The following is a 112,491-nucleotide window of genomic DNA, read 5'->3' as shown; positions in this document are numbered from 1 at the left end:
CAGTCTGAACGGCATCATGCTGATCCCGCTGATGCGGCGGCTGGTTCATCTTCCTCCGGAAACCCCGTTCCGGGGCCTAAGCGCCGGTCAGCGGACCCACCTGCTGGTCTGCCTGGTTATCTCGCAGGCGTGCTGGTGGACGGCGATAATCATCGGATTCATCAACGCCGAGTTCTGACGCGCCGGGTCCTGAGCGTCACACCGGTCAGCGCAGCGGGACGACCGCACCCTCCTGGTACAGCAGCGCCCGGATCTCCGATTCGGCCGAATCCAGCCGCTTCGGATCGATGGTCTCCCCCGCCGCGAAGTGGTCCAGCAGGCGCGGATCGACGTAGCTCTTTCGGGCGATCGACGGCGTGTTGCCCAGCACCGCCGCGGCGTCGACCATGGCGCGGCTCACGGCGCGCTTCCGGGCCGAGACCTTGGCCTGCGGGCCGCTCTTCGCCAGGCTCACGGCCGCCGCGACGGTGCCGCGCAGGGTGCGGAAGTCCTTCGCGGTGAAGTCCGCGCCGGTTCGTTCCTTGACGTACTCGTTGATCTCGGCGCTGGTGACCGGATGCCAGCTGCGGCCGTTCTTGTAGGCCAACAGCCGGGCGTTGCCGCCGCGGCGCTTGAGCGAGCGCACGACGGCGGCGAGGTCGGCGTCGTCGATCCGGGACTCCCAGGTCTTGCCGCTCTTGGCCGGGAAGCTGAGCCGGAGTTCGTCTTTGCGCACGTTCACGTGGGCGCAGAGCAGGGTGGCCAGTCCGTGGCTTCCGTTCTCGTTGGTGTACCGCTCGGAGCCCACGCGCAGCGATCCGCTGTCCAGCATCCTGAAGGCGGCCGCGAGCACGCGCTCCCGCGTCAGGCCTTCGGAGCGCAGGTCCAAGGTCACCAGGCGGCGGGCCGACGGCAGGGTTTCCGCGAGTTGGAGCGAACGGTCGAACTTCAGCCGGTCCTTCCGCTCCCGCCAGCTTGGGTGGTAGATGTACTGGCGCCGGCCGACGGCGTCGACCCCGGTGGCCTGGATATGCCCGTTCTCATACGGCGCGATCCAGACGTCGGTCCAGGCCGGCGGTATCCCGATGCTTTCCAGCCGCTCCCGCACCGGGCCGGCCGGAAGGGTCGACCCGTCCAGGTCCTTGTAGCTGAACCCGCTCCCGGCGGGAACCCGGCGGTAGCCGCGGCCGGACGCGTTGCTGTGACGGAGCCTCATCGGCCGGATCCTGGGTGCCTGGCAGTGTCCATGACGGTAAGCCTACTGACTACCCGCCGGGAATGCGCCGTTAACAACCAACGCGGGGTCACTTCGCGCCCGTCCCGGAGGGGATTTTGGGCGCGATGTGACCCCGCGTTGCAGTTGTGAGGCGGCCGCTTAGACCTCCGCAGCGACTCCGCCGCGGGAGATCTCCACCATGTCCTCGCGCGGGACCACCTTGATGCGTTCGCGCTGGACGCTGCCCGCGCCGGCGCTCGCCTTTTCGCCGAGGGACCGCTCGTGCGCGTCCAGGGCCAGCCAGCCCTCCCAGCTGGTGAACTGCACGCCCCGGTCTTCCAGCAGTCCGACGATCGCCTCCGGCGCCGGTGCCGCCGCCGGCGGCAGGCTGCCGCGGTCCTCCAGCAGGTAGGTCACGGTTTCCAGGGCGTCACCCTTGGTGTGCCCGATCAGGCCCACCGGGCCGCGCTTGATCCAGCCGGTCGCGTAGATGCCGGGCACGTGGGCTCCGGAGGCGTCCAGCACGCGGCCGCCGTCGTTCGGGACAACGCCCTTGCTGTGGTCGAACTCGACCTCGGGCAGGGCCGAACCGAAGTAGCCGATGGCGCGGTAGACGGCCTGGACCGGGTAGTCGATGAACTCGCCGGTGCCGCGGGCGTTGCCCGTGCCGTCCAGTTCGGTGCGCTCAAACTTGATGCCGGCGACGCGGCCGGGGGCGGCGGCGTCGTCGAAGATCTCGACCGGGCTGTGCAGGAAGTGCAAGTGCAGGCGGCGGGACGCGGTGAGCTCGGAGAGATCCTCCGGCTGCTCGGCGATCCAGTTGGTGAGCGTGCCCACCATGGTCTTGGTCTGGTTGTTGCTTTGGATCTGGCGGTCAGATTCGGCGTCGAACTCGAAGTCCTCCGGGTAGAGGACAATATCGACGTCCTTGGAGTGGGAGAGTTCGCGCAGTTCCAGCGGGGTGAACTTCACCTGCGCCGGGCCGCGGCGGCCGAAGACGTGCACGTCGGTGACCGGGGAGTCCTTCAGCGCGCGGTAGACGTTGTCCGGGATCTCGGAGACCAGCAGGTCATCGGCGTGCTTGGAGAGCATCCGGGCGACGTCCAGGGCCACGTTGCCGTTGCCGATCACGGCGATTTCCTTGGCCTCCAGCGGCCAGCCGCGGGACACGTCCGGGTGCCCGTCGTACCAGGAGACGAAGTCGGCCCCGCCGTAGGATCCCTCAAGCTCGATGCCCGGGATGTTCAGGTCCGCGTCCTTGATGGCGCCGGTGGCGAAGATGACGGCGTCGTAGTGGGTCCGGAGGTCCTCGAGTGTGAGGTCCGTGCCGTAGTCCACGTTGCCGAAGAACCGGATGTCGCCGCGGTCCAGGACCTTGTGCAGGGCGTTCACGATCCCCTTGATCCGCGGGTGGTCCGGCGCCACACCGTAGCGGATGAGCCCGTAGGGCGCCGGGTAGCGGTCGAAGAGGTCGATGCTGACGGTGAGCTCGCCGCTCTTGACGGCCTCGCTTTTGGTCAGGATGTCCGCGGCGTAGACGCCGGCGGGGCCGGAGCCGACGACGGCGACGCGCAGCGGGCGGGCGGCGGTTCCTACAGGGGTGTTCGTTGACACGGCTGTGTTCCTTTGGTTCGATCCGGGTGCTGCGGGTGAAACTAGCGGGCGGCGACGCGCGGGGCGTTCGGGGAGGTGGTGCTGTAGTCCGCGGTCTTAAAGTGCGACGGCGCGAACGGGCTGACGCGGACCACGTCGCCGATCACGATCACGGCAGGATTCGCGACGCCTGCTGCCTCCGCCTGGTCCGCGATGGTTTCGAGCGTTCCGATGGTCACCCGCTGGTTGGGCAGGTATCCATTCTCTACGATGCCAACAGGCGTCCCGGCTGGCAAACCGGCGCGTTCCAGCGAGGCCGCGGAATCGCGCAGTTGTGCCACGCCCATGAGCAGAATCACGGTGTGGTCGGAGCGGGCGGGCACCTCGGAAAGCTCCTCGTGGCCGGTGACTACGCTGAAGCCCTTGGCGAGGCCCCGGTGCGTGACCGGGATCCCGGCGGCGGCGGGGACGGAGATCGCCGAGGTGACGCCGGGCACCACTTCAACCTCGACGCCGTGCTGCCGGCAGAATTCCGCTTCCTCGCCGCCGCGGCCGAGGACGTAGGGGTCGCCGCCCTTTAGCCGAACCACCCGGTGGCCGGCGAGGGCTTCGTCGACGAGGATCCGGTTGATTTCGGACTGCGGGACCGGGTGGTGGCCGGGGGTTTTGCCGACTTCGATCACGCGGACGTCGGGGGCCAGTTCGCCCAGGAGCTCACGCGGGCCGAGCCGGTCGGCGACGACGACGTCGGCCTGGCCCAGGAGCCGCCGGCCGCGGACGGTGATGAGTCCGGTATCGCCCGGCCCGCCGCCCACGAGCGCCACCGTACCGTCCCCGGCGCCTGGGCCCGTGCCCGAAGCGCGGTGTCGGCGCAGCGGCAGGTCTCCGGCCGCCAGGGCGGTGGCGACGGCGTCGCGCAGGGCCATCGCCCGGCGCGGGTCTCCCCCGGCGTTGACGGCGATCTTGACGTCATCCACGACGGCGACGGCCGGCGTCCAGGCGGCGGAGGCCTCGTGGTCGGAGGCGTTGACGCACCAGATCCGCTGCGCCTCGGCGTCGGCGGCGACCTGCGCGTCCACGCCGGCGTCACCGGTGGCGGTCTGGACGAACCAGACGCCGTCGACGTCGGAGCTGCGGTAAGGGCGGGGCTGCCAGCTGAGGAGCCCGGCGTCGGCCAGGTCGTTCAGGGCCGGGCAGGCAAGCGGCGCCACGACGGTGACTCGGGCGCCGGCGTCGAGCAGTCCCCTGGCGCGGCGTGCGGCGACGGGTCCGCCGCCTACGACCAGCACGGGCCGGCCGAGCAGGCGCAGCGCGGTGGGGTAAATGTCCTGAATTGCCATGCATCGACGATAGGGCGGCGTCCGAGAGCGGAACAACGGTGCGGAAACACCCGTTCACGCAGGGTAACGGGGCGTAACCTGGGGCCCCTCCGGCTGGCGGGGGGCCGCCGATGTTGGGGTGAGGCGCCGAGTTCTGAATAGCCCTCGCCTCTACTTCACCGCAATGACATCCACCAGTTTGATGTCCGGATCCTTGGCCAGCAGCTCCGGGCCGTGTTGGCCGAGGGCCGCAGGAATGGCCCCGTTGAGGTGGGCCTGCCGGTCCTCCTCGGTGTCAAAAGTGTCGAAAATGCCGAAGGTGTTCTCGTTGACCCGGAACGCGTACCAGGTCCTTGTGCCCGGCTCGGTGAGCACGATCTCCCTGCCGCCGTTGAGGAAGTCCCAGACTTCCTGTTCCTTCCCCGCTTTCGCTTCGACCAGTGCCAGCACTCCAAATTTCGGTGCCACGGCTACCTCCTTGGAATTGGGATGGTTTGGCCGGCAGCCCGGCCTATAGCCGTGAGTGTAGGCCTCCGGAGTAAGGCAGACAACAGCGGCACTGGACACCAGAAAGCCCGACGGCGATACTCGCCGTCGGGCTTTCTTGTTCAGTCTGGGGCGCCAGAGACCTAACGGGTGCTACCGGCGAGGAGGCCGCGGCGGCGGAGCAGGCGCTTCTCGATCGGGGCGAACACCAGCAGTTCGATCAGGATCCCGACGCCGAGGATCAGCAGGATGGCGGACATGACGATGGTCATGTCGGAGAGGACGCGGCCCTGGTCCAGCATCGAGCCGAGGCCGAAGCCGATGGTGCCGCCAACGGCGATGATTTCCGCGGCCATGAGCGAGCGCCAGGAGAACGCCCATCCCTGTTTGAGGCCGCCGAGGTAGCCCGGCAGGGCCGCCGGCAGGATGATCTGCAGGGCCAACTGGAGTCGGGAAGCGCCCAGTACTTTTCCGACGCTGCGGTACTGCGGTGGAATCTGGTCGACGCCCGAGACCAGCCCGTTGATGATCGACGGGATGGCACCCATGAACACCACGAAATACACGGTGGCATCAGTGATCCCAAACCAAAGAATGGCGGCCGGCACCCAGGCCACAGACGGCAGGACTTGCAGGCCCGAGATCAGCGGCCCGAAGGCGCGCCGCAAGGGTGCCACCTGCGCCAGCACGAGCCCCACCGGCGTGGCAATGACCACGCTGATCAGGAAGCCCAGCACGCCGCGCTGCAGCGAGGTCCAGACAGCCTCCTGCAGCTTGCCTTCGCTCCAGAGGGTGCCGACCTGGCCGATGACATCCAGCGGCCCGGGCACGACGTCGCGCCGCTTGAAACCGAGGGATACGTACAACTGCCAGAGGATCACCAGCACCGCGAGCGCAGCCACCGGCAGCAGGATCCGGCCCCAGTCGATACGGGCCCTGCGCAGGGCGTCGGACTGCAGGGAATCGAGGCCTGCTTCGAGCTCGCGCAGGTCTTCCTTTCCGCTGGAGGAACGGGTCAGGGCGGCGGTGACCTTGCGGGTCTCGGCCGGAGCTACCGCCACGGGAAGTTGGCTATTTGGCATGGCGACGGATTTCCTCTCGCAGCCGGGCGGTAATTTCGCCGGTGAGCTGGCCGGCCAGGCCGGCGTCGGTGCGGTGTTCCTCGCTGACCTGCCATTCGCGCACCACGCGGCCGGGCCGGGAGGAGAGCAGCAGCACGCGCTGGCCCAGGCGGACGGCTTCCCGGACGTTGTGCGTGACAAAGACGATGGTGCGGCCGGTTTCCTTCCAGATCCGTTCCAGTTCGTCGTGGAGCAGGTCGCGGGTTATCGCGTCCAGGGCCGCGAAGGGCTCGTCCATGAGGAGCAGTTGCCGGTCCTGGGCCAGGGAACGGGCCAGGGATACCCGCTGGCGCATCCCGCCGGAGAGTTCGTGGGGCCGTTTGCCGCCGGCGCCGCCCAGGTGCACCAGGTCCAGCAGCTCCCCCGCCCGGATCCTGCGCTCGGCTTTCCCGATGCCTCGCAGCTTCAGGGCCAGCTCGATGTTTTCCCGCGCGGTCAGCCACGGGAAGAGTGCCGCGTCCTGGAACATGAACGCCGCGCCGTCGCTGGGCACTTCGAGCGCGCCCGACGTCGGGGCTTCCAGTCCCGCCATGATGTTGAGCAGGGTGGACTTGCCGCAGCCGGACGCACCGAGCAGGGCGACGAATTCGCCCTGCCCGATGGCGGCATTGACGTCGTCCAGTACCGGGGCGCCGTCGCCGAAGCGCTTGCCCAGGTTTTCCAGTACGACTGGCATGGTCGGGTCCTTACTGTTGTGGCGGGTGGCTGGAGGCTAGGGAGCTAGTCCTTGCCTAGCCCTCCGGCGGAGATCTTTTTGCCGGCCGCAGTCTCGCCCAGGACACTGTTGAGCGACGTGAGGTCGAAGATGCCGTTAATGTCAGCCTGCTTGGTGGTTCCGGCGTCGACGCCGTCCTGGAGCAGTTTCTTGTAGGTCCCGGCGAGCGGGTCGGTGGTGAAGACGATGTTTTTCAGGGACCGGTCGATGACGTCGGCCGGCAGCGCCTTGCCGGCGGCTGCCTTGAGTGCGTCGTTGAGGACGGTGGCTTTCTCGGCGGCGGGAGCCGCGTTCAGCCAGTCGACGGATTCAACATGGCCCTTGAGGAGCGCCTGCACGGTGGCCGGGTGCTCGGCCGCGAACGTCTTGTTGACGATCAGGACGGTGGTGACGAACTCGCCCTTCTCCCACAGGTCCTTCTCATCGACCAGGACCGTCGCGCCGGCCTGGAGCACCAGGCGTGACGCCCACGGCTCCGGCAGCCAGGCGCCGTCGAGCTTGCCGTCCTGGAAGAGTTTGAGGGTCTGGGCGTTCTCGGTTGGGTTGATCGTGACGTCGCCGCTGCCGTCTGTGGAGGTCTTGAACCCCTGATGGCCGAGCCAGGCGCGCAGGGCCACGTCCTGGGTGCCGCCGAGCTGCGGCGAGGCGAGCGTCTTGCCTTTGAGGTCGGCGGCCGAGTTGATGCCGGGTTTGACCACCAGTTGCGCACCGCCGGCCGTGGCGCCGGCGATGATGCTGATGGATTCGCCTTTGCTCTTCACGTAGGAGTTGATCGCCGGGTTGGGGCCGATGTAGGTCGCGTCGATCGCGCCGGCGTTGAGCGCTTCGATCGCGGCGGGGCCGGCGTTGAAGACCTGTGTGCTGAGTTTGGTTTGGCCCAGTTCCTTGGCGATGAACCCCTTGGTGACGCCAATCAGGGCCGGGCCGTGGGTGATGTTGCCGAAGTAGCCGAGCCGCAGTTCCGCCGCCGGGGCGGTGCCGGCGGCCGGTGCTGCACCGGCGTCGTTGGTGCGGGACACCGTCGAGGCGACGGCTGCGCCGGCGCCGATCAGCAGGGCGAGGCCGACGGCGACGCCGATTTCGACGGTGCGCCTGCGTTTCGGCTTGGCCGATTCGCCGGCGACGATCCGGGTGGTGCCGGGGGTGGGGTTCTTGGGCGTGGATGACATGGGAGGATCCTGTTCGTGGGGTGCGGGTGGGCCGGGCGGGTGGTCAGCGCCGGCGACATCGCCCCTGGAGTGCCCTGAGGAAGGGGCTGTTGAACCGTTCCGGAGTAGTCATGGACTCACCCTAGGGAGGGTCACGAACCGGGTTCAATGGTGCGGAAACCCGGGGTCACGCAAGTTCATGCAGCGTCATATGCGGAGCCTGCATTCGCACCCGGCCGGGGCTCAGTCGCCTTTGATGTTCACGAGCTGCTGGAGCTTGTGCCGCACCCTGACCAGGTCAGTAGAGTCGCGCATCACCAGGTCGATGGGCTTGTATGCGGCCGGGATCTCGTCGATGAAGGCCTCGCGGGGCCGGAATTCGATGCCCTGCATGGCGGTCTTCAGCTGCGCGAGCGAAAACGCTTTCCGCGCGGCGGTGCGGGAATACTCCCGGCCGGCGCCGTGCGGTGCGGAGTTCAGCGACGCCTGGTTCCCCCGCCCGACGACGATGTAGGACGCCGTGCCCATGGACCCGGGAATCAGCCCGGGATCCCCGGCCTGGGCTCTGATCGCGCCCTTGCGCGAGACCCAGACGGACTTACCGTAATGCGTTTCCTGCGCGGTGAAGTTGTGGTGGCAGTTGATCCGTTCGAGTTCCCGGACCGGGCCGCCGACCCAGGACTCGAATTGCTGGACCACCCGGTCCATCATTTCCTCACGGTTCAGCAAGGCGAAGTGCTGCGCCCAACGCAGTTCCCGGAGGTACCGGACGAACTCGGGGGTGCCTTCCTCGAGGTAGGCCAGGTCCCGGTCCGGCAGGGCGATGTGCCGGCGCAGGGCCATGCTCCGGGCTTCGGCGATGTGCCGCTGCGCGATCTTGTTGCCCACCCCGCGGGAGCCCGAATGCAGGAACAGCCACACCGCGGCGTTCTCATCCACGCACACCTCGATGAAGTGGTTGCCCGAGCCCAGCGAGCCAAGCTGCAGCTCCCAGTTCGCCGCGTACTTGGCCGGGTCAAAGCCCGCTTTCGCCGCCAGCCGCCGCAACTCGGCGAGCCGGGGTCCGGCGGTGGCGGAGATCCTGCGGTTGAAGTGGCCGGCGGACAAGGGAATGGCGCGCTCGATTGCCTCGCGCAGCCGCTGCAGGTCCCTGGGCAGCTCCTTGTGCGCATACTGGGTGCGGACGGCGATCATGCCGCAACCGATGTCCACGCCCACGGCGGCCGGGATGATCGCGCCCACGGTGGGGATGACGGAGCCCACGGTGGCCCCCTTGCCCAGGTGGGCGTCCGGCATCAGCGCCAGGTGCGGGTAGATGATGGGCAACTGGGCCGTGGCGAGGGCCTGCCTGCGGGTCTCGTCGTCCAGGATCGATGCCCAGCTGAAGAGACGGCTGTTGATGGCTTCCAACGCTCTGCCCTCCCACGACGATGATGGTCCGCCGGGGGCCGGGTGGCAAGGGACGACCGTTGCGGCGACTTGGCCGGCTTTGACGAGCCCCGCGGCCATTGCTGGCCACACAGCCGACTGCCATTCTTACTGAACCGGGACACGCAGGAAAGGACGAGACGATGCCCCTCTATCTGTCGAAGTTCAGCTACACACCCGAGACTTGGGCGAGACTGATCAGCAAACCGGAGGACCGCAGGAAGGCCGCCCAGGCCTACATCGAATCGGTGGGCGGGAAGCTCCACGGCTTCTGGTATGCCTTTGGCTCCCACGACGGCTACAACCTGTGGGAGGCGCCGGACAACGTATCCATGGCCGCCGTTGCACTCGCAATCAGCGGAGGCGGCGCACTTAGCTCCTTCGAGACGACCGTGCTCCTGACGGTCGACGAAACAATGGAAGCACTGGCCAAGGCCGAGCAGATCAAGTACCGGCCGCCGGGCACCTGATTGTTTCGGGTGCGGCAGGCTCAGTCCTGCATCCGCTCCAGCCGGTACGTCAGCTTCGCCTCCCGTTTGGGGTCGCCGCCCAGGGACTTGGTCCGCGCAATGTAGTCCGTTCCCCACGTCTTGAGCAGGAAGTCGTCGGCAATCCGGACGTGGCCGGCGGGGAATTTATAGTCCATCCGCTTCGCCACGCCGGACCAGTCGGCGGCACCGAACAGCTCCTCGGCGTCGGCCACGGTCCGCACCCCATTGGCCGCCAGCACGTCCCCCAGCCAGCCGTACTGCCGGGCCTGGCTTCGGGGGTGTTCGGGGAGCAGCCGCGCAAGCATGTCGTGGAGGATGTCCCCGGTGAGCTCGGTGGCGGGATTCGCGGCGAACTCGGCCGTGCTTTCGGCCTGGCGGCGTTTGACGATGTCGTTGATTGCCGAGAACTGGGCGTCGGCGAGTTCGATCAGGGTCGACGCCATGGTGAACGCCCGGTCCACTTCCGCGTTGGCCTCCGCGAGTCCCTTGTACCGGATGTCATGCTCGAAGGCCGCCCAGGCGTGCTGCAGCACCGTCCGGATCTGGACTTCGAAGCGCTCCCCGATGAACGTGTGGCAGCCCACCGGCACGTTGCCGGCAGGGACTTCGAGGATGAGGTGCCGGCCGGCGTAACCGATCTGGCCGTTCCGCCGCTGGGAGCTGGTCTTGTCGTCGTCCTCGCGGCAGTCGAATTGCCCCTTCAGCGCCGTGGCAACGTCCGCGATGTCGGGTTCCAGGAACATGATGATCCGGACACCGATGAGGTCATCGAGCTGCTCGAGCCCGCGCTCGTATTTGAATCTGCCGTCGGCGGTGAGGCGGTCCAGCTTTTCCTTGACCGAGCCTGGGTCCTTGACCCGGGCCTGCACGGTGTGGTGGTTGAGACCATCGTCGCGGAGCCGGGCGCGGATGGCATCCCCGATCGCGTCCGAAGCCGCATTCAGCCGGGGCAGCAGAACACTGTATTGCTCCAGGGACCTGGCAACAACGGAATCATGGTCTTCCAACCGCTCCCCCTCGGATCAACGCGCAGCGCCTCTACTCAGCAGGGTATCCAAGGGCGCCGGTTTGAGCTATCGCAAAGCCTAGGACAGCAGGACGGCGTCCCGGACCGGTGCGCGCCTCAGATCGAGTAGCGCTCGTCCTCGTGGTCGCCCGGGTGGTCCTTGACGAGGCCGGCGGCAAGCGTGTTGCCGTCCTGCGGGTCGATCACCAGGAAGGCCCCGGTCCGCCGGTGGTGCAGATAGTTTTCCAGCGGCAGCGGCGCTGCGAGCCGGAGCTGGGCGTGGCCGATGTCATTGAGCTCGAGCGTGCTGGTGGGCTCAAGCTGGAAGTTGGCGAGGTCCAGCTTGCCCGTCACGTTGCGGACCAAGGCCTGGACCGTGCGGGTGCCGTGCTTCACCAAGACCTTCGCGCCCTCGCGGAGCGGCTTGGGCGAGAGCCAGCACAGCGCCGCGTACAGGTCGGCGGAGGAGCCCGGTATTTCGCCCCCGGCGGGCCCCGCGGCCGCGATCGTGTCGCCGCGGGCGACGTCGAACTCGTCCGCGAGCCGGAGCGCTACGGACTGCGGTGCCACGGCCTCGGTAAGTCCGCGGCCCGCAAAGTCGATCCCGGTGACGGTGGTGGTGCGCGGCGCCTGGCCCGGGGTCAGGACACTGACCTGATCCCCCACCTGTACCGAGCCTTCGGTGATTTGTCCGGCGTAGGCCCGGTAGTCACGGTAATTCTCGACGTCGAGTCCGCCGGCGACGGCGTCGGGCGCCAGTGCACCCTGCGGCCGAATGACCAGCTGGACCGGGAAACGGAAGCTCTCCAGGTGGCTTTCGAGTTCGTCGGCGGCGGGCAGCGTCTCGAGGACCTCCAGCAGCGCCGGGCCCCGGTACCAGGGGGTGCGGTCCGAGCGGTCGACGACGTTGTCGCCGTCGAGCGCGGAAACGGGGATGACCAGGAGGTCGGTGATGCCATCGGCGCCGAGCCCCAGTTCGCGGCCGACCATCTGCACGTCGGCCTCGATCCCGCGGAACACGTCCTCGCTGAAATCCACCAGGTCGATCTTGTTCACGGCCACGACCACGTGGGCCACACGCAGCAGTTGCAGCACTGACAGATGCCGCCGGGTCTGCTCCAGGACACCCTTGCGGGCGTCGATGAGCACGACGACGGCGTCCGCGGTGGACGCGCCCGTGACGGTGTTCTTGGTGTACTGCACGTGCCCGGGGCAGTCCGCGAGGATAAAGCTGCGCCGGTCTGTGGCGAAATAGCGGTAGGCGACGTCGATGGTGATGCCCTGTTCCCGTTCGGCACGCAGGCCGTCGGTCAGGAGCGCGAGGTCAATCGCTTGAACACCGGCTGCGCCGGCCCCGCCGAAGCCACGGTCCGCGGAGGTGCGGGCAACGGCGTCGAGCTGGTCGGAAAGGATCGCCTTCGAGTCGTGCAGCAGCCGGCCCACCAGGGTGGACTTGCCGTCGTCGACCGAGCCGGCAGTCGCGAACCTGAACAGTGAAGCGGATGAGAGCCCGAGGCTTGCTGCGGCGGATTCAGGCACAGTTGCGGTGGTGCTCATTAGAAATAGCCGTCCTTCTTGCGGTCTTCCATGGCGGCCTCGGAGATCCGGTCATCGGCCCGGGTGGCCCCACGTTCGGTGATGGTGGAGGCTGCGACTTCAATGACGACGTCGCGAACGGTGGCGGCCGCGGATTCCACGGCGCCGGTGCAGGACATGTCGCCGACGGTCCGGTAGCGGACCGTCTTGGTGATGACTTGCTCATTCTCGCGCGGCCGGGAGACCTCACCGACCGCGCGCCACATGCCGTCGCGGGCGAAGACCTCGCGCTGGTGGGCATAGTACAGGCCCGGCAGCTCGATGTTCTCGCGCTCGATGTAGCGCCACACATCCAGTTCGGTCCAGTTGCTGATCGGGAACGCGCGGACGTGCTGGCCCACGGTGTGCCGGCCGTTATAGAGGTTCCACAGCTCGGGGCGCTGGTTGCGGGGGTCCCACTGGCCGAACTCGTCGCGCAGGCTCAGGATCCGTTCCTTGGCCCGGGCCTTGTCCTCGTCCCGGCGGCCGCCGCCGAAGACGGCGTCGAACTTGTTGCGCTGGATCGCGTCCAGCAGCGGCACGGTCTGCAGCGGGTTGCGGGTTCCGTCCGCGCGTTCGGCCAGCTCGCCCGAGTCGATGAACTCCTGGACACTGCCGACGACGAGCCTGAGGCCCAGCCGTTCCACCGTCCGGTCACGGAACGCGATCACCTCCGGGAAGTTATGCCCGGTGTCCACATGCAGCACCGGGAACGGCACCTTCCCGGGCCAAAACGCCTTCGTAGCCAGGTGCAGCATCACCACAGAATCCTTGCCGCCGGAGAAAAGCAGCGCCGGCTTCTCAAACTCGGCAACCACCTCGCGGATGATGTGAATGGCCTCGGACTCGAGCGTGTCCAGGGACGAGAGGCGGGCCGGCGCTGCGACGCCGATTGCCGCCCCCGCCCCTGCGCCGCGCGGCTGATCTTCGATCAGCCCAGCGCGCGGCTCCGACAGGCCCGATGCCACTCCCGGGGCGGCAATCGGCGTCTCAGTAGCGTCATGGTCCGTCCCGGACAGCTCCAGGTCCTCGTTGGTGATTTGAGTGCTCATACGTGTAGTCCGCATTCTGTCTTGTCGGTTCCTGCCCAGCGTCCGGCGCGGGGGTCCTCGCCGGGCGCCACCTTGCGGGTGCAGGGCCGGCAGCCAATGGACGGGTAGCCCTGGGTAAGCAGCGGGTTGACGGGCAGGAGATTGTCATCGGAGTACTGCACCAGCTGGTCGAAGCTCCAGGCCGCCACCGGGTTGACCTTGACCAGGCCGTTGGCTTCGTCCCAGGTGACCAGCGGGGTGTTGGTGCGGGTGGGGGCCTCGTCGCGGCGGACTCCGGTGAACCAGAGCTCGTAGCCGGCGAGGGTGCGGCGCAGCGGCGCCACCTTGCGCAGGGCGCAGCACTGGGCGGGGTCGCGGGCGAAGAGGTCCTTGCCCAGGAGCCGGTCCTGCTGCTCCACGGTGGTCTCCGGCAGCACGTCGACGACGTTGACGCGCAGGCTCGCGGCCACTTCGTCGCGGGTGGCGTGGGTTTCCGGGAAGTGGTAGCCGGTTTCGAGGAACAGTACGTCGACGCCGGGGAGCTGGTCCGCGACCAGCGCCGGGAGGACCGCGTCCGCCATGGAGCAGGCGACGGCGACAGCTGGCAGCTCGAAGTTGCGGGCCACCCAGGCGATGACCTCGCCGGCCGGGGCGTCCCAGCCGAGCTCGGCGGCGCCGGTCTTGGCGAGGGCCTTGAGCTCGTCGCGGGAACGGAGGGCGGCCGTCATTGCAGATCACCTTCATCGGCGGCGAAGGCCCACTCGGCGAAGGTCTGGCCCTCGACGTGGTCGGCCACGAATTTGCGGACCACACGTTCCACATAGTCGGGCAGCTCTTCGGCTGTGACCTTGAGACCGCGCACCGTGCGTCCCAGACCCGCTTCCTCGCGGCTGTCCGAAGCCAGCCCGCCGCCCAGGTGGACCTGGAAACCCGGGGTGGGGTCGCCGTCGGGCGTGGGAAGCATCATGCCCTTGAGGCCGATGTCCGCGGTCTGGATCCGGGCGCAGGAGTTGGGGCAGCCGTTGATGTGGAGCGACAGGGCCTGCGGAAGCTGCTTAGTCTCAACCAGGTCGGCGAGGCGGTGTTCCAGCTCGGCCACGGCGGTGGCGGCGGTGACCTTGGTTTCCACGATGGCGAGCTTGCAGAACTCGATGCCGGTGCAGGCGATGGTGCCACGGCGGAACACCGACGGCCGGGCGGAGAGGCCGAGGGCGTCTAGTTCGGCCACGAGCGGTTCCACCTCGTCCTTGGGCACGTCGAGGACCACGAGCTTCTGGTGCGGCGTGGTGCGCAGCCGCTGCGAGCCGCGGGCCTCCAGGGTGTCGGCGAGTCTCACAAGCTGGCTGCCGGAGAGCCGGCCGGCCACCGGGGTGGCACCGATGAAGAACTTGCCGTCCTTCTGCTCGTGCACACCGACGTGGTCGCCGGGGGTGGCGGGCTTAGGCGCCGCGGGACCGTCGGAGAGTTTGTAGCCGAGGTATTCGTCTTCGAGGACCCGGCGGAACTTCTCCGTCCCCCAGTCGGCCAGCAGGAACTTCAGCCGGGCCTTGGTGCGCATCCGCCGGTACCCGTAGTCGCGGAAGATGCTGGTGACTCCGAGCCAGACGTCGGCGGCCTGGTCCGGCCGGACGAAGGCGCCGAGCCGCTTGCCCAGCATCGGATTGGTGGAGAGGGCGCCGCCCACCCAGAGGTCGTAGCCGGCACCGAGCTCGGGGTGGACCAGTCCCACCAGGGCGACGTCGTTGATCTCATGGACGACGTCCTGGCTGGGGTGGCCGGTGATGGCGGTTTTGAATTTGCGCGGCAGGTTGGCGAGCTCCGGGTCGCCAATGAACCGTTCGGCGAGCTCGTGGATCAGCGGCGTCGGGTCGATGATCTCGTCCTTGGCGATGCCGGCGACCGGGGAGCCAAGGATGACGCGGGGCACGTCACCGCAGGCCTCCGTGGTGGACAGACCCACGGATTCGAGGCGGCGCCAGATTTCCGGCACGTCCTCGACCCGGATCCAGTGCAGCTGGATGTTCTGCCGGTCGGTGAGGTCGGCCGAGCCGCGGGCGAAGTCCACGGAGATCTGGCCGATAACGCGCAGCTGTTCGGTGCTGAGGGCGCCGCCGTCGATCCTGACGCGGAGCATGAAGTACTTGTCCTCGAGCTCGTGCGGCTCGAGCGTGGCGGTCTTGCCGCCGTCGATCCCGGGTTTGCGCTGGGTGTAGAGGCCCCACCAGCGGAAGCGCCCGTGCAGGTCGGTGCCGTCGATCGAGTCGAAGCCGTGCTTGGCGTAGACGGACTCGATACGCTCGCGGACGTTGAGGCCGTTGTCTTCCTGTTTCCAGGTTTCGTTGGCATTCAGTGGGGCGGTGCCGTCCACTTTCCACTGCCCGTGCGGCTTGGCCGCGGGGCGGGCGGGTCGTCTGGCGCGGCCTGCGTCAGCCTGGTCCGGGGACGCTCCGGCTAGAGCTGTATCAGTCATGGATCGACTGTAGGGGTGGCCGCAATGGCGTCACAAAGGGTCAGAAACGCGGGGTCACCTAGGGCAACATTTCGTCATGAAGCGCTGCCGGCGACCGCCGCGTCATAACGCGCCAGAGCAATCTCGGCGAGCACCGGGGAGGGCAGCAGCGGTGCGGTGATCAGGTCGGCACCGGCCTTGGCGAGCTGGTCGTGGAAGAACCCCGGGGCGAGCAGGTAGGAGGCGATGACCACGCGGCCGCCCAGGTCCACCGCTCCGGCGGACAGCCCCGCGCCGGCGCCTCCCGCCGCCTCCTCGCGGAGCATGGCGACGGCGTCCGGCACCGACGGCGTCGCCGAGGCGCCGTATGCGGCCACGATCCGGTTGGAACGGAGCGAGCGCAGTTGGCCCGCGAGTTCCTCGACGTTTTCCGCGGCGGTGGCGTCGGAAGATCCCGCGGCAGCGAGGATCACGGCGTCGTTGTCGGTCACTCCGGCCTCGCGCAGCCGCTGGTCCAGTAGCGCCGCGAGCCGCGGGTCGGGGCCCAGCGGCGCCGCGGCGAGGGTGCCCGGCCGGCTCTTCACGGCCCGGGCGATGTCCACCTTGACGTGGTACCCCACGCTCAGCAGCAGCGGCACGACGACGGCGGCTTCCCCCGCCGGGAGCCCCGCCACCACGGCCGGCAGCTCGGGGTCCTGAACATCGACGTAGGCTTCGCGGACGTCGAGCCCGGGGCGCAGCGCGGCGATCCCGGCCCGCAGGGCATTGACCTCCGCGGCCCCCTGGGTGCTGGAGGTGCCGTGGGCGCAGGCGATCATGATGGGGCTATTCATAGCCGTTAGCGTAACCTTGGAGCCGCCCCATCCGCCCCCTGCAACCGACCGGGACGCCCCATGACCTTCTCCTTTAGCCTCGTTATGGTCTGGCTGGACCTGGCCGGCGTTTTCTTCTTCGCGGTCTCCGGTTCGCTGCTCGCGGCGCGGAAGCAGTTCGACATTGTCGGGTCCCTGCTGCTGGCCTCCGTGGTGAGCCTGGGCGGCGGCGTCATCCGCGACATCATCATCAACGCGGGGCCGCCGGCGGCCTTTACCAACCCCGCGTACCTCGCTCCCCCGCTGCTGGCCACGGTGTTGGTGTATTTCCTGTTCTCCAGTGTCCAGCGCTTCACCTCGCTGCTGGTCCTGTTCGACGCCGGCGGGCTGGCCCTGTTCTGCATCACCGGAAGCCTGAAGGCCCTCGCCGCGGGCATGCACCCGGTGGCGGCGGTGCTCCTGGGGGTCACGACGGCGGTTGGCGGAGGCTTGCTGCGGGACATCACCGCCAACGAAGTGCCGCAGCTCTTCGACCCCAAGGACATCTACGCCCTGCCGGCGTTTGCGGGGGCCGCGCTGACGGTGGCGTTGTCCGTCTCCGGGGTGTTCACCGCGGTGACGGCGAGTGCGGTGGCGGCCGTGGTTTTCGCCTTCCGCGTAACCGCCTGGCGGCGCCACTGGTACGTGCCGCTGGCGGTCCGCGGCTGGCACCGCCTGGGCCTGGACGCGGCCGAAAGTGGACCCCGGGATTAGCTAGGATAAGAGCATGACTGACATGTTCCTCGAGAAGTTCCGCGCGCTTGTTCCGAAGTATCTCGAAGACGAATGGCAGGAAGAGGACGGGCTGCCGGCAGACGAGCTGGATGCGGCCCTGGCCGAGCACCAGTTCCAGGTCCCGCTGGTCCTCCGGGAGTTCTACCTGGCCCTCGGCGGCTGCGAGGACCTGATGGAGGCCTACCACTACTTCTGGGACCCCGAGGAACTTGAGGTCGACGACGAGGGCTTCCTGATGTTCCTCGAGGATGAGGAAGAACAATTCACCTGGGGCTTCCGTGTGGGCGATCTTAGCGTCCCGGACCCGATCGTGTACCGCCGCAACAACGCCCGCGGCCAGTGGAAGAGCGAGGAAGGCACCTTCTCCGAGTTTGTCTTCGACATGTTCGAGTGGGCCTTCAACGAAGAGGACGAGGACTAGAGCCCCCTCCCGGCTGCCCACGCCCCGGGGCGCCGAGTTTCCCCAGGTTTGAGCCGGCCGGCCGGCGTGTTGCGCAGAACCGCCGGTCCATTGCGGCCCTTGCTGACCAAACATGGGGAGATTTAGTGGACGACCCTGCCGCGCAGCACCTGCCACACTTCCGCGACGATCTTCTCCGGGTTGAAAACGACGTCCCGGTAGCCATACCTCAACACCGCGTACCCGGTAAGGGTGCTGGCGTTGTTGCGCCGACGGTCTTTCTTGACCTGCGCCGGTTCCAAATGCGTGCCGCCGTCGATCTCCACAATGAGGAACCCTTCCAGCAGGAAGTCAACGATCCCGATCCCCGGGAGATCGACCTGGGTCTGCGTGAAGATCCCTTCGCTCCGGAACAGGAGCCTGGCTACAACTTCGATCGCGGATCCTGCCGAACCGTCCACCAATTCCAGCGCCGCCCGGGCCGAACCGTTGCGGTTGCCGGGAAGATGCCCTCTGAGATATTCGAGAGTGGTTCGACCCTGCAGGAGGGCGCTTTCCACCATGACCACGGATTCCATGGGCGGCCGACATCGCAGGGCGTGCAGCAGAGTATCCGTCAGCCCAGCCACGGGCCGCGGGAACTCCGGCGGGACCACACTGCCCCGGTGGACAACCACCCCGAAGGCCGAACCATGGCGGCAGAAAAGGTGCAGCTGCGCCGGTTCGTGGAGTCTCCAGATCCTGTGGTGTCCCGCCGCCGAGACACAGGACAGCAAGCCATTAGCCAAGACTGCGGCCACCAGGTCCGGCGCCGCACCCGGCAACGCAACGACACCATGGCGCAACCGCAGTATTTCCCCGGAGGTAAGCAAGTTGCGGATACTCCGTTCCGAGAACCCAGCCTGAAGCAGCGTTCCGGTCCGTGCGACCGAGCCGGCAAATTTCATGTAGGTCGTGACATCCATGCGTCCAGCAGACCTGCCCACACCCACAGCGGGGAGGCTGCCCGGCTGCTATGTGGACAACTGGCGGGCTGCTTCTCCCCAACTTCGGAGACGCCCGACGGCGGGTCGTCGCGACTTGCCGGTAATCCGAGGTCCGCGGCGCCCAAAACCGGGGAGAGTCCCCCGCCCCGGCCACCCAGCAAATCCGTGACAGGCAATTTACAGAATCACTAGACAATATGACACGACTGTCATAAAGTTGTTCATGGGTCACCAAATGCCTCCGGTGAATCTGATGCGAACGGAGAAATGGCCCCGGTTCCGCACAACGGACGACTCGTAACGTTGTGAGGAACCGGGGCCATTCCGGTTTAAGACCCAGGCGGGATACCGCTAGCTGCTGCGGTCCACCACGGCGTGCGCGAAGCTGGTCAGCGAATCCTTTACCACGCCCGCGGGCAGCGGCGCGAGGGCGGCAATGGCCTCGTCGGCCCAGGCCCGCGCCACAACCCAGGACTCGGCGGTGACGGGGTGTTCGCGCAGCCCGGCGACGGCGGCGGCGAGGGCCTCGTCGGAGCTGAGGTCGCCATCGATGAGCTGCAGCAGCTCCACGGCGGACTGGTCGCCGTCGGCCGCGGCCTTGCGCAGCAGCAGGACAGGCAGCGTCGGCACGCCCTCGCGCAGGTCGGTGCCCGGGGACTTGCCGGACTTGACCTTGACGCCGGTGACGTCGATGACGTCGTCGGCGAGCTGGAAGGCGACGCCGACCTTTTCGCCGTACTCCACCAGCAGCGCCTCGTAGGATTCATCCGCTCCCGAGAAGATCGCACCGAGCTGGCCGGAGGCCGCCACCAGCGAACCGGTCTTGTCCGCGATCACCGAGAGGTAGTGCGCCACCGGGTCCTCGTCCGGGCGCGGCCCCACGGTCTCGTGCAACTGGCCCAGGCAGAGCCGCTCGAAGGTGCGGGCCTGGATGCCGAGCGCCCGCGAACCGAGCTCGGAGACCAGGATGGAGGCCCGGGCGAAGATGAGGTCGCCGGTCAGCACGGCAACGGAGTTGCCCCAGACCTCGTGCGCGGTGGGGGCGCCGCGGCGGAACGGGGCGGAGTCCATCACGTCGTCGTGGTACAGGGTGGCCAGGTGCGTCAGTTCGACGACGACGGCGGCCTGCACCACGGCCGGCAGCGAGGCATCACCCAGGTGGGCGCAGAGCAGGGTCAGCAGCGGCCGGATGCGTTTGCCGCCGGCTTCCACGAGGTGGCGCGACGTTGCGTCAGCCAGCGGATCCGAGTTGGCGATGGCCTCGCGCAGTTTCTTCTCCACGCGCGCGAGGTTCGTGGTGATGGCCGGGCCGAGTTCCGGGTCCCCGGCGATGGCCGCAAAACCGGCCGGCAGCTGCAGTCCGGTGGCGATGGCGGTGGTGTTGAGGCTGGGTTCGGAGCCCGGCAGGCCGTGTCCGGCGTGCGTCCAGCTTTGGTCTGCAGAGTTGGTCACGGGTTAACCCTAACTTTTTGTTGCGGAATCCGCGGATTTGAGTCTGGAACGGGCCGGGTATTGGAGGTGGCCGGGACCAGGGCTTCCAGGACCCGGATCATCCGGTCCTCGATCCCCTTGGCCGAGGGGTCGGTCAGGTTGGCCAGCAGCCGGACGACGAACTTCATCAGCACCGGAAGGGGCATGCCCGTCCGGAGCGCCAGTTTCATCACGGCCGGCCTGCCGATCACGGCAGCAAAGGCCCGGCCCAGGGTGAAGTGAGAACCCCACTGATCCCTTACGAAGTCGGCGTAGCCGGCGAGGTGGGCGTCGGCGTCGGCCCCGTTCCAGGCCGCCGAGGCGGAGCGCGCCGCGGTGTCGATGATGAACTCGGCCGCGAAACGGGCCGATTCCATGGCGTAGGAGATGCCCTCGCCGTTGAACGGGGAGACCATGCCGCCTGCGTCGCCCAACAGCAGCAGGCCCGGCGAATAGTGCGGGGTGCGGTTGAAGCCCATCGGCAGCGCGGCGCCGCGGATCTCGCCCACCTGGTTCTCCGGCGTGAAACCCCAGTCCGCGGGCATCGCGGCGGTCCACTCGCGCAGCACCTGCTTGTAGTCCAGCTTGCCGAATTCCTTGGACGAGTTCAGGATGCCCAGGCCCACGTTGGAGGTGCCGTCGCCGACGCCGAATACCCAGCCGTAGCCGGGCAGCAGCTTGCCGTCGCGGCCCGGAAGCTCCAGCCAGCCTTCCATCCAGTCGTCGTCGTGCCGCGGGCTCGTAAAGTAGGTGCGGACGGCCACACCCAGGGGGCGGTCATCGCGCTTGTGGATGCCGAGCGAGACGGCGGTGCGGGTCGAGTTCCCGTCCGCGGCGAGGACGACGTCCGCATTATAGTCCCGCGTTTCGCCGGTTTTGCGGCCAGCGTCGTCAAGCAGCGCGGCGCGGACGCCGGTGACCCGGCCGTCCTCGGAGCGCAGCGCCTCGGTGACGCTGTGGCGTTCCAGCACGACGGCGCCGGCCGACTGCGCGTGCCGGGCCAGCTCCTCGTCGAAGCCGAGGCGGGTGCGGATCAGGCCGTACTGCGGGAAGTCGGAGACCTCGGGCCAGGGAAGTTCTATGGTGCGGCCGCCGGCAATGAGCCGCAGGCCCTTGTTCCGCCGCCAGCCCTCGCTTTCGGGGTGCGGCAGGCCAAGCTTCTGGATCTCCCGGACCGCGCGCGGGGTCAGCCCGTCGCCGCAGACTTTTTCCCGCGGAAAGCTCGTCTTCTCAAGCACCGTGACGTCGAGGCCGGCCTGGGCAAGGTAGAACGCGGCGGTGGATCCTGCCGGACCAGCGCCGACGATCAGTACTTTCACGGCAGCTGTCGGCTAACGTTCGGGCCGGGTGATGTTGCGGCGCAGCTTGGCCACGGGGCCGGTGTGGTTGGCCAGCGCGGCGGCGCCCGCAGCGGGTCCGGCAGCCGGGCCCGCGGGCTTCTGGGCGCGGTGGACGGCGACGATGCCGCCACTGAGGTTGCGGTACGTGACGGACTCCCAGCCGGCTTCCTGCAGCCAGGCGGCGAGGTGGTCCTGGTCCGGCCAGGCGCGGATGGATTCGGCAAGGTAGACGTAGGCGTCCGGATTGGAGGAGACCTTGACGGCGATCGCGGGCAGCGCGCGCATCAGGTACTCGGTGTACATGGTCCGCCAGAGCGGCACCACCGGCTGGGAGAACTCGGCGATGACCAGGCGGCCGCCGGGCTTGGTGACCCGGAGCATCTCGGCAAGGGCCTTCTTGGGCTCGTTGACGTTGCGCAGGCCAAAGGAGATGGTGCTGGCGTCGAAGGTGTTGTCCGCGAACGGCAGTCGGGTGGCGTCACCGGCGATGAAATCGATGTCCGGGCGGCGGCGCTTGCCGACCTTGAGCATGCCGAGGGAGAAATCGCAGGCGATCACGTCGATGCCGGCGTCGGCGTACGGCTCGCTGGACGTACCGGTTCCGGCGGCCAGATCCAGCACGCGCTGGCCGGGCTTCACATCCATGGCTTCAACGACGACCCTGCGCCAACGGCGCGTCTGTCCCATGGACAAGACGTCATTGACGACGTCGTATTTGGGGGCGACGTCGTCAAACATCGTGGCTACTTCGTCCGGACGCTTATCCAAGGATGCTCGGTTCACCCCGTTATTGTCTCAAATCTTCGACGCACCCCCTAACCACGGGCCGGGCCGGGGCGCGGCGCGAGGCGGGAGTAGTGTTATCTCATCATGACGAGCGCGTTCCATACCAGAATTATCAGGACCCTGACAGTCCCCCTCGATGCCGATTCGTTCCCCGGGGGGCTGCCGTCGTTTCTGGTCCGTGACGACGTACTCTGCTGGACGCGACGCGAGGCCGGCCTGGTCGGCTTCGGCGAGGTGGCCCGGTTCAGCGCTACCGGCCCCGAGCGGTTCCTCGAGGCGGACATCTGGTGGCGGCACCTGGTCCTCGAGGCGGACATCACCGACGCCGTCGGCTGCCCCGGCACCGGCCCGGTCGCCTTCGGCTCCTTCGCCTTCTCCAAAGTTTCCGAACACGCCTCCCGGCTGATCGTCCCCGAAATCGTGGTGGGCCTGCGCGACGGGAAAGCCTGGCTCACCCAGCTCACGTTCGACGACGGCGAGCTCACCGAGGCGGGCGCCCGCGCCGCCCTGCGGCGCTGGCTCGACGTGGACGGCGCAGCGGCGCCGGGGCAGACGCCGTCGCGGGAAGCCAAGCTCAGCACCGGGTCCCTCACCGAGGCCGACTGGATGGCCGCCGTTGCCGAGGGCGTCGCCGAAATCCGCACCGGGGCGCTGGAGAAGCTGGTCCTGGCGAGGGACATTGTGGCCACCCTGCCCGACGGCGTGGACGCCGCCGAGATCCTGCGCCAGCTCGCGGTCCGGTACCGCGAATGCTGGACCTATGGCGTGGACGGGCTGGTGGGATCCACCCCCGAAATGCTGATCCAGGTCGAGGGCCGCACGGCTCAGGCGCGCGTCCTGGCCGGGACCCTAGACCGGCGCGACGCCGAGGGGATGGCCGGCTCGCCGATGGAGTTTGCCGAGCGCGTGCTGGCCGGGTCCGAGAAGCAGCGGCATGAGCACGACATTGCCATCCAGTCGCTCACCACGCAGCTGGCACCCTTCTCCGAGGCCATGAACGCGCACAGCGAGCCGTTCATCCTGGAACTGCCGAACGTCTGGCATCTGGCCTCGGACGTGAAGGCCGAACTGACCGAGGTGGAAGGCCATGTGCCCACCTGCCTGGCCCTGATCAACGCCCTGCACCCCACGGCCGCGGTCTGCGGCACCCCCACCACCGTGGCCGGAGCCCTCATCCGCAAACTTGAGCACCTGGACCGCGGCCCGTACGCCGGCCCAGTCGGCTGGCTCGACGCCGCCGGCAACGGCGAGTGGGGCATCGCGCTGCGCGGCGCGGTCATCGAGGGGCCGGACACCGTCCGGCTCTATGCCGGCTGCGGCGTCGTCGAGGGCTCCGTCCCCGAGGCCGAACTGGCAGAGACGTGGGCCAAGTTCCGGCCGATGCTGGAATCCCTCGGCATCAGCAGCTAGCCATCAGCAGCTGGCCCTGGGCCCCGACGGGCCGCTTGGCCCGCTTGGGCCGCCTCGGCGGGGCCGCCCCGGCCCGCGCGGGAATCCGTAATCACAGACAACCGCCGGGTGCGGCCCCTTGATATTTGGCGGCAATTAGTTATCCAATAGTGAAACTAAGTTTCCTGTGATGCACATCTCTTATTCGGCGATAGACTACAAGTCGTTTTGGACTCGCATGCCCCTGCAACAAAAGGTAAAGAAATGCTGATCTCCCGTTCCTTCCTGGCCGGCTCCGCGGCCAAGGCGGCTGCCCTCGTGGCCGTCGGCGCCCTTGCCCTGACCGGCTGCAGCTCTTCCGGCGGCTCGACGACCACCGATTCCGGCGTCAAGCTGATTGAATCCGGCAAGCTCACGGTCTGCTCGGACATCCCCTACGAGCCGTTCGAGTTCGTCAAGGACGGCAAGAACGTCGGCTTCGACATGGATCTGGCATCCGAGATCGCCAAGGATCTCAAGGTTGAGCCGAACGTCCTGACCGTGGCCTTCGAGGGCATCCAGTCGGGCCAGGCCTTGAACACCAACCAGTGCGACGTCGCCATCTCGGGCATCTCCATCACCGATGCTCGCAAGACCGTCATGGACTTCTCCACCCCGTACCTCGACGACGACCTCTCGCTGCTCGTGACCAAGGCGTCCGGGCTCAAGACCCTGGCCGACCTCAAGGGTAAGAAAGTCGGCGTCCAGCAGGGCACCACCGGCGAAGAATACGCCAAGTCCAAGGGTCTGGAGACCATCCAGTACGAGAACACCGGCCTCCTGATCCAGGCGATCAAGACCGGCGGCGTGGACGCTGCCATCAACAACCAGTCCGTTCTGGGCTTCGCCGCCAAGGGCGACAACAGCCTGGTCTTCGCAGAGACCTACAAGACCGGCGAGAAGCTGGGCGTCGCGATCAAGAAGGACAACAAGGCCATGACCGAGTCCGTGGACAAGACGCTCAAGCGCCTTGCCGACGACGGCACCATGACCAAGCTCAAGACCACCTGGTTCGGCGAAGCCGCCAAGTAACCCACCCGCCCGGACCGACCACAGCAGGGCGGTTCCGGATCAGTCGTTGGCTCCGGCCGACTCCTGGCCCGGAACCGCCCCGCAACATGTAAAAGGCAAATCACATGGCAATGACTGTTCGCCAACGGGCCCGCGTCAGCCGGTCCGTTCAGTACGGACTGCTGGCACTCGCCGTCGTCCTGTTCATCCTCTTCGCCGACTGGGCCTCCATCGGCAAGGCGTTCTTCAACTGGGATTCCGCGGTCAAGCAGTTCCCGGAGATCATCACCCTGGCGCTGAAGAACACGCTGATCTACACCGCCTTGAGCTTTGTGGTGGGTCTCTCCGGCGGCCTGCTGCTGGCGCTGATGAAGCTCTCCTCGGTGGCCGTTTGGCGCTGGATCGCCACGCTGTACATCGAGTTCTTCCGCGGCGTCCCGGCCCTGCTGGTCTTCATTGCCTTCGGCTTCGGCATTCCGACGGCGTTCGGCGTCCGCTTCGACATCTACGTCACCGTGATGCTCGCACTGGGCATGGTCGCCGCGGCGTACATCGCCGAAACCCTGCGGGCCGGGCTGCAGGCCGTGCCGAAGGGGCAGCTCGAGGCCGCCCGCTCGCTGGGCATGCCCCACTGGCGCGCCATGGTTTCGATTGTCATCCCGCAGGCGTTCAAGATCGTCCTGCCGCCGCTGACCAACGAGGTCATCCTGCTCACCAAGGACTCCTCCCTGGTCTACCTCCTGGGCCTGGCAGCGTCGCAGTACGAACTCACCAAGTTCGGCCGCGACGGCATCACGCAGCCCAACGCCGGCCTGACCCCGCTGGTGATCGCCGGCGCCTGCTACCTGATCATCACCGTTCCGCTCGGAATTCTGGCCCGCCGCTTTGAATCCCACACCGCCAAGACGAAGGGCTAGGACCATGACTGAATCAACGTCATCGGCTGCCGCGAAGCAGATCCAGGCCGCCGGGGTCTCCATCAAGGACCTCCGCAAGTCGTACGGCGCCAACGAGGTCCTGAAGGGCATCGACCTCGAGGTCGCTCCCGGCGAAGTCGTGTGCCTCATCGGGCCTTCGGGTTCCGGCAAGTCCACCCTGCTGCGCTGTGTCAACCTGCTGGAGAAGCCCAACGTGGGCACCATCCACGTCGGCGGATTCGAGTCGACCGACCCGGACGTGGACATCGACAAGATGCGCCGCAAGGTCGGCATGGTGTTCCAGCAGTTCAACCTCTTCCCGCACCTGAGCGCGCTGCAGAACTGCACGATCGCGCAGACCAAGGTGCTCAAGCGCAGCCAGGCCGACGCCTCCGACGTGGCCCGGAAGAACCTGGCCCGCGTAGGCCTGGACCACCTCGCGGACCGGTTCCCGGACCAACTTTCCGGCGGCCAGCAGCAGCGCGTGGCCATTGCCCGGGCGCTGAGCATGGACCCCGAACTGATGCTGTTCGACGAGCCCACCTCGGCCCTGGACCCGGAGACCGTGGGCGACGTGCTCGCCGTCATGCGGAACCTGGCCAAGGAAGGCATGACCATGCTGGTGGTGACCCACGAGATGGGCTTCGCCCGCGAAGTCGCCGACCGGGTGGTCTTCATGGACGGCGGCGTTGTGGTGGAGGAAGGCGCAGCCGAGCAGGTCGTCAGTGCCCCCACCCAGCCGCGCACCAAGGAATTCCTCCGGCGCGTGCTCGACCCGACGCACATCGACATCGCGGAGTAAAGCGGCGGAATCCGCTGGGCGACGCGCAAAAGCCCCTGCGCTACCGGAATTCGGTAGCGCAGGGGCTTTTGCGCGTCGTGGGATCGTTTGCGCATCGCCTTCAGCATGCGGAGCGCGCACGACGGCGGGGCACGCCGGCGGCTGCCAGCTTTCGTTCCAGCCGGGCTGGCTCCATCAGGTCCGACCAGACCCACCGGACCACGCCGTTTCCCTGTGCCCGGATCCGGTTCTCCCTGTCTTTCTCGGCGACGACGGCCTGCGACGGGGTCCGGCCCAACAGAAACTCGGGCTTGACGTACTTCTCGACGCCGTCGAACTCGCCGGCAACCCGGACTCCGCCCCAGAAGTAGTCCGCGTAGCCCACGAGGCCCGCACCATCGCGAATCGCATACTGGAGTTCCGGCGCCTGGAACCCGGCTATCCGCATGAGCGCCCGGCTATATGATTCGCCTGCGGATCCGGATCTCGGATCCGCAAAATCCAGTGCCGTCAGGATCCGCCGCCGTGCCGCGGCCGAGTAATTTCCCTCGATTCCGGCCGAAAGCTGCTCCTTCGTCAAGGCTGGCAGGCGCTGCTCGACGTCAGGCCTAAGCACGTGGTCAAGCGGCACCACTGCCTCGGCAAACGGTGTAAAGGCGGCAATGTCCAGCACTGTGCGCACCCTTCCGGTCACCAATAGCCCGTCCCGTTCGACGTACTCCAATCCGGCCGGCGGCGCATAGTGCCGCAGCACGCCGGCCCGGGAGCGGCCGCCGTCGTTCTGCAGGGTTAAGGCGTGAACGGGGTGCCGGAGTCCAATAGTCGGAATCCTCCATACTGAAGCGGCGGAATGCCGGGCAAAGATCGTCGGCGCAATAAACGTCTCCGCGGCCGCACTGACCCGGACCCGGTATTGGTCCCAGGGACTCAACGCCCGCCAGGCACCCCCATCAACGTAGACGCCCTGGCGCACCCGGACCAACGCACCCGACCGGCAGCGGCTAGCCAACTCCTTGGGAGCCATTCCCCGCTGGATGTGATCGCGGGTGAGGATCAGCCTGGGCAATTTATTCATGGATCGACGGTCCCAGTCCTGCGGCGGCCGCACCATCCCGCGGCGCCAGCATGTGGACAACACGACGCGCTTCTCGTTCCGCGCTGCGCAAAGCAGCTGGCGCTGCTGGTATTCGGGCCTCGCAAGGTATTTCGCGCGTCGCCAGGCTCGGGGCGCGTCGCCAGGCTCGGGGCGCCGCGCCGGGCCGACGGCGAGTCGTAGCGAAAACCGGGTGCTACCGGCCCAGGACCCCGGCCACGGCGGCGGAGACGGCAGTGCGGATGCGCCCGTGCAGCTCGCGGAGGCCGTGGCGGTCCGTCCGCACTTCGATGATGCTGCGGCCCACCACGGGCTCCCCGAGTGCCGCCGCAAGGTCCGCCGTCGTACTGACCGCGCGGTGCGCGACACCGTACGCGGCGGCGAGGGCGGCAAGGTCAACCGTGTGCGGGGTGCCAAAAAGGCGCTCGACGGCGGTGCCGTAGCGGCCGGTCCGTTCGACGGCGCCGTGCTCCAGGAGCCCGAAGATGGCCCCGCCGGCGTCGTTCAGGACCACGATCCGCAGCGCCGGCACGGTCTCCCCCGCGCCCAGCAGCAGCCCGCCGGCGTCGTGCAGGAAGGTCACATCGCCCAGCAGCACGGTGGTTTCCTGCCGGCCGCCGACGGCGATGCCGGTGGCTGTGGCGAGGGTGCCGTCAATTCCGGCCAGGCCCCGGTTGGCGAACACCGTGGCCTGGGGCTCCTGGGGCGGGGCGCCTGCGAGGTCGACGTCGCGGATCCCGTTGGAGGAGCCCAGCACGAGCTGCCCGCGGACGTGTTCCCAGACCAGGGCGCCGACCGCCGGGCCGGTGGCGGCGGGACCGGTGAGCACCAGGTCCAGGGTGTGCTGGGCGGCGGCGCCGGCCAGCAGCCAGGCATCGAGCCAGGACGCCGGGCCCCGGCCGGCGAAGTCGGCCAGGTCGGCGAGGGTCTCCAGCGGCAGTTCGGTGCGGCGGCCGGGCTCGTACCAGGCCACCGGAACGGGCTGGTAGAGAGCGGACGGGACGTCGGCGCGGGCGAGCAGGGCCGACACCGGCCGGGACAGCGTGGGGCGGCCGAACAGTACAACCCGTTCGATCGGCTGGGCGGACTCCGGGCCGAAGTGCTCCAGCAGCAGCCGGTAGGGGCCCACCGCGTTCGGACCAAACCTGGCGTTGGAGGAGGGCTCGGCGAGCAGCGGCAGGCCATGGGCGCGGGCGAACGCCTCGGCGACCGGGCCGGCGTCGTGCCCGGCCAGGACCACTGTGAGCCGCTCGGGCAGCGCCGCGGACGCGGCCGGGAAATCCAGGGCGAGCGGATGCCGCGCGGCCTGGTGGATCCTGCGGCCGGACGCTTCCCCCAGGCCGTCGCCGGCGGCCGGGACCAGCGGGTCACGGAACGCCAGGTTCAGCTGCACCGGCCCGGGCGGGATGTCCTCGAAGGCTCCGGTGGCGGCGCTCAGCGCGGTCTCGACGGCGCGGAGCGGATTGTCGCCCGCGGGCACGTCGGCGGCGAAGCGCACATGCTCGCCGAAGAGGTCCGGCTGGACGGTGGTCTGGTTGGCCCCGGTGCCGCGGAGTTCCTCGGGCCGGTCGGCGGAAAGGACCACCAGTGGCACGGCGGCGTGGTTGGCCTCCATCACGGCCGGCAGCAGGTTCCCGACCGCTGTGCCGGAGGTGGTCAGCACGGCCGCGGGGGCGCCGGTGGACAGGGCCAGGCCCAACGCGGTGAAGCCTGCGTCGCGTTCGTCGATCCGGACCAGCAGCTCCACCCGGCCGGCGGCATCGGCCTCTGCCAGGGCATAGGCCATCGGCGCCGACCGGGACCCCGGGGCCACCACGACGTAGCGCACCCCCGAGCCGATCAGGGCCGCGACGGCCACCCGTGCAGCCTCGACCGCCCCCAGCCCGCCGCCCGCAGGCACGGCCGGTTCCCCGGCCGGGCTCACATGTTCTCCGGCGTCTCGATGCCCAGCAGCTCCAGGCCGCTGGAGAGCCGCCGCAGGACCAGTCCGCACAGGGCCAGCCGCGATTCCCGGACCGTTTCGTCGGCCTTGAGCACGGGGCATTGGTCGTAGAAAGAGGTGAAAAGCTGCGCGAGCTCGAACAGGTAGGCGCACAGCCGGTGCGGTTCGAGCAGTTCGCCGACTTTCTGCAGCGTCGCGTCGTATTCGAGCAGGTGCAGGGCCAGGGCGCGTTCGGCGGGTTCGACGACGGCGATCGCCGCCGCGGGCGCCGCGGACGCGGCGGCGGCGCCGTCGAGGTGCTGGTCCAGTGCCCCGGCCTTGCGCAGGATCGAGCGGATCCGGGCGGCCGCGTACTGGACGTACGGGCCGGTGTTTCCGGTCAGCGCGAGCATCCGGTCGAAGTCAAAAACGTACTCGGTGTCGTGCCCGGTGGAGAGGTCGGCGTACTTGACGGCGCCGATGCCCACCTGCCGCGCCGTGACCGCCCGTTCGGCGTCGCTGAGCTCGGGCCGGCTGGCGTCGATGACGGCGCGGGCCCGGTCCACGGCCTCCTGCAGCAGCGCCATCAGCTTGACCGGGTTGCCGGCGCGGGACTTGAGGATTTTGCCGTCCTCGCCGAGCACGTTGCCGATCTGGACGTGGGTGGCTTCCACCGTGTCCGGCAGCCAGCCGGCGTCGCGCGCGGTGGCCATGACCATCCGCAGGTGGACGTTCTGCGGCGCGCCCACGACGTACAGCACCCGGTCCGCCTCCAGTTCGCGGACCCGGTACCGGATCGTGGCGAGGTCGGTGGTGCCGTAGCCGTAGCCGCCGTCGGACTTGCGAATGATGAGCGGCAGCGGATCGCCGTCCCGCCCGGTGAAGCCGGCCGGGAAGGTGCAGAGCGCGCCCTCGCTGATCCGGGCGATGCCGCGCTCCTCGAGTTCCCGGCACAGCTGTGCCAGGTGCGCGTCGTAGGAGCTTTCGCCGGCAATGTGGTCGTCGGTGAGGCTGATGCCGAGCATCGCGTAGATCGCGTTGAAGTAGCGCTTCGACTGGGCCACGAGCCGTTGCCAGACCGCGAACGTCTCAGGGTCCCCGCCTTGCAGTGCCACCACACGGAGCCGGGCGCGGGTGGCGAAGCCGTCCGGGTCCGTGGCGGAGGCGTCGAACTTCGCCCGCGCGGCCTGGTAGAAGGCGCTCGGGTCATCGACCAGCAGGGCGGCCTCGGGCGAGTCCTCGCCCGCCTCGAGCCAGTGCTCGATCAACATGCCGAAGGGGGTGCCCCAGTCGCCGATATGGTTCTGCCGGATCACGGTGTGCCCCAGCGCCTCGAGCACGCGCACGATGCTGTCCCCCACCACGGTGGTGCGCAGGTGCCCGACGTGCATTTCCTTGGCCACGTTCGGGGAGGAATAGTCGACGACGACGCGGTGCAGTGGCGCGGGCTGCGCACCCCCGCCGGTGGGGGCCGGAGCGTTGAGCAGCTCCTCGATCCAGGTGCCGTCGAAGGTGAGGTTGATGAAGCCTGGCCCGGAGATCTCCACCAGGCTGCAGACGCCGTCGAGGTCCAGGGCCTCCACGATCCTCGCCGCGGCGTCGCGGGGCGGCAAGCCGACTTTCTTGGCAAGGGCCATGGCGGCGTTGATCTGGATGTCCGCGAACTGCGAGGGCCGGATCACCGGGTCCGTCTGGCGGAACTCCTCGCCGAACGCGTGGGCAATAGCTGCCTGGACTCTGGGGACAACCATTTCGGCCGGATTATTCACACTGTTCAAATTATCAGTTCCCGCCATGCCCGGACGCTCCCGCAGAAGCAACGCGGGGTCACTTCGCGCCCATCAGGACCCCCGGAATGGGCGCGAAGTGACCCCGCGTTGCTTTGAGGGGCTAGTCGTCGGCGCGGAAGACCTGGACGACTGAGGGACGCGGGATCCGGGCCTGGCCGGGCTTCGGCGTCGCACCGGCGGCGACGTAGTCCGGGAAGCGGGAGTTCTGCGCCTCGAAGCTGCCGTCCTCGCCCGGGTGCTGCACGGCGACGAAGACGTGCCGTTCCTCATCGTGGATGATGGGTCCGCAGGTCTCGGCGTCGCGCGGCACGGCAAGGAACTGCTCCACGCGGCCGCGCTCCGGGCCGGCCAGGGTGACCTTGAAGAGACCGTCGGCGTAGCCGGTGGTCGAGGGCGCGCCGTCGGTGGAAATCCACAGGTTGCCGACCGAGTCGAAGGCCAGGTTGTCCGGGCAGGAGATCGGCGAGACCTGGCTGGCCGGGAAGCCGGCGAAGTACGCGGACGTGTTCTTGGCCGGATCGCCGCAGACCATCAGCAGGTTCCAGTTGAACTTTGTGGACGTCTGGTCGCCGGCCTCGGTGATTTCCACGATGTGGCCGTCACGGTTCAAGGTGCGCGGGTTGACCTCGGTGGCGCCCTCCTTGCCGGTCTTGCCGCGGTCCGTGTTGTTGGTGCACGCGACGTAGACCTTGCCGGTATGCAGGCTCGGCTGGACGTCCTCGCAGCGGTCCATCTTGGTGGGGCCGGCCTTGTCCGCGGCGAGGCGGGTGTAGACCAGGACTTCCTCGACCGACATCCCGGACACCGTGGACTTGCCGCCCACCACCAGCGGGAGCCATTCCCCGGCACCGTCGAAGGCGCCGTCCGCGGGCAGCTTGCCGGAGCCGTCGATCTCGGCCGCCGGGGAGTCGCCGCTGAATTTGGCGACGAAGAGGTCGCCCTCGGAGAGCAGGGTCATGTTGTGCCGGCGGTCGGCCGCGGTCGTCCCGGGACGGTACTTGTCCCTGGAGACGAACTTGTAGAGGTAGTCGAAGCGCTCGTCGTCGCCCATGTAGGCGACGACGTGCCCGGAGGCGGCCACGATCACGTTGGCGCCTTCGTGCTTGAAGCGGCCCATCGCGGAGTGCTTCTTCGGCGTCGACGTCGGGTCCTGCGGGTCCACCTCCACGATCCAGCCGAAGCGGTTGCTTTCGTTGGCGTAGCCGGGGTTGCGGGTATCAAAGCGGGGGTCATCGAGCTCCCACTGGCGGGCCGTGGGCTTGCTGGTCAGGCCGTAGCGCTTGTCCGCGGCGGACGTTCCGGCGGAGACGAAGTAGCCGTTGAAGTTCTCCTCGCCGGAGAGGATGGTGCCCCACGGAGTGGTGCCGCCGGAGCAGTTGCCCAGGGTGCCCTTGATGGTCCGCCCGCCCGGGTCGGCAACGGTGGTGACGAGCGCGGTGCCGGCAGCGGGGCCGGTGAGTTCGTAGCTGGTGTCACTCAGGAAACGGCGGTTCAGCGGGGCGCCCTGGACGTAGCGCCACGGCTGGTTCTTGTTCTTGCGCTCCAGTTCGACGACGGTGAGGCCGTGGGCGGCGCGCCCGATGGCCCGGGTCTCGGCGGCGTCGAAGCCGGCCGGGAGCATGATGCTCTCGTTGGTGTACTCGTGGTTGGTGAAAAGCACGGCACGGCGGCCCTTGGCGTCGAGCGGCAGGATGTCCGTGTAGTCGTTGTTGTAGCCGAACTGGCGGACCTGCGCGGCGGCGCTCTGGCGGTCCACGTCGAAGGCGGGCGAGTCGTTAAAGAGCGGGTCGCCCCAGCGGATGATCGGCTGCCAGCTGAAGCCTGCCGGCACCGTGAACGCGTCGACGGCGGCGTCCACCGGGGCAATGGCGGTGAACTGCAGCTTGGACTTGCCGAAGCCGGACTTGGCGGCCGCGGCCAGGCCGGGGCCACCGGCGGCGGCCGGTTCCGCAGAGGTCACGGCGTTGCCGAAGACGACGGCGAGCGCGCCGGCGGCGCCGAAGCCGAGGGCGGCGCGGCGGGACATCGTGGCGGAGGCAATGTCGCGGAAGTAGCCGTTCGAGCTGCTGTTGCAGACCTCGCCGGAGCAGGCGTTGTCGCACTTGAGTGCACAGGTCACGGGGCTGCGCTTGCCCTTGGTGTGGCCCAGCATGGGCAGCAGGGAGAACTTGCGTCCGGAGGAGACAGACATGGGTGGGACCTTCCAGGGCAGAGGGATGCGTCCCCCCACCCTGCCAGCGCCGGACAACGCGGAGCAGTCCCCAAGGTGAAAATCGGGTGAACGCTCTCGGTTCCCGCGAAGCCCGCCGGTTGCGTCGTAAACGCCCTTTTCGGCGCCGATAAGGGCCGTTACGGAGCAGTCGTTGTTGCCAGGAGGGCGTAGACGCGCCGGAGCCGGTCCAGCCACCAGTCCCTCCGCTCCGGCGCTGCGGCGTATTCCGACAGCAGGCCCGGGTCGACGGCGACGTCGCGGAGGCGGATGGCGCCGTCGTCGGGGACCAGGGAGTCACGGGTGACATCGGCGGCGAGCAGCGACACGGTCCCCAGCCCGCAGGCGTAGGGCAGTTCAGGCAGGGCGGCGGCGAGCGCCAGCCCGGCGCGGATCCCCACGGAGGTGTCCAGGGCGGAGCTGACGACGGCGGGCAGGCCGGCCCGTGCCACGATGTCGAGGGCACGCCGCACTCCCCCCAGGGGTGCCACCTTCACCACAACCAGGTCCGCGGCGCCGGCGCGGGCCACCTTGAGCGGGTCTTCCTCCTTGCGCACGCTCTCGTCCGCGGCGATCAGCACCGGAACGCCGGCGGCCCTGAGCCGGCGGCGCACCTCCGCGAGGCCGGCGATGTCCGGCACCGGCTGCTCGGCATATTCCAGTCCGACGGCGGCCAGCCGGGTCAGTGCCTCGACGGCCGCGGGGACGTCCCAGCCCCCGTTCGCGTCGACCCGGATCGCGGCGTCCGGCAGCGCGGCGCGGACGGCGGCCACCCGGGCGGCGTCTTCGTCGAGCGTCTGGCCGGTCTCGGCGACCTTGACCTTGACGGCGTCCACCCGGCCGAAGCGGGCCAGGATGTCCGGCACCCGGTCGGCAGCGACCGCGGGAACGGTGGCGTTGACCGGGATGCTGTCCCGCAGGGGTTCCGGGAAGCCCTGCCAGCCGGCCTCGACGGCGGCGTAAAGCCAGCGGGAGGCCTCGGCGTCGCCGTACTCGGGGAACGGGCAGAACTCCCCCCAGCCGAGCGGGCCCGGGAGCAGCAGGGCCTCGCGCTCCATGATGCCCCGGAATTTCACCCGCATCGGCAGGGTCACCACCCGGGCCAGGTCCAGGAGCTCCTCCACGCCGCCGGGATTCAGGCCGGAAGGGGTGGGGCGGTCGGCAGTGATGGGCATGGCTGTACTCTACCCGCGGCTCCAGCTGCCGCCCTCGCGCCGGACGGTTCCGGGCTGCTCGAGGTCCCAGACATCGGCAGCCGCCCCGTGCGGCAGTTCCAGGCGCCATTCCTCACCCGGCGCCGGGTAGGCGCGCACCGTCGCCGGAACCGAGCCGTGACGGTAGACCTCTACGATCGATCCGTCCACGAAGATCCGCAGTTCGTCCCCGCCGGCCACGGTGTCCGCGAAGACTGCCCGGACCTGCTCGGTCGAGGCCAGGACCAGCCGGATCCGGCCCTCCCCGCCGGTGACCGCGGTTTCCGTCTGGCCGGGCAGTCGCAGGGTTCCCGCGGCACCCTTGGCGCGCTGGCGGCCCCGGTAGCCGCGCAGCTCCGGTGCCGGTTCGACGGCGAGTGCGTCCCCGTGCACCGCCAGTTGCCGGGGGAAGGTCAGCAGGCCGGCCCAGCCCGCGGCGTCCGCGGCCGGCTGGCCGCGGCCCGTGCGGCCGTCCGGGCCCGACACCTCGTCGGACCAGCCCCACAGCAGGGCACGGTCCGGCAGGGCCAGAATCTGCGGGGCGTAGAAGTCCGGCCCCAGGTCCGCCTTGCCGCCCCGCGCCGGGGTGAAGACCGGCAATCCGCTGGCGGTGTCCTCGGCGAGCGATCCCAGCAGGTAGCCCACGCCGCCGGCATGGTGGCGTTCGTCCGGGGCGGGCCGGAGCGAAGCCATCAGGAGCCAGGTCTCGGCTCCGGAGGAGTCCGGCACGCGGACCAGCTGCGGGCACTCCCAGATTTCGGCCGGCAGGTGCTTGGCGGCCAGGGTGTCCTCGGTGGTGAACCAGATGCCCTCATACCGCCAGTCGTGCAGCTCGTCGGCGCGGTAGAGCAGCACGGCCGCGTGCCCCGAGGCCAGGCCCGCCCCCTGCAGGGCAAAGCGCCGGCCCAGGAAGGTGAAGAAGGACGGACCGCGCACCGCGGTGACGTGGGGATCCGGCGGCACCGGTGCCGCGTTCTGCCCGTCCTGCCGCCAGTCGTCCGTTCCCGGGAGCCGGGGCCGGAGCGCGACCGGGTGTTCTTCCCAGCGGAGCAGGTCCGGTGAACTCAGGTGCCCCCAGCAGACCAGGCGGGGCAGCGCCGAGTCCGGGTTGAACTGGAAGAACACGTGGTACCGGCCGTCGAGGAAACACAGGCCGGCGGGACCGCCGACCCAGCCCTGCGCCGGCCGCGGATGGAAGCGGGGAAAAGCAGCGTCCGGATGGCGTGCCGCAACCTCCGCGGCGGTGGGTCCGCGGCGCTTCTGGTTGTTCATGGCATGACTCTCGTACCGTTCGCGGCGCCGGTCAATCCTCCCCGACACCGCCAGCTTCCGCTCAGAAGCCTCGCAGCGTTCTGTGGGAACCTGTAGGGGTGAGTTTTCGGCAGACACGCAGCATTCAACCCATGTCAGCGGGTGGACCGGACGTGAATCCCGCGCCCGGCCCGGCGCCCCGCGGACCGGGCAGGGCCACCGGATTCCTCTTCCTGCTGGGCACCCTTGGCTGCGTGGCTGCCCTCGCCGCCACCTACTACTTCTTCGTGCGCACCACCACCGGCCAGTTCATCGACGAATCCGCGCTGGTGGAGGCCGTGGAAATCCACGGCGCGGCCGGGAAGGCGAGCAACAAACTCCTGGACTGGCTGCCCGCGCTTTCGGCGCTGATCGCGTCCGTGGTGGTCATCTTCGTGACCGTGGCACGCCGCCGCTGGGCGGCCGCGGGCATCGCCATCGCCGCCGCTGCGGGCGCCAACGTCGCCACCCAGGTCCTGAAGGACCTGGTCCCGGTGCGGCCGTTCCGCGGGATCGAAACACTGGAATTCAATTCCCTTCCGTCCGGACACACCACCCTGGCCGCCTCAGCCGCGGCCGCGGTGTTCCTGATGGTCTCGCCGCGCTGGCGGCCGCTGGCCGGCTTCCTGGGCGGCAGCTTCGCCGTCGCCACCGGGGTCTCCACGCTCATCAACCAGTGGCACCGGCCCGCCGACGTGGTGGCCGCTTTCCTGGTGGTCGGGGCGTTCATGCTGCCGGCTGGCTGGCTGATCATGCGCAAGGGTCCCAGGTGGAACGTGTGGGACGGCTACAACGGTCACTGGGCCTCCGCCCGGCTGTGGGTTGCCGTCCCGGTGCTGGCGGGGCTCACCTCCGCAGCGGTGGCCACGTACTCGCTGCTGAAGATCGCCCCGGGACCGGGGCAGGAGGGCAGCACAACGAACTACTTCTGGGCCGGCACCTCGCTGATCGTCATCACCGGCTACCTCGCCACGGTCGCCGGTGTGTGGCTGTTTGGCCACGCCGCACGACGCCGACGCGCGGCCTCCGGCGCCTGAGCGCCCGCCCCACGCCGGGGCCGTACCGGCCGGCAGGCCCGGTGCTGCCGCCGTCGTTCCCTTTACAACCGTCCGGGGCAGGCCCAGAATGATCACCTCCGGAGTCTCCACGGGCTCAGCAGCGCCCTGACTCCTTTCGGTTTTGCTTGCCTTCATCCTGCCCAGACCAAGGGGACGCGCCATGAGCGACAGTGATGCATCACCGGCATCCCGGCGGGCCACACGGCTGGCCTCTGTACCCTCCCAACTGCGGATCAACGCCTACCTCACAGGCTCCGTGTACGCCCGGCGCCAGGACGACCCGGGGGTCTGCGACTTCACCTTCGGCAACCCCCACGAGATGCCCGATGAAAGCTACGTGGACGCGCTCCGGGAGGTCATCACCCCGCGCAATGAGAAGTGGTTTGCCTACAAAACCAACGAAACCGCGGCCCGGGCCGCCGCGGCCGACTCGCTGCGGACGCATGTGGGGGTGGACTTCGGAACGGAAGACATCTTCCTTACCACCGGCGGGTTCTCCGCCATCAGCGTGGCCCTGAAAGCCGTCGGCGATCCCGGTGACGAGGTGATCTTCAGCCTGCCGCCGTGGTTCTTCTACGAACCCCTCGCCGTGGAGGCCGGGCTGGTGCCGGTGAAGGTCCCGATCGACGCGGACAGCCTGGACCTGGACCTGGCGGCCATCCGCTCGGCCGTCACGGAGCGCACCCGCGCGGTGATCGTGAACTCCCCGAACAACCCCACCGGACGGATCTATCCGCCGTCCCTCCTGGCGCAGCTGGCCGAGCTGCTGGAGGCCGAGTCGTCCCGCATCGGGCACCGCATCTACCTCGTGTCGGACGAGGCTTACAACCGCATCATCTTCGACGGAGCCCGCTTCCACAGCCCGGCCGAATACTATCCCCACACCCTGCTGGCCTACACCTACGGCAAGACCCATCTGGCCCCGGGGCAGCGGATCGGCTACCTCGCGGTGTCCCCCGCCATGCCGGACAGCGCCGCCTTGCGCGGGGCCATCGCGGCCTTGCAGATGGCCGGCGGCTGGGTCTTTCCGAACGCCGTCATGCAGTACGTCCTGCCGCGGCTTGAGCAGTTTTCAATCGACATCGGCCGGCTCCAGCGCAAGCGGGACGTGTTTGTGGACGCGCTCACCGCGATGGGCTACCGGCTCCGGCCGCCCGAAGGCACGTTCTACCTTTTCGTGCGCACCCCCGGCGGGGGCGACGACGACGCATTCGCCGACGCGCTCGCGGAGGACGGGGTTTTTGTGCTGCCCGGCACCCTGTTCGAGACGCCGGGGTTCTTCCGGATCTCGCTCACCGCGAGCGAGGAAATGATCGAGCGCAGCCTGCCGCTCTTTGCCGCCGCGTTCCGGCGCGCAGGCGGCGCCGGCCCCCTGCCGGCGTCCCCGGCGAGTGCCTGACACCTCAGTAGTTGCGGCGGTGTTTGAGCCGCGGAATGGTGATGGCGAAGACGGCGGCCGCGGCGAAGCCGAGCACGCCGGTGGCGCCCACGCCGGCGCCCAGCGACGCCGCGGCCGTGACGCCGGAGAGCAGCACCGGCCCGCCGGTGGCGCCGGCGTCGGCCATGAACCGCCAGATACCCAAGAACTGCCCGCGGCCGTTGTCCGGCGAAAAGTCGGCTCCGAGCGTCATGTTCAGCCCGGAGCTGATGCCGTTGCCGAATCCGATCAGGAGTGCGGCGAGCAGCAGGCCCACGAATCCGGTGCTGAGTGGGATCAGCAGCATGGCCGTGCCCATGATGAGCGTGGAGGGCACCGCCACCCATTGGCGGCCCTTGCGGTCCATCAGCTTTCCGGCAGGGTAGAAGACCAGCATGTCGATGGCCCCGGAGATGCCATAAATCAGCGAGGCCTGGGTGGCGTCCATGCCCAGGTGTTCGGCCCACAGCGGGATGACCACTTGGCGGGACGCGCGCAACGCGCTGAGCAGCAGGACCCCGACGCCGACGCTCAGGAACACACCGGCGTGGGAGGCCGCAACGCTGCGCAGCGTGGGTTGCGGGGCCGGGGTGCCGGCCGTCGGCCCGGCCGCCACAACGAGGTCCGGGATGGTGACGGACAGGCATGCCGCCGCGGCCATGGCCACGACGCCGGCCCAGTAGGCGGCGGTGATGCCGCCGAACTGCATCACCGCGGCGCCGATGAAGGGGCCAATGAAGATGCCGATCCGGTTGACCCCGCCGAGGGTCGAAAGCGCCCGGGCGCGGAGGATGACCGGAACGGCTTCGGTCAGGTATTTCTGCCGGGCCAGGCTGAAGACGCTGGCGGCCATGCCGACCACCACCATCGCCGCGGCCAGCAGCCAGATCCCGGCCGGCACCAGCGGGGAAACAGCGGCGGCGGCGAGGGCGACGGCGCTCGCGGCTGCCGCCCCGACGATCGCCCAGCGCTCGCCGAACTTCAGGGTGATCAGTGACGCCGGCAGGTTAAAGAACCACGAACCGAGTCCAATGAGCGTGACGACCAGGGCCGCGACCGCGACCGAGGCGCCCAGGTCCCGGGCGGACAAGGCCACCACGGGCAGGATCGCGCCTTCGCCGATGCTGAACAGCAGTGCCGGGCCGAAGGCAGGGACGGCGATGCTGCGGAGGCTGAAGTCGGCGGGGCGTGTCGTGGTCATCCCTTCCATCCTAGGTCCGGCTGTACCCAGCCGGCCGGAGGTTCAGCCGCCCGGAGGTTCAGCTGTCGAAGTGGGTGTGGATTTCGCCGCCCGTGACGTTCTTCAGCACATCCGCCGCGACGTCGCGCAGCTTCTGGTTCCGGTTGCTGGAAACCCGGGTGAGGATGGCCATCGCCTCGTCCTGCGAGCAGCGGTTCTGCGCCATCACGACGCCGCAGGCCAGATCGATGGAGGTACGGTGTTCCATGGCTGCCTGCAGGTCCTCGGCTCGGGCCTGGGCGGTGCCGATCCGGACGGCCAGGCGCAGCGCCCGGCCGGCGAGGTCCGCGAACCCCGAGGCCTCGGCCACGATTGCCGCGGTGAAGACTCCGGTCGAGGATGCGAAGAAGTTCAGCGCGGCCGCCGAGTCCTCGCCGATTTCCAGGGGTACGCCGAGGGTGCTGCGGCAGCCGTGGGCGGCGAGCTGCTGCTGGTATTCGGGCCAGCGCGGGTCCGTGTCCACATTGGCCAGGAGCACGATGCCCCGGGTCCGCAGCGCCTCGATGCAGGGGCCGTCGCCCAGGCTTTGCTCGATCCGGTCGAGCATGACGGCGTTGCTGCTGCTGCCGGCCACGGTCATGGTTTTCTTCCGCCGCTGCAGCGTCACGCCGCATTCGATGTCCGCCCCGACCGAGTGGCTCAGGGTTGACGCGGAAAATTCCGCGAGGCGGTCGAGGAAGTCCTCGACGTTCTCGGTGCCCACAATGAGGTCCTGCAGCTGGATGGCGGCGTCGTTCCCGGCGTACTTGCTCATGGCCTAAATGTAGCGGCTAAACGTAGCCGTCGACGATCGCGGCGGCAATCTCCCGGTATGCCCGGCGGGTCTCGGGCCGGAGGGAATCGAGCGTGACGAGGTCGCCGTCGGCCACGCCTCGGTCGTGCGGGACGGCGATCAGCTGGCGGCAGATGCCGGAGAGGTGGTCCTCGATGGCGTCCTTGTCCACGCGCGAGGAGACTTCGTCCTTGTCCGTGATGACCACGACGGCGTTCCGTGCAAGGTCCTCGTAGCCGTGGCTGGCGAGCCAGTGCAGGGTGCTACGTGCGCGCTTGGCGCCGCTGACGGCGTAGCCAGCGGCGATGATCAGGTTGTCCGCGGACTGCAGGATCCCGCTCATCGCGTTGTGCGTGACGCCGGTGCCGCAGTCGGTCAGGGCCACGGAGTAGTAGCCGGAGATGAGCTTGCGGATCCGCAGGTACTCCTCCGCGGTGAGCGAATCGGACACCTCCGGATCCTGTTCCCCGGCGATCAGGTGCAGGCGGCCGGCATGGTGCATGTAGCGGGCCAGGGCCGTCAGCGAGTCGATGGATTCGACGTTGCGGAGCAGGTCGCTGATGGTCCGCGGGGCCTGCTGCTGGTAGATCCCCTCGCCGAGGGCGCGCTCCACGAGGTCGCCCGAGTCCGGGTTGGCGTCGATCGCGCAGGGCGGATCGCCGCGGTATTCGGCCAGGGTCAGTCCGACGCCCACCGTGGTGGAGGTCTTGCCGATACCGCCCTTGAGGCTCAGCACGGCGGTGTTGTAGCTGCCCTGGAGCTGGCGGGAAATCCGGCGCGCGAGCTCGTCCTCCTCGCGTTGCCGGGCACTCGGTCCGAGGTTCAGGCTGCCGCCCGTGAGGTTGTAGAGGGCGCCGCGGAAGCCGCCGACCGGACGGGGCTTCTGTTCGCGGACAAAGAGGCCTGGCGAGCTGATGAAGTCCGGCATCGGCGCGTCGGCCAGGGCGGCGGCACGGCTGGCCGAGCGGGTGGCGCGGGTGGGTTGCGGTGGCACGGAGGCGGCTGCGGCGTCGGGGACGGCCAACTCTTCCGGCTCCTGCGGCACTGCCGGCGCCGCCGACGTCGGCGGGGCGACGGGCGGCCGCGGCGCCGCCGGGACCTGGCTGATCACCGGAGTGGCTCCGGTAGCAGGGTTTCCAAAGCGTTCATCGGCGGCCTCGGCGGCCTGGGCCCAGGAGCTGCTGCGCGGCGGGGCCGGACGGGCAGGGGCTTCCGAGGGCTCCGCGGGGATGCTGCGGGGGTTGACGACCGGCATGGTTCCTGTCCGGACAGCTGGATTCTCACCATCGGCACGACGCAGGTCGCGGCGACGGCGAAGTTCAGGCTGTCCTGAGTTTTCAGCAGTGGCAGCTGAGTTGTCTTCCACCGATTCGGGCATCTTTTGGTTTCTCCCCCAGGACTCACAGCGGAGCACGCTGCGGCGCTTGTTGTGACTTCTTTCAAAGAGCCAGTCTAGGCGCAGTCGCCAGCACGCTTAGCTTCGGCCGGATCCGTGGCCCGTCTTGGGGCCCGCCTCAGTGGTGGGCGCGGGTCTCCTGCAGACGCCGGATGAACCACCGGGACTGCTCCGGTCCGTACGGAAGGATCGGTACGGCTTTGGTGGCGTCGTTCGGCGTCTCGCGGGTGGCCTGGGTGGCCTGCCGCACGGCGGTGCTCATGGTGTTGGCCATGGTTTTGACGAACTGGTCGCTGCACGGTTCGCCGTGGCCCGGGATCAGGAATTCGTAGCGGTGCCGCAACGCGGACAGGTGCCGCAGGGCATCGGCCCACTCCTCCGGGAAGGAATCCTCGAAGGACGGGTGTGCGCCCTGTTCCACCAGGTCACCGGCGAACAGCGTGGTGCCCGTCCCCACGAGCAGGTCGCCGTCGGTGTGCCCGCGTCCCAGGTAGAACAGTGTTGCCGTCTGGCCGCCCAAGTCCACCAGGACGGGCTGGTCCTTGACGATCGCGTTCGGCACCACCAGCTCCACCGAGCTGCCCTCGCCGGCAGCCATTTCCGGTTCCGCCGCCGCGACGAAGTGCCGCTGGGCGTCGCCGTTCTCTTCGATGTCCGCCGCGCAGTTTTCGTGCCCCCAGAACTCGGTCACGCCGTCGTCAGCGAAAATGGCGTTGCCGAAGAAGTGGTCGTAGTGGGCATGCGTGTTGACGACCACCAGCGGCAGCTGCGTCTTTTCGCGCACGGCATCGAGGATCTCCCGGCCCTGCCGGGGCCCGCCGCCGGTGTCGATCACCATGGCTCGTTCGGTGCCCACAACCAGGCCGGTGTTGAGCAGGGATCCTTGGGTGGTCAGTACGTAGTTGTCCTGACCGACCTCGAGCCATCGTGACATGAAATCTCCGTATTCCGGCGGTGCGCCGGCATGGTTGGTGCGATGTTCTGGCCTCGATTCTACCCGCGGGGCAAACGGAAAGCCCGGAAGCGGCACCCGTCCGCGTCCGGCAACTTGCCCCCTGGGATCCAACTGCCTAGGCCGGCAGGATGCCCGAGCGGCTGAGGAGCGCCCGTGTTTTCGGATGCTGCGGCGCGGTAAAAATCCGGCTGGGCGGCCCCTCTTCCACGATGACTCCCTGATCCATGACAACGATCCGGTCTGCTATGTCCCGGGCGAACTGCATCTCGTGGGTGACGATCACCATGGTTGTGCCCTGCTGGGCGATTTTCTTAATCACGGACAGAACCTCGCCCACCAGCTCCGGATCCAGGGCGGAGGTCGGCTCGTCGAACAGCATGACGCTCGGCTCCATGGCCAGGGCCCGGGCAATGGCCACCCGCTGCTTCTGGCCTCCGGAGAGCTTGCTGGGGTAGTTGTCCATCTTGTCGCCCAGGCCCACCATTTCGAGGTTGGGGACAGCCACTTTCCTCGCTTCCGCCGCTGAAAGCTTCTTGACGTCGCGTAACGGCGCCATGACATTCCCCAGCGCCGTCTTGTTCAGGAACAGGTTGAAGTGCTGGAATACGAAGCCGATGTCCGTTCGCTTCTGCGCGGTGATGGACGCCTTCTCGGCGATGAGTTCGCCACCGCGCTCCTCGTAGCCGATCAGGTGGCCGTTCACGTAGATGCGTCCCGCGTCGATGGTTTCAAGCTTGTTGATGCAGCGCAGCAGGGTGCTTTTGCCGGATCCGCTGGAGCCCAATATGGCGATGGTTTCGCCGCGGTGCACCACGAGGTCCACGCCTTTGAGGACTTCCACCCGTTTCTGCACGTGCGGTTTGCCGGAAAGCCTTCTCCACAAGGTCGGTTTCGTCTCGGAAACGAACGTCTTGTGGACGTCGCGGACGTCGATGATGGTCTCGTCAGCCATTGGCCCGTGCCTTTCGTTCAAGCACCACCACGACGCGTGAGAGTGGGAGGCTGATGATCAGATAAAGAATGGCCGCGGCGGTATAGATGGCCGTGGTCTGGAATGTCTGGCTGTTGAGGATGTTGGCGGTCTTCAGGATCTCCGTCACGGCGATCACCGACGTCAGTGCGGTGTCCTTGATCATCGCAATGAAGTAGTTGCCAATCGGCCCCATGGAGACCACGAAGGACTGCGGAATAACCACCTTCCACAGCGTCTTGGAGGGCGTGTAGCCCAGGGACAGCGCGGCTTCGGTCTGGCCATGCTCCACGGAGAGGATCGCGGAGCGGAAGACCTCGGACAGGTAGGCCGCGTAGTTGAGGCCCAGGCCCAGGATGCCGGCCGGGACCGGTTCGATGCTCACGCCGATGCTGGGAAGGACGAAGAAGATGTAGACCAGCTGCACCAGCAGCGGGGTCCCCCGGATCACTTCCAGGTACACCGTGGCGATGCCGCGGAGGATTTTGATCGAGGAGATCCGGGCCAGGGCAATCAGGAGGCCCAGCACGAGGGCCAGCGCCATGGCGCCAAGCGCCAGTTGCACGACGACGGGAACGGCCTGCAGGAGTGCCGGGAACACGGCCATGGTGTTGGTAATAAAGTCCACTGAAAATCCCTAGGTTAGGGTCGGGCGGGGCCGGCGTGCTCCGCGGTTGCGGATCGCACGCCCGCCGGCCCCGCATGAAGCTGGAACTTATTTGACGGCGTTGGCTTCGGTCAGCCCGTATTTCTTGAGGATCTCCAGGTACTTGGGGGTCTTCTTGAGGTCAGCCAGCCCGGAGTTCAGGTCCTGCAGCAGCTGCGAATCCTCTTTGCGGACGCCGGCCCCGATGATGCCCGGGTAGAACGGCTTATAGGGTGAGACGAGCTTCAGCTTGGGGTTCGGCTTCTGGACCAGGCTGTAGCCGATCACGGCGCTGTCGGTGAAGACCGCATCAACCTGCTTATTTTCCACGGCCGCAAGCAGTGAAGCCTGCGAGTCGAACAGCTTGACCTGGCTGCCGCCAAGGCTGTCAACGAGGTCCTTGAACACGGTGCCCGTCTGGGCGCCAAGAACCTTGCCCTTCACGTCGTCGCGTGAGGCCAGCGTTGAGTCTGCCGGGACCACCATCGCTTCACCTTCTGTGTACCAGGGGTCGGTGAAGTTGATCTGCTTCTTGCGGTCGTCGGTGATATACATGGCGTCCACGATCACGTCGGCTTTTTTGGCGTTGAGTGCGGCGATCAGGGTCGCGTATTCGGAGGTGAAGACTTTGATCTTCCAGCCCTTGGCCTGGGCGATGGCGTTGATCATTTCCCCGTCAATGCCCTTGAGCTCGCCGGAGGCTTGGTCTGTGAAGGAGAAGGGGGCGTCGTTGGACGTGGCGATGGTGATGGTCTTCTGCTCACCGCCGCCGCTGGCCCCGCCCCCGCCGCCTCCGGAGCCACAGGCGGTCATGGCGAGGGCCACAGCAACGCCCATGGGCACCAATGCAGCGAAACGCTTGCGGAGGATTTTTGTATTCATCATGAGGCGCCTTTTGCTAGTGATGGATTTCTACCGGTTGAAGCGGTCGAGCCGCAGAGTGGCAGTGGCCTTATGGGCTGCCATTCCCTCGGTGTCGGAGATCGTGGTGACGTAGTTGGCCAGCCGCGGGGTTGCACTTTTTTCGACCCGCTGGAAGGTAAGGGGTTTGAGGAACCGGGACACGGAGAGCCCGGCGGAGGACCGGGCGCCGCCTCCGGTCGGAAGCACATGGTTCGTGCCGGAGGAGCCCTTGTCCGAGTAGGCCACCGTGGACCACGGGCCCAGGAAGATGGAGCCGTAGTTCTGCAGGTTCTGGTGGTAGTAGACGTCGTCCGAGGTCTGGATTTCCAGATGTTCCGGTGCCAGCAGGTCCATGATCCGCACTGCCGTTTCCCGGTCCTCGGCCACATACACGGTGCCGTAGTCCCGCCAGGCCGGCCCTGCAATGTCCCGTGTGGCCAGCGTCCGCAGCTGCTTGCTGATGTGCCTGATGACCTCTTCTCCCAGCTCGTGGGAGGTGGTTACGAGGGAAGCCGGCGACTGCGGGCCGTGTTCGGCCTGGCCGAGGAGATCAGCGGCCACGAGCTCCGCATCGGCAGATTCGTCGGCGATCACGGCGACCTCGGACGGACCCGCCAGCAGGTCGATGCCGACACGTCCGAACAGCTGCCGCTTGGCCTCGGTCACGTACGCGTTGCCGGCGCCGACCAGAATGTCGACCGGTTGCTCCCCCAGGAGCCCAAAGGCCATGGCGGCCAGGGCCTGCACCCCGCCGAGGGCAAACGCCCTGTCCACGCCGGCCAGGTACGCGGCGTACAGCACTGCGGGGTTGCCCCCGCCCTGGGCGGTTGGCGGCGTGCAGGCCAAGACGTTGGGAACGCCGGCGGCCTTGGCGACCCCCACCGTCATGAAGGCGCTGGCAAGGATCGGAAACCGGCCTGCCGGGAGGTAGGCGCCGACGCGCGCCACCGGCACGTACTTTTGTCCGGTAAAGACTCCCGGGATGAGCTCGACTTCAAAATCGGTGAGGTGTTCGCGTTGCTCTACCGCGAACAGCCTGGTCCGTTCGGCGCTGGCCAGCAGGGCCTCCCGAAGCTCCGGGGAGAGCGACTCACCGGTCTTTGCCAGCTCGTTTTGGCTGATCTCCAGGTTCGTGCCCTGCCACCCGTCCAGGTCCCGGGCGTACTCGGTGACCGCGTCCATTCCGCGGGCCTCGATCTCGCCGAGCATCGCGGATACCGTTGCCACCACTTCGGGAAGCCTTTGCGCCGGCACGTCCTCGATGGCGGGCGCCTTGAGGGTGGTGAAGTTTCCCGGAATGTGAGCCTTGTCACGCTGGGTGATGTGCATGGCCTAAAGCTACTGACGCGTGTGCCATCGCACAACGGGACCCAAACATGTGCCTCATACAGGGTGGCCCTATGCTTAAGCCAGCTGATTTTGCCCGCGCCACCCGAGCGGTCCACCCCGCACCATTGTCTGCAAACCTGCCGAATGTCTTACTGAGAGCCAGGGTTAGCCATGACACTCGCGCAACTCCGGGCCTTCTTAGCGGCCTACGAACTCGGTTCCTTCACCGCTGCGGCACGAAAGCTGGAAACAAGCCAGGCCTCTGTCTCCGAACTCATCAGCCGGCTCGAACATGAGCTGCAGCACAGCCTGTTCACCCGCGGCGGCCGGCGGCTCATTCCTACCACGGCGGCTGTGGAACTGCGGGTCCACGCGCTGCAATCGGTCACCTCGTTCGACAACGGAGTCGAGGCGCTGAGGTCCATGTCGGCGCTGGAGGGAGGCGTCTGCACTTTTGGAGTGCTGCGGTACGGAGCCCACTACGACCTCGCCGACCTGGTGCAGCGCTTCCACCGCCGGTACCCCAAGGTCAGGGTGCGCCTCGTCGGGTTGAACTCGGTGACCGTGGCCGAGTCCGTGGCGTCGGGCGAAATCGAGGCCGGGCTGATCGTGCTGCCGGTGGCGGAAACGGGCCTTCAGGTTCGGCCGCTCTTCCGGGACGAAGTCTTCTTCGTGTCGGCCACCCGGCATCCTTCACGCGGCCCGGTCACCATTGAGGAGCTCGCTGAGTCGAAACTGGTCCTCTATGACGCCTTCGCCGGCTGGCGTGACCCCACCCGCCGGCAGATTCTGGAACGCGCCCATCTCAAGGGGCTGAAAATCGATCCGGCCATCGAGGTGGAACATGTCGACACCGCCCTGGGCCTGGTCGCCGCAGGGGCGGCTGACTCTTTTGTCCCCCAGGCGATTGTCAGAGGACCCGGTTTTCCGAAAAACGTCCATGCCGTCCCTTTCGCCGAGCCCTTGTTCGACACGATCGCCCTCATCCAGCGGGAGGGCGCCTACTTGTCGCCGGCGACCCGGAAGATGGCCCAGATGGCAGCGCGGACGTTGCTGTCCAAAGTGCCGCCGGGCCAGGTCCCGGGCCGCGGCACCGTGCACTAGCCGGCAGTCTCAGAGATCGGCCAGCACGGCCCCCGGGTTCTCGATCGCATCGGCGACGTAGCGCAGGAAACCGCCGGCGGTTCCGCCGTCGCACACGCGGTGGTCGAAGGTGAGCGTCAGCTCGGTGACCTTGCGGACGGCAAGCTCCCCGTTGACCACCCACGGCTTGTCGATGATGCGTCCGACGCCGAGGATGCCCACCTCGGGGTGGTTGATGATTGCCGCGGAACCGTCCACGCCGAAGACGCCGTAGTTGTTCAGCGTGAAAGTGCCGCTGCCCAGCTCCGCCGGCGTGGCTTTGCCGTCGCGGACGACGGCGGTGAGCCGCCGGATCTCCGCATCCAGTTCCCGGGCGCTGAGTTTGTCCGCGTTCCGCACGGAGGGGACCATCAGACCCCGGTCCGTCTGCGCCGCAAACCCCAGGTTGACGCCGTCGAAGGCCACGATTTCCTGGCTGGCCCCGCCCGTGGTGTCCTCGGTGGTGACGATCCGGGTGTTCAGCTCCGGGAACTTCTTGAGCCCGGCGGTGACGAACCGGGCAATGAACGCCAGCAGCCCCGGGGCGTGGTGCGGATCCGTCTTCTTCAACGCGGCACGAAGCTCCACGAGCGCCGTGGCGTCCACGTCCACCCACACGGTGGCTTCGGGAATCTCGGAACGGCTGCGGCTCATGTTCGCGGCCACGGCCTTGCGCACGCCCCGGACCGGGGTGCGCCCGGAAATGCCCAGCCCGGTCCGCGCATCGGTGCCACCGGCGGCGGGCAGCGCCGTTTCCGCCGGCTGCGCCGCGGGTCGCCCAGCTGCCGGAGCCGGCTTGATCAGGGCCTCGACGTCGCGGCGCATGATCAGCCCGCTCGTCCCGGAACCCTGCAGCTCCCCTAAATCAACCCCATGGTCCCGCGCCATCCGCCGGACCAGCGGAGAAATGACGGCCCCCAGCTTCCCCGGAACCCGCGTCCGCATCAGCAAGAGATCGTCCGCAGCCTTCTCCGCCGCAGACACCTGAGCCACAGGCTCGGCCAATACGGCCCGCTTAGGTGCCCGCGTCCGCCGAGCAACCCCGTGCCCGCCCGGAGTCCCATACCCAATCAGCACATTCCCGGACCCGGCTTTCTCCTCCTCGCGGTACACCTCGGCAGCTACTGCGGCCGGCGAGTCGGCAACTACGGCCGGTGAGTCGACAGCGCTACCGGCCGACGCAGGCAATGCCGCCCCGGGAGTGGCATCGGGCCTGTCGGAGCCGGACGGCATGCTGCTTGCAGCAATGCCGTCCGGCGAAGGGGCGGGGGCGGCATTGCCTGTGGCGGCGCCACTGGCGGCATCATCCGCGCCGGCCTCCCGGGCACCCGTACCGGGGGCCCCACCGCCGGACACGGAGACACCAACAGGAGTCACCGAAATCAGCGGCTTGCCGACGTCGAGCGTCTGGCCGGGCTCGCCGTGCAGCACGGCGACGGTGCCGGCGTACGGCGAGGGGACCTCGACCATGGACTTGGCCGTCTCCACCTCGGCGATCGGCTGGTCGACGCGGATCTCGTCACCCACGGCTACGAGCCAGCTGACGAGCTCGGCTTCGGTGAGGCCTTCGCCGAGGTCCGGCAGGAGGAATACTTTCGGTTCGGTCATGGTCAGTCTTCCCACTGGAGGTCGTCAACGGCGTCGAGGATGCGGTCCACGCCGGGCAGGTAGTAGTGCTCGAGTTTCGGCGCCGGGTACGGCACGTCGAAGCCGGTGACGCGGCGGATCGGCGCGGCCAGGTGGTGGAAGCAGCGTTCCTGGACCCGGGCCACGATCTCGGAGGCCACCGAGGCGAAGCCGTGGGCTTCGGCGATGACAACGGCGCGGCCGGTTTTGCGGACCGAGGCGCAGACGGTCTCGTCGTCGAACGGCACGATCGAGCGGACGTCGATCACCTCAAGTGAGCGGCCCTCCTCGGCGGCGGCGGCCGCGGCGGCGAGCGCCGTCGGGACGGACGGGCCGTAGGCGATCAGCGTGGCGTCGGTGCCGGGACGGGCGACGGCGGCGCGGCCCTCGGAGGAGGTCCCGCGTTCGGCGTTCGCGGCGTGCTCGGCCCGCAGCGCGTCCAGGTCCACCTGGTCCTTGGACCAATACAGCTTCTTGGGCTCCATGAACATCACCGGGTCGTCCGAGTCGATGGCTTCGCGGAGCATCCGGTAGCCGTCGGCCACGGTGGCCGGGGTGAAGACCTTGAGGCCAGCGGTGTGGGCGTAGTAGGCCTCGGAGGAGTCGCAGTGGTGCTCCACTCCTCCGATGCCGCCGGCGTACGGGACGCGGATGACGATCGGCAGCTTCACGGTGCCTTTGGTGCGGTTGTGCATCTTGGCGACGTGGCTGACGATCTGTTCGAACGCCGGGTAGGCGAAGGCGTCGAACTGCATCTCGATGACCGGGCGCATGCCGTTCATGGCCATGCCCACGGCCATGCCGACAATGCCGGATTCGGCCAGCGGGGTGTCGAAGCAGCGGCTCTGCCCGAAGGTCTTGGTGAGCCCGTCGGTGATGCGGAAGACGCCGCCAAGCATGCCGACGTCCTCGCCGAAGACCAGGACCGAGGCATCGGCGTGCATGGCGTCGGCCATGGCGGTGTTCAGCGCCTTGGCCAGGGTGATGGTCTGCGGGCCGGTCTTTTCGGCTTCAACGGCGGCCTTGGCTGCGGCCCGGGCCGTGGCGGCACTGACGTTGTTGTTCGCCTCGGAGGAGGTGGTGACGGTGGGGCTCATTGTGCGGACTCCTCGGAAGTCGTGGCGGAGGCGGCGTCGCGTGCCAGTTCGTCGGCGAGCATGGCGGACTGTTCCTTCAGCTGCGGGGTCGGGGCGGAGAAGACGTACTTGAAGAGGTCCTGGGGATCTACGGGGACATCCTCGCCCAGGCCCTCGCGCAGCTGCGCGGCTACGGTTTCGGCCTTTTCCGCGATCCGGGCGGCGCCGTCGTCGTCGAGCAGTCCGCGCTCCGTCAGGTAGGTCTTCATCCGGCTCAGCGGATCCTTGGCGACCCATTCGGCCACCTCGCTGTCCTGCCGGTAACGGGTGGCGTCGTCGGCGTTGGTGTGGGCCTGCATCCGGTAGGTGTGCGCTTCCACCAGGAGCGGGCCGGAACCGTCGCGGGCCAGTTTCACGGCCCGGCCGAGTACGGCCAGGAGCGCAACAATGTCGTTGCCGTCCACGCGTTCGCCGGCCATGCCGTAGCCGACGGCCTTGTGCGCGAGCGACGGCGCGACCGACTGGTGCGCGAGCGGCACGGAGATGGCGTACTGGTTGTTCTGGACGAAGAAGACCACCGGGAGGTGGAACACGGCGGCAAAGTTCAGCGCCTCGTGGAAGTCGCCCTCGCTGGTGGCGCCGTCGCCGCACATGGCCAGGACAACGGTGTCCTCGCCGCGGAGTTTGGCCGCGTGGGCGACGCCGACGGCGTGGAGCAGTTGGGTGGTCAGCGGCGTGCACTGGATGCCGACCTTGTGCTTGGCGGGGTCGTAGCCGCCGTGCCAGTCGCCACGGAACAGCGTCATGGTCTGGACCGGGTCCACGCCGCGGGCCATCACGGCCACCGAGTCGCGGTAGGTGGGGAACATCCAGTCCCCGTCGGAGAGGCAGAGCGCCGCCGCGACCTGGCAGGCCTCCTGACCGTGGCTGGAGGGGTAGACGGCCATCCGGCCTTGGCGGACCAGCGCGGAGTTTTGGTCGTTGACGCGGCGGCCGACGACTAGCTGCTCGTAGGCGGCCATCAGTTCCGCGTCCCCCGGGAGGCCGTATTCGTGGCCGGGCTGGGCGCCCTGCTCCGTGTGCGCGTTCGGCGCGCCGTCGGGTCCCACGATCTGGATCGGGTGCCGGGCGGGAAGCATGTAGTCCTCGACCGTGATGCCGAACTTGCGCACGGCCTCGCTGGCGGGATTTTCCGTCGCGGCGGAGGCCGCTTGCCCGGGGGCCGGCTGCTGCGCGGCCACAGGCTGCTGCGCAGGGTGGTCTGCGGAGATCGTCATTGGTCCGTCTTTCTGTAGCCACTATTCGCTCCCAGTATGGTCCCGGGGACCGTTTCGTATCCACCCCCGGGCGGAATCATGGAGAAGTCCCGGATTTTGCCCTAACCTGAAAGACAAAACGTAAATGTGAGCTGGATTACCGGCGGAGGTTGTGGACAAATGGCAGAGGCGGAAGCGGACCAGGCGGTACCGCTCGACGACGTGGACCGGAACATCATCGCCGAACTGACCCGTGACGGCCGGATGTCCGTGACCCAGGTGGCCGAGAATGTCCACATTTCCCGCGCCCACGCGTACACCCGGATTGCCCGGCTGACCGGCGAGGGGGTCCTTACCAAGTTCACGGCGCTCGTGGATCCGATCAAGGCCGGGCTGAAGTCATCCGCCTACGTGACGCTGAAGGTGCGCCAGCATTCCTGGCGGGAGCTTCGGGAACTGCTCCGCGCGATTCCCGAGGTGCACCACATCGCCCTGGTGGGCGGTGACTTCGACGTCATTCTGCTGGTCCGCGCCGTGGACAACGTGGACCTGCGCCGGGTGATCTTCGACCAGCTGCAGTCCATGCCCGGGGTCCTGGACACGCAGACGTTCCTGGTGTTCGAGGACCTGGATACCCGCTAGCCGTCCCGAGCCGCAGGGCTCCGGTCAGTTCACGAAACCCTTGAGCCAGATCTTGAGTTCTTCGCCGAACTCAACGCGCTCGCAGGCGATGGTGATGACGGCCTTCAGGTAGCTGAGCTTGTCTCCGGTGTCATAGCGCCGGCCCTTGAAGACCACGCCGTAGACGCCGGAACCTTCGCCCTCACCGACGGCCAGGGACTGCAGCGCATCCGTCAGCTGGATCTCGCCGCCGCGCCCCGGCGGGGTGTCCTCCAGGACGCCGAAAACAGACGGGTGCAGCACGTAGCGGCCGATCACGGCAAGGTTCGAGGGCGCCTCGCCGGCGGCCGGCTTCTCAACCAGGCTGTTCACCCGGACGAACTCCTCGCCCTCGATGGCCGTAATGTCCGCGCATCCGTAAGCGCTGATCTGCGAAGGATCCACCTCGATCAGGGCAATCACCGATCCACCCGTCTTCTGCTGCACCTCCATCATGGTGGTGAGCAGGTCCTCGGCTTCATCTATCAGGTCATCGCCCAAGAGGACGGCAAACGGCTCGTCGCCCACATGCTGGCTGGCGCACAGCACAGCGTGCCCCAGGCCCTTGGCCTCTCCCTGCCGGACGTAGTGGATGGGTCCGAGGGCGGAGGCCTCGTGAACCGCGGCCAGGCGCTCCGTGTCGCCCTTGAGCTCCAGCGTCCGCTCGAGCCCGGGCGCCCGGTCAAAGTGGTCCTCCAACGCGCGCTTCTGCCGCCCCGTAATCATCAGCAGGTCCGTGAGCCCGGCCCTGACAGCCTCTTCGACCACGTACTGGATGGCCGGCTGGTCCACCACAGGCAGCATTTCCTTAGGCATCGCCTTCGTTGCCGGCAGGAAGCGGGTGCCCAGTCCAGCGGCAGGAATGACAGCCTTAGTTACAGATTTCCCCAAAGTCATAACCGAACATTACAAGCGCGTTCCGGAAATGAGAATGCTTCGTAGCAAAGACGAGTACTAGCGCAGCCAGGGCTTGGTAAGGCGCAGGAGCGGCTATCTGCCCTTGAAAACCGGGGCGCGCTTCTCCTGGAAGGCCAGGAAACCCTCGGCGTAGTCCTCGCTCTTGCAGAGGCGGGCCTGCTCGGCGTTCTCCTCCTCCATAGCCTCCCAGAGGCCAAGGCGCTGGTCGCGGATATGTGCCACCAGTTCCTTGCTGGCGTTGAACGCTCCGGTGGCGCCGGTGGCCACCCTGGCGACGATGGCACGGGTGTTCTCCAGCAGCTCCTCCGCCGGCATGGCGCGGCTGAACAGTCCCTGCGCCACCGCCTCGGCGCCGCTCATGAGCTCCGCGGTGTAGATCAAATCGAGGGTGCGGTGCATCCCAAGCCGTTCGGTGAAGTACCAGTGCCCGCCGGAGTCCAGCGTGGCGCCGAGCTTGGCGAAAGGGGAACCGAACTTGGCCGTGTCCGCGACGTAGACCACGTCCGTGGCCAGCAGCAGCCCGAGCCCCACCCCCAGGCAGGCGCCCTGCGCTGCGGCGAAGGTGGGTGCCGGGAAGGAGCTCATCTTCTTTAGCAGCGGCTGGACGAGTCCGCCCAGGTAGGCCTGGGCGTCGTCGCTCTCCGGAGTCACGCCGGCGATGTCCCTGCCCGCGCAAAAGGCACGGCCCTCGCCGCGCAGCAGCAGCACCCGCACCTCCCCGCGCGCGGCGGCGTCGGCGGCGTCGTCGTACGCCTGTGCCAAATCCTGCAGCGCCTGCTCGTCCAGCGAGTTCAGCTTCTGCGGCGCGTCCAGGACAACCTCGGCGATGCCGTCGGCGATGGTCAGGGAAATCATGCGGCTCCTTGGATGGGTGAAGGCTTAGACGTCGAAGTCGACGGTGACTTCGGCGGTGGTGGGATGGGACTGGCAGGTCAGCACGTAGCCCTTGTCCAGTTCGTCCTGCTCCAGCGCGTAGTTCTCGTCCATCGTGACCGAGCCGCTGACCACCTTGGCGCGGCAGGTGCCGCAGACGCCGCCGGCGCACGCGAAGGGGACGTCCGGCCGGACCCGCAGGGCCGCGTTGAGGATCGATTCGCGGGCGTGTGTGGGGCTGGCGACCTCGCCCTGCAGTCCGTCGAGCTTGAAGGTGATCTTGTACGTCTCTTTGGACTCGTCCGCGATCACCGGCCGGCCGATGTTGCCCTCGGGGCGGTCCGGCTTGCCGGAGCTGAACAGCTCGAAGCGGACGTGTTCCGGCTCCACGCCCCGGGCCGCAAGGGTGTCGCGGCACAGCTGGACGAGCTCGAACGGTCCGCAGAGGAACCATTCGTCGACGTCGTCGGCGTGGATCGCGGTGCCCAGCAGCGCCTGGAGCTTTTCGGCGTCGATCCGGCCGCTGAGCAGCGGCGCGATCCGCTGTTCGCGCGAGAGCACATGGTGCAGCGCCAGGCGCGACGGGTACTTGTCCTTGAGGTCCGCGAGTTCCTCAAGGAACATCACGTCCATGGCGGCCTTGTTGGCGTAGATCAAGTCGAAGCGGGTATCCGGGTGGGCAGCGAGCAGCGTCCGGGCGATCGCGATCACGGGAGTGATGCCGGATCCGGCGGCGATGGCGACAAACGATCCGGGCTCCCCCGCCAGCTCTTCCGGATGGTTCATGGAGTTCATGACGTTCTGTTCCACGGGCTTGCCGTCGCGGCCGTGCTTGGACACAAAGGCGCCCATCGGGCTCATCACGTCCAGGACGTCGCCGGCCTTGAGCTCGGAGTTGGCCCAGGTGGAGAAAAGGCCGCCGAGGTCCTTCTTGATGGCCACACGGATCTCGCTGCTGCCGTCCGCGAAGCTGCGCGGCTCCGCGCAGATCGAGTAGCTGCGGCGGATTTCCTTCGGCTCGCCGGACTCGTCCGGAAGGGTGGTTCGCAAGGCGACGTACTGGCCCGGGAGGTAATCGAACTGGCCGGCCAGTTCAGCCGGAACGCCGAAGGTCACCTCGATGGCGTCATCGGTGAGCCGGCGGACTTCGTCCACCGTCAGGGCGTGGAAGGACGCACGACGGCGGCCGGTGGCTGCGGCCGACTCGGCGGCGGTCTGGCGGACAACAGTCATGGAGGCACCTGTTCCTTACAAAACTTTGAAGTAGTCGAACGGTTCCTTGCAGTCCTGGCAGACGTACAGCGCCCTGCAGGACGTGGAACCGAAGCGGGTGAGTTCCTTGGTGTTCAAAGATGAACACTGCGGGCATTTGACGGCGAGGGACAGGCGGATCGGCCCGGCGTGCCGGACGGCGTTGGAGTGGCCGGAAGGCGGGGCGATCCCGTACTGCTCCAGCTTGGCCTTGCCGGACTCGCTCATCCAGTCCGTGGTCCATGCCGGGGAAAGAACCAGCTCAACGTTGACGCTGGGATAGCCCTCCCGGTTGAAGGCGGTTACGAGGTCGTCGCGAATGGCGTCCATGGCAGGGCAGCCCGAGTAGGTGGGCGTGATGGTGACGTGCACGGCCGGGACCATGCCGCCGTCGTCTGCGTTTGGTTCCTTCGTCACCCGGACGTTGCGAAGGATCCCGAGGTCCTCGATGGTGAGGACGGGGATTTCCGGGTCGCAGACCGTGGCGGCGACGTCCCAGGCTTTCTGATCCGCAGTCTTCTGGTCTGCGGTCTTCTGCTGCCCGGGTGCCATGGAATCGGCCGTGGGGTGGCTGACGTACATGTCCGGCATGGTTACCAGCTCGCTCCGGGGAATTCGCGTGCCAGGACCTGCATTTCGGAGAGGAGGTAGCCCAGGTGTTCCGAGTGGAGTCCGCGGCGGCCGCCGCCCGGTGCGGGCTGGACCTGCGGGACTTCCAGTTCCGCTTCCGCGAGCACCGCGCCGGTGAGGCGGTCGAAGTCGGCGCGCAGGCTGGAGGGCTCGACGGCGGCACCGGACTCGCTGAGGCGGTGGGTAAGCTCATCGTCGCGGAACAGCTCGTCGACGTAGGGCCAGATGACCTTGAAGCCGTGGATCATCCGCTGGCGGGACTCGTCCGTGCCGAGGGCCAGGCGCAGCACCCACTGGGCGCTGTGGTCGCGGTGGTAGTCCACTTCCTTGACGGCCTTCGCCGCAATGCCGGCCAGGGTGGCGTCGGTGGAGTCCACCAGCCGGCGGTACAGCTCGAACTGGTAATAGCTCACGACGAACTGCCGGGCGATCGTGACCGCGAAGTCGCCGTTCGGGATTTCGAAAATCTCGACAGACCGGAACTCAGGCTCGCGGCGGAAGTACGCAAGATCGTCCTCGCTGCGGCCGTCAAATCCGCCGGCGTAGCTGAGGAAGGAGCGGGCATGGCCCAGCTGGTCCAGGGCGATGTTGCCCAGGGCGATGTCCTCTTCGAGCTCCGGCGCACGGGAGATCCAGTGGCCCAGGCGCTGGGCCAGGACCAGGGCGTCGTCGCCCAGGCGGAGGGCGAATTCGGCGGCGTCTTCGCTGGGCTTGGCGGTGCCGCGGCTGACGGCCAGGGCAATGTCCTCCGGGCGGAGGGCATTTCCGGGGGTGATCCGGGTGGCGCTGGCCATGCCGTCGCCGCCGGCTCCTGCCCCGGTGACGCCGACGGAGATGTCCCCGTGGCCGGCGTCGTGGGCGTTTGCTTCAGTCGTTGCTTCGGGGGTGCTCACAGGTGCTTCACGCCTTCGCTCTTGGTGTAGTACGTCGCGTGCCGGTAATCCTTGCCCTGCGGCGACTCGAAGAAGGAGCCCTTTGAATCCGGGTCGCTTGAGGCGATGGCGTCGGCGGGGACTACCCAGATGGAAACGCCCTCATTGCGGCGGGTGTACAGGTCCCGCGCGTTGCGCAGGGCCATCGCGGCGTCCGGGGCATGCAGGGATCCGGCGTGGACGTGGGAGAGGCCGCGGCTGGAGCGGACGAAGACTTCCCAGATGGGCCAGACGTTGCCTGCGTGGGGTTCGGGGGTTGTCATGCTGCGGATTCCTTCTCTGCGTGCTTTTTGGCCTGTTTTTCCGCGTAGGCGGCGGCGGCTTCGCGCACCCAGGCACCGTTCTCGTGGGCTTCGCGGCGCCGTTCCAGGCGCTGGGCGTTGCACGGTCCGCGGCCGGCCAGGACTTCGTGGAACTCATCCCAGTCCAGCGGGCCATGCTCCCATTTCTTGGTTTCTTCGTTGAAACGGATGTCCTTGTCCGGGAGGGTGAGTCCCAGGACCTTGACCTGCTCCATCATCATGCCGACGAAACGGTTGCGGAGCTCGTCGTTGCTGAAGCGCTTGATGTTCCAGGCCATGGACTGCTTGGAGTTGGGGGAATCGTCATCCGGCGGGCCGAACATCATCAGGGCCGGGGCGTACCAGCGGTTCACGGCGTCCTGGGCCATCTGCTTCTGCTCGGGGGTGCCGTTCGAGAGTTCGAGCAGGATTTCGAAGCCCTGCCGCTGGTGGAAGGACTCCTCCTTGCAGACGCGGACCATCGCGCGGCCATAGGGGCCGAAGGAGGCCCGGCAGAGCGGCACCTGGTTGGCAATCGCAGCGCCGTCGACCATCCATCCGATGGCACCCATATCCGCCCAGGTCCGGGCCGGGTAGTTGAAGATGGAGGAGTACTTGGCCTTGCCGTTCATCAGGTCCTGCATCATCTGGTCGCGCGGCTGGCCAAGGGTCTCGGCGGCGGAATAGAGATAGAGGCCGTGACCGGCCTCGTCCTGGACCTTGGCCATCAGGATGGCCTTGCGCTTGAGGCTCGGGGCGCGGGAGATCCAGTTGGCCTCGGGCTGCATGCCGATGATCTCCGAGTGCGCATGCTGCGAGATCTGGCGCAGCAGGGTTTTGCGATAGGCCGGCGGCATCCAGTCACGGGGTTCGATCCGGGAGTCCTCCGCCATGACTTTGTCGAAGTAGGCCTGCCCCTCGGCATCACGGCGGGCCGCGTCCTCCGGGCTCATTTCATGCCGCGTTTCGTGCCGTGCCGGCGATGGCTCGGCGGGCACTGACTGCAGGGTCTGCGATGCCATGGTTGCTCCTATGCATTTCCGATAAATAATTACCGACCGTTCGTTCAGGATATGCGGAAGGCGGGAAGGGAGTCAAGCACCGCGGCGCTGGCCGCGGCAGCCGACACGCGGGGCGCCCGGCGGCCCGGAGGAGACGGACCAGCCATGGCCTCCGGTGATATTGTCCGGTCATGGCAACGCCGGAAGCAGCAGAACCACCAGCAGCACCACCCCCGCCACCGACGGGCCGGCGGCGCCGCCGGATCCTGTTCGCCGCCCTGGGGCTGCTGCTGACCGCCGGCATTGCCGCGGCGGCCTTCCTGATGGCACCGCGGACGGAGAACGCGGCCCCGCCGCAGACCCCGGCCCCGAGCGCCACACCAGCGGCGACCAAGAAGCCTAAGCCCACCCCGCCGCCGGAGCCTCCGCCCACCGCGCTGAACATCCTGCTGGTCGGCAGCGACAGCCGGGTCAACCAGCGGGCCGCGGCCGCTGCGGGCAAGCCGTCGACCCAACTGGCGGACAGCATCGTGTTCGTGCACATCCCCGCCAACCGGAAGCAGGCGTACGGCATCTCCCTGATGCGTGACCTGTGGGTGGACATCCCCGGCCACGGCCAAGCCAAAATCAACTCAAGCCTGCTGCTGGGCGGCCTCCCCCTGGTGACGCGGACCGTCGAGTCCCTGCTGGGCCAGCACGTCAACCACACCGTCATGGTCGATTTCCAGACTTTCGCCGCCCTGACGGACGCAGTCGGCGGCGTCGACGTTAATGTGAAGCTGCCCTTTGAGTCGACCATCGACCCGGGGGTCAGGTTTCCGGCCGGAGTGAACCGGCTCAACGGCGCCCGGGCCCTGGACTTCGTCCGCGAACGCAAAGCGTTCGCCGACGGCGACTACCAGCGCGTCCGCAATCAACAGACCTTCCTCAAGGCCGTGCTGACCAAGGTCGTCAAGCAGGGCGCAACCGACCGCGCCACCGCCCGCAAACTGGCGACCACTGCACTGCCCCGCATCACGGTGACCCCGGGACTGACCTTGGACGCCCTGGCACGCCTGGCGTTCAGCTTCCACACCACCCCGGCCAACGGCGCCGTGTTCTTCACGCTGCCGACGGCGGGGGTCGGAACCAGTGCGGACGGGYAATCCATTGTGCTCGAGGATCCCGCCGCCACCGCGGAGATCGCTGCGGCCCTCCGCGCCAACAAGCTCAGCAACTACGTGGCCGCCCATAAACTGCAAAACGGCAACTGACCGGCGCGGGGGTTGGGTAGATTGGGTCCATGACGCAGACTCCCGTGCAGCCTTCCCCGCAGCCCCCCGTCGCCAAGAAGGTCCCCGCCCCCCGCACCCACCACGGCGACGTGTTCGAGGACGACTACGAGTGGCTGCGGGACAAGGAATCCGCCGAGGTCGTGGAACTCCTGAAGGCCGAAAACGCCTACCAGGAAGCCGTGACCGCCCACCAGGAACCGCTGCGCGAGGCCATCTTCCAGGAAATCAAGGGACGCACCCAGGAGACCGACCTCTCCGTGCCGAACCGCAAGGACGGTTGGTGGTATTACACCCGCTCGGTCGAGGGCAAGGAATACGGCATCCAGTGCCGCGTCCGCGCGCAGGACAGCGGCGACCGCGTGGCGGACTGGACTCCCCCCGCCGTCGAGGTCGGCGTCGAAATCCCGGGCGAGGAAGTTCTCCTGGACGGCAACATTGAGGCCGAAGGCAAGCCGTTCTTCGCCGTCGGCGGCTCCGCGGTCACCATCGACGGGAACCTGTATGCCTACGCCGTGGACAACGCCGGCGACGAGCGGTTCACCCTGCGCATCAAGGACCTCCGCAGCGGCGAACTGCTCCCGGACGTGATCGAGAACGTCTTTTACGGCATCTCCTTCTCCCCCGACGGCACCCGGATCTTCTACACCGTGGTGGACGCGTCCTGGCGCCCGTACCAGGTGAAGTCCCACGTCCTGGGCACGCCCGTCAGCGAGGACGACGTGATCTACCAGGAGGACGACGTCGCCATGTGGCTCGGCTTCGAGCTCTCCGCGGACCGCCGGCACCTGGTCCTGGGCATCGGCTGCTCCGAGTTCAGCGAAACCCGCCTGCTGCGCTTCGATGACCCCGATGCCGGGCTGACAACCGTTATTTCCCGCGACGAGCGCATCCTGTACGAGGCCGAACCGTTCCTGCTGACCGGCCCGGACGGCGACAAGTCCGAAACCATCCTGCTGACCCACAACAAGGACGCCATCAACTCGATGGTCTCGCTCGTGGACCCGGCCGAACTCGCCAAGCCCGCCGCCGAGCAGCACTGGCGGACCGTCGTCGCGCATTCCGACCAGGTGCGCGTCAACGGCGCCGGCGTCACCTCCACCCATCTGGTGCTGTCCATCCGCAAGGACACGATCGAACGGGTGCAGGTCCTTCCGTTGGCGGGCCTCGGCACCCCGGACCAGGGCGCACCCGTGGAGCCGGCCTTTGACGAGGAGCTGTACACCGCCGGGGTGGCCGGCTCCGACTATGAGGCCCCCGTCATCCGGATGGGCTACACCTCCTACTTCACGCCCTCGCGGGTCTACGACTTTGTGCTGCCGACGGCGGAAGCGCCCGCCGGCGAGCTGCTGCTGCGCAAGGAGAGCCCGGTGCTGGGCGGCTACTCGTCCGCCGACTACGTCGCAACCCGGGAATGGGCGGTGGCGTCCGACGGGACCCGCATCCCGCTCTCGGTGCTCCGGCACGCCTCGGTGCGGCAGGATTCGACCGCGGCCGGGCTGGTCTACGGCTACGGCTCCTACGAACTGAGCATGGACCCGGGCTTCGGCATTCCCCGGCTCTCGCTGCTGGACCGCGGCATCGTGTTCGTGATCGCGCACGTCCGCGGCGGCGGCGAGCTGGGCCGGCACTGGTACGACGACGGCAAGAAGCTGCACAAGAAGAACACCTTCACCGACTTCATTGCGGCCACCGACTGGCTCGCCGGATCCGGCTGGGTGGACCCGGCCCGGATTGCGGCGATGGGCGGCTCCGCCGGCGGCCTGCTGATGGGCGCCGTGGCCAACCTAGCGCCGGAAAAGTACGCGGCGATTGTCGCAGCCGTCCCGTTCGTGGATGCCCTGACCACCATCCTTGACCCGGAACTGCCGCTCTCCGCCCTGGAGTGGGAGGAATGGGGCAACCCGATCACGGACCCGGACGTGTACGCGTACATGAAGTCCTACACGCCGTACGAGAACGTCCGGGCGGCGGCGTACCCCAAGATCGCGGCCGTCACTTCGTTCAATGACACGCGGGTGCTCTACGTGGAACCGGCCAAGTGGGTGCAGCGGCTGCGCGAGGTGAACACCGGCAGCGAGCCGATCGTGATGAAGATCGAGATGGAGGGCGGCCACGGCGGCGCCTCCGGCCGCTACGTGCAGTGGAAAGAGCGCGCCTGGGACTACGCCTTCGTCGCGGACTCCCTCGGCGCCACGGAACTGCTGCCCGGCGCCGGGCTGAAGTAGGCGTCGCCTCTCCCCCGTCGGTCGCTCCGTAACCGCCGTTTTGAGCCTTCAAAAGGTCCGTTACGGAGCAACCGACGGAATATCCAGCCTCCCGTGTACCCAAATTTGATCATCATGCTTACTATTGACCTGCACTAGGCACGTAGTTGGAGACACTGCTCACTGGGGGCAGCAGGAGACCGTGCCGGAACTGGAGTCATTCGTGAGCACTGAACAAGCTATGAGCGGGCTGTCCGACGAGGAACTGATGGCCGAGGGCGCCACCGCCCTGCCGGACAAGGAAGTTGCCTCGGTCCTGGATCTGAACGCCGACCTCAACCTGGGCATCGAGGCCGCCGCGCCGATCGACCTCGCCGTCGCTGCCAACGCCAACGTCGCGGCCCCGATCGACGCCGCCGCATCGGCGAACATCCTCTCCGCTGGCTCGGAGGCGCAGGCCCTCTCCGACCAGGGCGTCATCATCGACCAGGGCATCACCGCCGACGCCAACGCCACCTCCGTCCAGGACAGCGGCATCGACCAGGCCGCCGACTCCACCGCACCCACCGCGGCCGGCGATGCCGGTACGGCCGCTCCCACGGCCGACGGCGGCACCACCGCGACGGTCGATGCCGGAGGGGTGCTTCCGGACGGAACTGTGGACGGCGCTGTTGGCGACGCCACGGGCGTCCTTCCGGACGGCACGGCACCCGACCTGGGCGGCGCCGTGGACGGCGCCGTGGGCGGAGCAACCGGAGCACTCAACGGCAACCTGCTGAACGTCGACGTCAACCTCGACGCCAACGCCGGCATCACCGCGCCGATCAACGGTGCGGTGGCCGCCAACGCCAACGTTGCGGCACCGATCGATGCCGCCGTCGCCGCCAACATCGGCTCGATCGACAGCAACGCGTTCGCCGTGTCGCAGCAGGATGCGATCATCACCCAGAACATCGAGGGCGAGGCAACGGCCTCGGCTGACCAGCAGTCGAACATCCAGCAGTAGCAACTAGATGACTACCTTGCATGGCGGGCCGTCCGCGCAGGACGGCCCGCCGGTCTCTGCCGCCCCGGGCACCCTGCCGCCTCCGGCCCTGGCCGACGGCGTCCAGCTGATCGGCGAGACGAAGGGCTCCGGCTACAAGCAGGCCCCGTCGTTGGTCCGGCGTGCCGACGGCCAGACGATCCAGCTGACTCGCCTGCTCTACTTGGTGCTCGAGGCCATCGACGGCCGCCGCAGCCTGGAGGAGATCGCGCAGCACGCCGGCAGCGCCTACGGCAAGCCAGTCAATGCGGGGAACGTCCAGACACTGATCGACTCCCAACTGCTCCCCCTGGGCCTCCTGCGGCTGGCCGACGGCTCGCAACCCGAAGTCAAGAAGTCCAACCCGCTCCTGGGCATGCGCTTCCGGTACTCCGTGACGGACCCGGAACGCACGCGGAAACTTACCGCCCCCTTCGCCACACTCTTCAACCCGCTGATCGTCGTGGCCGTGACCGCCGCCTTCCTGGCGACCTGCTGGTGGGTGCTGATGGTCAAGGGGCTCGCCTCGGCCACCCATGAGGCCTTTGCCAATCCGAGTCTGGTGCTGCTGATCCTGCTGGTCACGGTACTGTCGGCCGGCTTCCACGAATTCGGGCATGCCGCCGCGGCCCGCCGCGGAGGGGCCACGCCGGGCGCCATGGGCACCGGTCTGTACCTGATGTGGCCGGCGTTCTACACCGACGTCACGGATTCGTACCGGCTGGGCCGCGCCGGCCGGATCCGCACCGACCTGGGCGGCCTGTACTTCAACGCCATCGTGGCTGTGGCCATCATGGGTGTCTGGTGGGCCACCGGTTTCGACGCCCTGCTGCTGGTGGTGGTCACCCAGATCCTGCAAATGGTCCGGCAGCTGATGCCGATGGTCCGGTTCGACGGGTACCACATCCTCGCTGACGCCACCGGAGTCCCGGACCTCTTCCAGCGGATCAAGCCGACCCTGCTGGCGTTAATTCCCTGGCGCAAAACCGATCCCGAGGCCCGGCTCCTCAAGCCCTGGGCCCGGGTCGTGGTCACCGTTTGGGTGCTCGTCACCGTGCCCTTGCTGCTCTTCAGCCTGGTCACCATGGTGCTTACCCTGCCGCGGATCCTCGGCACCGCTTGGGACAACGGTTGGAAGCAGCAGGCCATGCTCTCGCACAGCGCCGCCTCGGGCGATTTTGCCGATGCTGCCGTGCGGGGGCTTGCGATCATCTGCATTGCGCTGCCAGTCCTGGGCATCTTCTATATCCTGCTGCGCCTGGGCCGGCAGTTCGTGACCGGCCTCTGGCAGCGGACCCGCGGCAAGGCACTGCAGCGCGGCGTCGCCATGGCCGCCATCGCAGCTGTCACAGCGGGCCTCGCCTGGGCCTGGTGGCCCGGCGCCGAGACCTACCGCCCGGTCCAGCCCTACGAACGCGGCACCCTCAGCGACATCACCACGGCCGTGTTCCCCGCCGCCTCGACCAAGGCGATGAAGGAAGGCCAGGCCGGCCGTACCGTGGCGCTCTGGCCGGCCGGCGCGAAGAAGCCCACCCGCGAGGACCCACAGCTGAGCATGGTGTTGGTACCCCGGGAAGGGTCTGCCCCAGCCGGCGGATCCGGCACCACGACGGCGGCCCCGTCCTGGGTGTTCCCCTTCGACAAACCGGCCGCACCGGAAGAGGGCGGCAACCAGTCGCTGGCCGTCAACACCACAGACGGTTCGGTCGTGTACGACGTCGCCTTCGCATTGGTGTGGGCCGACGACGGCGAAGACGTCCGCAACACCAACGAGGCGTATGCCTTCGCCAGCTGCAAGGACTGCGCCGCCGTGGCAGTCGGTTTCCAGGTGGTGCTGATCGTGGGCCAGGCGGATGTGGTCGTGCCGGAGAATCTCTCCGCCGCCGCCAACTACAACTGCCTCAGGTGCCTCACCTACGCCCTGGCCAGCCAGTTGGTCCTCACGCTGGACGGGCCGCTGAGCCCGGACGGCATGTCCAGGCTCACCGCGCTGTGGCAGCAGATCGCGGAGTACGGGCGGAACCTGCAGAACGTTCCGCTCTCGGAGATCCAGGGCAAGCTGAACGGGTTCAAGGAACAGATCATGGAGATCGTCCGGACGGACCCCAGCGCCACCCCGGGCGGGGCCGGCACGCCGACGGCGCCGGCAACGGCTTCGCCGGGCGCCACCCCCGGGTCCACACCCTCGCCGTCGCCTACCACGACGGACCAGCCCGGCCCGGGTGCAACCGTCCCGCCCGCACCGGACGCCACGCTCGACCCGGAGCCCAGCCAGCCTGTGGACGGCGCCACCGAGCCGGCCCCCGCGCCGGGTCCCGGCGAAGAGACCGCCTCGCCCGCCACCACGACCTCAGCTCCGCCGGCCCCGTAGGCCGCCGTCGGGAGTTGTCGGCCGCCGTCGTTGACGCTCCAGCCCAGTTCATGGCTGCATGAACCTGGCCGGGATCAGACGAGCCGCGGGACCTCGGGGGCCGCCGGAGTCCGGAGGCTGCGGGTACGGGAACAACTGGGCGGGAGCGTCGGGAGCTGTCGGCCGGAGCAATCGCCGGGTTGTACGGGCCCGCGCACCTACCCAGGCTGGCGGGCCTGCCACTCCTCGGCGAGCATCGCGTAGACCACCTCGGTGGCCCACTGGCCCTTGTAGTGCCACTTGTCCACTTGGGTGGATTCCAGCCGCATGCCGAGGCGCTCACACAGGGCCGCGGAGGCGGTGTTTAAGGCATCCAGCTTGGCATCGATCCGGTGGAAGCCAAGGTCCTCAAAACCCAGCTTCAGCATCGCCTGCGCAGCTTCGGCCGCGTAGCCTTTTCCGCGGGCTTCCGGCGCCAGGCTCCAGCCGACCTCGGCCTGGCCGCAGCCGGGGAGCCACTTGAGCACCACCTCGCCCAGCAGTCCCGGCGAGTCGGCAGCCTCGATTGCCAGCGCCACCCAGTCGCCCTCCTTTTCGAAGACGAAGTTGGCGTACTTACCCACGTACTCCATCGACTGCGTGTAGCTCTTGGCCTCCCGCGGGAGGAAGCGGGCGGTTTCCGGCAGCGAGTGGTAGGCGTGGAAGGCGTCCAGGTCCCCGGCCTCGAAGCGGCGCAGCACCAACCGCCGAGTGCGGAGGGGCAGCCGGAAGGAAAGGTTCGGTTCGGTCATGCCCCCAGCCTAGGACCCGTTCCCCGCCGGTTGCTCCCCGCTGGCCCCCCTCCCCTCGCAAGCTCGGTCAGGGAACCCTGCCGGCGCGGGCCCAGCAGTGCCGTTTTGAGCCTCCAGAAGGGCGGTTACTGAGCAACCGATGAGCGGGCGACGACGGCGGCGGTCGCCTCCGCGATCGCGCGTTCCTCGTCGGTGGGCACCACCAGCACTGGCAGGGCCGACTCGGGCGTGGAAATCACCCGGGGTTCCTTGGACCGCTCTCGGTTCAGCCCGGCGTCGAGCTCCACGCCGAGAGCCCCCAGCCGTTCCGCGACCAGGCTCCGGAACTGGTGCGAGTTTTCGCCGATCCCGGCGGTGAAGACCAGGGCCTTCGCGCCGCCGACGGCCACGTGGTAGCCGCCGATGTACTTGGCCAGCCGGTAGGAGGCCACCGCGAGGGCCATGGCGGACTTGGCGTCGCCGGCTTCGGCCGCCTCGACGACGGAGCGCATGTCGTTGTTCCCCGCGAGGCCCTTGAGCCCGGACTGGCGGTTCAGCATGGAATCGAGGTCCTCGGCGGACCAGCCGGCCCGGCCCAGGAACACCAGGATCGACGGGTCCAGGTCGCCGGAGCGGGTGCCCATCACAAGGCCCTCCAGCGGGGTGAAGCCCATCGAGGTGTCGATGGACTTGCCGCCGCGGATGGCAGTGACCGAGGCGCCGTTGCCGAGGTGCGCGATGACGGCGTCGAATTCGTCCACCGGCAGGTCCAGCAGCGCCGCGGCCCGGTGCGCCACATACTCGTGCGAGGTGCCGTGGAAGCCGTAGCGCCGGATGCCGTGGTTGGTGTAAAGCTCGTCCGGCACGGCGTAGCGCCAGGCGTGTTCGGGCAGGGTGCGGTGGAAGGCGGTATCGAAGACGGCCACCTGCGGCAGCTCCGGCCACTTCTTCGCGATCGCGCGGATGCCGAGGACGTTGGCCGGGTTGTGCAGCGGCGCCAGCGGGTTCAGCCGTTCGATGGCGCGGGTGATCTCGTTATTGACCAGCACGGGCTCGGCGAAACGCTCACCGCCGTGCACCACACGGTGGCCTACGGCGTCGAGCGGCCGGTCACCCAGTGCCTCGTGGATCGCCCCGTCCACTTGTTCCAACGCCTCCGCGTGGTCGCGGGGGCCCTCAATCTCGCCGTCGCCGTCACCGCCGTTGCCCATCCCGATCTTCTCGACCAGCCCCTCGGCAAGGACGCTGCCCGCTTCGACGTCGCGGACCTGGTACTTGAGCGAGGATGAGCCGGAGTTGATGACGAGAACGAGCATGGGGCCTCCTAAGCCTTGGCTTCGACGGGCTGTACGGTTGCGTGTCCGGCGGCCGGCGCGGCGGCCTGTCCCGTGGCCGGCTGGGCCGACTGGGCCTGGATCGCGGTGATGGCGACGGTGTTCAGGATGTCATCCACCGTGCAGCCGCGGGACAGGTCGTTGACCGGTTTGCGGAGCCCCTGCAGCACGGGCCCGACGGCGACCGCACCGGAGGACTGCTGGACCGCCTTGTAGGTGTTGTTGCCGGTGTTCAGGTCCGGGAAGATGAAGACCGTCGCCTGGCCGGCCACGGACGAGCCGGGCATCTTGGACTCGGCGATGGCGGCGTCGACGGCGGCGTCGTACTGGATGGGGCCCTCCACCGCGAGGTCCGGGCGCCGCTGGCGCACGAGTTCGGTGGCCTGGCGGACGGCGTCGACCGCTTCGCCTGCCCCGGAACCGCCGGTGGAGTAGGAGAGCATGGCAACGCGCGGTTCGACGCCGAACTGGGCAGCGGTTTCGGCCGAGGCCAGGGCGATGTCCGCGAGCTGCTCCACATTGGGCTCGGGGTTGACCGCGCAGTCACCGTAGACCAGCACCCGGTCCGGCATCAGCATCAGGAACACGGAGGAGACGATCTTGACGCCCTCGCGGGTCTTCACGAACTCCAGCGCCGGACGGATCGTGTGTGCCGTGGTGTGCGCGGCGCCGGAGACCATGCCGTCCACCACGCCGAGCTGGACCATCATGGTGCCGAAATAGCTTTCGTCCTGCATCACCTCGAGTGCCTTCGCCAGGTCCACGCCCTTGTGCGCGCGCAGCTCCGCGTATTTCTGCGCGAAACCCTGGCGCAGCTCGGAGGTGGCCGGGTCCACGATGTTGATTCCGGCGAGGTCGATCCCCTGGGTGGCGGCAAGTTCGCGCACGTCCGCCTCCCGGCCCAGCACGGTGAGCTCGCAGACGTCCCGGCGGTGCAGGATCTCCGCGGCCCGGAGGATCCGGACGTCCGTGCCCTCCGGCAGGACGATGTGGCGGCGCTGCGAACGGGCCCGTTCGATCAGGTCATGCAGGAAGCGCAGCGGCGTCATCCGCTCCGGCCGCGGCAGATGCAGCCGCTCCAGCAGTTCCGCCTCGTCCACGCGTTTGGCCCACAGGCCCAGCGCTGACGCCACCTTGCGGCGGTGGCCGGACCAGATTTCGCTGCGCACCTCGGAGACGCGTTTGGCGGTCACGTAGGTGTCGTCCGGGGCGGCGAAGATCGGGAACGGGGCCTGCGCCAGGAGCGAGTAGATAGTGGGGTCCGGGGCCAGTCCGCCGGTCAGGATCAGCGCCGACGGCACCGGGAATTCCGGCGAGAAGGAGGAGGCCAGGCAGGCCACCAGCACGTCCGCCCGGTCGCCCGGAACGATCACCAGCGCGCCGTCGTCGAGCACGTGCAGGAAGTTGGCCACGTTCATGGCCGCGACCTTGACCGAGTGCACATCGCGTTCCAGGTCCGGCAAGCCGGCCACCTGGCCGATGCCCAGCGCGGCGGCCACCTCGCCGGTGGTGGGCCGCGCGATGTCCTCCAGTTCGGGGAAGACGTATACCGGCCGGCCGGAGGCGCCCGGGCGCACCGCCGCGGCGATTGCCTCCAGGTCCTCGGGATTGGCACGGTTGACCATGATGGCCAGCAGGGTGCACCGCTCGGCCAGGAGTTCCTTGCGGGCCACCTCGACGGCGTCCGCGGTTTCGGCCACCGTGCGGCCCTTCGCCCCGACGACGGCGACCATCGGCGCCGCGAGGTTGTTGGCGAGCCGGGCGTTGAGGTCGAATTCGACGGCGGCGTCCTGGCCGGTCAGGTCCGTGCCCTCGATGATCACCACGTCGCAGTGCCGGGACATCTCCGCGAAGATCTCGACGCAGCGCGAGTCGATCTCCTCGCGGTTTCCCTCCGCGAGCAGGCCCCGGACCTCGGCGAAGGTCAGACCGCTGCGGCAGCGGTCGTCGTCGAGGTCGAAGCGGGACTTCATCAGCGCAACCATCGGGTCCGCGTCGGCGCGGCCGTGGACCACGGGCTTGAAGAAGCCGATGCGGTCCGCGTGCCGGTGCAGGGTGTCTGCCAGGCCCAGAGCAATGAGCGACTTCCCGGATCCCGGCGTCGTCGCGCTGACATATATTCCTTTGGCCATGTGTCCCAGCATACTTACACCCCTTGACAGCAGGCACCCGGATGGGATTACCTAATGAACATTCGGTAAATAAAGCTGGAGGCAATGACGCATGGCTGAACTGACGATTTCCGGTGACACCCACCCCATCCTGAAAGACGACTACGCCTCCGAATGGATGGGCATTGAAGTCCTGGCGCTCGACGACGGCCACGCCACCATCCGGATGCCGCTCCGGCAGGAGATGCTCAACGGTTTCGGCATGGCCCACGGCGGCATGATCTTCGCCTTCGGCGACACCGCCTTTGCCCTCGCCTGCAACCCGGTGAAGCCGGGCGTGGCCGAGGAAGGCACCATCACCGTGGCGTCCGGCGTCGACATCAACTTCATCAAGCCGGCCTTCCGCGGGCAGATCCTGACCGCCGTCGCCAACCACCGCGCCAGCACCGGCCGCAGCGGGCTGTACGACATCCAGATCTACGCTGCCGACCCCGCTGCCATCCCCGGCCCGGCAGGCTCCCCCGCCGGCTCCACACCGGCCACCACACTCCCGGGCGGGCTACCCTCCGACATCGCACCGGGCGAACTCATCGCCGAGTTCCGCGGCCGCAGCCGCACCATCTCCAAGAAATAGAAACAGGGACACAGATGACCACCCCCACCGCCGAATCTGCCCTCGCCCCCAGTGACGCCGTCCTGGACCGCGAAGAAACCATCTCCCGCGACGAGCTCGAGGCCTTGCAGCTCAGCCGCCTGCAGCACACCGTGGCGTACGCCTACGACCGGGTCCCGCTGTACAAGCGGAAGTTTGATGAGGCCGGTGTGCACCCCACCGACCTGCGCGAACTCTCGGACCTGGGGAAGTTCCCTTTCACCACCAAGGAAGACCTCCGGCTCGAGTACCCCTTCGGTATGTTCGCCGTGCCGCAGCACGAGGTGGCCCGGATCCACGCCAGCTCCGGCACCACCGGCCGCGCCACCGTGGTGGGCTACACCAAGAAGGACCTCGCCGACTGGGCCAAGCTGGTGGCCCGCTCGCTGCGCGCCTCCGGCGTCCGGCCCGGCATGAAGGTCCACAACGCCTACGGCTACGGCCTGTTCACCGGCGGCATGGGCGCCCACGCCGGCGCCGAAGCGCTGGGCTGCACCGTCATTCCGATCTCCGGCGGCCAGACCGAGCGCCAGATCACGTTGATCCAGGACTTCAAGCCGGACGCCATCCTGGCCACCCCGACGTACCTGCTGACCATCGCGGACGCCATGATGAAGCAGGGCATCGACCCCGCCTCCACCTCGCTCAAGTACGCCGTGCTCGGGGCCGAGCCGTGGACCGAAGAAATGCGGCACGAGCTTGAAGTCACCATGAACATCAAGGCCTGCGACATTTACGGCCTCTCTGAGGTCATGGGCCCCGGCGTCGCCGGCGAGGCCGTGGAGACCCAGGACGGCAGCCACATCTGGGAGGACCACTTCCGGCCCGAGATCATCGACGCCTTCGACCCGTCCGTGGTCCTGGGCGACGGCGAGCCCGGCGAACTGGTTTTCACCTCGCTCACCAAGGAAGCCCTGCCGATCATCCGGTACCGCACCAAGGACCTCACCCGGCTGCTGCCCGGCACCGCCCGTCCGGCGCACCGCCGGATGGGACGCATCACTGGCCGCAGCGACGACATGATCATCCTGCGCGGCGTGAACCTGTTCCCCTCGCAGATCGAGGAAATCGCGCTCCGCATCCCCGAACTCAGCCCGCACTTCCAACTGGAGCTCACCCGTCCGGAGGGGCAGCGGATGGACCAGCTGACCGTCAAGATCGAACGCCGCGAGTCGGTCACGGTCGAGGGCAGCGCGACGGCGGCGAAGGTGCTGCAGCAGCAGATCAAGATCCACGTCGGCTCCTCCTGCACCGTCGACGTCGTCGAGCCCGGTTCACTGGAGCGCTCCAACGGCAAGCTGCGCCGGATCTACGACATGCGCCCCAAGGCCTGACCCGCCCCGTTTGTCCAGCCACCGGCCGGCCCGGCAGGAGTGTCCTTCGAGGCCACGCTGCCGGGCCGACCGACCGTTCATGAGAAACTAGCGAGTATGCCCAGCACAGCAACCACCACCAAGCGCGGCCGTCCCGGCTATGACCAGCAGTCGGTGCTGCTGATCGCCGTCGATGTCTTCAACCGCCACGGCTATGACGCCACCTCGATGGGCATCCTCGCCGAGAACCTGGGCATCTCCAAGTCCGCGATCTACCACCACGTGCCGTCCAAGGGCGATCTGCTCAAACTCGCCCTCGACCATGCCCTCGGCGGCCTCGAAGCCATCCTGGACCGGCCTGAGGCGCGGACCGGCTCGGCCGACGCCCGGCTGGAATTCGTGGTCCGCGAGACCATCTCCGTCCTGGTGGAACGGCTGCCCTTCGTCACCCTGCTGCTGCGGCTGCGCGGCAACACCGAGATCGAGCGGGACGCCCTGGAACGCCGGCGCACGTTCGACCACAAGGTGGCCGCCCTGATCTCGGCCGCCGGCGACGAGGGCTCGCTGCGCCAGGACATCGACCCCCGCACCGTCACCCGCCTGCTGTTCGGCACCATCAACTCGATCGTTGAGTGGTACAAGCCCGGCGGGTCCCTCTCCCCCGAGAAGCTGGCCGACGACGTCGTCGCCATGGCGTTCCACGGCCTCCACGTCCCCAGCAAAGCCTGACGCCGCCTCCGGGGGCACCGTTAACGGCCGCGGGCAGGCGGTGTCGCCCTCAAAGCCCGGCGGGTCCGTGTCAACCTGCCCCCGCAAGGCCGGGAAACCCGTTCACGGCCACGAACCAGCCCATGTACAGCAACACGGCGGACAGCGGAAGCACTGCCAGCCCAAGCAGGATCGAGTAGTCCTTGGCGCGGAGCAACGCTGCAAGGTTGACTACCAGCGTGCCGGCCACCACGAGGCCCTGGAAAACGCTGTTCGCGACCACCGCCCGGGGCGACTCGAACATGCCGCCGGCACCCACCAGTAACGTCACGAGGTACCAGGACGGCAGGACCCAGACCGGGAAAGCAGCCATCGCGAGGTCCAGGACCAGAGCCACATTGCCGATGCGGGTGCGTGGCAGCCAGGCAATCTTGCGGCCGCGCGCCTTGGAAGGCACCGTCACGGGGCCGCCCCGCCCGGGGTCGAAGTGAGCCAGCCAAGGAAATACATCAGCGCAGCCGACAGCAGCACGGTAAAGGCCGCGACCAGGAGGGAGCGTTCCTTCGCCCGGAGCAGGGCAGTCCAGAGCGCCGCGACGGAACCCACCAGCATGGCTACCACCACGTCGTCGGCGGCTCCCGCCCTGAACACGGCCTGCCCCAGCACCAGGAGCACCCAGACGGGCGAGAGCACCGTGAGGTAGGCCAGCGTCAGGGCCACCTTGCCGGCCCGGGTGGTGGGGAACCAGACGACGCGACGGATCAGGGTTTCGGATACCGGCCCGGAAGACGACTCAGTCATGTCTGCGCGCCTCGCCTCCGCCATCCGGGAATCTGGTCTCAAGCTACGCCCGGGGTGCGTCCCGGGGACAGGACCGACCGGCCCTAGCCGCGGCCCCGGCCCGGGACACAGAACAGCGCCCCGGCAGGCCGGGGCGCTGTTCTGCAATTCCGTTCCGCAATTCCGTTCTGCAGCGGGAGCCCGCAGCCGGGAGCCCGGAGCCGCCGCTCAGAGCTGGTAGTCGGCTGCCGTGGTGATGTTCTCGTGCACGCAGAGAATGTTGTGCTCGGAGTCCATGAACCAGGCGCACTTCTCGGAATCCGTTGTGCAAATGTGGTTCTCGGTCTTGAGATCAGGGAGGTTGTAGTCCTGGAACGTGACGCCCCTGGCTTCCATCTCCCTCACGGTGCGTTCGATCTCGCTGACTTCGAAACTCAGGGTGGTGTGCTCCGAATGCTTTCCATCCTTGACTGGCATCAGTTGCAGCATCGGGCCGCCTTCTGAACCAAATAGTTCGCTTCCGTCGTCTGCCACGCCACGGTGCGGGAGCCCCAGGGTGTCCGCATAGAAATGCCGGGCACGCGCTACATCATCGACTGGCAGGACTGTTGTGGCTTTGTTGAGTACTAGGGACATTTCGCCACCTCCTACGAGCACGATTTTACGCCGGGGCAAAGTGGAAAGACCCGCCCCTCCGCGGTTGCTCTATCACCTGTGGTTGCCATTCGAACGTCGCGGCAGCCATAAGTGATAGAGCAACGGGCGGGGCGAGGGGTTACTTCTCGACGAGGGTCAGGACGTCGTAGGTGGCGACGATTTCATCGTTCTGGTTGGTCAGGACGGCGTCCCAGGCCACCTCGCCGTACTCGTCGGTCTCGCGCGGGGTGATCTTCTTGGCCGTCAGGGTGACGCGGATGGAGTCACCGGCCGCGACGGGCGTGATGAAGCGCAGGTTCTCCAGGCCGTAGTTGGCCAGGACCGGACCCGGCGCGGGCTCCACGAACAAGCCGGCACCCCAGGCGAGGAGCAGGTAGCCGTGCGCCACGATGCCCGGGAAGAACGGGTTGGCTGCCGCCGCTTCCTGGTTCGTGTGGGCGTAGAAGGTGTCGCCGGTGGAGTTCGCGAACTTGGTGATCTCCTCCAGCGAGACCTCGCGCAAATCGGAGCGGATGGCGTCGCCGATGTGCAGCGTGCTCAGGTGCTTCCGGAACGGGTGCTGGCCCTCGGTCTCGAGGGTGTAGTTGCGGTCCGCACCGGTGTGCCAGACGCCCGTGACGGCCGTGAGCATGTTGGGCGAGCCCTGGATGGCGGTGCGCTGCATGTGGTGCATGACCGAGCGGATGCCGCCCAGTTCCTCGCCGCCGCCGGCACGGCCCGGGCCGCCGTGGACCAGGTGCGGGACCGGGGAGCCGTGGCCGGTGGAGCTGCGGGCGTCCTCCCGGTTGAGCATGAGGACGCGGCCGTGGTGGGCCGCAATGCCGGTGACGAGCTCGCGGGCCACCGCCGGATCGTTGGTGCAGACCGAGGCGACCAGCGAGCCGCCACCGCGCGCGGCGAGGCGGACGGCGTCGGCGAGGTCCGTGTAGCCGATCACGGAGGAGACCGGGCCGAAGGCCTCGAGCGAGTGGACCTCCTCGGCTTCGGGGTCGGCCCAGCTCAGCAGCACCGGGGACATGAAGGCTCCGCCGTCGACGACGCCGACGCTCCCGTCCGCGCTGGTGACCTTCGGCGAGTCGAGGGTGCCATAGGCGAGCTCGCCCCCGGCGTCGAGCATCGACTGGACGGCGGCCCGCACGTCGGCGAGCTGCTCACGGGAGGCGAGGGCGCCCATCGTGACGCCCTCGGCGCGCGGGTCTCCCAGCACGACGCGTTCGGTGATCCGCTCCCCCACGGCGGCGACGACGTCTGACACCAGGTTCTGCGGCACGATCGCGCGGCGGATCGAGGTGCATTTCTGGCCAGCCTTGGCGGTCATCTCGGTGACGAGGGACTTGATGAAAGCGTCGAATTCCGGGGTCCCCTTGACCGCGTCCGGGCCCAGGATGGCGGCGTTGAGGGAGTCGGTTTCGGAGGTGAAGCGGACGCCACCCTTGACCACGTTGGGGTGGGACTTGAGCGTGTTGGCGGTGGAAACCGAACCGGTGAAGGCGACAAGGTCGCGGTAGTCGAGGTGGTCCAACAGGGTGCGGACCGAGCCGGAGACCAGCTGCAGCGAGCCCTTGGGCAGGATGCCGGATTCATCGATCGCCTTCACCACGGCCGCGGCGACGTAGCCGGTGGGGGTGGCTGGCTTGACGATGGTGGGGACGCCGGCGATGAAGGCGGGGGCGAGCTTCTCGAGCATGCCCCAGACCGGGAAGTTGAAGGCGTTGATCTGCACGGCGACACCGGGGATCCGGGTGTAGATGTGTTCGCCGGCGAAGGAACCGTCCTTGGACAGCACCTCCATGGGCCCGTCCACCACCACCTGGGCGTTGGGCAGCTCGCGCCGGCCCTTGGAGCCGAAGGTGAAGAGCACGCCGATGCCGCCGTCGATATCGATCATCGAGTCGATCTTGGTGGCGCCGGTCTGCGCGGAGAGCGCGTAGAACTCGTCGCGGCGGCCGTTGAGGTACTGCGCCAGTTCCTTGAGCTTGAGGGCGCGCTGGTGGAAGGTCAGCTTCCCCAGTTCCGCTTGGCCGGTGGTGCGGCCATAGTCGACGACGGCGGCGAGGTCGAGGCCCTCGGTGCTCACCTTTGCCAGGAGTTCGCCGGTGCTGGCGTCCAGGACGGAGGCGGCTCCGGCGGCAGAGGCTGCGTCGGGGGTCCACCACGAGTTGCGGATGAAGCTGGGGACGATCTCGACGGTGCCCACTGAGGGTTCCGGAGCTGTTGCAGTGGTGGTCATCGTTGACGGGTCCTTCCAACGCGGGGCAAGATCGACACGGCCAGCGCATTACTGACCGTCCGTTCGGTAATATGTCTACAGTACATGAAGGAGCCCTGCGGCACACTAGTAGCGGCGGGCCCGACCGGCCCATGACAGGCCAGAGCCCCAGAGGAGACGCAATGACGCCCGACCCCCGCAACATTCAAAGTGGTACCGAGCTGTGGAAAATCACCCTCGGTGAACTTGACGAGAAGATGGGGGTCAAGATCGTTGAGCAGTCCGTGGAGCGCGTCGTGGCAACCATGCCGGTGGAAGGCAACCGCCAGTCCTTCGGCCTGCTGCACGGCGGCGCCTCACTGGCCGTCGGCGAGGCCGTGGGTTCGTGGGCCTCGGTGATCCACGCCAGCACCCTGGGCAAGACCGCCGTGGGCGTGGACGTTTCCGCCACGCACCACAAGTCCGCCCGCGAGGGGCTGGTCACGATAACCGCCACCCCGATCCACCTCGGCAGCACGGTGACCACCCACGAGGTGCTGATCACCAACGAGGCCGGGGAGCGGCTCTGCACGCTGCGGATCACCAACCTGCTGCTGGACCGCAAGGGCTGAGCGGGCCGGGGCAAAAGGTCCGACCGTCTGCATCCAAAGAGGGGCGCCGGCCGGTAGTAACGGTGTAAGCAAATCACCGCCCGGATCCGGGCAACTCAATGAGGAGTTTGAAATGCGTAAAACCGTTTATGCCGCCGGTGCCGTGTCGATGGCGGCCGCCCTCGCGTTTGCCGCCCCGGCCCAGGCCGGCGGGAAGCACGACGGCGGCAGGCACCACGGCGACGATGCCGTCCTGTCCGTTTTGCACGGAGTCCCCGGCCTGACCGTGGACGTATGGGTGAATGGCAAGCTCACCTTGGACGACTTCAAGCCCGGCAAGCTCGCGGGCCCGCTGAAGCTCGAGGGCGGCAATTACAAGATTGCTGTCACGGCCGCCAACGCCAAGAGCGCCGACGACGCGGTGATCGGCCCGGTCGAGGTCAAGCTCAGGGAGGGCCGGAACTACACCGCCGTGGCCCACCTGGATGAGGACGGGGATCCCACCGCCACCCTGTTCAAGAACGACACCTCGCCCAGCCCTCGGGGTGAGGGGAAGCTGACGGTCAGGCACGTGGCCGCGGCGCCCGCCGTCGACGTCCTTGCCGGCAAGACTGCCGTGATCGAGGACCTGACGAACCCGGACCAGGAAGTGCTGACGCTGAAGGCCGGGAAGGTGTCCGCCTCGGTCGCGGCCGCCGGGACCACCAAGCCCCTGATTGGCCCGGCGGACATTCCGGTCGCCGCGGGCAAGAACACGATTGTCTACGCCTGGGGCAGCCTCAAGAAGGGCAACCTCGGCGTAGCGGTCCAGGTAGTCGACTCGGACAAGTGGCGGGATCACGGCCGGCACGGCCGCTAAGCGGCCGGTCCTGCCTGCTCGCTGGAAATTCCCGGCCTAGCCGGGGGTGCTGCTTTCCCTGACGACGAGGCGGGCCGGGAATATCAGCGGGTCCCGGCCCGTCCCCGGATCTTCGATGTCCGCAAGAAGCAGGCGGCCCGCCTGGGCTGCCATTTCTACCGTGGGCTGGTTGATCGTGGTCAGGGGCAGCTCGCCCGGCGCGGCCAGGTGGTCATCGAAGCCGACGACGGCGACATCCCCGGGCACCGTGCGCCCGGCGGCCAGCAGGGCCGTTATGGCACCGCGGGCCATGAGGTCGGACGCAGCGAAAATGCCGTCCACACTGCTGTCCTCGGCCAGCAGCCGTTCGGCCGCTTCGGTGCCGCCGGCAGGGGTGAAATCCCCCTGCGCGACCGGCCCCGGCGGCAGCCCGGCTTCCCTGAGGCCCGCTTGCCATCCCTCCAGCCGGTCCGCGGCTGCCGTCATATCGAGCGGTCCGGTGATGGTTGCCAGCCGGGTGCGCCCGGCTGCCGCAAGGTGAAGCGCGGCCAGGCGGCCGCCTTCGAAGCTGTCCACGTCAACGTAGTGGATCCCCAGCCCGGTATCCCACGGCCTTCCAATGAAGACAGTGGGCAGCCCCGCGGCGGCAAGCTCCTCGGTCCAGCCGTCTGCTTTATGGTGCGAGACGACAATGGCACCGTCGACGTGGCCTCCACGCAGGTACCGAAGCGTCCGGGAGGGATCGCCGCCGGCCCGGGACATCAGCAGGACCAGCTGCATTTCGGTCTCACGCAACGCCTCCGTCACCCCGGTGATGACGGCCGCGAAGAACGGGTCCATCATGACCCGGGCATCGGGTTCGTTGATCACCAGGGCGATCGAGGAAGTCCGGCGGGTGACGAGGCTGCGCGCGGCCCGGTTCGGGGTGTAGCCCAGCGAGATGACCGCAGCGTCCACCGCGGCCTGAGCTTCCGGGCTGACCCGGGAGCCGCCGTTGATGGCCCGGGAGGCGGTGGAGCGTGACACTCCCGCCGCCGTCGCGAGGTCTTCAAGGGTGGGGCTAAGTCTCGCCGGTCCGGCCCGGAGACCCGCGTGCTTCTGTTCGCTCATCACTTTGAGAATACGACATGCCCGGTCTCCGCAGGGACGGGCCCTACCGTGCCGGCAAGGCGTTCGCCGCCGCCACCCCCGAGTACCAGAGTCCGCTGGCCTTCGGGATCCGCTGCTGGGTTTCATAGTCCACCCGGACCAGACCGAAACGTTGGTGATAGCCGTACGCCCACTCGAAGTTGTCCAGCAGCGACCAGGCGAGGTAGCCGCGGACGTCGGCGCCGGCGTCGATCGCGGAGCGCACTGCGCGCAGGTGCGCGTCGAAAAAGGCCAACCGCTCCTGGTCATCGACGAAGCCGTCGGTGTCGGGAGCGTCCGGGTACGCGGCGCCGTTTTCCGTCATGTAGATCGGGATGCCGGCCGGGCCGGTGTACTCAAGCTGCAGCCGGGTCAGCAACCGGTACAGCCCCTCGGGTTGCACCTCCCAGCCCATCCCCGTCACCGGCAGCCCGCGCGGCACGGAGTGCACGTCCTCCGCGGAAACGAACGGCGTTGCCTCACGCCTGTCGGCCGACGCCGGGGCGGCCTGCGCCGTGGTGGTCACGGTGTCCGGTTGGACCCGTTCTTCGGCTGCCGCCGCCTTGGTCAGCGCCTCGCCCTGGTAATAGTTGACCCCCAGCAAATCCACGGGCGCCGAGATGACAGCCAAATCACCGTCCTGCACCACGGTGTCGAAGCCGAATCCGGCGACGTCGTCCAGCACGTCCGCGGGGTACTGGCCACGGAAGATCGGGTCGAGGAAGATCCGGTTGTGCAGCCCGTCGATCCGGCGGGCCGCATCCCGGTCCTCCGCGGAGCCGGGGTCGGCAGGATCGGCGACAGTGAGGTTCAGGGTGATGCCAAGGCTCGCTGCCGGATCACGCCGGCGCAGTTCCCTGACGGCGAGCCCGTGCCCGAGCAGGAGATGGTGGGCAGCGGCGAGGGCTGCCCGCGGTTCCTGCCGTCCCGGGGCGTGGACGCCTGCGGCGTAGCCGAGGAACGCCGAACACCACGGCTCGTTGAGCGTGGTCCAGATGCGGACCCGGTCGCCGAGGGCCTCGTGCATCACGGCCGCGTAGTCCGCAAACAGCCGGGCGGTCTCGCGGTTGGCCCAGCCTCCCTCATCCTCCAGGGCCTGCGGCAGGTCCCAGTGGTAAAGCGTCAGCCAGGGTGTGATGCCTGCGGCGAGGAGTTCGTCCACCAAGCGGGAGTAGAACGCGATCCCCTCGGGGTTCGGCGTCCTGCCGTCGGGCATGCAACGTGCCCACGACGTCGAGAAACGGTACGCCTTTAGGTGCAGCGACGTCATCAACTCCACGTCCTGGCCCGAGCGGTGGTAGTGGTCGCACGCCACGTCACCGTTGTGGCCGTCTGCCACGGCGCCCGGAACCCGGGCGAAGGTGTCCCAGATCGAGTCCTTCCGCCCTCCGGTGTGGGCGGCTCCTTCGATCTGGTAGGCGGCCGTGGCCGCGCCCCAGAGGAATCCGTCGGGGAAAGTTAGCTCGGTGGTGCTCATCCTTTGACTGCTCCTTGCATAATTCCTGAAACGAGTTGGCGACCGGCGGCGATGAAGAGCAGCAGCAACGGGACGGTGGCCAGCACGGCACCTGCCAGCACCACCGAATAGTCCACAAAGTGTGCGGCCTGCAGCAGCTGCAGCGCCACCGGGAGGGTCGGGTTGGAAGGGTCCAGCACAATGAACGGCCAGAAGAAGTTGGTCCAGGTCGCGACGAAGGTGAAAAGCGCCAGCATCGCCGCGGCCGGTCGCGCCGCGGGGAAGCCGACATACCAAAAGGCCTGGATCATGGAGGCCCCGTCCACCCGGACGGCCTCAATGAGTTCGTCCGGGAGGGCGTCCCGTAGATACTGGGTCATCCAGAACACCCCGAAGGCCGTCACCACGCCGGGGAGGATCACCGCCCAGAGGGAACCGGTCCAACCCAGCTTGGCCATCACAATGAACAGCGGAACCACGCCCAGCTGGGTGGGCACCGCCATTGTGGCGATCACGAAGACCAGAAGCCCCCTGCTGCCCCGGAAGCGCAACTTCGCGAACGCGAAGCCCGCCAGGGTGGAGAAAACCACCACCGAGGCGGCCGTGACCGTGGACACCAGGACGCTGTTGCCCATGGCCTTCCAGAACGGGATGCTGTCGAAGACTTTCGCGGCGTTGGCCACGAAGTTCCCGCCCGGCAGGACCGGGACACCGCGACTGAGCACCGTGCTGTCATGGCTGCCCACCAGGAACGACCAATACAGCGGGAACAGCGACGCCAGCAGGACCGTGCCGAGGACACTGTAGGTCAGCGCCCCGGGACGGCGCTGACCGCCTGCGCCGCCCCGGTTGCGCGGCCGGCCGGTTATGCGGTTCGGCCGCTTGGCCGCCGCCTTGGCCGCACCTTTGCCGGCGGTTTGCCGGATCATGGGGATGGAGCTCATTTGCGGCCTCCCTGGCTGGCGATACGCCGTGTGAGTAGATAGTTCAGGAGGGCAATCAGCACAATCATCAGGAACAGCAGCCACGCGACCGCAGATGCCCTGCCGAAATTGCGCTGTCCCCAGCCCAGTTCCCAGATGTACATGGTCAGCGTCTGCCACTGCCGGTCGGCGCCCCCGAGCCCGGATTGGTCGAACACCCGCGGCTCGTCGAAAATCTGCAGCCCGCCGATCGTGGACGTGATGGCCACGAAAATCACGGTGGGCCGGAGCATCGGAACCGTCACGGACAGGAACTGCCTGACCCGGCCGGCGCCGTCGATGGTGGCGGCTTCGAAGACATCGCGGGGGATGGCCTGCATGGCGGCAAGGAAGATCAGTGCGTTGTAGCCGATCCAGCGGAAATTCACCATCGTGGCGATGGCAATGTGGCTGGCGAGTTGCTCGGAGTGCCAGCGGACCGGGTCAAGGCCGACGAGTGCCAACAGCTCATTCACGAGGCCAAACTGGTCGGCGAACAGGTTGTTGAAGATCAGCCCGACCGCCACCGGGGCGACGACAAAGGGCACCAGGACGCCCATCCGCCAGAACGTTCTGGCCCGGAGGTTGGCGTCCAGCGCGGCCGCAATCAGCAGCGCCAGCACCACCTGCGGCACGGACGAAAGCAGGAAGATGCTCAGCGTGTTTCCTACCGCGTTCCAGAAGTACGGCTGCGCGAGGACGAAGCCGAAGTTCTCCGTCCCGACGAACTTGCCCTGCCCGCCGATCAGGTTCCAGTTGTGCAGGGACACCCAGGCTGTGTAGAGCAGCGGAAAGAGTCCCGTGAGGGCAAACAGCAGGAAGAACGGCGAGATGTAGAGGTAGGGCGAAAGTTTGACGTCCCACCGAGACATCCGTTGCGAGAACGCGAGCCGCCGGACGCTCCTCTTGCCGGGTATCTCCTCGTCAGCCAGTTGGCTCTGGGGCCTGACCCGGTCCGTTACCGACATGACCTACAGGGACTTCACAGCGGTGAGGAACTTCGCCCAGGAGGACTCGGCGTCGTCCTTCTTGTCCACGTCCACGCGGGTGAGGGCCTGCTGCATGGCGTCGTTGATGGCAAAGAACTTCGGGCCCTTGAACGGGGTGGCGCCCACGGCCTTGGCCCGCTCGGCGAAGATCTTTCCGGTGGGGGCGTTGTTGAAGAACTTGTTGGTCTGCCCCAGCAGTGCCTCGCTGTCGAGCGCCTTGACCTGGCTCGGGAAGTTGCCCTTGGCGGTGAAGGCCTTGATCTGCTGCTCCGGGGCGGTCAGCCAGGCGGCGAGCTTCTTGGCTTCGGCCTGGTGCTTGCCCTGCGCCGGCACGGTCAGGTACGAACCTCCCCAGTTTCCGCCGCCGCCGGGGAAGACGTTGGCGACGTCCCAGCCCTTGACGCCGGTGGCGTTGCCCTCGATCACACCGAGCATCCAGCCCGGGCAGAGGGTGGTGGCGAACTTCTGGGACTGGAAACCGGCCACCCAGTCGTTGCTCCACTGGCCCAGGTGCGCGGAGAGGTTGTCCTTCGTCGAGGCGTTGAGGACCTTGGTGTAGACGTCCTTGACGGCGGGGTTCTCGGCGGCAATGACAGTGCCGTCCTCGTTTTCGTAGGCCTTTTCCAGCTGGTTGCTCATGCCCTGGTAGATGGCTCCGGCGGAATCGAACCAGGCCGCGCCGGTCTTCGCGGCGACAAACTTCTTGCCGGCGTCGAAGTAGCTGTCCCAGGTGGTGCCGAGCATCTTGGCGACGGATTCGCGGTCCGTCGGCAGTCCTGCCGCCTTGAGCAGTGCCGAGTTGTAGCAGACAGCCTCGGGACCGGAGTCTGTGCCGTAGCCGATCAGGCGGCCGTCCTGCGTGGTCGCCGCCTCGGTCTTCCAGTCCAGCCAGCGGCCTTCGACGGCGGGATCCTTCAGGTCCACGAACTGGTCCGGATACTGCTTGAGTTCGGAGAGCCAGTCAACCTCGATAGCTTCGACGTCCGAGAGGCCCGATCCCGCCGCCAGGCGGGTGGTCAGGTTGTCGCGCGCTTCGTTGGTGGTGGCGGCTTTCTTGTGCTGGATCTTGACGTTGGGGTTGAGTGATTCGTACTCCTTGAGCAAGCTCTCGTAGCCGAACTCGTTGAACGTGGCGAGGGTGAGGGTTACAGGCTCCTTCCCCGTCTCGCCGGTGGGTGCCGCGGCTTTGGGGGCGTCTGCTCCGCAGGCGCTCAGGGCAAGGGTGAGGCAGGCAGCCGACGCCGACAGGGCGGCGAGCTTGCGGGAAAATTTCACGCGGGGACTCCTTTGTCAGGGTATGGCACGAAGAGTGCGGGGCGATGCGCCCAGAGCTGGGAGCGCTCCCGTGACTCGCATGGGAGCGCTCCCACGAGCATGGTGTCGCACATCACAATGAATTGTCAAGGTGGCGCCCTTGGCGGAATCGGGGCCCTTGCCGGGCCTTGAGGCCGGTGTTAGGCTTCCCGGCGGGAGCGCTCCCACACCGTGCCCTTCCCGGCAGCGGGGCGCCTGATTCCCTTTTGCTCCACTCCACAGCCCGTGCAAAACCGCACCCCAACGAGAGCAGGACAAGCAATGCCGCTAGCCCACCTCCGCCGCCACCGCGCGGCCCAATCCACGTCGTTCCGGGCGCCAACGCACCACCAGAGACGGCTGCTGGCCGGCGCGGTAGCGGTGATGCTTGGCGTGCTGGGCGCCGCAGCCGCCCCCGCCGCCAACGCCGCTCCGCCCCCGGCGATGAACCCGGCAGTGAACCAGGCGAAGACCACGCCTGCGCCGGCCCCCGACTTCGGCCCCAACGTGCGGATCTTCGATCCCGGCATGCCGGTGGCCGCCATCCAGGCCGAGGTGGACGCCATAGCGGCCAAACAGGTCGACGACGAGATGGGCACCAACCGTTATTCCCTGCTGTTCAAGCCCGGCACCTATGGCAGCCCGGAAACGCCGCTGATCATCCAGGTGGGCTATTCGACCGAAGTGGCCGGCCTGGGCGCCTCACCCACGGACGTCACCATCAACGGCCATGTGGACACGTACAACCGGTGCCTGACCGCGGACAACTGCATCGCCCTGAACAACTTCTGGCGCTCCGTCTCCAACCTCACCATCAATGTCACCGGTCTGGAGGGCTGCCGCAGCTCGGCGAACTTCTGGGCGGCTTCGCAGGCATCGCCCATGCGGCGGGTCAACATCACCGGCGGCAACCTCTCCCTGATGGACTACTGCACCGCCGGCCCGCAGTACGCCAGCGGCGGCTTCATTTCCGATTCAAAAGCCGGCACGGTCATCAACGGTTCGCAGCAGCAATACCTGGTCCGCGACAGCAGCATTGGCAGCTGGTCCAACGGCGTCTGGAACCAGGTCTTCTCCGGGGTGAACGGGGCTCCGGCCCAGTCCTTCCCGAACCCGCCGTACACCACCCTGGCCAGCACCCCGGTCAGCCGCGAGAAGCCGTACCTGGTGCTGGATTCCGGCGGGGGGTACAACGTTTTTGTTCCCTCGGTGCGCAAGGATTCCGCAGGAACCACGTGGGAAAACGGCCCGACGGCGGGCCGCAGCATCCCGCTGTCCGACTTCTTCGTGGCCAGGCCTACCGATTCCGTCCAGACCATCAACTCCCAACTGGCCCGCGGCAAGAACCTGCTGCTGACCCCGGGTGTCTACGACATTGATCGAAGCATCGAAGTCAAGCGTGCCAACACCGTCGTCCTCGGACTCGGCATGGCCACCCTCACCGCCGTCGACGGTTCCGTGCCGCTGACGGTCGCGGATGTCCCCGGCGTCGAAATTGCCGCCGTCACCGTGGACGCCGGCGAGAAGAATTCACCGGCACTGCTTCGCGTTGGCACCCAGCGTGCCGCAAAAGGCAACGCCCGCGCCCACAACGGCTGGAGCGATCCCGCCAACCCCACCACCCTCCACGATGTCTTCTTCCGGATCGGCGGGCCCCACGTCGGCAAGGCCTCGCTGAGCCTGGAGGTCAACAGTGACGACGTGCTCCTGGACCACATCTGGGCCTGGCGCGCCGACCACGGAAACGGCGTGGGCTGGACTACGAACACCGCAGACAACGGCGTCATCATCAACGGCGACAACGTCACCGCCACCGGCCTGTTCGTCGAGCACTACCAGCAGTACAACGTGATCTGGAACGGCGAACGCGGGAAGACCATTTTCTTCCAGAACGAGCTGCCTTACGACGCGCCCAACCAGGCCGCCTGGCAGCACGACGGCGTACTGGGCTGGGCTGGTTACAAGGTCGCCGACTCGGTTCGGACGCACGAACTCTGGGGCGGCGGCAGCTACGTCTACAACAACGTCGACCCCACCATCCACGCCACCCGCGGATTCGAAGTGCCGGTAACGCCCGGCGTGAAGCTGCATGGCCTGCTGACGGTCAACCTCGGCGCCGGGACCCTGGACCACGTCGTCAATGACACCGGCGCAGCCGTCTCGACAGACGCCGTGGGGGTGCCCAGCTACGTCGCCGATTTCGGTTAGGACGCCTGCGGGCGGGAGCCTTCCGGCCCCGCCCGCCGGCACCGGCGCAGCTAACGCACCGTCCGGCGTCGCCCTAGTGCGATGCAGGCCCCGCCGAGCAGCAGGGCCGCCGCCGCCAAAGCTGCGGCAGGAAGCACGCCGTTGGCTCCGGTGCTGGCGAGCATCGCGGGGCTGCCCGGCTGCTGCGGAGTTGAGACACGGGCGCCCGCTGCCGCCGTCGGAGGAATGTTCCCTGCCATGGCTGCGGACGCCGGCGGGCTGATCGTGAACCTGGCCCTAAGCGGTGACGAGGCGATCCCGTCGACGGACTGGGTTACGGACAGTGTGTGCAGCCCCACGGCCAGGCCGGCGGGGAACCGTACACTCCAGCGGCCGCCAGCCACGAGGACATGCGGGACCAGCGAAGGGAACACCGACTTCGTCCCCACGCCAGATCCGCCCTTCTGCACGGCACCGATCGGCTGTCCGTCAATCAGCACGGTGACCGCTGCGCCGTCGACACCCGTCCCGGAAATCGCATCGGGCAGCAAGTCCTGGCGGAACGAGACCCCGTTCCACTGTCCGGCGACAGCGGGCGCCGGCGGCGGCACCGTGAACACCAGCGTGGCTGGCGGGCTGTCCACGTGGCCGGGCGCCGTCTGGACCGCCGAGACCGAGAGCTTGCCGTACACCCGCTGGCTTCCCACCGAAACACTCCACCGGCCCTGCGGCGAAACCTTCGCGGAACCGGTCAGCTGGCCCGAAAGGACCACGGTGTTGCCCGGGGTGCCCGTTCCTTCGACGCGATCCAGCGCCGCGAGGCTGGATCCGGAGGCGGGGGCACTGATCTCCGGCGCGAGCAACCCGGAGACCTTGAGGCTGAACGCTGCGGCCCCTGACCGGCTGTGGCCGTTGACGGTCTCAGCCGTGAATTGGAACGTTCCTTCCGACGCTGGCGCGTTGAAGGACCAGCTTCCCGCCGCGTCCACCGGGATTTCGACGGCGTCCTGGTCCGGGCGAAGCAGGCGGACCGTGGAGTTCGCGGCGACGCCCGAGGCGGGGGCGGCAGGCACGCGCCCCCGAATGAGGCTGCCCGGCAACACCGTGCCGGTGTCCGGTGTCCCCGCAAGTTCGGGCTTGTTCAAGAACAGCTGGAGCTGGACGGGGCCAGGAATGGAGCCCAGCGCATCGTCGAGCGTTGTCGCGACCGCAAAGTTCTGCGCCGCGCCCCGGGGTTCCCCGGCGGAGTGTGTGCCGACGGCAAAGTTTCCGCTGATCCAGGGCCCCCCGGAGTCTCCACCGCTGGATTGGACGTCATAGGACAAGAAGCCCTTGAAGGCCCTCAAATCTCCTGCCGCGGTGGTGCGTCCTCCCACAACGTAGACGCCGGTTTCCGCTACCTCGCCGCAGGACCATCCGGTGGTGCGGCCGGACCGGCAGACAGCCTGGCCCTGGTACGGCGCTGCGGTGCCAATGATCTTGACGGAGGTTTGTCCCGGGTTGGCCGGGGTCTTCCACGTAGTGGCGGAGGGCTGCACCTTGAGCCCGGGCCGCAAATCCTTGATCACGGCAATGTCGGTGCCGATGTTGCCCGGACTCGACTCTGCACCGGTGATCGGCGAGTTATCGGGTCCGCCGAACTGGCTGAACCCGAACGATCCCAGGGGTTCGAGAACGGCCGGCAGCGAGGTGGTCGCTCCGCCGGCCGGCGCCGCGGTGGGCGGCTCGACGTCGGCCTTTGCCGCCGTTCCATCTTCGGCGCAGTGCCCGGCAGTCAGCACCAGCGGCAGGCCGGCGGGATCAAAAGCCCCGAAGCCGGCAGAGCAGATCGTCATCTTGTCGATCACGTAACCCTGCCCGCCGAAGTAGTCGTCTTCGGTCTTGATCGGAGCGCCCTTTTCCAGTTTCACGTTGGCGTAGCGGGACACGAAAGCTGCGGCCGAGATCTTTCCGGGGGCGGGCGCCGGCGCCGGGTCGAGGCTGCCGGGCGCCAGGGCCGCCGAGGTCCACGCCTCGGCTGTGTTGGTGCCGCCGGTGCGGACGATGAAGTGGCCGTCGGCGTAAGCCACAGCCTGCAGCCCGGCAGGACCGACCTCACGGACATACGCCTGGAAGAGCTGCTCGGCACTGCCGGCGACGAGTTCCGGCTTCACGGCTGCGGCCGGCGTGGCGCCTGGTCCCGTGGGAGCGGCCAGCGCGGAGGTCTTCAGCGCGGGCGCCTCGAGCGCGAATTCCGCCGGGCCGGCCTGGTTCAGTTCGTCGATTCGGGCTTGGAGCTCCACGCCGGAGCCTTCGACCACGATTTTTCCGTCCCGCAGGACAATCCCGACATAGCCAGGCAGGCCGCGCAGGGAGGGTGCAGCCTCGGCGGCCCGCTTGGCCTGCGCTCCGGCGGCGTTGAACTCCGCCAGGGTCATGCCCAGGTCCCGTCGGATCGCCTCGGCGAGCCCGGCGTCGCTGATGCCCGGTTCTGGCGAGGACGCAGCGGGTTCAACCGGCGCCGTCGGCGCGAGGGCCGCCTCCGAAGTGGGGCTGGGCGAAGGGGAAGGGGACGCCGTAGCGGGATTAGGGGACCCGGCCTCTGCCAAGGCGGGGACAGCCACAGACGACCCCGCGAGCGCCACGGCGACAGCCGCCGCTGCCCGGATTACCAGCGCGTACGTGGGAGTCTTCACCCGGTTACTCTAGTGCCCCAATTTGCCCCGGATGGCAGTCAACTCAGGAACCGTTACCCCATTGTGGCCCAAAAATTCGGCAGTTTTCAGCTGCCGCACAAAGCGCAGGAGGCTTTCCTGGCGCGCCTCGATCAGCGGCGCGAGGATCTCCTCGGGCAGGTACCGCTCATGCGGATGCGGGGTTGCGGACAGCCGGTGGTGCTCGTTGATGCCCCGCATGGCGCGTGCGTAGGACAGGGCGATGGCGTCCTCCCCGGCTCCGGCGAGGTCCTGGAGCATGGCGGCGATCATGCCGCTGCGGTCCCGGCCGGCCGAACAGTGGATCACGACTCCGCCGGGGGCTGCCGCGACGGCTCTGAACACTGCGGCGAGCTTGCCGGGGAAGATCCTGGCGTTGTCCGGATAGGACGCCGGGTTGTTCAGGTAAGGAACGCAGAGCGCGCGGAATTCAGCGTTGCCGGGATCCTCGGTGGGGGCGTGCACGACGTCGAACGCCGCCAGGGTCGCCTCGCCCACCCGTGGATCGGTGTCGCGGCGGCGGATCTCATCCGGGTTGCGGAGGTCGATCACGGTCCGGATGCCGCCGTCGTATGCCTGCTGCCAGCCGGTCTCGGTGAGCCATTCGCGGCGGCCCATCCGGTACACGCTGCCCGCAACGTGCCAGGCGTTGACGGCCCCGTCCCAAGTGACAGACCCGTCGCTGTTGACGGCCCCGTCCCAGTTCATGGGCTTCACGGCGCCGCCCTCCGGCCGGCTAGCCACGGGACTCGTCCCGCCGCTTCCCCAGCCGGAACTCCAGGCCGCTGCGTACCATCGGCCATTCATGTTCGAGGATGGAAAACACCACGGTGTCGCGCAGCACGCCGTCGGCCGTGCGGCTGTGGCTGCGCAGCACGCCGTCCTGTTTGGCGCCCAGCCGGGCAATCGCCTCGCGGGACTGGTGGTTGAGCCAGTGCGTGCGGAATTCGACGGCGGGGCAGCCGAGCGTCTCGAAGGCATGACGGAGCAGCAACAGCTTGGAGTCCGGGTTGCTGCCGCTGCCCTGCGCGGAGGCGGCGTTCCAGGTGGAACCGATCTCCACCCGGGGTGTGGCGGCGTCGATGTTCATGTAGGTGGTCATGCCGATCACTTTCCCGGGGCCGCCGGTGGCCGGGTCAAGCAGCCGGGTGGTGAACGGCAGCATCGAGCCTGCCTGCTGCAGGGCCAGCCGTCGATCGATCTCGGCCGCCATGGCCTCCGGGGCGGGGACGGACGTGTACCAGAGTTTCCAGAGCTCGCCGTCCCGGACTGCCTCCACCAGGCCGTCGTGGTGGGCATGGCTCAGCGGTTCCAGCACCACGTGCTGGCCGGTGAGGGTGATGGGTTCAATGCGCGGCGGGGCGGTAGTCACCGCACCATCCTAGGCATGCCGGCCCCTCGCTGGCGCCCGGACGGATCCCCCAATGAGCATCCGTCCGGGACCGGCTCAGGCGGTCCAGTCGAAGAAGCCCTGGCCGGTCTTGCGTCCGAGTTCGCCGCGGGCCACCTTGTCCCGGAGGATCTGCGGTGGCGCAAAGCGCTCGCCCAGGGTGGAGGCCAGATACTCGGCGATGCCGAGCCGGACGTCGAGGCCGACGATGTCGGTGGTGCGCAGCGGACCGGTCGGGTGTTTGTAGCCCAGGACCATGGCGTTGTCGATGTCCTCGGCCGAGGCGACGCCTTCCTCCACCATGCGCATCGCCTCGAGGGCGATTGCGACGCCCAGCCGCGAGGAGGCGAAGCCCGGGGCGTCATTGACGACGACGGCGGTCTTGCCGAGCGCTTCGACCCAGCCGCGGGCGGCCTGGGCGAGGGCCTCGCTTGTCTGCTCGCCGAGGACGACCTCGATCAGGGTGGACGCGGGAACCGGGTTGAAAAAGTGCAGGCCCAGGAAGTTCTGCGGGCGCTTCAGCTCGCGGGCCAGGCCGTTGACGGAGAGCGAGGAGGTGTTGGAGGCGAGGTACGCGTCCGTGGCGAGCCGCTCCTCGATCCCGCGCAGCGAGGCCACCTTCAGGTCCCAGTCCTCGGGTACGGCCTCGATGACCAACTGCCGGTCCTTGAAGTCGTCGTAGTCCACGGTCACGGAGAGGCGGGAGACCATCTCGTCGAGGTTGCCGTCGGTGGCGCCGCGCTCGATACTCTTGGCCGCCGCGGACTCCACGCGCTCGCGGGCCGCCTCGGCAGACTCCTCGTCACGCTCGACGACGAGCACGTTGGCGCCGTTGATCAGGAAGGCATGGGCGATGCCCGCGCCCATCCGGCCGCCGCCGAGCACCCCGACAAAGTCGGGAAGGCCAGTGGCAGGCAGGTTGGCGGGGAGTACCGAGTTGCTCATATCTACTTCTTCCGGTCTGGATTGGGGCCTGGCGTGGCGGCTGGCTTGTTGCTCACTTCGCGGCTGACTCTTGGGCTGATTTCTTGGCTGATTTCTTGTCCGATTTCTTGTCCAGGAAAGCCTGCATACGGTCGAACTTCGCCTGCGATTCGAAGAGGATGCCCTGCGCCAGCTGGTCGATCAGCGGGTGCGCCTCAGCCGGGGCATGGAACACGGACTTGGTGATCCGCACCGCGAGCGGGTCCTGCTGCGCGATCCGGTCCGCCAGCGCGTGGGCGGCGTCCATCAGCTCCGCGGGTTCGTGCACCTCGGTGATGAGCCCGACCGCGAGCGCCCGGTCGGCGCGGAGTACTGCGCCGGCCAGGAGGATGTCCTTGGCCACCGGCTCCCCCACCAGCTCCTTGAGGCGCCAGCTGGCCCCGGCGGCGGCGAGGATGCCGAGGCCCGTCTCGGGGTTGCCGATCCGGACCCCCGGGGTGCCGATCCGGAAGTCGGCGGCGTAGGCCAATTCGGCGCCGCCGCCCAGGCAGAAGCCGTCGAGGGCCGCGATGACCGGCATCGGCAGCTTGGCGATCCGGACGAAGATGGTGGAGTTGATGCCCTGCAGGGCGTCGTCGCGGCGGCGTTCCCGCAGCTGCGCGATGTCGGCGCCGGAGGCGAATACGCCTTCCGTGCCGGCAAGGATCAGCACCTTGGGGGTCTGCTCGAGGTACGCGCAGACGCTGTGGAGCTCATCGACCATCTGCTGGTCGATCGCGTTGCGGACCTCCGGGCGGTTGAGCAGGACCACCAGCCGGTCCTCGCGCTCCTCGACCAGGAGCGTGCCGAAGCCTGCGGTGTCCAGGCCGCCGGGCCGGGCCGCCATTAGACGCGCTCCAGCAGCATGGCTGTGCCCTGGCCGACGCCGATGCACATGGTGGCGAGGCCGATTTTGGCGTCTTCGCGCTCCATCCGGCCCAGCAGGGTGATGGCAATCCGGGACCCGGACGAGCCGAGCGGATGGCCCAGGGAGATCGCGCCGCCGTCGCGGTTCACAATCTCCGGATCGAGGCCGAGCCGGCGCATGCTGGCCAGCGACTGGGTGGCGAAGGCCTCGTTGAGTTCGACGGCGCCGAGGTCACCGACGTCGAGCCCGCTTCGGGCGAGGACCTTCCGGGTGGCCGGGACCGGGCCGATGCCCATGATCTCTGGCTCGCAGCCGGCCGAGGCGCCGTCGATGATGCGGGCCCGCGGGGTGAGCCCGAGCTTCTGGATCGCGGCCTCGGAGGCGACGATGATCGCGGAGGCGCCGTCGTTGAGCGTGGAGGAGTTGCCGGCGGTGACCACGGAGCCGCCCGCGACGACGGGGCGCAGCCCGGACAACACGTCCATGGTGGTGCCGGCGCGGGGGCCTTCATCGGTGTCCACGACCGTCTCGCCCTTGCGCGTCTTGACGGTCACGGGAACGATTTCGTCCGCGAAGCGGCCGGCGGCAATCGCGGCGAGCGAACGCTCGTGTGAGCGGACGGCGAACGCGTCCGCGTCCTCGCGGGAAATGCCGTCCACGCGGGCGACTTCCTCGGCCGTCTCCGGCATGGAGTAGGTCATCTTGCCGTCGCGGGAGAGCTCGCCCTTCTGGAACAGCGGGTTGGCGAAGCGCCAGCCGATCGAGGTATCGAAAATTTGGCCCGGCTTGGCGAAGGCGGTCTGCGGCTTTTCCTGCACCCAGGGGGCGCGGCTCATGGATTCGACGCCGCCTGCGATGACGATATCTGCGGCGCCGGACTTGATCATCTGGCTGGCCATGATGATGGCGCTCAGGCCGGAGGCGCAGAGCCGATTAACGGTAATGCCGGGGATGTGGAGCGGTAGTCCGGCCAGGATGGTGGCCATCCGGGCGACGTTGCGGTTCTCCTCGCCGGCTCCGTTGGCGTTGCCGAGGATGACCTCGTCGATGGCGTCCGGGTCGATCCCGGCACGGGCGACAGCTTCACGGACCACCAGCGCCGCCAGGTCATCGGGCCGGACCGCGGAAAGGGCGCCGCCGTACCGTCCCACGGGAGTGCGGGCACCGCCAACAAGAAAAGCCTCGACCATGAGAACATCCTTCACCAAGGGAGCAGGGCCGGCAGCAGAGTAAATTACCGACCGTTCGTTCTATAAAGATTACACAACGGGTCAAGGCGGTCAACCGGACGGCCCCGGATGACGTGGCGTCGACTCAGGCCACGGTGATGCCCAGGTGGCCGGCCAGCAGCGGGGCCAGCAGGCTGAGCTGGTGCTCGTCGACCACGATGCCGGCGAGGCTGCCGAGGCCGCTGAGGGACCGGAACTCCGTGCCGCGCAGGTCGAAGTCCTTCAGTCGCGCTCCACTGAAGTCCAGGCTGCCGATGGTGCAGTTCTTCAGCGCCACCCGGGTCGCCGTGCAGGAGCCAAGGTCCAGTTCGTTGATGATGCAATCGCTGATCTGCACGTCCACCAGCTTGGAGCCGCGGAGGTTGACGTAGTCCAGCTTGCCGCCGTCGATCCGCACCGACTGCCAGCCGCTTTCATACAGTTCCGCCGACCCCCAGCGGGGGTTGCGGAGTTCGACGTCGCGCAGGCTTGAGCGCGCCGCCGTGAAGACCGGGGCGTAGATCTCGGCCAGGACGCAGTCGCGGAAACTCGCGCCGCGCAGCTGGGTTTCATTAAAGGAGGCGCCGGAGAACTCGCACTCGGCGAAATCCGTGCCGCTGAGCTCCAGCCCGTCCGCGGCCGCGCGGGTGTACCGGACGCCGTCGTAGCGCTCCCCGCGGCGGAAATCGGGGGCAGGATCCTCCGCGAGGTCCGCCAGCTGGACCGGCGTGAGGCGCGGGGCGGTGACTTTGGCTGCGCCGGAGGGCTTGGCCATCACTGTAACTCCGCCTTGGCCGCGGTCTTGGCTGGGACAGGGGTGGTTGTGGGCTCCATGGTTTCGAGCCTAGCCGGGCGGATCGAAAACCCTGGGCACGGACCGGATCGAATGATCTCGCGAAAGGGCTTGAATTAGTAAGCATGCTTCGTGTTATGGTGAAACTGCGTTGAATTTCAACCGGAAACGAAAGGTGGAGTACACCATGGGTATCGGAGACAAGATTCAGAACGAGGCGGAGCACCTCGGCGGCAAGGCCAAGGAAGCTACCGGAAACGCCACGGACAACGACCGCCTGAAGGCCGAAGGCCAGAAGGACCAGGTCGTCGCCGACGCGAAGAAGGTCGGCGAAAACGTCAAGGACGCCGTCAAGCGCGACTAGTCCTAAAAATCGACGGCGTCGGACATTCCTTTGGGGGATGTCCGGCGCCGTTTTTTGTGCCCGGATGCAAGACTGTCCGAACACGACTCCCGCACGACCCGACCTAGGAGTGCCCATGGCCAGGAATGCCGCCAACCGGGGCGAAGACCCGGACCCGGCCCTGCATAACGTCGACCTCAGCGGGGCCAGCCTCGCCGCCGGCGGCTCCCCGCGGCTCCGCGGCTACCTGGCGGAACCGGAAGGGGACGGTCCCTTCCCGGCCGTGCTGATGATCCATGAGGCGTTTGGCCTGGATGGCATCACGGTCCGGCACGCAGAGCGGATGGCGGCCGCCGGCTATCTCACCCTGGCTGTGGACCTGTTCAGCGACGGCGGGGCGCGCCGCTGCCTCGTCTCGACCATGCGTTCCCTGGCTGCCGGGCAGGGTCGCGCGTTCACGGACCTGGCGACGGCGCGGCAGTGGCTGTTGGACTCCGGCCGCACGACCGGGAAAATCGGCGTCATCGGGTTCTGCATGGGCGGCGGCTTCGCCCTGCTGCTGGCCAATGACGGCTTCGATGCCGCGGCGGTGAACTACGGCAGGCTGCCCAAGGACCCGGAAACGGCGCTGGCGGGCGCCTGCCCGATCGTGGCCAACTTCGGCGCGAAGGACCGTTCCCTTTCCGGGGCGGCGGCACGGCTGACCTCCGTGCTTGAGTCCCTCGGCGTTGAACACGACATCAAGGAATTCGCGACCGCCGGCCACTCGTTCCTGAACGATGAGGAAACGGAACCCAGGCCGCTGCGTCCGCTGTTCCGCGTCCTCGGCGTCGGGCCCGATCCGCAGGCCGCACCCGCGGCCTGGCGCAGGATCGAAGACCATTTCGCCCGGCACCTGAAGGACTAGGCGCCAGATCCCGCATCGGCTGCCCCAACGGTGCCTTTTGCAGCCCCGGAACGGCCGTTACGGAGCAGTCGATGGAACAAACGACGGCGGCGGCCACCTTGTTCGGGTGGCCGCCGCCGTCGTTGGTCATTCAGGACCGGAGCCCTAGCTGAAGAGCTGGCTCTTCGGTTCGTTGTTCTTGACCTTCTGCCAGCCGAGCCAGAGGACCACCGCGAAGAACGGGATGGTCGCCAGGGTCCACAGGCCCAGCGGGAAGACCTCCCCGGTCTTGCTGGTCATCGTGTCGAAGCCGATCAGCACGGTGATGGCCAGCAAGGCCACCAGTCCGGCCCAGCTTGTCCACGGTGAGCCCGGCATGGGCAGGGAGGACACGTTGCCCTTGGTCTTGCGCAGCGCGATCTGGCTGGCGAAAATCGAGCCCCACGTGAAGATCACGCCGATCGAGGCGGTGTTGAGTGCGAGGTCGAAGGCGTGCGAGCCGCCGAGCCAGATGTTGAGCAGGATGCCGACCAGGTAGACCGAGCCGATCGCCAGGATCGCGGCGTAGGGGACGTGGCTCTTGGACATCCGGGTCAGCCACTGCGGGGCATGCCCGTTGTTGGCCATGGTGCGGAATATCCGGCCAATCGAGTACAGGCCCGAGTTGCAGGACGACAGTGCGGCGGTGATCACGATCATGTTCATAACGTCGCCCATCCACGGCAGGCCCATCTGGCCGAAGACGGTGACGAACGGCGAGGTGCCGGCCTTGTACTGGTCCGAGGGCAGCAGCATCGCCAGGAGGGTCACCGACCCGACGTAGAACACGACGATCCGGATCACGACGGCGCGGATCGCCTTCGGGACCTCCTTGGCCGGGTCCTCCATCTCGCCGGCGGTGATGCCGACGAGCTCGATGGCGTTGTAGGCGAAGATCACGGCGTTCAGCACGAGGATCATCACGAGGGCGCCCTTGGGGAACATGCCGCCGTCCGCCGCGAAGAGGTTGTTCACCGAGGCGTGGCCGTCGCCGACCTTGGCGTTGGTGACCACCATGAAGGTGCCGACGGCCAGGAAGATCAGGATGGCCGCGACCTTGAGGACGGAGGCCCAGAACTCGAACTCGCCAAACGCCTTGACGCTCAGCAGATTCACTCCGACGAGGAGCAGCAGCGCCGCGATGGCGGTCAGCTCCACCGGCACGTTGGGGAAGAAGAACTGGAAGTACAGCCCGATCGCGATCAGCTCGGCGATGCCGGTCATGGCCCAGTTGATGAAGTACATCCAGCCGGACAGGTAGGCACCCTTCTTGCCGAACATCTCACCGGCGTAGCTTACGAAGGAGCCGGAGGTCTGGCGGTACATGATGAGCTCGCCAAGGGCGCGCATCAGCAGGTAGGCGATGACGCCCGCAATGGCGTAGGAGAAGATCAGCGCGGGGCCGGTCGAAGCCAGGCGGCCGCCGGCGCCCATGAAGAGGCCGACGCCGATTGCGCCGCCCATGGCGATCATGGTGACCTGGCGGCCGTTCAGGGACTTCTTGTAGCCCTCGGCGCTGAGGGTCGAGTCGACGACGGCGGATTGCGCCGGCGCGCTCTTAACGTCTGTGGAAGTACTTTGTGGCACAACAGTTCCTTGTAGGTCGGGGTATTGCCGGGACGGGAAGGCGGCTCCGGGAGCAGAAGTACGGACCCGGCCTGTGCCCTGAGCCCAGGAAACGGGCAGGGTTTTAGACCGAAACTCACAACGGGTCGCAGCGTCGCGCGGCACGTCCATAGTACTAGCTTTCGGCGCCGCACCGTGACGCGGGCTACACCCGGAACCGCCGAAAATACGAAATTAAAACAACGTTTTGGCGCAAAAGCGCTGGTCAGGCCGAGGTTTCCATTACTCTGAGCGAACCGGCGGGGACGTTCCCGCTGGTTCGCCTGCAACGTCACTGCAGGCCATGGCAGCAGTGCCGTGAGTCAGGGGGGACTATGAAACAGAGAGCGCTACTGCCCGCAGTGCTGCTTCTCGTACTGGCAGGGTGTTCGAGCGGCGGTTCCGGTCCGGCCACACCCAGCACCGGCAGCAGCACCGCAGCAACGCCGGCACCATCATCATCATCATCATCATCATCATCAGGATCTCCGGCGCCGAGCGCGTCCGAACCGGCCGATGTTTCCACTTCGCTTAACGCACCCGAGGCCTTGCGCGAGCCCATCTGCCGCGCGACGGCCGACGGGTCGTGGTCCTTCACGGGGACCCTGGTCAACAGCAGCGACAAGAACAAAGTGTTCACCGTGGCAATCGCGGTCACCGCCGGCCCTGCCGTGGCAGGGCACACGATCATCACCAAAACCGTCGCTGCCGGCAAGTCGGCCGAGATTGCAGCACCGAACTTTGCCAAGACCAAGGACAGCGCCGGGACCTGCACACCGGTCGTCTCCGTAGAGGATGCGCCATGAAAAAACTACTTGTCATCTCAGCGGTGGTGCTCGGGCTCGCGGCCGGACCGCTGGCGGTCGGACCGGCCTTCGCCGAGACCGCATCGCTGCCGCAGGACACAGCGAGCCCCACGGCAACCGACACGGCCGCGCCGACCGAGTCGGCGTCGGCCCCCGCCATTCCGGCCCCGGAACTTAGCACGTCCCCGACAGCGACGGCGGAGCCCACCGTGGAGCCGACCTCCACTGTTGCGGAGCCAACGCCGACGCCGACGCCGACTCCGACGGAGGAGCCGACGTCGCCGTCCGTCGTTGTCCTGGGCGCCATCCAGGCGAAATGGACTGCGCTGAAGGGCGCAGCCGGTGCCCTCGGCGCACCGACCGCCAACCAGGCCTGCTCTCTCGACGTCTGCAGCCAGGCGTTCGAAGGCGGATCCGTCTTCTGGACCGCTGCAACCGGCGCGCACCCGGTGCTGCGGACGGCCGGCCACACGGGCCCCCGCTGGCACGCGCAGGGAGGCTTGGCGCTCTACGGCTATCCGGTCACGGACGAAACCGCGGTCACGGGCGGAACCATCCAGAAGTTTTCCAGTGGGCGGTTCCTCACCTGGACCACCAAGGGAATCCAGCAGATCTGGTCACGCGGCGCCATCGGCGCCCTGTGGCGGGCCCAAGGTGAGGCCGCCGGGCTCGGGCTGCCGACCACCGCCGAGGTCTGCGGGCTGACGGCGCGGGGCTGTTCTCAGTTCTTCGCCCATGGAGCGGTGTTCTGGTCCCCGAGGACCCCCGCGCAGGTCCTCAAGGGGACCATCTACACCAGGTGGAAGGCGGCCGGCGCGCAAGCCGGCGTCATGGGCTATCCCACCGGCCCCAGGACCTGTGGCCAGGCTGCCGGCGGATGCCTGCAGCGGTTCCAGGGCGGAACCGTCTACTGGTCCTCGGCAACCGGGTCCTGGATCTCCCGCGGCGGCCTCGGAGCCCGGTACGTCCGGGTGGGGGCCACCCGGAGCAGCCTGGGCTACCCGCTCGCCAACGAAAAGTGCGTTCCGGGGCAGTGCATCCAGGCCTTCCAGCGGGGGTTCATCGGCTGGACGGTGAAGCCGGGATACCGGGTCTTCGGGATGTCGGAGTGCCAGAACCTCAACAACGGCAAGTCCAAGTACCCCACCTACGGCGCGAACCGGGTCCTCCTCACGTGGACCCAGGGCTACGGACTGAACCATGCGACCAACCTGTACTGCATGAAGATCGCCGGGACGTACGTGCCGGACTGGCGGACTGACGGGTACGTCGGTAAGTCCGGGTTCAAGCCGCCGGGAGTTCCGTCCGGCCCCACCCGGAACCTGTTCTCCCCCACCGGATCGTTCTCCGTGACCGAGGCCTTTGGCCTGGGCAACCCCGGCACGAAGCTTGCGTACCGCACGCTCAACCCGCGCTCACGCTGGGGCGGCAACCCCTGGACGGCCACCTACAACAAGTACCACGAGTCCTCCTCCTGGGTTGGCTGGGACGAGAACATGTGGTGGTTCGCCAGCCTGGGCTACTACCGCCAGGGCGTGGTCATCAACTACAACCGGCCGAACATTGTCCAGGATGCGGGCTTCGCCATCTTCCTGCACATGAACAAGATCCCGACGGCCGGCTGCATCTCCCTGGATGACTGGGCGGTGGTGGACTACATCCGCAAGTCCACCCCGGGCGACCGGATCATCATGGGGACCTACGGGGCGCTGTTCCGATAGATTCCCGGCTCTGCAGCTACACGGCTAACGCCCGGCGCCCTCGGCCCGGGCGTTAGCCGTGTCCGCTCGGCGGCGGGGCTAGGCTGGTGGCATGGGTCCCGCTCTCCGTCAACCACCTGCGCCGCGTCCGGAACTGTACGCATTCTCCCGGCTGGACCTCATCACGGCGGGGATTTACGTGGCAGTGGGGGCGGTCTTCGCCACCGCCTCAGGCCTGCTGGCGCCGCTCGTGCTGCAGCTCTCGCCCAATCCGGCGGTGGCGTCCTACGCGGTGAACCTTCTGGTCTATGCGGTCATCGGCCTGCTCGCCCTGTTCGCGGCACGCCAAGTCGCGCGCCGGGATCTCCGCGTCCTGGCCACGAGACCCTGGTTCACCCTCCTGACGGTGCCGCTGGCCGTGGTGGCCGCGATGATCCTGACCGCCATCCTGGTGGCCGTGGCAGGGACCCCGCAAACCTCCGCCAACCAAGCCGGCCTGCAGGCACTCATGCAGCAGGTCCCGGCCTGGCTAATGGTGCCGCTGCTGGTGATTGTGGGCCCCTTCGTGGAGGAGTACATGTTCCGGCACCTGCTGATCGGCAAGTTGAGCCGGAAGCTGAACATCTGGCTCTGCTGCGCGCTCTCCGTCGTGCTGTTCGCGGCCATGCACGTCGTGGGCCAGGAGGCGCTGACGCTGCCCGTGCTGATGCCCTATCTCGCCATGGGCGCCACCCTGGTGTTCGTCTACGTCTGGACGGGCAAGAATGTGATGTTCTCCTACTTCGTCCATGCCTCGAAGAACCTGCTGGCCGTCATCTTCATCTACGCCATCCCGCCGGAAATCCTCGAGCAGCTGCAGTAGCGCCCGGAAAAACAACAGCGAAAGTTGCCCCGGCGGCACCCTAGCGCCGCGGGCGCCGTCGTCGTAGGTTTTTCCCATGGCACTGAACATCCAAATCGCTGTCGACTGCGTCGACCCGCACGCCCTCGCGGACTGGTGGGCCGAAACCCTGGACTGGGCCGTGGAGCCGCAGGACGAGGACTTCATCCGTTCCATGATCAAGCAGGGTTTCGCGACGGACGCGGAGACCAAGCGGCACCACGGAAAGCTTGTCTGGCGGGACGGCGCCGCCATCCGGCCGCCCGAGGACCTGGGCGTCAAGCCCGCCTCACGCCGGATTCTTTTCCAGACCGCGCCGGAGGCGAAGACCGTCAAGAACCGCGTCCACTGGGATGTGAACCTGGCCGGCGCTGACAAGGACGAGGTCCGGGCCGCGCTCGAGGCCCGCGGCGCGACGTACCTGTGGACCGCCAACGAGGGCCCGCATTCCTGGCACACCATGGCGGACCCGGAAGGCAACGAGTTCTGTATCAGCTGAGCCGATTACTAGACTCGGACTGTGAGCAACGAAATCCCCGCCAAGGTATCCGACGTCTTTGACCCCACCCGCTGGCGCACCGTGACCGGCTTCGACGATTTCCAGGACATGACCTACCACCGACAGGTGGAGCGCTCCGCGGACGGCACCGTGGTCCAGGACCTTCCCACCGTCCGGATCGCCTTCAACCGCCCGGAGGTGCGCAACGCGTTCCGGCCCGGCACCGTGGACGAGCTGTACCGGGCCATGGACCACGCCCGGATGACCCCCGATGTCGCCACGGTCCTGCTCACCGGCAACGGCCCCTCCGCCAAGGACGGCGGCCACTCCTTCTGCTCCGGCGGCGACCAGCGGATCCGCGGCCGCGACGGGTATCGGTATGCAGAGGGCGATACCACCGAGACCATCGACCCCGCCCGCGCCGGCCGGCTGCACATCCTTGAGGTCCAGCGGCTCATGCGGACCATGCCCAAGGTGGTCATCGCCGTCGTGAACGGCTGGGCGGCCGGTGGCGGCCACTCGCTGCATGTCGTCTCCGACCTCACCATCGCCTCCCGGCAGCACGGCAAGTTCAAGCAGACCGACGCGACGGTAGGCAGCTTCGACGCCGGCTACGGCTCGGCCCTGCTGGCCCGCCAGATCGGCCAAAAGTCCGCCCGCGAGATCTTCTTCCTGGCCCGCGAATATTCCGCCGAGGACATGGTCCGGATGGGTGCCGTGAACGAGGCCGTGGACCACGAGCGGCTCGAGGAGGTGGCGCTGGAGTACGCCGCGGACATCGCCCGGCAATCCCCGCAGGCCATCCGGATGCTCAAGTTTGCCTTCAACCTCGCCGACGACGGCTTGGCCGGCCAGCAGGTGTTCGCCGGCGAAGCGACGCGGCTGGCTTACATGACGGACGAGGCGGTGGAGGGCAAGGAGGCCTTCCTGGAGAAGCGTGATCCGGACTGGTCCAAGTTCCCGTACTACTTCTAAGGCTGCCGCGATGACTTCCGGAGCGGTGAACATCGAACCCGCCCTCGCTGCCCTCGCAGCTGCCCTCCGCGGGGAGGGTCCCGCCGTCGAGCTGTCCGCCGGCCCGGACGGCTCCCCCGTCGTCGGGCTGGTGGAAACCCCCGGCTTCCAGGACGCCGCCGTCGTGGTGCGGACCTCCGGCTCCACCGGCGTGCCCAAGGCCACGGTGCTGACGGTGGATGCCCTGGCGGCTTCCTCCATGGCAACTGCGATGGCGCTTAAGGGCGAAGGCCAGTGGCTGCTGGCGCTCCCGGTGCAGTTCGTGGCCGGCGTCCAGGTCCTGGTCCGGTCGCTCTTCGCCGGCACCCGGCCCTGGGCGATGGACCTCTCCGGCGGGTTCACCCCGGAGGCCTTCACCACCGCAGCCCTTGAGCTCACGGACAAGATCCGTTTCACCTCCCTGGTTCCCACGCAGCTGCAGCGGCTCCTGGAGCGGCCCTCGGCACAGACGCTGGCCGTGCTCCGGCGCTTCAACGCGGTTCTGCTGGGCGGCGCCCCCGCCTCGGCGGAGTTGCTCGCCGCGGCCCGTGAGGCCGGCGTCCGGGTGGTGACCACCTACGGTTCCGCCGAGACCTGCGGCGGCTGCGTGTACGACGGCGTGCCGCTGGACGGCGTCGAGCTGAAACTCGCCGCGGACGGCCGGATCCTGCTCGGCGGCGCCACCATTGCGGCCGGCTATCTCGACGAGCCGGAGCTCACGGCCTCGGCATTTGTCGAGGACGACGGGATCCGCTGGTACCGCACCAACGACCTCGGCGCGCTGTCCGCGGACGGCACGCTGACCGTGCTGGGCCGGGCCGACGACGTCGTCATCACCGGCGGCGTCAAGGTGTCCGCCGCGCATGTGCAGGCGGAACTGGAGAAGCTCGACGGCGTGCGGGCGGCGTTCGTGGCGGGTGTCCCGTCCGCCGAGTGGGGCCAGGCGCTGGCGGCCTATGTGGTGCTGGCGGACGATTCGCCGGAGGCAGCCGAGGCCTTCACGGCGCGTTTCACCGCCGGCGGCGCGGGGGCGTTGGCGGGGGCCTTGGTTCCTAAAACAGTGCTCACCGCCGCGGAACTGCTGATGCTTCCGAACGGAAAACCGGACCGAATGGGCATGACCGTTCGGCTGGACACCCGTCATCAGGGAAAATAGAAAAGCTTCAAGCAACCCTTTCCACTAGATCAACACCCAAACCAACGAGGTACTGAACGTGGCCACAGCGGCACAATGGATCCAAGGCGCCCGTCTGCGCACCCTGCCGGCCGCAATCGCGCCGGTCCTGATCGGGACTGCAGCCGCCTATGAGATGAACGCGTTCCGGCCCGTCAACGCCCTGCTGGCCGCCATGGTGGCCCTGCTGCTCCAGGTCGGCGTGAACTTCGCCAACGACTACTCCGACGGCATCCGCGGCACCGATGAGGACCGGGTGGGCCCGCTCCGGCTGGTGGGTTCCGGGGTGGCGAAGCCGGAGCACGTCAAGCGGGCAGCGTTCGCGGCGTTCGGCCTGGCGATGCTGTTCGGACTGATCCTGGTCATTATCACGCAGGCCTGGTGGCTGATCCTCGTGGGTGTGGGCTGCGTACTTGCCGCGTGGGGCTACACCGGCGGCAAGAACCCCTACGGCTACCTGGGCCTGGGCGACCTGTTCGTGTTTGTGTTCTTCGGGCTGGTGGCCACGCTGGGCACCACCTACACGCAGGCCGGCCAGCTCAGCCTCGCGGCCATCATCGGTGCGATCGGCACGGGACTCATCGCCTGCGCCCTGCTCATGGCCAACAACGTCCGGGACATTCCCACCGACCGCGTGGCCGGGAAGAAGACGCTGGCTGTCCGGCTGGGCGACAAGCACGCCCGGGAAAGCTACGTGCTGATGCTCGCCGTGGCGATCCTGCTGGTGATTGTGCTTGCGCCCGGTCGGCCTTGGATGCTGATTGTGCTGCTGCTCATCCCGGCCATCCTGATGCCGTCCTGGCTGATGATCGCGGGCCGGCGCCGCAAGAGCCTGATCCCGGTGCTGAAGCAGACCGGGCTGATCAACCTTGGCTACGCCGTGCTGTTCTCGCTCGGCCTGGTGCTGAGCCGCGGCTTCTAAGGCGGGTTCCGGGGGTCCGGCTGGTTCCGCTGGTTCCAGCGGGTTCCGGCTGGTTCCAGGGGGTGCTGACGGGCTCTAGGAGTCCTTGGGCCGGCTGTCGGTGCGCACGGTGACGTCCGGGTGTTCGTCCACCAGGCGGTCTTCGGCGTGGGCGTCGTCGATCTCCCCGGCACTGCGCAGCGGCTTGGCTTTGCCGGAGAAACGCTGGTGGATCGAGGCGGTGGCCGCGTCGCGCTGCTTCTGGAAGAACAGGAAGCTGATGGCGAAGGCCATCATCCCGGCGCAGAGCGCGGCCAGCAGCCAGCCAAGCTGCAAATAGACAAACAGGGCGAACAACGGCACAAACAGTGCCAGACGGATCAGGGAGTATTTCAGGAAAGCCACGCTCCCAGTTTAGCCGTCCCGGCCGGGGCGGGGACCCGGCGGTCCGTCTGCTGCTGAGTGCGGGCACCAGCGCGGCTGCCCGGCGCCGGGCCGCGGGGTAGCGGGCGGCGGGCGGCGGGGTTCCGGGCGGCTGCCGTGCGGGTGCCGGGCGCCGGAAGCTCGCGCGGAGGCTAAACTGAAGCTATGCTCCGTGTCGTGGTACCAATCGTTGTACTGGTCGTCTTTGTCTACGGACTGATCGACCTCATCAGGACTGACGCACGCCTGACCAAGGGCATTTCCAAGCCGGCCTGGATCGTGGTGCAGATCGTTCTCCCGGTGGTCGGCGCAATCCTCTGGTTCCTCATCGGCCGGCCCCGCGGCGAGGCCGCGGCGGCTCCGGCCACGTACCGCCACCCCACCGCCCCGGACGACGATCCCGACTTCCTCCGCAACCTGGAGCTGCGCCGCCGCAACCAGGCGGAGGCTGACCGGCTCAAGAAGCTGAAGGACGAGCTGGACGCCAAGGAGCGCGAGCTGGGCAGCGGCACCGGAGACGCCCGCGGCACGGAATCCGGCGAAGCCCACGGCAGCGGCGACCCCACGCAGGGCACCGACGAGGTCAAGTAGCCGCTCTGCCCCCTGGCGCGTAGACGCTCCCTCTCAGCCGGCGCGTTCCCCTTCCCATTTGCCAGAAATGGCCTGAATCCGGACCCTCGTAGCGGCCATAGCCGGCAAATCGACGCCGCGCACCCGGACCTGCAAACCAGCCTCCACTGGCCCGCTCTTCCCCCACACCCTGCCCGGGCTGTGGACAACGTCAAATCCCGCTCCAGGCGGGCGCAGAATGCTCTTATGCGCCAGCCCAGCGAGCTTCCCCCACAGCTTCACGACAAACCATTCACGCTCGCGGACGCCCGCGCGGCGGGATTGAGCCGGCGTCGAACCCGGTGCCGGGATCTTGTCAGCCCCTGTCACGGAGTGCGCACCGCCGCCACGACGCCGAGCACCCTCCTTGACCGTATGCATGCCCTGGTTGCTGTGACGTGCGCGGTGGTGAGCCATGCAACCGCTGCCCTGCTGTGGGGCTTTCCCCTGCCGGCGTCCGTGGCAAACGTCGACGTCGTTCATCTCACCAGCCGGCCGGGCAATCGGGCTGTGCGTCGAAAGAACGTCGTGGGCCATCAACAGTCGTTTGAACCCGAGGAGATCGTGGCGGGCTCCAGGGTCCACTGCACGTCACCGCTGCGGACGTGGTTCGACCTGGCCAGCATGCTTAGCCTCGACGATCTTGTGATTGCCGGAGACTTCCTGCTCCGCCGAAGGAACCCTTTGTCCACCCTCGACGAGCTAGACGCCTACCTTCAAGGACGAAAAGGAAAGCCGGGCTACCAGAAGGCCGCGCGGGCTCGGATCCTGATGCGCTCAGGCACGGACTCCCCCAAGGAGACCGAACTCCGGTTGCTTCTTCTCCGCCATGGCCTCCCCGAACCCGCAGTCAACGTGCCCATGTTCGACGAAACCGGCCGCTGGATCCAGGACCCTGATTTGTCCTATGAAGTGGAACGGGTCGCAATCCAATACGACGGCGGGCATCACGCCACTCCGGCGCAACGGCGCAGCGATATTTTCCGGGACGAAAACGCGCGGGATGCCGGGTGGCGGGTAGTCGTGCTGACCCAGTGGGACTTGACCCCGTTGGGCCCGGGCATGGAGCCAACAGCGGTCACCAGGGTACGGGCGGCGCTCGTGGAGCGGGGCTGGATGCCCGATCGTGGCCCGGCCCGGAGGCGACGTTCCGCACGCACCACGGCGTCCATCTGACAGGAATGGCCGCTAAGCGGGGTGGCTTAGCGGCCATTTGTGGCGAATCGACGATTCAGGCCCGAGGGTTAGCGGCCACTGTGGCGAATCGCGGCGGTTCGGGGTGCGGGCCTGGTTGGTGCGGCGCCGTTTGGCCGATCTGACACAGATGGCCGCTAAGCAGGGTGGCTTAGCGGCCATCTGTGGCGAATGGACGAGGAATCTAAGCGCCCAACCCTGGCGAAGCGAACTCCCGGTGCCTTACAGCCCCGAGTAGGAGTGCAGTCCGTTGAAGAACTGGTTCACGATGGTGAAGTTGAAGACCACGCACAGGTAGCCGACGATCGAGAGCCAGGCCGCGCGGGTTCCGGTCCAGCCGCGGGTGGCGCGGGCGTGGAGGTAGCCGGCGTAGACCACCCAGATCACGAAGGTCCAGACTTCCTTGGTGTCCCAGCCCCAGAAGCGGCCCCAGGCCTTCTCGGCCCAGATGGCGCCGAACATCAGCGTGAACGTCCAGCCGACGAAGGCGATCGCGTTGATCCGGTAGGACAGGTTTTCCAGGCTCAGGGCGTTGGGGACCAGGCGCATGAAGCCCAGCTTGTCTGCCCCGCCCGCGGCAATGGTCTTCTGCCGGTGCGACTGGACCAGCTGCAGCGCGGACATCGCGAAGGTCAGGGTGAACAGGGCTGAGGACATCACCGCGATGGAGACGTGGATGATCAGCCAGTAGCTCTGCAGCGCCGGCACGAGGTGGCCCACGGGCGTCCAGAACGCGACCGAGGCCGCGACCAGCATGATGATGGCCAGGCCGATCACGAACGTGCCCAGGAACCGCAGGTCGCGGCGGATCAGCACCAGCAGGAAGACCGCCACCGCCACGAACGCGCCGGTGGTCAGGAACTCGTACATGTTGCCCCACGGCACCCGGCCCGCGCCGATCGCGCGGGTGATGACGCCGGCCGCGTGGATGGCGGCGCCCAGCACGGCGAGGGCGACGGCGACCCGGGCCGGAACCCGGCGTTCGGCGCCGTAGCGCATGCCGCCGTCGGCGGTCACGCCGGCTCCGCTTGCCCGGCTGCCCGAGACCGACGACGTCGGGCGCTCGGCCCGTCCGACAGGGCCGCTGACGTCGGAAGCGGCGCGGTCAACGGCGGCGGAGGAGCCACCGACGCCGGCGCCCACCGGGACACGGACCGTCTCGGCTCCGGACAGCTCTGCCGCCTTCAGGTCCACCGCGCGCAGGGTCTTGCTGCTCTTGGCCAGGTCCCAGGCGAAGGCGATGAAGGCCACCGTGTAGGTGCCGGCCGCGAGCAGCATAAAGAGCTCGCTGTACTGGCCCATGGTTTCGTTGATGGGGAACATTACTGATCCTTCTTTGACTCAGGAGAGCCTACTGTGGACTGGATGAAGTCTGCTGCGGGTTGGTCCGTGGAGGCCTGCGCGCCGGCGTCGGCGCGTGCGCCGGTGTCCGCCCGGTCATTATCCGCTGTCGCGCTGGGAACAGGCTGGGAATCCTCCCCCGAATCGTCCGCGGCCCCATCATCGAGCGGCCAGGCTGCCGACAGCAGGGCCCGGATGGCGGCGGCTTCCCCGGCCAGGCGGTGGTCCTCGCCGCGGGCCAGGAGACCGTACTCCACCATGGTGCGGCCGTCCTCGTGGGTGCCGGTGCGGACCCAGACGCGGCGGCGGTTGACGTACAGCGACGTGACCAGGCCGGCGACGGCGAGCAGGGCGAAGAACAAGGCGTAGCCCTGGCCGGGGTTGTGGTGGATGTCCACGCCGATGTAACGCTTCACGCCGTCGAAGCTGATGGTGCCCTTGCCGTTGGGCAGGGTGTGGGTGGTCCCGGGGGTCAGCACGATGCCCTTGGTGGGCAGGTTGCGGGCGTTTAGCGGCGTCAGTTTCTTCACATCGAGCTCGAACACGTTCTGCGGCGAGCCGCTGTTCAGTCCGAGGTCGCCGTAGTACGAGTTCAGCGTCAGCTGCGGGTTGAACAGTTCAGGATCGCCGCTGAAGGAAACTCCTTCCTTCGTGATGAACGCGGTAGGCAGGAAGAAGCCCGCGAAGGCCAGCTGCTCCGGCTTGGCATCGGGGACCTTGATGACCACGGAGGAGTAGTAGTTGTCGCCTTGCAGCTTGGCCACCACCGGTCCCTGCATGGCGATGTTGCCGGCGCCGTCGCGCACCGTGACCACCGGGGCGTAGCCGTTGCCGGTCAGGTAGACGCTGGTGCCGCCCAGGCTGAGCGGGTCATTGACCTTCAGCACCTCCTGCTTGGCAGGCGCGCCCGGGTTCTCCTTGGTGGTGACGTCAGCCTTGAAGTCGATGGGCTGGCCGAACTTGCCCTTCGATTCGCGGTCGAAGGTGATGTGGAACTTGTCCAGCTGGATGGAGTACGGCTCCAGCTGGCTGCTCTGGAAATTGGTGCCCGGGGTGAACTGGTCGTAGCCCACCAGGGTGTTCACGAAGGTGTCCCCCTCGACCAGGATCCGTTGGCCGCTGTAGCCGAACAAGCCACCGGCCGCGACGGACACCAGGACACCGATCAGGGCGGTGTGGAAGACAAGGTTGCCGACCTCCCGGAAGAAGCCGCGTTCCGCGCCGAGCGAGGGCCGTTCGCTGTCGCGGTCCCGCACATCGACGCGGTAGCCGCGCTTCCTCAGCAGGGCGGCGGCGTCGTCAATGGCGCGCGACGCCGGGATCCCGGCGTCGGCGGGGACCACCAGGGTGCCGTACTCGGGCAGCCGGGACAGCCGTGCCGGGGTGCGCGGGGGCTGGGAGCGCATGGCTTTGTAGTGCACGATGGCGCGGGGCACGACGCAGCCGATCAGCGAGATGAACAGCAGGATGTAAATCGCGGAGAACCACGCCGAGGAGTAGACATCGTAGAGCTGCAGGGAGTCCAGGATCTTGCCGTAGTCCGGGTGGTCCTTGATGTACTGGGTGACCACCGCAGGGTTAGCGGGCCGCTGCGGGAAGAGCGATCCGGGCACCGCGGCGACGGCGAGCAGCAGCAGCAGGAACAGCGCGGTGCGCATGCTGGTCAGCTGCGTCCACGCCCAGCGGAGCATGCCCACCGGCCCCAGCGAGGGCAGCACAGCGCCTGCCTTCGCGGCTTCGACGGGACTGGTTCCGTGATCGGGCGTGCCGGGGGACGGGGATTTCTTCTCTACGTTCACTCGCTCGCTCATCAGATCGGCAATTTCACATCGGTTTGGAACCAGTACTGCAGCCCGGACACCCAGGCACCCCACACCCCGCTGGCCATCAGCACGCCCAGCACAATCAGGATTCCGCCGCCGGTGCGCTGGATGGCGAGCCGGTGTTTGCGGAAGAAGGAGAGCACCCCGACGCCGCGGCGGACGGCCAGGGCGATCAGCAGGAAGGGAATGCCCAGCCCAAGGCTATACACGAAGGCCAGCAGGGCGCCCTTCGCCGCGGACGATCCCCCGGAAAGGCTCAGCAGCTGCACCGCCGAATAGGTCGGGCCGATGCACGGGGCCCAGCCGAGGCCGAAGGTGATGCCCAGCAGCGGCGCACCCCAAAGCCCGGCTGGCGGCTTGGCGTGGATCTTCGCGTCGCGCTGCAGCCAGGAGAAGCCGCCCATGAACACGACGCCCATCACGATCACCAGCACGCCGAGCAGTTGCGTAATCCAGGCGTTCTGCGAGCCGGTGATCAGCGTTCCCAGCTGGCCGAAGGCCCCGCCGAGGAGCACGAAGATCACCGAGAAGCCGAGGACGAACAATCCGATCCCGGCCAGCATCCGGCCCCGCTTCTGCTTCTGCAGGTCGACGCCGGTCAGGCCCGTCACGTACCCGAGGTATCCGGGCACCAACGGCAGCACGCAGGGCGAGAGGAAGGATACGAGTCCGGCCAGCAGCGCCACCGGGATGGCGAGCAGCAGCGAACCGTTCAGGATGGCTTCGGCGAAGGGGCTGTTCACGGCGCCGGCCTTACTCGGCCACGGCGGCGGCGATGAGGGACTTGAGGGTGCCCTTCTGGATTTCGCCAAGCACCCGGGAGGCGACTCGGCCCTGCTTGTCGAGCACCAGCGTGGTGGGGACCGCGCCGGGCGGAACCAGCCCGGAGACGGCCAGCAGAACCGCGCCGTCCTTGTCGTTGAAGCTCGGGTACGTCAGGTTGAAGGTCTTGTCGAACGCTTCAGCCGTTGGTTTTTCGTCCCTCAGGTTGACGCCGAAGAACTGGACGCCCTGGCTCTTGAACTCCTGGTGCAGGGCCTCCAGCGACGGCGCCTCCACCCGGCACGGCGCGCAGGCGGCGAACCAGAAGTTGAGCACCGTCACCTTGCCCTGAAACTGCGACGCCGTGACTTCGGTGCCGTCGAACAGGGTGCCCTTGATCTCCACCGGTTTTTTCCGGTCGGCAGCGGCGAATTCGGTCACCGAGCCGTCGCCGGCGACGTAGTTCTTGTTATCCCCCGCCTTGGCCTGCTTGGCGAGGTCGTCCTCCTGGGCGCAGCCGGTCAGACCCAGCATGGCGGCCAGGGCCGCACCGCCGGCGGTGAGGACGCCGCGGCGGGACAGACGGGAGTCGTCGTCGAACATGCTCAGGCTCCCGGGGTGCTGGAGGCACCGGGCAGGAGGACGGCGGCGGGCTCGCTGTAGTCGACGCGAAGCAGCGTCCCGTCGTCGTTGAATACGAGGGAGGTCACGGAGGTGAGCGTGCATTCGCGCTTGCGTGGGTCGTGCCACAACGGCCTGCCCTCGGCGCTGAGCCGGGTGGCCCAGATGGGCAGCTGGTGGCTCACCAGGATGGCCTCGGCGCCGTCGCCGCCGAGCTCGACGGCCCGCAGGCGTGCGTCCTGCACCGCGGCGGTCACGCGCGCGGCCTGCTCTTTGTACGGCTCGCCCCAGGACGGCCGGAGCGGGTTGCGGAGCATCGGCCAGTGCTTCGGTTTGAAGATCTCGCCTTTGGACACCTGCATCCCCTGGAAGTAGTTGGCGGCCTCGATGATCCGCTCCTCGGTGGCGATTTCAAGGCCGAGGGCCTCGGAGATCGGCTGCGCCGTTTCCTGCGCACGGGTCAGCGGGGACGCCGCGAGGTGCACGATCTTCGCCCCCTGCGCGGCGCGGTCACTGAAGTGCTCGGCAAGCATCCGGGCCATCTGCTGACCCAGTTCGGAGAGGTGGAACTCGGGCAGCCTGCCGTACAGGACGCCTTCGGGATTGTGGACCTCGCCGTGGCGGAGCAAGTGAACAGTGGCTTGGGGCATGTGTACCAGTTTCTCAAAGGGCAGGGGCAATGACGAAATCTTCTACAAGAGGTAGAACTGAAACTTTTTGGGAAATGTTCCCCGGGGGTGGAATAAAAGATGCAAATGCATGTTTATACTGGGTGAAGCAGTTAGTTGAGACTTCAACCAATGAAGTGAAGACCGACGATCAGATGAACTTCCGCACGACCCACCCGACTCAAGGAGAATCACCATGGCACTTCCCGCCAACCTCACCACCGGCACCTGGACCCTCGACTCCTCGCACAGCGAAATCGGCTTCACCGTCCGCCACGCGGGCATCAGCAAAGTCCGCGGCCAGTTCAAGGAAGCCGACGCAACCCTGGACCTCGCCGAGAACGTCGCCGACTCCAAGGTGAACGCCACCATCAAGACCGCGAGCTTCGACTCCGGCGACGTCAACCGCGACGGCCACGTCCGCGGCGAAGACTTCTTCGACGTCGAGAAGTTCCCGGAGATCTCCTTCGTCTCCAACGCCATCGTCCCCAAGGGCGACGCCTACGAGCTCCAGGGCGACCTCACGATCAAGGGTGTCACCCGTCCCGTAGCGCTGGAAACCGAGCTCAACGGCGTGGCCGTTGACCCGTTCGGCAACACCCGCGCCGGCCTGACCGCCGAGACCACAATCAGCCGCAAGGACTTCGGCCTGACCTGGAACGCCGTCCTCGAGGCTGGCGGCGTGCTGGTCAGCGACAAGGTTGCCATCAACCTCGAACTGGCCTTCATCGCCCCCGCAGCGTAGTCCGCGCCGCCCCGAGCGGCGGACAGGGCCCGTCCACGCGACGCCCTCTTCAACACCCCGCGCCATCCCCGGATGGCGCGGGGTGTTTGGTTTAACCGGGGCCGCTTCGGGGGCTGACTTGGGCGCGTTCCACGAGCGCGCCGGGCGGCCTCCGCTCCCGCCCCGGAGTCAGCTAGGAACCACCGGTTCCGCGGTCTAAAGTGAAATCCATGAGCAATACCGGCGACGTCCCCGAGCCCGATCAGCCAGGCGCCATTCCGCCGGAACCGGGCAGCGTTCCGCCGGTCGGACCGGGTCAGCCCGGGCGGTTCGGCGGGTTCCGGATCGAGTGGCCGGCCGACCGGCCGCGGAACTTCCGGGACGCGCTCCCCCTGGGCGGTTATTCCGGGATCCTCAACCTCCCGGCCATGCCCACGGAGCTGAAGATCTCCTACTGGGTCTGGGTGATTGGCGGGTTACTCGGCCTGCTCGCAGGCGTGATCGGGCTCTTCGGCACCCTGGTCCTCTTTGTGGTCTCGCCCCCGGCCGGCATCCTGCTGCTATTGCTGGTGCTGGTGGCGGTGGCCCTGGCCGCGGCACAGGTCACGCTGGCGATGAAGATGAAGGAGGGCTGGGAATGGGCCAGGTTCGCCCTCACCATCGCCGCCGGCGTCAGCCTGGTGCTCGCCCTGGCCAGCATCGGCGTCGCGGGAGGCGGAAGCTGGCCCGGCTTCGTCATCAGCCTGGTGGCGACCGTGCTGATGTGGCTGCCGAAGTCGCAGGCCTGGTTCGACGCGTTCAAGGGCCGTTCCTGACCTTCCTCGGCACCAGGCTGCTCCTCGGTGGCTTTGCCTCCGGAAACGCGGATACCCGCGTGCCGGCGGCTCCAAAAATGCCCCTCAGAATACCTCCGCGGAATGACCCAAACCGCCGCGAGCGCGGGGTACGGTGTAGTTAAACCATGCTGGGGGCAGGGTGAAGACACTGGTCCCGGTAGCCCATCCCGTCATCGAAATGCAAAGGACCGCCATGAGTAACCCGCCAGTCGAGCCTTCCAGCCCGGACGGACCCGAGTCGGGCAAGCAGGCTCCGCAGTACGGCCAGAATGCTCCCCAGTTCGGACAGCAGCCGCCGGCTCCGCAGTATGGGCAGAATGCCCCGCAGGCGCCCCAGTACGGCCAGCAGGCTCCGCAGTATGGCCAGAACGCCCCGCAGGCGCCCCAGTACGGGCAGCAGGCTCCGCAGTACGGGCAAAACGGGCCCCAGTACGGGCAGCAGGCTCCCGGCTATGGCCAGCAGCCGCCGGCCTACGGGCAGGCCCCGGGCCAGTTCGGCCAGAGCCCCTACGGCCAATCCCCTTACGCGCAGTATCCGTCGGAACTCCCCACCGGTGGAGCCGGGACCAGGCCGCCGCAGCTCGACCTCGCCTTCTGGCTCATCATCGGTGCGGGCATCCTGTCCCTCATCAGCAGCCTGGTTGTGTCCTTTACCGGGGCGGACTACTTTGAGACCGCGATGCAGCAGGCCGGCGCCCAGCAGGGCAGGAGACTCTCAGCGGACGAACTCAATGCGGTGCGGGCAATCGTCCCCATCAGCGGCATCATTGGCGGCCTCATCTCCTTCGGGCTCTACGCGCTGGTCGCATTCCCGGTCCGCAAGGGCAAGAATTGGGCCCGCATCCTGGGA

Annotated in this window: 105 protein-coding genes and 1 pseudogene (2 of these 106 cut by a window edge); 37 read left to right on the top strand and 69 right to left on the bottom strand. The window is 67.9% G+C overall.

Annotation, left to right across the window (positions count from 1 at the left end):
* A protein-coding gene (locus tag AB4Y91_RS02145) for a hypothetical protein (RefSeq protein ID WP_441416926.1) crosses the window boundary here: on the top strand, nt 1-178 show its 3' end. It extends 404 nt beyond the left edge of the window; 178 of the gene's 582 nt are visible here — the last part of the coding sequence; the start codon falls outside the window, past its left edge; its stop codon occupies nt 176-178.
* Nucleotides 179-205: 27 nt separating this feature from the next.
* Here AB4Y91_RS02145 and AB4Y91_RS02140 read toward each other — a convergent pair whose 3' ends face one another.
* The 8 genes from AB4Y91_RS02140 to AB4Y91_RS02105 all read right to left on the bottom strand — a co-directional run bounded on the left by AB4Y91_RS02140 (nt 206) and on the right by AB4Y91_RS02105 (nt 8,987).
* Complete coding sequence (locus tag AB4Y91_RS02140; RefSeq protein ID WP_441416925.1) at nt 206-1,195, bottom strand: DNA topoisomerase IB; 990 nt, start codon at nt 1,193-1,195, stop codon at nt 206-208.
* 159 nt (nt 1,196-1,354) lie between these two features.
* Nucleotides 1,355-2,809 (bottom strand): FAD-dependent oxidoreductase, encoded by a 1,455-nt coding sequence (locus AB4Y91_RS02135; protein ID WP_441416924.1) that lies wholly within the window; start codon nt 2,807-2,809, stop codon nt 1,355-1,357.
* A gap of 41 nt (nt 2,810-2,850) precedes the next feature.
* On the bottom strand, nt 2,851-4,128 hold the full coding sequence (gene cobA / locus AB4Y91_RS02130; RefSeq protein ID WP_441416923.1) for a uroporphyrinogen-III C-methyltransferase: 1,278 nt from the start codon (nt 4,126-4,128) through the stop codon (nt 2,851-2,853).
* Between the two features lie 150 nt (nt 4,129-4,278).
* The gene (locus AB4Y91_RS02125) at nt 4,279-4,575 is read right to left on the bottom strand and encodes a putative quinol monooxygenase (protein ID WP_441416922.1); all 297 of its coding nucleotides are present in this window, start codon (nt 4,573-4,575) and stop codon (nt 4,279-4,281) included.
* Nucleotides 4,576-4,736: 161 nt separating this feature from the next.
* Nucleotides 4,737-5,675, bottom strand: a complete 939-nt coding sequence (locus AB4Y91_RS02120) for an ABC transporter permease (protein ID WP_441416921.1) — start codon at nt 5,673-5,675, stop codon at nt 4,737-4,739.
* Nucleotides 5,665-6,390, bottom strand: coding sequence for an ABC transporter ATP-binding protein (locus AB4Y91_RS02115; protein WP_441416920.1), 726 nt, complete (start codon nt 6,388-6,390; stop codon nt 5,665-5,667). The genes AB4Y91_RS02120 and AB4Y91_RS02115 overlap by 11 nt, the downstream gene beginning before the upstream one ends.
* A 44-nt stretch (nt 6,391-6,434) precedes the next feature.
* Nucleotides 6,435-7,598: an ABC transporter substrate-binding protein gene (locus AB4Y91_RS02110; RefSeq protein ID WP_441416919.1), complete on the bottom strand. Its 1,164-nt coding sequence runs from the start codon at nt 7,596-7,598 to the stop codon at nt 6,435-6,437.
* A 222-nt stretch (nt 7,599-7,820) separates the two neighbouring features.
* The gene (locus tag AB4Y91_RS02105; RefSeq protein WP_441416918.1) at nt 7,821-8,987 is read right to left on the bottom strand and encodes an RtcB family protein; all 1,167 of its coding nucleotides are present in this window, start codon (nt 8,985-8,987) and stop codon (nt 7,821-7,823) included.
* Between the two features lie 161 nt (nt 8,988-9,148).
* Between AB4Y91_RS02105 and AB4Y91_RS02100 the strand changes: the two genes are divergently transcribed.
* A complete protein-coding gene (locus tag AB4Y91_RS02100) occupies nt 9,149-9,475 on the top strand; it encodes a GYD domain-containing protein (RefSeq protein WP_441416917.1) in 327 nt (108 codons plus the stop codon).
* Nucleotides 9,476-9,495: 20 nt separating this feature from the next.
* On the opposite strand, the gene AB4Y91_RS02095 is transcribed toward AB4Y91_RS02100, so the two are convergent.
* The 6 genes from AB4Y91_RS02095 to AB4Y91_RS02070 all read right to left on the bottom strand — a co-directional run bounded on the left by AB4Y91_RS02095 (nt 9,496) and on the right by AB4Y91_RS02070 (nt 16,390).
* Nucleotides 9,496-10,503, bottom strand: coding sequence for a GTP pyrophosphokinase (locus tag AB4Y91_RS02095; RefSeq protein ID WP_441416916.1), 1,008 nt, complete (start codon nt 10,501-10,503; stop codon nt 9,496-9,498).
* A gap of 116 nt (nt 10,504-10,619) precedes the next feature.
* Nucleotides 10,620-12,059, bottom strand: a complete 1,440-nt coding sequence (locus AB4Y91_RS02090; RefSeq protein ID WP_441416915.1) for a sulfate adenylyltransferase subunit 1 — start codon at nt 12,057-12,059, stop codon at nt 10,620-10,622.
* Complete coding sequence (gene cysD / locus AB4Y91_RS02085; protein ID WP_441416914.1) at nt 12,059-13,129, bottom strand: sulfate adenylyltransferase subunit CysD; 1,071 nt, start codon at nt 13,127-13,129, stop codon at nt 12,059-12,061. The genes AB4Y91_RS02090 and cysD overlap by 1 nt, the downstream gene beginning before the upstream one ends.
* A complete protein-coding gene (locus AB4Y91_RS02080; RefSeq protein WP_441416913.1) occupies nt 13,126-13,836 on the bottom strand; it encodes a phosphoadenylyl-sulfate reductase in 711 nt (236 codons plus the stop codon). Before AB4Y91_RS02080 ends, cysD begins: the two co-directional genes overlap by 4 nt.
* Nucleotides 13,833-15,578 carry a nitrite/sulfite reductase gene (locus AB4Y91_RS02075; RefSeq protein ID WP_441416912.1) on the bottom strand — a complete coding sequence of 582 codons (1,746 nt, stop codon included), beginning with the start codon at nt 15,576-15,578 and terminating at the stop codon, nt 13,833-13,835. Before AB4Y91_RS02075 ends, AB4Y91_RS02080 begins: the two co-directional genes overlap by 4 nt.
* A gap of 74 nt (nt 15,579-15,652) precedes the next feature.
* Nucleotides 15,653-16,390 carry a sirohydrochlorin chelatase gene (locus AB4Y91_RS02070; RefSeq protein ID WP_441416911.1) on the bottom strand — a complete coding sequence of 246 codons (738 nt, stop codon included), beginning with the start codon at nt 16,388-16,390 and terminating at the stop codon, nt 15,653-15,655.
* Between the two features lie 60 nt (nt 16,391-16,450).
* Between AB4Y91_RS02070 and AB4Y91_RS02065 the strand changes: the two genes are divergently transcribed.
* The gene (locus tag AB4Y91_RS02065) at nt 16,451-17,122 is read left to right on the top strand and encodes a trimeric intracellular cation channel family protein (protein WP_441416910.1); all 672 of its coding nucleotides are present in this window, start codon (nt 16,451-16,453) and stop codon (nt 17,120-17,122) included.
* 13 nt (nt 17,123-17,135) lie between these two features.
* Nucleotides 17,136-17,564 carry a hypothetical protein gene (locus AB4Y91_RS02060; RefSeq protein WP_175321387.1) on the top strand — a complete coding sequence of 143 codons (429 nt, stop codon included), beginning with the start codon at nt 17,136-17,138 and terminating at the stop codon, nt 17,562-17,564.
* 122 nt (nt 17,565-17,686) lie between these two features.
* On the opposite strand, the gene AB4Y91_RS02055 is transcribed toward AB4Y91_RS02060, so the two are convergent.
* The 5 genes and pseudogenes from AB4Y91_RS02055 to AB4Y91_RS02035 form a co-directional block, all read right to left on the bottom strand.
* A complete protein-coding gene (locus tag AB4Y91_RS02055) occupies nt 17,687-18,106 on the bottom strand; it encodes an endonuclease domain-containing protein (RefSeq protein WP_441417834.1) in 420 nt (139 codons plus the stop codon).
* A 267-nt stretch (nt 18,107-18,373) separates the two neighbouring features.
* A pseudogene (locus tag AB4Y91_RS02050) lies at nt 18,374-18,490 on the bottom strand (type IV toxin-antitoxin system AbiEi family antitoxin domain-containing protein); the annotation flags it as partial.
* A 390-nt stretch (nt 18,491-18,880) separates the two neighbouring features.
* The gene (locus AB4Y91_RS02045) at nt 18,881-19,981 is read right to left on the bottom strand and encodes a polyprenyl synthetase family protein (RefSeq protein WP_441416909.1); all 1,101 of its coding nucleotides are present in this window, start codon (nt 19,979-19,981) and stop codon (nt 18,881-18,883) included.
* Complete coding sequence (locus tag AB4Y91_RS02040; RefSeq protein WP_441416908.1) at nt 19,978-21,318, bottom strand: geranylgeranyl reductase family protein; 1,341 nt, start codon at nt 21,316-21,318, stop codon at nt 19,978-19,980. Before AB4Y91_RS02040 ends, AB4Y91_RS02045 begins: the two co-directional genes overlap by 4 nt.
* A gap of 12 nt (nt 21,319-21,330) precedes the next feature.
* On the bottom strand, nt 21,331-22,122 hold the full coding sequence (locus AB4Y91_RS02035) for a demethylmenaquinone methyltransferase (protein WP_441416907.1): 792 nt from the start codon (nt 22,120-22,122) through the stop codon (nt 21,331-21,333).
* A gap of 87 nt (nt 22,123-22,209) precedes the next feature.
* Between AB4Y91_RS02035 and AB4Y91_RS02030 the strand changes: the two genes are divergently transcribed.
* From AB4Y91_RS02030 to AB4Y91_RS02015, 4 genes are all read left to right on the top strand, one after another.
* Entirely contained in the window at nt 22,210-23,535 is a 1,326-nt protein-coding gene (locus tag AB4Y91_RS02030; protein ID WP_441416906.1) for an isochorismate synthase, read from the top strand.
* A gap of 243 nt (nt 23,536-23,778) precedes the next feature.
* Nucleotides 23,779-24,585, top strand: a complete 807-nt coding sequence (locus tag AB4Y91_RS02025) for an ABC transporter substrate-binding protein (protein ID WP_441416905.1) — start codon at nt 23,779-23,781, stop codon at nt 24,583-24,585.
* A gap of 104 nt (nt 24,586-24,689) precedes the next feature.
* Entirely contained in the window at nt 24,690-25,481 is a 792-nt protein-coding gene (locus tag AB4Y91_RS02020) for an amino acid ABC transporter permease (RefSeq protein ID WP_441416904.1), read from the top strand.
* A gap of 4 nt (nt 25,482-25,485) precedes the next feature.
* On the top strand, nt 25,486-26,283 hold the full coding sequence (locus tag AB4Y91_RS02015; protein ID WP_175321393.1) for an amino acid ABC transporter ATP-binding protein: 798 nt from the start codon (nt 25,486-25,488) through the stop codon (nt 26,281-26,283).
* A gap of 100 nt (nt 26,284-26,383) precedes the next feature.
* Here AB4Y91_RS02015 and AB4Y91_RS02010 read toward each other — a convergent pair whose 3' ends face one another.
* From AB4Y91_RS02010 to AB4Y91_RS01985, 6 genes are all read right to left on the bottom strand, one after another.
* On the bottom strand, nt 26,384-27,337 hold the full coding sequence (locus AB4Y91_RS02010; protein ID WP_441416903.1) for a hypothetical protein: 954 nt from the start codon (nt 27,335-27,337) through the stop codon (nt 26,384-26,386).
* A 214-nt stretch (nt 27,338-27,551) separates the two neighbouring features.
* Complete coding sequence (gene menD / locus AB4Y91_RS02005) at nt 27,552-29,255, bottom strand: 2-succinyl-5-enolpyruvyl-6-hydroxy-3-cyclohexene-1-carboxylic-acid synthase (RefSeq protein ID WP_441416902.1); 1,704 nt, start codon at nt 29,253-29,255, stop codon at nt 27,552-27,554.
* Between the two features lie 20 nt (nt 29,256-29,275).
* Nucleotides 29,276-31,027 (bottom strand): arginine--tRNA ligase, encoded by a 1,752-nt coding sequence (argS, locus tag AB4Y91_RS02000; RefSeq protein WP_441416901.1) that lies wholly within the window; start codon nt 31,025-31,027, stop codon nt 29,276-29,278.
* 139 nt (nt 31,028-31,166) lie between these two features.
* Nucleotides 31,167-33,257, bottom strand: coding sequence for a PhoX family protein (locus AB4Y91_RS01995; protein ID WP_441416900.1), 2,091 nt, complete (start codon nt 33,255-33,257; stop codon nt 31,167-31,169).
* Between the two features lie 158 nt (nt 33,258-33,415).
* On the bottom strand, nt 33,416-34,450 hold the full coding sequence (locus tag AB4Y91_RS01990; RefSeq protein WP_441416899.1) for an o-succinylbenzoate synthase: 1,035 nt from the start codon (nt 34,448-34,450) through the stop codon (nt 33,416-33,418).
* Nucleotides 34,451-34,459: 9 nt separating this feature from the next.
* Nucleotides 34,460-35,740 carry a glycoside hydrolase family 32 protein gene (locus tag AB4Y91_RS01985; RefSeq protein ID WP_441416898.1) on the bottom strand — a complete coding sequence of 427 codons (1,281 nt, stop codon included), beginning with the start codon at nt 35,738-35,740 and terminating at the stop codon, nt 34,460-34,462.
* Nucleotides 35,741-35,871: 131 nt separating this feature from the next.
* Between AB4Y91_RS01985 and AB4Y91_RS01980 the strand changes: the two genes are divergently transcribed.
* Together AB4Y91_RS01980 and AB4Y91_RS01975 are read left to right on the top strand one after the other, a co-directional pair.
* Nucleotides 35,872-36,795 carry a phosphatase PAP2 family protein gene (locus tag AB4Y91_RS01980; protein ID WP_441416897.1) on the top strand — a complete coding sequence of 308 codons (924 nt, stop codon included), beginning with the start codon at nt 35,872-35,874 and terminating at the stop codon, nt 36,793-36,795.
* 181 nt (nt 36,796-36,976) lie between these two features.
* Complete coding sequence (locus tag AB4Y91_RS01975; RefSeq protein WP_441416896.1) at nt 36,977-38,215, top strand: aminotransferase class I/II-fold pyridoxal phosphate-dependent enzyme; 1,239 nt, start codon at nt 36,977-36,979, stop codon at nt 38,213-38,215.
* A 4-nt stretch (nt 38,216-38,219) separates the two neighbouring features.
* On the opposite strand, the gene AB4Y91_RS01970 is transcribed toward AB4Y91_RS01975, so the two are convergent.
* The 8 genes from AB4Y91_RS01970 to hisD form a co-directional block, all read right to left on the bottom strand.
* Nucleotides 38,220-39,434: an MFS transporter gene (locus AB4Y91_RS01970; protein WP_441416895.1), complete on the bottom strand. Its 1,215-nt coding sequence runs from the start codon at nt 39,432-39,434 to the stop codon at nt 38,220-38,222.
* Between the two features lie 58 nt (nt 39,435-39,492).
* A complete protein-coding gene (locus AB4Y91_RS01965; RefSeq protein ID WP_441416894.1) occupies nt 39,493-40,227 on the bottom strand; it encodes a GAF and ANTAR domain-containing protein in 735 nt (244 codons plus the stop codon).
* A 16-nt stretch (nt 40,228-40,243) separates the two neighbouring features.
* Nucleotides 40,244-41,623: a MinD/ParA family ATP-binding protein gene (locus tag AB4Y91_RS01960; protein ID WP_441416893.1), complete on the bottom strand. Its 1,380-nt coding sequence runs from the start codon at nt 41,621-41,623 to the stop codon at nt 40,244-40,246.
* 136 nt (nt 41,624-41,759) lie between these two features.
* Nucleotides 41,760-42,575 carry an MBL fold metallo-hydrolase gene (locus AB4Y91_RS01955; RefSeq protein ID WP_441416892.1) on the bottom strand — a complete coding sequence of 272 codons (816 nt, stop codon included), beginning with the start codon at nt 42,573-42,575 and terminating at the stop codon, nt 41,760-41,762.
* Between the two features lie 136 nt (nt 42,576-42,711).
* A complete protein-coding gene (locus tag AB4Y91_RS01950) occupies nt 42,712-43,548 on the bottom strand; it encodes an amino acid ABC transporter ATP-binding protein (protein ID WP_441416891.1) in 837 nt (278 codons plus the stop codon).
* Complete coding sequence (locus AB4Y91_RS01945; protein ID WP_441416890.1) at nt 43,541-44,194, bottom strand: amino acid ABC transporter permease; 654 nt, start codon at nt 44,192-44,194, stop codon at nt 43,541-43,543. The genes AB4Y91_RS01950 and AB4Y91_RS01945 overlap by 8 nt, the downstream gene beginning before the upstream one ends.
* An 87-nt stretch (nt 44,195-44,281) precedes the next feature.
* On the bottom strand, nt 44,282-45,094 hold the full coding sequence (locus AB4Y91_RS01940; RefSeq protein ID WP_441416889.1) for an ABC transporter substrate-binding protein: 813 nt from the start codon (nt 45,092-45,094) through the stop codon (nt 44,282-44,284).
* A 30-nt stretch (nt 45,095-45,124) separates the two neighbouring features.
* On the bottom strand, nt 45,125-46,444 hold the full coding sequence (gene hisD / locus AB4Y91_RS01935) for a histidinol dehydrogenase (RefSeq protein WP_441416888.1): 1,320 nt from the start codon (nt 46,442-46,444) through the stop codon (nt 45,125-45,127).
* A gap of 171 nt (nt 46,445-46,615) precedes the next feature.
* Between hisD and AB4Y91_RS01930 the strand changes: the two genes are divergently transcribed.
* Nucleotides 46,616-47,548 carry a LysR family transcriptional regulator gene (locus tag AB4Y91_RS01930; RefSeq protein ID WP_441416887.1) on the top strand — a complete coding sequence of 311 codons (933 nt, stop codon included), beginning with the start codon at nt 46,616-46,618 and terminating at the stop codon, nt 47,546-47,548.
* Between the two features lie 9 nt (nt 47,549-47,557).
* Here AB4Y91_RS01930 and AB4Y91_RS01925 read toward each other — a convergent pair whose 3' ends face one another.
* From AB4Y91_RS01925 to pdhA, 3 genes are read right to left on the bottom strand one after another with little or no spacing between them, the layout of a single operon-like run.
* Complete coding sequence (locus AB4Y91_RS01925) at nt 47,558-49,174, bottom strand: dihydrolipoamide acetyltransferase family protein (RefSeq protein WP_441416886.1); 1,617 nt, start codon at nt 49,172-49,174, stop codon at nt 47,558-47,560.
* A gap of 2 nt (nt 49,175-49,176) precedes the next feature.
* Nucleotides 49,177-50,289: an alpha-ketoacid dehydrogenase subunit beta gene (locus AB4Y91_RS01920; RefSeq protein WP_441416885.1), complete on the bottom strand. Its 1,113-nt coding sequence runs from the start codon at nt 50,287-50,289 to the stop codon at nt 49,177-49,179.
* Nucleotides 50,286-51,545: a pyruvate dehydrogenase (acetyl-transferring) E1 component subunit alpha gene (pdhA, locus tag AB4Y91_RS01915; protein WP_441416884.1), complete on the bottom strand. Its 1,260-nt coding sequence runs from the start codon at nt 51,543-51,545 to the stop codon at nt 50,286-50,288. Before pdhA ends, AB4Y91_RS01920 begins: the two co-directional genes overlap by 4 nt.
* Before the next feature lie 159 nt (nt 51,546-51,704).
* On the opposite strand from pdhA, the gene AB4Y91_RS01910 reads away from it, so the two are divergent.
* On the top strand, nt 51,705-52,166 hold the full coding sequence (locus AB4Y91_RS01910; RefSeq protein WP_441416883.1) for an Lrp/AsnC family transcriptional regulator: 462 nt from the start codon (nt 51,705-51,707) through the stop codon (nt 52,164-52,166).
* Nucleotides 52,167-52,190: 24 nt separating this feature from the next.
* Here AB4Y91_RS01910 and galU read toward each other — a convergent pair whose 3' ends face one another.
* From galU to paaA, 7 genes are all read right to left on the bottom strand, one after another.
* A complete protein-coding gene (gene galU / locus AB4Y91_RS01905; RefSeq protein WP_441416882.1) occupies nt 52,191-53,081 on the bottom strand; it encodes a UTP--glucose-1-phosphate uridylyltransferase GalU in 891 nt (296 codons plus the stop codon).
* A gap of 93 nt (nt 53,082-53,174) precedes the next feature.
* A complete protein-coding gene (locus AB4Y91_RS01900) occupies nt 53,175-53,957 on the bottom strand; it encodes an enoyl-CoA hydratase/isomerase family protein (RefSeq protein ID WP_441416881.1) in 783 nt (260 codons plus the stop codon).
* A 24-nt stretch (nt 53,958-53,981) separates the two neighbouring features.
* Nucleotides 53,982-55,208 (bottom strand): 1,2-phenylacetyl-CoA epoxidase subunit PaaE, encoded by a 1,227-nt coding sequence (gene paaE / locus AB4Y91_RS01895; protein ID WP_441416880.1) that lies wholly within the window; start codon nt 55,206-55,208, stop codon nt 53,982-53,984.
* A gap of 15 nt (nt 55,209-55,223) precedes the next feature.
* Nucleotides 55,224-55,778, bottom strand: a complete 555-nt coding sequence (gene paaD, locus AB4Y91_RS01890; RefSeq protein ID WP_441417833.1) for a 1,2-phenylacetyl-CoA epoxidase subunit PaaD — start codon at nt 55,776-55,778, stop codon at nt 55,224-55,226.
* A gap of 41 nt (nt 55,779-55,819) precedes the next feature.
* On the bottom strand, nt 55,820-56,749 hold the full coding sequence (gene paaC, locus AB4Y91_RS01885) for a 1,2-phenylacetyl-CoA epoxidase subunit PaaC (RefSeq protein ID WP_441416879.1): 930 nt from the start codon (nt 56,747-56,749) through the stop codon (nt 55,820-55,822).
* Complete coding sequence (paaB, locus tag AB4Y91_RS01880) at nt 56,746-57,051, bottom strand: 1,2-phenylacetyl-CoA epoxidase subunit PaaB (protein WP_028265291.1); 306 nt, start codon at nt 57,049-57,051, stop codon at nt 56,746-56,748. The genes paaC and paaB overlap by 4 nt, the downstream gene beginning before the upstream one ends.
* Nucleotides 57,048-58,091 (bottom strand): 1,2-phenylacetyl-CoA epoxidase subunit PaaA, encoded by a 1,044-nt coding sequence (gene paaA, locus AB4Y91_RS01875; protein ID WP_441416878.1) that lies wholly within the window; start codon nt 58,089-58,091, stop codon nt 57,048-57,050. Before paaA ends, paaB begins: the two co-directional genes overlap by 4 nt.
* 170 nt (nt 58,092-58,261) lie before the next feature.
* On the opposite strand from paaA, the gene AB4Y91_RS01870 reads away from it, so the two are divergent.
* The 4 genes from AB4Y91_RS01870 to AB4Y91_RS01855 all read left to right on the top strand — a co-directional run bounded on the left by AB4Y91_RS01870 (nt 58,262) and on the right by AB4Y91_RS01855 (nt 64,943).
* Nucleotides 58,262-59,323: an LCP family protein gene (locus AB4Y91_RS01870; protein ID WP_441416877.1), complete on the top strand. Its 1,062-nt coding sequence runs from the start codon at nt 58,262-58,264 to the stop codon at nt 59,321-59,323.
* 29 nt (nt 59,324-59,352) lie between these two features.
* Entirely contained in the window at nt 59,353-61,569 is a 2,217-nt protein-coding gene (locus tag AB4Y91_RS01865; protein WP_441416876.1) for a S9 family peptidase, read from the top strand.
* A gap of 220 nt (nt 61,570-61,789) precedes the next feature.
* Nucleotides 61,790-62,554: a peptidoglycan-binding protein gene (locus tag AB4Y91_RS01860; RefSeq protein ID WP_441417832.1), complete on the top strand. Its 765-nt coding sequence runs from the start codon at nt 61,790-61,792 to the stop codon at nt 62,552-62,554.
* 7 nt (nt 62,555-62,561) lie between these two features.
* The gene (locus tag AB4Y91_RS01855) at nt 62,562-64,943 is read left to right on the top strand and encodes a hypothetical protein (RefSeq protein ID WP_441416875.1); all 2,382 of its coding nucleotides are present in this window, start codon (nt 62,562-62,564) and stop codon (nt 64,941-64,943) included.
* A 197-nt stretch (nt 64,944-65,140) separates the two neighbouring features.
* Here the strand turns inward: AB4Y91_RS01855 and AB4Y91_RS01850 are convergent, their stop codons facing one another.
* From AB4Y91_RS01850 to pta, 3 genes are all read right to left on the bottom strand, one after another.
* A complete protein-coding gene (locus tag AB4Y91_RS01850) occupies nt 65,141-65,713 on the bottom strand; it encodes a GNAT family N-acetyltransferase (protein WP_441416874.1) in 573 nt (190 codons plus the stop codon).
* A gap of 125 nt (nt 65,714-65,838) precedes the next feature.
* Complete coding sequence (locus AB4Y91_RS01845; RefSeq protein WP_441416873.1) at nt 65,839-67,008, bottom strand: acetate kinase; 1,170 nt, start codon at nt 67,006-67,008, stop codon at nt 65,839-65,841.
* Between the two features lie 8 nt (nt 67,009-67,016).
* Nucleotides 67,017-69,158: a phosphate acetyltransferase gene (pta, locus tag AB4Y91_RS01840; protein ID WP_441416872.1), complete on the bottom strand. Its 2,142-nt coding sequence runs from the start codon at nt 69,156-69,158 to the stop codon at nt 67,017-67,019.
* Between the two features lie 91 nt (nt 69,159-69,249).
* On the opposite strand from pta, the gene AB4Y91_RS01835 reads away from it, so the two are divergent.
* The 3 genes from AB4Y91_RS01835 to AB4Y91_RS01825 all read left to right on the top strand — a co-directional run bounded on the left by AB4Y91_RS01835 (nt 69,250) and on the right by AB4Y91_RS01825 (nt 71,831).
* Nucleotides 69,250-69,771 carry a hotdog fold thioesterase gene (locus AB4Y91_RS01835; RefSeq protein WP_441416871.1) on the top strand — a complete coding sequence of 174 codons (522 nt, stop codon included), beginning with the start codon at nt 69,250-69,252 and terminating at the stop codon, nt 69,769-69,771.
* Nucleotides 69,772-69,785: 14 nt separating this feature from the next.
* Nucleotides 69,786-71,123, top strand: a complete 1,338-nt coding sequence (gene paaK / locus AB4Y91_RS01830; protein ID WP_441416870.1) for a phenylacetate--CoA ligase PaaK — start codon at nt 69,786-69,788, stop codon at nt 71,121-71,123.
* 96 nt (nt 71,124-71,219) lie between these two features.
* On the top strand, nt 71,220-71,831 hold the full coding sequence (locus AB4Y91_RS01825; protein WP_441416869.1) for a TetR/AcrR family transcriptional regulator: 612 nt from the start codon (nt 71,220-71,222) through the stop codon (nt 71,829-71,831).
* 70 nt (nt 71,832-71,901) lie between these two features.
* On the opposite strand, the gene AB4Y91_RS01820 is transcribed toward AB4Y91_RS01825, so the two are convergent.
* The 4 genes from AB4Y91_RS01820 to paaZ form a co-directional block, all read right to left on the bottom strand.
* Nucleotides 71,902-72,273 carry a hypothetical protein gene (locus tag AB4Y91_RS01820; protein WP_441416868.1) on the bottom strand — a complete coding sequence of 124 codons (372 nt, stop codon included), beginning with the start codon at nt 72,271-72,273 and terminating at the stop codon, nt 71,902-71,904.
* Nucleotides 72,270-72,611, bottom strand: coding sequence for a hypothetical protein (locus AB4Y91_RS01815; RefSeq protein ID WP_441416867.1), 342 nt, complete (start codon nt 72,609-72,611; stop codon nt 72,270-72,272). Before AB4Y91_RS01815 ends, AB4Y91_RS01820 begins: the two co-directional genes overlap by 4 nt.
* Before the next feature lie 207 nt (nt 72,612-72,818).
* A complete protein-coding gene (locus tag AB4Y91_RS01810) occupies nt 72,819-73,226 on the bottom strand; it encodes a VOC family protein (RefSeq protein ID WP_441416866.1) in 408 nt (135 codons plus the stop codon).
* A 139-nt stretch (nt 73,227-73,365) separates the two neighbouring features.
* On the bottom strand, nt 73,366-75,477 hold the full coding sequence (paaZ, locus tag AB4Y91_RS01805; RefSeq protein WP_441416865.1) for a phenylacetic acid degradation bifunctional protein PaaZ: 2,112 nt from the start codon (nt 75,475-75,477) through the stop codon (nt 73,366-73,368).
* A 161-nt stretch (nt 75,478-75,638) separates the two neighbouring features.
* On the opposite strand from paaZ, the gene AB4Y91_RS01800 reads away from it, so the two are divergent.
* The gene (locus tag AB4Y91_RS01800) at nt 75,639-76,067 is read left to right on the top strand and encodes a PaaI family thioesterase (RefSeq protein WP_441416864.1); all 429 of its coding nucleotides are present in this window, start codon (nt 75,639-75,641) and stop codon (nt 76,065-76,067) included.
* A 112-nt stretch (nt 76,068-76,179) separates the two neighbouring features.
* On the top strand, nt 76,180-76,905 hold the full coding sequence (locus AB4Y91_RS01795) for a DUF4397 domain-containing protein (RefSeq protein WP_441416863.1): 726 nt from the start codon (nt 76,180-76,182) through the stop codon (nt 76,903-76,905).
* A 36-nt stretch (nt 76,906-76,941) separates the two neighbouring features.
* On the opposite strand, the gene AB4Y91_RS01790 is transcribed toward AB4Y91_RS01795, so the two are convergent.
* The 5 genes from AB4Y91_RS01790 to AB4Y91_RS01770 are packed head-to-tail and all read right to left on the bottom strand — an operon-like array spanning nt 76,942 to nt 82,694.
* Nucleotides 76,942-77,994 carry a LacI family DNA-binding transcriptional regulator gene (locus tag AB4Y91_RS01790; protein ID WP_441416862.1) on the bottom strand — a complete coding sequence of 351 codons (1,053 nt, stop codon included), beginning with the start codon at nt 77,992-77,994 and terminating at the stop codon, nt 76,942-76,944.
* A 43-nt stretch (nt 77,995-78,037) separates the two neighbouring features.
* The gene (locus AB4Y91_RS01785) at nt 78,038-79,489 is read right to left on the bottom strand and encodes a glycoside hydrolase family 1 protein (RefSeq protein ID WP_441416861.1); all 1,452 of its coding nucleotides are present in this window, start codon (nt 79,487-79,489) and stop codon (nt 78,038-78,040) included.
* Nucleotides 79,486-80,412, bottom strand: coding sequence for a carbohydrate ABC transporter permease (locus AB4Y91_RS01780; RefSeq protein ID WP_441416860.1), 927 nt, complete (start codon nt 80,410-80,412; stop codon nt 79,486-79,488). Before AB4Y91_RS01780 ends, AB4Y91_RS01785 begins: the two co-directional genes overlap by 4 nt.
* Nucleotides 80,409-81,398: a carbohydrate ABC transporter permease gene (locus AB4Y91_RS01775; RefSeq protein ID WP_441416859.1), complete on the bottom strand. Its 990-nt coding sequence runs from the start codon at nt 81,396-81,398 to the stop codon at nt 80,409-80,411. The genes AB4Y91_RS01780 and AB4Y91_RS01775 overlap by 4 nt, the downstream gene beginning before the upstream one ends.
* Nucleotides 81,399-81,401: 3 nt before the next feature.
* A complete protein-coding gene (locus AB4Y91_RS01770) occupies nt 81,402-82,694 on the bottom strand; it encodes an ABC transporter substrate-binding protein (protein ID WP_441416858.1) in 1,293 nt (430 codons plus the stop codon).
* Between the two features lie 402 nt (nt 82,695-83,096).
* Between AB4Y91_RS01770 and AB4Y91_RS01765 the strand changes: the two genes are divergently transcribed.
* On the top strand, nt 83,097-84,920 hold the full coding sequence (locus AB4Y91_RS01765; RefSeq protein ID WP_441417831.1) for an adenylyl cyclase: 1,824 nt from the start codon (nt 83,097-83,099) through the stop codon (nt 84,918-84,920).
* 50 nt (nt 84,921-84,970) lie between these two features.
* Here AB4Y91_RS01765 and AB4Y91_RS01760 read toward each other — a convergent pair whose 3' ends face one another.
* The 7 genes from AB4Y91_RS01760 to AB4Y91_RS01730 form a co-directional block, all read right to left on the bottom strand.
* Nucleotides 84,971-87,574: a S1 family peptidase gene (locus AB4Y91_RS01760; RefSeq protein WP_441416857.1), complete on the bottom strand. Its 2,604-nt coding sequence runs from the start codon at nt 87,572-87,574 to the stop codon at nt 84,971-84,973.
* A gap of 9 nt (nt 87,575-87,583) precedes the next feature.
* A complete protein-coding gene (locus tag AB4Y91_RS01755; RefSeq protein ID WP_441417830.1) occupies nt 87,584-88,300 on the bottom strand; it encodes a tyrosine-protein phosphatase in 717 nt (238 codons plus the stop codon).
* A gap of 28 nt (nt 88,301-88,328) precedes the next feature.
* Entirely contained in the window at nt 88,329-88,964 is a 636-nt protein-coding gene (locus AB4Y91_RS01750) for a GNAT family N-acetyltransferase (protein ID WP_441416856.1), read from the bottom strand.
* 75 nt (nt 88,965-89,039) lie between these two features.
* Nucleotides 89,040-89,927: a 3-hydroxyacyl-CoA dehydrogenase family protein gene (locus AB4Y91_RS01745; RefSeq protein ID WP_441416855.1), complete on the bottom strand. Its 888-nt coding sequence runs from the start codon at nt 89,925-89,927 to the stop codon at nt 89,040-89,042.
* Between the two features lie 52 nt (nt 89,928-89,979).
* Complete coding sequence (locus AB4Y91_RS01740; protein WP_441416854.1) at nt 89,980-90,792, bottom strand: enoyl-CoA hydratase/isomerase family protein; 813 nt, start codon at nt 90,790-90,792, stop codon at nt 89,980-89,982.
* Nucleotides 90,792-92,003 (bottom strand): thiolase family protein, encoded by a 1,212-nt coding sequence (locus AB4Y91_RS01735; RefSeq protein ID WP_441416853.1) that lies wholly within the window; start codon nt 92,001-92,003, stop codon nt 90,792-90,794. The genes AB4Y91_RS01740 and AB4Y91_RS01735 overlap by 1 nt, the downstream gene beginning before the upstream one ends.
* A 124-nt stretch (nt 92,004-92,127) precedes the next feature.
* Entirely contained in the window at nt 92,128-92,796 is a 669-nt protein-coding gene (locus AB4Y91_RS01730) for a pentapeptide repeat-containing protein (protein ID WP_441417829.1), read from the bottom strand.
* Between the two features lie 205 nt (nt 92,797-93,001).
* Between AB4Y91_RS01730 and AB4Y91_RS01725 the strand changes: the two genes are divergently transcribed.
* On the top strand, nt 93,002-93,178 hold the full coding sequence (locus AB4Y91_RS01725) for a CsbD family protein (protein WP_138768393.1): 177 nt from the start codon (nt 93,002-93,004) through the stop codon (nt 93,176-93,178).
* 115 nt (nt 93,179-93,293) lie between these two features.
* Complete coding sequence (locus tag AB4Y91_RS01720; RefSeq protein ID WP_441416852.1) at nt 93,294-94,064, top strand: dienelactone hydrolase family protein; 771 nt, start codon at nt 93,294-93,296, stop codon at nt 94,062-94,064.
* Between the two features lie 144 nt (nt 94,065-94,208).
* On the opposite strand, the gene AB4Y91_RS01715 is transcribed toward AB4Y91_RS01720, so the two are convergent.
* On the bottom strand, nt 94,209-95,669 hold the full coding sequence (locus tag AB4Y91_RS01715) for an amino acid permease (RefSeq protein WP_441416851.1): 1,461 nt from the start codon (nt 95,667-95,669) through the stop codon (nt 94,209-94,211).
* 403 nt (nt 95,670-96,072) lie between these two features.
* Here AB4Y91_RS01715 and AB4Y91_RS01710 point away from each other — a divergent pair, with 403 nt between their 5' ends.
* The 8 genes from AB4Y91_RS01710 (at nt 96,073) to AB4Y91_RS01675 (ending at nt 102,661) form a co-directional block, all read left to right on the top strand.
* Nucleotides 96,073-96,222: a hypothetical protein gene (locus AB4Y91_RS01710; RefSeq protein WP_441416850.1), complete on the top strand. Its 150-nt coding sequence runs from the start codon at nt 96,073-96,075 to the stop codon at nt 96,220-96,222.
* A 13-nt stretch (nt 96,223-96,235) separates the two neighbouring features.
* Nucleotides 96,236-96,493, top strand: a complete 258-nt coding sequence (locus AB4Y91_RS01705) for a hypothetical protein (RefSeq protein ID WP_441416849.1) — start codon at nt 96,236-96,238, stop codon at nt 96,491-96,493.
* Complete coding sequence (locus AB4Y91_RS01700) at nt 96,490-98,214, top strand: hypothetical protein (RefSeq protein WP_441416848.1); 1,725 nt, start codon at nt 96,490-96,492, stop codon at nt 98,212-98,214. Before AB4Y91_RS01705 ends, AB4Y91_RS01700 begins: the two co-directional genes overlap by 4 nt.
* A gap of 91 nt (nt 98,215-98,305) precedes the next feature.
* Complete coding sequence (locus AB4Y91_RS01695) at nt 98,306-99,055, top strand: CPBP family intramembrane glutamic endopeptidase (protein WP_441416847.1); 750 nt, start codon at nt 98,306-98,308, stop codon at nt 99,053-99,055.
* A gap of 76 nt (nt 99,056-99,131) precedes the next feature.
* The gene (locus AB4Y91_RS01690; RefSeq protein WP_175321444.1) at nt 99,132-99,572 is read left to right on the top strand and encodes a VOC family protein; all 441 of its coding nucleotides are present in this window, start codon (nt 99,132-99,134) and stop codon (nt 99,570-99,572) included.
* Between the two features lie 21 nt (nt 99,573-99,593).
* On the top strand, nt 99,594-100,547 hold the full coding sequence (locus tag AB4Y91_RS01685; protein ID WP_441416846.1) for a 1,4-dihydroxy-2-naphthoyl-CoA synthase: 954 nt from the start codon (nt 99,594-99,596) through the stop codon (nt 100,545-100,547).
* Nucleotides 100,548-100,557: 10 nt separating this feature from the next.
* Nucleotides 100,558-101,721 carry an AMP-binding protein gene (locus AB4Y91_RS01680; protein WP_441416845.1) on the top strand — a complete coding sequence of 388 codons (1,164 nt, stop codon included), beginning with the start codon at nt 100,558-100,560 and terminating at the stop codon, nt 101,719-101,721.
* Between the two features lie 58 nt (nt 101,722-101,779).
* Entirely contained in the window at nt 101,780-102,661 is an 882-nt protein-coding gene (locus AB4Y91_RS01675) for a 1,4-dihydroxy-2-naphthoate polyprenyltransferase (RefSeq protein ID WP_175321447.1), read from the top strand.
* Between the two features lie 75 nt (nt 102,662-102,736).
* Here the strand turns inward: AB4Y91_RS01675 and AB4Y91_RS01670 are convergent, their stop codons facing one another.
* A complete protein-coding gene (locus tag AB4Y91_RS01670) occupies nt 102,737-103,045 on the bottom strand; it encodes a DUF4229 domain-containing protein (RefSeq protein WP_441416844.1) in 309 nt (102 codons plus the stop codon).
* A 183-nt stretch (nt 103,046-103,228) separates the two neighbouring features.
* On the opposite strand from AB4Y91_RS01670, the gene AB4Y91_RS01665 reads away from it, so the two are divergent.
* Both AB4Y91_RS01665 and AB4Y91_RS01660 read left to right on the top strand, forming a co-directional pair.
* Nucleotides 103,229-103,654 carry a PLD nuclease N-terminal domain-containing protein gene (locus AB4Y91_RS01665; RefSeq protein WP_441416843.1) on the top strand — a complete coding sequence of 142 codons (426 nt, stop codon included), beginning with the start codon at nt 103,229-103,231 and terminating at the stop codon, nt 103,652-103,654.
* A 225-nt stretch (nt 103,655-103,879) separates the two neighbouring features.
* Nucleotides 103,880-104,848 (top strand): hypothetical protein, encoded by a 969-nt coding sequence (locus AB4Y91_RS01660; protein ID WP_441416842.1) that lies wholly within the window; start codon nt 103,880-103,882, stop codon nt 104,846-104,848.
* A gap of 240 nt (nt 104,849-105,088) precedes the next feature.
* Here AB4Y91_RS01660 and ccsB read toward each other — a convergent pair whose 3' ends face one another.
* From ccsB to AB4Y91_RS01635, 5 genes are read right to left on the bottom strand one after another with little or no spacing between them, the layout of a single operon-like run.
* On the bottom strand, nt 105,089-106,189 hold the full coding sequence (gene ccsB, locus AB4Y91_RS01655) for a c-type cytochrome biogenesis protein CcsB (protein WP_441416841.1): 1,101 nt from the start codon (nt 106,187-106,189) through the stop codon (nt 105,089-105,091).
* Nucleotides 106,189-108,018 carry a cytochrome c biogenesis protein ResB gene (gene resB / locus AB4Y91_RS01650; protein ID WP_441416840.1) on the bottom strand — a complete coding sequence of 610 codons (1,830 nt, stop codon included), beginning with the start codon at nt 108,016-108,018 and terminating at the stop codon, nt 106,189-106,191. The genes ccsB and resB overlap by 1 nt, the downstream gene beginning before the upstream one ends.
* Nucleotides 108,018-108,773: a cytochrome c biogenesis CcdA family protein gene (locus AB4Y91_RS01645; protein WP_441416839.1), complete on the bottom strand. Its 756-nt coding sequence runs from the start codon at nt 108,771-108,773 to the stop codon at nt 108,018-108,020. The genes resB and AB4Y91_RS01645 overlap by 1 nt, the downstream gene beginning before the upstream one ends.
* A gap of 10 nt (nt 108,774-108,783) precedes the next feature.
* Nucleotides 108,784-109,395, bottom strand: coding sequence for a TlpA family protein disulfide reductase (locus tag AB4Y91_RS01640; protein ID WP_441416838.1), 612 nt, complete (start codon nt 109,393-109,395; stop codon nt 108,784-108,786).
* 2 nt (nt 109,396-109,397) lie between these two features.
* Nucleotides 109,398-110,063, bottom strand: a complete 666-nt coding sequence (locus AB4Y91_RS01635; protein WP_441416837.1) for a histidine phosphatase family protein — start codon at nt 110,061-110,063, stop codon at nt 109,398-109,400.
* A gap of 214 nt (nt 110,064-110,277) precedes the next feature.
* Between AB4Y91_RS01635 and AB4Y91_RS01630 the strand changes: the two genes are divergently transcribed.
* From AB4Y91_RS01630 to AB4Y91_RS01620, 3 genes are all read left to right on the top strand, one after another.
* Nucleotides 110,278-110,826 (top strand): YceI family protein, encoded by a 549-nt coding sequence (locus tag AB4Y91_RS01630; protein ID WP_175321455.1) that lies wholly within the window; start codon nt 110,278-110,280, stop codon nt 110,824-110,826.
* 209 nt (nt 110,827-111,035) lie between these two features.
* Nucleotides 111,036-111,620: a hypothetical protein gene (locus tag AB4Y91_RS01625; RefSeq protein WP_441416836.1), complete on the top strand. Its 585-nt coding sequence runs from the start codon at nt 111,036-111,038 to the stop codon at nt 111,618-111,620.
* A gap of 214 nt (nt 111,621-111,834) precedes the next feature.
* Nucleotides 111,835-112,491, top strand: the 5' portion of a protein-coding gene (locus tag AB4Y91_RS01620; protein ID WP_441417889.1) for a hypothetical protein. 201 nt of this gene lie beyond the right edge of the window; the window shows 657 of its 858 coding nt (coding positions 1-657); the start codon lies at nt 111,835-111,837; its stop codon lies off the right edge, out of view.

Origin of the sequence: Arthrobacter sp. YAF16 (assembly GCF_052113385.1) — a bacterium.
Lineage (GTDB): Bacteria > Actinomycetota > Actinomycetes > Actinomycetales > Micrococcaceae > Arthrobacter.
This window is presented reverse-complemented; position numbering and strand designations above follow the sequence as displayed.

Bases quoted from the DNA above. Each gene is read 5' to 3' on its own strand.
- AB4Y91_RS02140 (WP_441416925.1), bottom strand. From the start codon at position 1,195: ATGAGGCTCCGTCACAGCAACGCGTCCGGCCGCGGCTACCGCCGGGTT.
- cobA (WP_441416923.1), bottom strand. From the start codon at position 4,128: ATGGCAATTCAGGACATTTACCCCACCGCGCTGCGCCTGCTCGGCCGG.
- AB4Y91_RS02120 (WP_441416921.1), bottom strand. From the start codon at position 5,675: ATGCCAAATAGCCAACTTCCCGTGGCGGTAGCTCCGGCCGAGACCCGC.
- AB4Y91_RS02115 (WP_441416920.1), bottom strand. From the start codon at position 6,390: ATGCCAGTCGTACTGGAAAACCTGGGCAAGCGCTTCGGCGACGGCGCC.
- AB4Y91_RS02110 (WP_441416919.1), bottom strand. From the start codon at position 7,598: ATGTCATCCACGCCCAAGAACCCCACCCCCGGCACCACCCGGATCGTC.
- AB4Y91_RS02100 (WP_441416917.1), top strand. From the start codon at position 9,149: ATGCCCCTCTATCTGTCGAAGTTCAGCTACACACCCGAGACTTGGGCG.
- AB4Y91_RS02090 (WP_441416915.1), bottom strand. From the start codon at position 12,059: ATGAGCACCACCGCAACTGTGCCTGAATCCGCCGCAGCAAGCCTCGGG.
- cysD (WP_441416914.1), bottom strand. From the start codon at position 13,129: ATGAGCACTCAAATCACCAACGAGGACCTGGAGCTGTCCGGGACGGAC.
- AB4Y91_RS02080 (WP_441416913.1), bottom strand. From the start codon at position 13,836: ATGACGGCCGCCCTCCGTTCCCGCGACGAGCTCAAGGCCCTCGCCAAG.
- AB4Y91_RS02075 (WP_441416912.1), bottom strand. From the start codon at position 15,578: ATGACTGATACAGCTCTAGCCGGAGCGTCCCCGGACCAGGCTGACGCA.
- AB4Y91_RS02070 (WP_441416911.1), bottom strand. From the start codon at position 16,390: ATGAATAGCCCCATCATGATCGCCTGCGCCCACGGCACCTCCAGCACC.
- AB4Y91_RS02065 (WP_441416910.1), top strand. From the start codon at position 16,451: ATGACCTTCTCCTTTAGCCTCGTTATGGTCTGGCTGGACCTGGCCGGC.
- AB4Y91_RS02060 (WP_175321387.1), top strand. From the start codon at position 17,136: ATGACTGACATGTTCCTCGAGAAGTTCCGCGCGCTTGTTCCGAAGTAT.
- AB4Y91_RS02055 (WP_441417834.1), bottom strand. From the start codon at position 18,106: ATGGTGGAAAGCGCCCTCCTGCAGGGTCGAACCACTCTCGAATATCTC.
- AB4Y91_RS02030 (WP_441416906.1), top strand. From the start codon at position 22,210: ATGACGAGCGCGTTCCATACCAGAATTATCAGGACCCTGACAGTCCCC.
- AB4Y91_RS02025 (WP_441416905.1), top strand. From the start codon at position 23,779: ATGCTGATCTCCCGTTCCTTCCTGGCCGGCTCCGCGGCCAAGGCGGCT.
- AB4Y91_RS02020 (WP_441416904.1), top strand. From the start codon at position 24,690: ATGGCAATGACTGTTCGCCAACGGGCCCGCGTCAGCCGGTCCGTTCAG.
- AB4Y91_RS02015 (WP_175321393.1), top strand. From the start codon at position 25,486: ATGACTGAATCAACGTCATCGGCTGCCGCGAAGCAGATCCAGGCCGCC.
- AB4Y91_RS02010 (WP_441416903.1), bottom strand. From the start codon at position 27,337: ATGAATAAATTGCCCAGGCTGATCCTCACCCGCGATCACATCCAGCGG.
- argS (WP_441416901.1), bottom strand. From the start codon at position 31,027: ATGGTTGTCCCCAGAGTCCAGGCAGCTATTGCCCACGCGTTCGGCGAG.
- AB4Y91_RS01995 (WP_441416900.1), bottom strand. From the start codon at position 33,257: ATGTCTGTCTCCTCCGGACGCAAGTTCTCCCTGCTGCCCATGCTGGGC.
- AB4Y91_RS01990 (WP_441416899.1), bottom strand. From the start codon at position 34,450: ATGCCCATCACTGCCGACCGCCCCACCCCTTCCGGCCTGAATCCCGGC.
- AB4Y91_RS01985 (WP_441416898.1), bottom strand. From the start codon at position 35,740: ATGAACAACCAGAAGCGCCGCGGACCCACCGCCGCGGAGGTTGCGGCA.
- AB4Y91_RS01980 (WP_441416897.1), top strand. From the start codon at position 35,872: ATGTCAGCGGGTGGACCGGACGTGAATCCCGCGCCCGGCCCGGCGCCC.
- AB4Y91_RS01975 (WP_441416896.1), top strand. From the start codon at position 36,977: ATGAGCGACAGTGATGCATCACCGGCATCCCGGCGGGCCACACGGCTG.
- AB4Y91_RS01970 (WP_441416895.1), bottom strand. From the start codon at position 39,434: ATGACCACGACACGCCCCGCCGACTTCAGCCTCCGCAGCATCGCCGTC.
- AB4Y91_RS01965 (WP_441416894.1), bottom strand. From the start codon at position 40,227: ATGAGCAAGTACGCCGGGAACGACGCCGCCATCCAGCTGCAGGACCTC.
- AB4Y91_RS01960 (WP_441416893.1), bottom strand. From the start codon at position 41,623: ATGCCCGAATCGGTGGAAGACAACTCAGCTGCCACTGCTGAAAACTCA.
- AB4Y91_RS01955 (WP_441416892.1), bottom strand. From the start codon at position 42,575: ATGTCACGATGGCTCGAGGTCGGTCAGGACAACTACGTACTGACCACC.
- AB4Y91_RS01950 (WP_441416891.1), bottom strand. From the start codon at position 43,548: ATGGCTGACGAGACCATCATCGACGTCCGCGACGTCCACAAGACGTTC.
- AB4Y91_RS01940 (WP_441416889.1), bottom strand. From the start codon at position 45,094: ATGAATACAAAAATCCTCCGCAAGCGTTTCGCTGCATTGGTGCCCATG.
- hisD (WP_441416888.1), bottom strand. From the start codon at position 46,444: ATGCACATCACCCAGCGTGACAAGGCTCACATTCCGGGAAACTTCACC.
- AB4Y91_RS01930 (WP_441416887.1), top strand. From the start codon at position 46,616: ATGACACTCGCGCAACTCCGGGCCTTCTTAGCGGCCTACGAACTCGGT.
- AB4Y91_RS01925 (WP_441416886.1), bottom strand. From the start codon at position 49,174: ATGACCGAACCGAAAGTATTCCTCCTGCCGGACCTCGGCGAAGGCCTC.
- AB4Y91_RS01920 (WP_441416885.1), bottom strand. From the start codon at position 50,289: ATGAGCCCCACCGTCACCACCTCCTCCGAGGCGAACAACAACGTCAGT.
- pdhA (WP_441416884.1), bottom strand. From the start codon at position 51,545: ATGACGATCTCCGCAGACCACCCTGCGCAGCAGCCTGTGGCCGCGCAG.
- AB4Y91_RS01910 (WP_441416883.1), top strand. From the start codon at position 51,705: ATGGCAGAGGCGGAAGCGGACCAGGCGGTACCGCTCGACGACGTGGAC.
- galU (WP_441416882.1), bottom strand. From the start codon at position 53,081: ATGACTTTGGGGAAATCTGTAACTAAGGCTGTCATTCCTGCCGCTGGA.
- AB4Y91_RS01900 (WP_441416881.1), bottom strand. From the start codon at position 53,957: ATGATTTCCCTGACCATCGCCGACGGCATCGCCGAGGTTGTCCTGGAC.
- paaE (WP_441416880.1), bottom strand. From the start codon at position 55,208: ATGACTGTTGTCCGCCAGACCGCCGCCGAGTCGGCCGCAGCCACCGGC.
- paaD (WP_441417833.1), bottom strand. From the start codon at position 55,778: ATGGCACCCGGGCAGCAGAAGACCGCAGACCAGAAGACTGCGGATCAG.
- paaB (WP_028265291.1), bottom strand. From the start codon at position 57,051: ATGACAACCCCCGAACCCCACGCAGGCAACGTCTGGCCCATCTGGGAA.
- paaA (WP_441416878.1), bottom strand. From the start codon at position 58,091: ATGGCATCGCAGACCCTGCAGTCAGTGCCCGCCGAGCCATCGCCGGCA.
- AB4Y91_RS01865 (WP_441416876.1), top strand. From the start codon at position 59,353: ATGACGCAGACTCCCGTGCAGCCTTCCCCGCAGCCCCCCGTCGCCAAG.
- AB4Y91_RS01860 (WP_441417832.1), top strand. From the start codon at position 61,790: ATGAGCGGGCTGTCCGACGAGGAACTGATGGCCGAGGGCGCCACCGCC.
- AB4Y91_RS01855 (WP_441416875.1), top strand. From the start codon at position 62,562: ATGACTACCTTGCATGGCGGGCCGTCCGCGCAGGACGGCCCGCCGGTC.
- AB4Y91_RS01850 (WP_441416874.1), bottom strand. From the start codon at position 65,713: ATGACCGAACCGAACCTTTCCTTCCGGCTGCCCCTCCGCACTCGGCGG.
- AB4Y91_RS01845 (WP_441416873.1), bottom strand. From the start codon at position 67,008: ATGCTCGTTCTCGTCATCAACTCCGGCTCATCCTCGCTCAAGTACCAG.
- pta (WP_441416872.1), bottom strand. From the start codon at position 69,158: ATGGCCAAAGGAATATATGTCAGCGCGACGACGCCGGGATCCGGGAAG.
- AB4Y91_RS01835 (WP_441416871.1), top strand. From the start codon at position 69,250: ATGGCTGAACTGACGATTTCCGGTGACACCCACCCCATCCTGAAAGAC.
- paaK (WP_441416870.1), top strand. From the start codon at position 69,786: ATGACCACCCCCACCGCCGAATCTGCCCTCGCCCCCAGTGACGCCGTC.
- AB4Y91_RS01825 (WP_441416869.1), top strand. From the start codon at position 71,220: ATGCCCAGCACAGCAACCACCACCAAGCGCGGCCGTCCCGGCTATGAC.
- AB4Y91_RS01815 (WP_441416867.1), bottom strand. From the start codon at position 72,611: ATGACTGAGTCGTCTTCCGGGCCGGTATCCGAAACCCTGATCCGTCGC.
- AB4Y91_RS01810 (WP_441416866.1), bottom strand. From the start codon at position 73,226: ATGTCCCTAGTACTCAACAAAGCCACAACAGTCCTGCCAGTCGATGAT.
- paaZ (WP_441416865.1), bottom strand. From the start codon at position 75,477: ATGACCACCACTGCAACAGCTCCGGAACCCTCAGTGGGCACCGTCGAG.
- AB4Y91_RS01800 (WP_441416864.1), top strand. From the start codon at position 75,639: ATGACGCCCGACCCCCGCAACATTCAAAGTGGTACCGAGCTGTGGAAA.
- AB4Y91_RS01795 (WP_441416863.1), top strand. From the start codon at position 76,180: ATGCGTAAAACCGTTTATGCCGCCGGTGCCGTGTCGATGGCGGCCGCC.
- AB4Y91_RS01790 (WP_441416862.1), bottom strand. From the start codon at position 77,994: ATGAGCGAACAGAAGCACGCGGGTCTCCGGGCCGGACCGGCGAGACTT.
- AB4Y91_RS01785 (WP_441416861.1), bottom strand. From the start codon at position 79,489: ATGAGCACCACCGAGCTAACTTTCCCCGACGGATTCCTCTGGGGCGCG.
- AB4Y91_RS01780 (WP_441416860.1), bottom strand. From the start codon at position 80,412: ATGAGCTCCATCCCCATGATCCGGCAAACCGCCGGCAAAGGTGCGGCC.
- AB4Y91_RS01775 (WP_441416859.1), bottom strand. From the start codon at position 81,398: ATGTCGGTAACGGACCGGGTCAGGCCCCAGAGCCAACTGGCTGACGAG.
- AB4Y91_RS01765 (WP_441417831.1), top strand. From the start codon at position 83,097: ATGCTTGGCGTGCTGGGCGCCGCAGCCGCCCCCGCCGCCAACGCCGCT.
- AB4Y91_RS01755 (WP_441417830.1), bottom strand. From the start codon at position 88,300: ATGAACTGGGACGGGGCCGTCAACAGCGACGGGTCTGTCACTTGGGAC.
- AB4Y91_RS01745 (WP_441416855.1), bottom strand. From the start codon at position 89,927: ATGAGCAACTCGGTACTCCCCGCCAACCTGCCTGCCACTGGCCTTCCC.
- AB4Y91_RS01740 (WP_441416854.1), bottom strand. From the start codon at position 90,792: ATGGCGGCCCGGCCCGGCGGCCTGGACACCGCAGGCTTCGGCACGCTC.
- AB4Y91_RS01735 (WP_441416853.1), bottom strand. From the start codon at position 92,003: ATGGTCGAGGCTTTTCTTGTTGGCGGTGCCCGCACTCCCGTGGGACGG.
- AB4Y91_RS01730 (WP_441417829.1), bottom strand. From the start codon at position 92,796: ATGGCCAAGCCCTCCGGCGCAGCCAAAGTCACCGCCCCGCGCCTCACG.
- AB4Y91_RS01725 (WP_138768393.1), top strand. From the start codon at position 93,002: ATGGGTATCGGAGACAAGATTCAGAACGAGGCGGAGCACCTCGGCGGC.
- AB4Y91_RS01720 (WP_441416852.1), top strand. From the start codon at position 93,294: ATGGCCAGGAATGCCGCCAACCGGGGCGAAGACCCGGACCCGGCCCTG.
- AB4Y91_RS01700 (WP_441416848.1), top strand. From the start codon at position 96,490: ATGAAAAAACTACTTGTCATCTCAGCGGTGGTGCTCGGGCTCGCGGCC.
- AB4Y91_RS01695 (WP_441416847.1), top strand. From the start codon at position 98,306: ATGGGTCCCGCTCTCCGTCAACCACCTGCGCCGCGTCCGGAACTGTAC.
- AB4Y91_RS01690 (WP_175321444.1), top strand. From the start codon at position 99,132: ATGGCACTGAACATCCAAATCGCTGTCGACTGCGTCGACCCGCACGCC.
- AB4Y91_RS01680 (WP_441416845.1), top strand. From the start codon at position 100,558: ATGACTTCCGGAGCGGTGAACATCGAACCCGCCCTCGCTGCCCTCGCA.
- AB4Y91_RS01665 (WP_441416843.1), top strand. From the start codon at position 103,229: ATGCTCCGTGTCGTGGTACCAATCGTTGTACTGGTCGTCTTTGTCTAC.
- AB4Y91_RS01660 (WP_441416842.1), top strand. From the start codon at position 103,880: ATGCGCCAGCCCAGCGAGCTTCCCCCACAGCTTCACGACAAACCATTC.
- ccsB (WP_441416841.1), bottom strand. From the start codon at position 106,189: ATGTTCCCCATCAACGAAACCATGGGCCAGTACAGCGAGCTCTTTATG.
- resB (WP_441416840.1), bottom strand. From the start codon at position 108,018: ATGAGCGAGCGAGTGAACGTAGAGAAGAAATCCCCGTCCCCCGGCACG.
- AB4Y91_RS01640 (WP_441416838.1), bottom strand. From the start codon at position 109,395: ATGTTCGACGACGACTCCCGTCTGTCCCGCCGCGGCGTCCTCACCGCC.
- AB4Y91_RS01635 (WP_441416837.1), bottom strand. From the start codon at position 110,063: ATGCCCCAAGCCACTGTTCACTTGCTCCGCCACGGCGAGGTCCACAAT.
- AB4Y91_RS01630 (WP_175321455.1), top strand. From the start codon at position 110,278: ATGGCACTTCCCGCCAACCTCACCACCGGCACCTGGACCCTCGACTCC.
- AB4Y91_RS01625 (WP_441416836.1), top strand. From the start codon at position 111,036: ATGAGCAATACCGGCGACGTCCCCGAGCCCGATCAGCCAGGCGCCATT.